The following is a 115,343-nucleotide window of genomic DNA, read 5'->3' on the forward strand; positions in this document are numbered from 1 at the left end:
AAAAGTAGACATCGTCAAAGCTGTCTGCGACCGGCGTGCCTGCGTCGTTAAAGTGTATCTGGGCGTTGCGTATCATAATGTGTCTAAAAGTTCGCTACTAAATTGATGCCTATTTTACGGATTTTATTTGCGTTCGTCCGTTGCATTTTAACAAATATCAGTTCAGAGTACGTGTGTACGCTGGAAAGCTGACCACTTGGTGCCTGGTTTCAGCGTAGAATACGCGTAAATTTAAAAAGTCCTAAGGGAATTACCCATGAGAAGAGCCGTTATTACGGGTATCGGTGTAGTGTCAAGCATCGGTAACAACAAGCAAGAAGTACTAGAATCTTTGAAAGCGGGTAAAAGTGGTATCGCTTTTAACCAAGAGTTCGCAGATATGAATCTGCGCAGCCAGGTATCGGGCAAGCTGGATATTGACGTGAAGTCTCTGGTTGACCGTAAAGCACATCGCTTTATGGGAGATGCAGCTGCATTTTCTTATATTTCAATGGCGCAAGCGGTTGAAGACTCAGGTCTGACACCTGAGCAGGTGTCTAATGAACGCACGGGTCTTATCGTTGGCTCTGGCGGTGGTTCGTCTAAGCATCAGGTTGAAGCTGCCGACATTCTGCGTGAGAAAGGCGTTAAGCGTGTAGGTCCTTATATGGTACCACGTACCATGGCAAGTACTGCCTCAGCCTGTCTTGCAACACCGTTTAAAATCAAAGGTGTAAACTATTCAATCAGCTCTGCCTGTGCAACGTCAGCGCACTGTATTGGTAATGCGGTAGAGCAAATTCAGTTGGGCAAACAAGACGTGATCTTTGCCGGTGGTGGTGAAGAGCTGCACTGGACCCTGGCTATGGAATTCGATGCGATGGGTGCATTGTCTACTAAATACAATGAAGCACCAGAAAAGGCATCACGTACTTACGATGCAAGCCGTGATGGCTTTGTTATCTCTGGTGGTGGCGGTATCGTGGTCGTTGAAGAGCTTGAACACGCACTGGCACGTGGCGCACACATCTATGCGGAAATCGTTGGCTACGGCGCAACGTCTGACGGCTATGACATGGTTGCACCGTCTGGTGAAGGCGCTGTGAGATGTATGAAGCAGGCTATGCAGGATATTGAAGGTCCAATCGACTATCTGAACACGCACGGTACGTCGACGCCAGTTGGTGATGTGAAGGAGCTGGGCGCTATCCAGGAGTTGTTTGGTGATAACTCTCCGGCGATCAGTGCTACTAAAGCGATGACAGGTCACGCACTGGGCGCTGCAGGCGTGCACGAAGCGATTTACTCAGTGCTGATGCTGGAAAATAACTTCATTGCACCGTCTATCAATATCGATGAGCTGGATGAGCAGGCACAAGGTCTGGATATTGTGACTGAAATGCGCGAGCGCGAGCTCAGCACTGTGATGTCGAACAGCTTTGGCTTTGGCGGCACCAACGCGACTTTGGTGATGCAAAAGTATAAAGGTTAATGGCGATTGCCATTAACCCATAAAAAAACCGCCTGAAGGCGGTTTTTTTATGGGTGTCTGACAGCCGTTAAGCTTTGTGCTTCATCAGACGCTCTTTGTCACGCGACCAGTCTCTGTCTTTGATGTCGGCGCGCTTATCGTGCATCTTCTTACCTTTAGCCAGATGGAACTCAAGTTTTACCCAGCACTTTTTCCAGTACATGGCGGTGGCGACCAGTGAAAAGCCATCACGTTCGGTGGCACCGATCAGGCGGTCAATTTCACGTTTTTTAAGCAGCAACTTACGATAACGCATAGGATCGCAAATAACGTGCGTTGAGGCGCTGTTTAACGGTTGAATTTGACTGGCAAGCAAAAAGGCTTCGCCGTCTTTGAGGTGAATATAAGTATCGGTGATATTGACCTTACCAGCTCGGATGCTTTTTACTTCCCAGCCCTGGAGTTCAATACCGGCTTCGAACTTGTCGTGTAAAAAATACTCATGACGCGCCTTTTTATTCAGCGCTATGGTATTGCTATTTGATTTGTTTGGTTTTTTCTTTGCCATAATGGCGTAGTCTACCTTGTATATCGGCGCGGATCAAAAATTGTGGTTATTTTCTCCCAGTCGACTGTCACAAACAAGATAAATCTTGAAAACCTTGGTAAAATCGCTTTGTTAGAGTTTGGAGAGCGTATGCCACAAGTAGAAAAAAGTGCGTTAGTGATGTACAGCACACAAGAGATGTTTAACTTGGTCAATGATGTTGACGCTTATCCCGCTTTTTTGCCTCATTGTTCCGGGGCGCGGGTGATTGATACTTCGGATCAGGGCATGACTGCCAGCCTTGAAATCTCTAAGGCCGGCCTGACCAAATGGTTTACGACTAAGAATCAGTATGAAGGGAACCGAGTCAGAATGCAGCTGGTAGATGGTCCTTTTAAGTCTTTGCACGGCTATTGGGAGTTTATTGAGCTGGATGAGCAGGCCTGTAAGGTGTGCCTGAAGCTTGAGTTTGAATTTGCCAACAAGTTGATTGAGCTGGCGTTTGGTCGTATTTTCAATGAAGTGGCGAAGAACATGGTATCGGCCTTTACACAGCGAGCTAAAATTGTATACGGAGTGCGCTCATGATCCAGGTTGAAGTGGTATTTGCCTTGCCCGAAAAGGCCACAACGATGAGTGTTGATGTGGCTGAAGGCACCTCGGTAGAGCAGGTTGTGCTGCAAAGTGGTATTTTAGAGCGTTGCCCTGAAATAGACCCGACCAATCTGAGCCTGGGTGTTTGGAACAGAACCGTTAAATTGAATCACGTGGTACGTGCCGGGGACAGGGTGGAAGTGTACCGCCCGCTGATAGCCGATCCTAAAGAAGCGCGTCGTCGCCGGGCTGAAAAAGCCAAAGAGGAAGGGCGTGCCAATAAAATAACCGGTGGCCGCCCGCTGTCGAACTAATGCTTATAAAACATCGGGCCACAGATTAATGCGCTGTGGCCTGAGTGATTTATTTGTCTTCGTCCTTCTGTTCACCTTGCTCGTAAGCTGCCTTTTCATCCGCCAGGTCTTGTTTTAGCTTACGGATCTTCAGCCCAAGCTCCTGGCCTCTGTGTCTGGCGTAATACGTACAGCCAATAAACATACAGGTGGCAAAAAACAACTCGAGTAAAATTAACGGCATTTCTTCGGGAGACACCCACAGCAGGGTGAGACTGTGTGTAAAGTAGATCAACACAATGAAGTTGGCCCAGGCATAGGTATAAGGTTTGTCCTGAATAATGCCTTTGAGGGGTAACAGCAAAGGTAAAATGTAGACGGCAAATACAAAGCCGGTACTGTAGCCTTCACGCGGTGCCAACACAAACAACCACAAGGGCATGAGAATTAACAGGCCCACATAGCCAATAAGGGCTGAGGCCTGAAAGCGTTTTGTCACGGGTTTTTTGGGGATCTTGCTCATGATAACTTATTGCTAATGGTAAACAGTCGTTTTGCCAGTGCCCGGCAGATTTTCAGCTCTGTGTCTGTCAGTTCGCTGCTGTTGTCCATGCCGGCCACATGGGTTGCGCCATACGGCGTGCCACCACTGGTGGTAGACAGCAGCTCAGGCACATCATAGGGTACCCCCATCAACAGCATGCCGTGGTGCAGCAAAGGCAACGACAGGTTAAGTAAAGTGGCTTCATTACCGCCATGCATACTGCTGGAAGAAGAAAACACACACGCCGGTTTGTCGATAAGCTGGCCTTTGAGCCAGATATCACTGGTGGTTTCCCAGAAGGTTTTTGCCTGCGACGCCATCATGCCAAAGCGTGTGGGCGTACCAAATGCCAGCGCGTCGCAGTCAATGAGATCTTGCTTTGACACCACTATGTCATGGGCCTCTTTGGCAACAAAAGTGCGCAGCCTGACCTGTGCGCCATGAAACGCCAGGGTTTCTGCAATTTCATGTGCCATCGCTGCAACAGAGCCATGGCTCGAATGATATAAAACTAAGATCTCAGGCATGGCGTTACAGAATATCCAATACCGATTCAGGTGGGCGGCCAATGGCGGCTTGTTCGCCTTTCACCACTATGGGTCTTTCAATCAGCTTAGGGTTTTCCAGCATAGCCTGACGAATACGTGCTTCGTCGCTGTCTTTGCTCAGGCCCAGCTCTTTGTAAATCGTTTCTTTGCTGCGTACCAACTGGTGTGCAGAGGTAAAGCCAAGCTTTTGTAACAGGGTACTCAGAGTTGCTTCGTCGATAGGGGTTTTGAGGTACTCGACGATTTCAGGTTGAACGTCGCGTGATTCCAGCAAAGCCAGGGTTTCACGAGATTTTGAGCAGCGCGGGTTGTGGTAAATCGTAACTGACATACAAGATCCTTTACGGTAATAATACTTATGTGATTCAGCGTAAATTGTACCGTATCCTGCCTGTCGTGCCTATGTTTTTCGATTAGGTGAGTCAGTCAATGCGGTATCAAGCTAGGCCGTTAATCAGGCGTGTTTGAGACCGCAAAAAGCACTGCGCCGGGCTTACTAAGTTGATAGTACCCCGGGCAGTACTGCGTTCGATTTAAAGTTTCGCAAGCTCTTTTTGCATATCACGATACTGTGAGAGTAATGCTTTTAAGCGCAGGCGACGTACGGTTTCATCCTTTTCCACATGATTCAGGGCCTTTTGAATTTCGTCAGCAGCGCGCATAAAGGCACCGTAATGGCTGAGCAAGCTGGCCTGACTTTCATGATAACTGGCTTTGGCATCCATTTTTTTATAGGTGTCGGTAAGCAGTTGTCGGGCCAACACATGGTCGGGTTTCTCGAGTAAAAAGACTTTAAGTAGTTGTTCTGCCAATTCATATTGCTCGCTCTTTAAGGCGACGTTGGCATAGTTAAGGGTGATCACCTGGTTGTTTGGCCGCAACTGGTGTTTTTCGCCCAGCAACTTGGTGATCCCGTTATAGTCTTTTTTCGCCAGCAGTAAGTCTGTGTACACGTCCAGGTAGAACAGGTTGTTTGGCTCAGCACTGAGCAGCTTATCCATAACGGTCTGAGCCTGGTCCAGCTTTTTCTGATCCAGATAGGTAATGGCCAGGCCATATTCCAGTGCACTTTTGTCCAAATCTGACGAGTGTTTCAGCGCTTGCTCAAAGTAGGCCTGTGCAGACTCGCCTTCGAGCTGGTATCTGGCGATTACGCGGCTTTTTGCGAGCTGAAACTGGTGGCTTTTAGGCACATAGCGTTGTTCGTATTGCTGCGCGCGTAAGCGGACGTCCGAGACCCGAGAATCGGGCAACGGGTGCGACATTAAAAACACCGGGGCTTTATTCTTAAAGCGCACCTGAGCGGCCAGTTTACTCAGAAACTCGCTTGATGCATGCGGGTCGAACCCGGCATTGTACAGTGTTTGCATGCCAAAGCGGTCGGCTTCTTGCTCGGCCTTGCGGCTATGGGTTAGCTGGCTCAGCGCGGACTGCGTGGAGCTTGCCGACAGAATTGCCATGCCAGCATCGGGTGCGATAACGGTGGCCAGAATACCGGTGATCATACCGGCAATTGTGAGCGCGCTGTTGTCTTTGGCTTGTTGAATTCTGCGTGCCAGGTGACGTTGTGTCACGTGGGCTATCTCGTGGCCCAGTACAGAAGCGAACTGACTTTCGTTGTCGGCCTGGGCCATCAGGCCAGTATGTACACCGACATGCCCGCCGTAAAAGGCAAATGCATTGATGTCTTTATTGTCAATCCAGAAGAACGAGAAGGGAAAACGCACATCGTTGGCGTTGGCAACCAGTTTGTTGCCCAGGGTTGATAAATATTCGTCCAGTACCGGGTCCTGAACCAGTTTAGAGCCAGAGCGGATCTGCATCATCATGATCTCGCCGATGGCTTTTTCTTTATCTATCGGCAGTACTTGTACCGCAGATGTGCCCAAATCTGGCAGTTTGAATGTCGACTGGGCCTGGCTGGGCATGGCAATACTCAGAGCCAGGGCGCACACAGATGACTGAAACAGCTTTCTTAACTGCATTCTAATCCTTATTCAATTCGTCGCCGAGCATGATCTTAGCAATGTCTACTTCATCGCTGCATGCCCGGGCGTCTTTTTCGCACAACATATAAAAATCTTTAATTGAGACCCCATCGACCTTAATAACGTTCAATTCTCTTTGCAGTATACTCAAGGTTTTATGTACCACTTTATGTGCATGTAAGATCAACGCTTTGTCTGCGGTATCGCCGCGATCAAAATAGAAGGCGATAAACTTGTGCAGCTGATTAAAGCGCAGTAGTACCTTCATGCTATGCGGGTCCCAGACGTTAAACTCAAGATATTTATTGTCTTTAAGATAACGGTCTACTTTGACGCCTTTTGCGATAGGGTAGGCCCATAATTCAAAGCCACGGTCTGTGAACACTTGATGAAGCGACAAAGCAGGGGCTTTATCACAGTGGATTATGCCGTTGCTGTCTTCATATCCGCCGAGCAGGGATAGATTCCAGTTCCGTTTGTCTAACAGACGTTTAACGGCATGGTCAAAGCCGTGCTGAAAAATACCTTCGCCTTCACTAACTGAAGAGGCAACAAGGTGATAAAATGGTGGCAACTCACCCCAGTTAATTTGTTTTTTAAACCAGTTTATTTCTTTTAAGGTTGGGTTGTCAGGCAAACGCGCCTTGTTGTTTGCACCAGGCATGTGAATATCCGAAAAATCACTATCTCTATTATAAGGATAACGCATTGCCCGGGTTCAGGCTATACGGTTTTCGCACAGAGCAAAACCGAACAGTATTGAGGCACAGGCGCACAGTTGTAACAGGTTGAAAGTAAAATTTAAGAAGGCCCAAAACAGAGTGATTGAATGTGATTTGCGACCTTTTCAGTGTCCGCAGTTTTTTGTCCAGTTTAAGTGGCAGCTTAAACAGGCGAAAACCCAGGCAGAGGCCGTACGGTTTTTTTACACAGAAGAACAAGACTTACGAGATGTATTGCGCTATTTGAACGATCAAGACAGCGTGTTTGAGCATAATCAACAGTCAGAACCCTTTTTTATCCAAGTGGAGTGCTTAGATGATTGAACTCATTAAATCCTGGTATCGGGCCAAGTTTTCAGACCCTAACTCAGTGACCTTGTTGCTGATGCTGCTCGCGTTGGCTGCGCTGCTGTACTTTTTTGGGACTTTCATCATTCCTGTATTAGTGGCCATTGTGATCGCTTATTTACTGGACTGGCCGGTGACACGGTTACAGCGGGTGGTGCCAAGCCGACAGATGGCAACCAATTTGGTGATGCTGGTATTTGTTGGTGTGATGCTGGCACTGATGTTTGGCATTGTGCCCGTGCTGTGGGCGCAGACCAGTAACCTGGTGCAAGAAGCCCCCACTATGATTGAAGAGGGCAAATATTACTTACTGCACTTACCCGATAACTATCCGAACCTGATCACTGCAGAGCAGGTGCAAAACCTGGTGGGTGCGGTTGAAACAAAGTTGTTTGAATTTGGCCAGCAGGTCGTCTCTGCGTCACTAACATCGATTAAAGATGTGGTGGCCTGGCTGATTTATCTGGTGCTGGTGCCGCTGCTGGTGTTTTTTATGCTCAAGGACAAAAGCCAGCTCACGGCTGGTTTATTGCAGCTGGTACCAAAAGAAAGACGCCTCATTAATCAGGTCTGGGAAGAAATGGACCACCAGATCATGAATTACATTCGCGGTAAAGTGTTTGAAATTACCATTGTGGGCATATCCAGCTTTGTTGCTTTCACTGTGCTGGATTTGCGCTATGCGGCGCTGCTTGGCACGCTGGTTGGCTTCTCGGTTTTAATTCCCTTTATTGGTGCGGCTGTGGTGACCTTGCCGGTTGCCGCTGTGGCGCTATTTCAGTTTGGTTTAGCGCCGGAGTTTTGGACCGTCCTGGCCGTATATGGCGTGATCCAGGCACTGGATGGCAATGTGCTGGTGCCGTTATTGTTTTCTGAAGCGGTTGATCTGAATCCGGTATATATCATAGTCGCCGTGCTATTTTTTGGCGGTTTGTGGGGGTTTTGGGGGGTCTTTTTCGCCATTCCTCTGGCCTCGCTGGTAAAAGCACTGCTGAATGCCTGGTCTACACAACATCAGGAATATCTAGCCTCTGAGGCGGAATAAACACTTCTTTTAACAGGCGGTGCAGCCGCACCGCCTGTGCTCTTCCCGTCGCTTCGCGAATGTTATCTTGTACCATTTTGGAATAACGAGCTTCATTTATACAGCAAATGATTATTATGCTTGCTCGGTCTTTTGTGTAGAATGGAATATGATATTCTATATTGTTATAAAGGAGCGCCGTGTGATCCAGTCTGAGCAAGACCAACTTATCTACCTCGATGCCAATGCCACTACGCCGGTATTACCCGAGATTGCCAAAGTCGTGGTACATACCATGCAGGTGTGTTTCGGCAACCCCTCGAGTGCCCATGTTACTGGTGTGCAAGCCAAGCACCTGATGGAAGAGGCGCGTAATAAAGGCAGAGAGGTGATAGGGGCGACCAGCGGCGAGCTGCTCTTCACCTCTGGTGCAACAGAAGGGATCCAAACGGCCATTGTTTCGGCTTTGAGTGATTATGTTCAGCATCATAGCGATCGATATGCAAATCCGGTTCTGATGTATGGCGCAACAGAGCATAAAGCGGTGCCGAATACCCTGAAGCACTGGAACCGTTTACTTGGACTGAATGCCGAGATCCTGGAGATACCGGTTGACCCGACAGGCTTACTGGATCTGGACTTTATTGCTGAGCACATTGAGCAGGCGGTGATGATATGCACTATGGCGGCCAACAATGAAACCGGCATTAAGCAAGACCTTGGCAGACTTGAGCAAGTGATCCGCGAAGGAAACAGCCAAGCTGCCTGGATGGTCGACTGTGTTCAGGCTTTGGGAAAATTGCCTCTGAAGCTGTCACAAACCACGATAGATTACGCGCCGTTTTCTGGTCACAAGCTCTATGCGCCAAAAGGGATCGGGTTTTTGTACATTCGCAGTGGCAGCCCTTACACACCCTTTATCGCCGGTGGTGGTCAGGAGTCGGGAATGCGCTCAGGCACAGAAAATATTCCCGGTATTGCTGCGCTGAGTACACTGTTTGATATGTTACTGGATAAGGAAAACTCTCCGTTCAATCTGGTTGCACAGCTTGAGAAACATCGCAGTATGCTGGCTGACGCCGTGGAAACGACGTTTAAGCAAGTCACTTTTCACCATGATTTTGCGCTGTCTGTGCCCACTACCCTGAATTTTTCGGTTGATCACCTCACCAGTAAAGAAGTGATTGATCTGCTGGATGCCGCCGGTATCCGGGTCAGCGGGGGATCTGCCTGTAGCTCTGGGTCAAGTCGCAGTTTTGTACTGGATGCGATGAATGCATCCGACTGGCAAAGCGAAAATGCCATCAGGCTGTCATTTGGTCCTGCTGACAGCGAGGCGCAGATCCGCCGTGCATGTGACGCACTTAAAAGCCTGAAACCTATCCTGGAGAACAACTGCCTGGTGGTGTCAGATAGCACTGCACCGGAGCAGGAGGCCTGTGCTGTGGGTCTGACTCAGTTGCGTCATCAGGGAGCCTGTTGCTGGCTGTATGTTACACCGGATAAGCAGGCAGTGATTGTAGACCCTGTTCCTGAATTGGTTCCTCGTTTACAGCGCTTGCTTGATAAGCAGGGACTGACTTGCAGGGCCCTGCTTAAAACCCACCTGAGTCAGTCGGCAGAGGATGCGGTGCATTTACTTGCCCACAACCTGGAACATGATGAAGCGTTAGACGCATTTGGCTGGCCTGTGGATTGCGCTGAGGGGTTATTGCAGGACACATTGGTAAAGTTGCCGGACATTGAGAGCGAGATTGAAAACCGCTGCTATTTATTAATGCAAGGTGAAGATGTGTCAGCCTGTTTTGCCGGCAAGCTATTGCTGCCGCAAGGCCTGGGAGACAGCCAGGGGGATATGACGCGCGCCGCGGCAATGGCCGAGACTCTGTTACGTCTGAATGAACTGCTGGATGACAACAGCTTGATCTGTAGTGCGCTGGATTATCAGCAGTGCTTTGCAATTAACTGGCATGCTCAGGTGCAGATAAGTCCGTTGCTGGGTCGGCTATTAAATGGGGCATGTTCGACCGCTGAATTTGTTGACCAAAAAGTCGGTATCGACAGCGACGTCAGTGCATTTAGGGAGCGTTTCCTCGATGCGCTGATTGATGCTGCGGTGCCTGCCGTGAAAGCGCTAAACCGCTCGGCTGCACAAGACTGGCTGGCATGTCATAAAGGGGTGATCATTGATTGTCGTGAACCTTATGAGTCGGATGTGTCTCGGCGCGGGATCACGGATCTGTTCGGCAATCTGGCAACAGGGCGGGTGCTTAATATTCCACTGAGCAGAATGACGGACGTACTGCGCAACGGGGCGCTGGATCCATCGCAACATTACCTGCTGGTGTGTCGTACCGGTAATCGTTCTATGCAGGCAGGGCATACGCTGGCGTTGCTGGGTTTTGATCGGGTTGCCAATTTGCAGGGCGGGCTGGCATTAAATTAATGTATGGTTGCCCCGGCCAAACCGGGACAAAGCCACTTACTGTGGTGCAGGTCCCGTACTTTCCCTTACCACCATGCTGGGCGTGAACGTGGTGATGATGTCTTTATCCTGATTGCGGCTGCCACGTGTTTTTGAAAACAACAGGCGTGCGGCGTGTTCTGAAATCACATCGTTTGCCTGATGGGCGGTGGTGAGCTTTGGCCAGGTCTGACGAGAGAACGGAGAGTCTTCAAACCCGGAAATAGACAACTGTGCCGGGATCTCTATATTCATCAATCTTGCTGCAAACAACGCACCGGCGGCCACCTCATCGTTACCGCCCAAAATTGCGGTGATCTGATTGCGATTGCCATCTTCAAGCAGGGCTTTTGCGCCTTGCACACCCGATTCAAAAGAGTAGGTGCCATTGTGGACGAACGCTTCATTAAAGGCTATCTGATGGTCGGCCAGAGCTTGTTTGTAGCCCGCCAGACGCTCGGTGGTTGATTTGTGTTCCTCATCACCACAAACGAAGGCAATGTGCTTGTGTCCAAGCGTGATCAGATGTTCGGTGATTTCATATGCGGCGGCAAAGTCATCGACATAAATGCAGTTTTTAGCTTTTTCTGCGTCATCTTCGTTATGTCCGGAAAGCAGCCTTACATAACTGACCCCCAGTTCGTCCAGCATGTCTATAATAGGTTGCTGTTCAGAGAGCGGCGGAGTCAGCACCAGGCCAGCCAGGCGAGAGCGTTTGATCATAGTGGCAATTTCTGCCTGCATGTCTTCTTGCTGCGCATTACAGGGGTGGATCACTAGCTCATAGCCTTCTTCTTTGCAACGGGACAACACACCGTTTTGCATGTCTATGATGTAGTAGGCATTGGGGTTGTCATAGACCAGACCGATGGCAAAAGATGACGTCCCCGCCAGGTTCCTTGCGGCAGTATTGGGTTGATAATTGAGCTCTTTGACGGCCAGCATCACCTGATCATAGGTTTTTTTGCGTACCGATGGTTCCTTGTTAATAACGCGCGATACGGTTTTCATCGATACGCCAGCGTGTTTTGCTACATCATTGATGGTTACTTTCATCTTGTTTTTCTTCTGTGAGAGAAGGTGGTACTATAATGTGTACAAGTGCCTAACTGCGCACTTTTTAGCGTGATCATTGCGCATTCCTGATGACTTGTGCTCAGGTATTCACTCGGTATAGTCCATGCCTTGATTTCATAAAATGATCATTTGCAGGTTCTAGTCTATCCAATTTGCTTTCAAATTAGCAGTAAAAATTCTACCAAATAAATTAATGATACCGGTGTCAAAAAGTCAAAATTGGGGTATTATGCGCAATGTAAAATTGAATATTAGCTATTTGACAGCGTTGTCATTTTAACTTATGTTTAACGCATTACACCGTTTAACACTTGTGATAATTACAATTTTTATTGTTTTGAAAACGCATCGTCACTAGGGGAATTTATATGAGTTGCCGTACACAACTACCGAGTTGGCAGGCTTTAACAACAGCATCAGAACAACTGAAGACACAACATCTGAAATCATTGTTTGAGCAAGATGTGACGAGATTTGAACAGTTCTCTCGTCAGATCCCGGGCTTGTTGTTTGACTTTTCTAAGCAACTTATTGATACAGATACCTTTACACAGTTGGTTAAGCTAGCTGAAGAATGTGATCTGGCCCAGTGGCGTGACAAGTTGTTTGCCGGTGAAAAGATCAATATCACTGAAGACCGTGCCGTATTGCACGTTGCACTGCGCAATCGTGGTAACACATCAATCTATGTCGATGGCGAAAACGTCATGGATCAGGTGAATAGCGAACTTGAAAAAATGAAGGTGTTCAGCCACAAAGTGCGCAGTGGCGACTGGTTGGGCTACACGGGCAAAGCAGTTAAAGACGTGGTTGCAATCGGCGTTGGCGGATCAAACCTGGGTCCTCAGATGGTAACTGAAGCGCTGAGCGCTTATGCTGATGATACCCTTAACGTACATTATGTTTCTAATGTTGACGGTGTTCAGCTGGCTCAGGTGTTAGATAAAGTTTGCCCTGAAACCACCTTGTTTGTGATTTCGTCAAAAACCTTTACGACGTCTGAAACCATGACCAATGCGCGCTCGGCGGTTACCTGGTTCCTGAACGCTGCACAAAATGAAGCTGAAATTGCTAAGCATTTTGTTGCTGTGAGCACCAACCTTGAGAAAACTCGTGCTTTCGGTATTAGCGACGAAAATGTATTCTCTATGTGGGATTGGGTAGGCGGACGCTTCTCACTATGGAGCGCGATTGGTTTACCCATTGCCCTATATTTGGGTTATGACAAGTTCGAGGCCATCTTAGAAGGGGCTTTCGAAGTTGATGAACATTTTAAAAATGCGCCTTTTGATCAGAATATTCCGCTGATCATGGCGCTACTGAGCGTCTGGAACACCAGTTTCCTTGGCTATCAGTCGCAGGCTATTTTGCCTTATGATCAGGCATTGCATATGCTGCCTGCTTATTTGCAGCAGGGTGAAATGGAAAGTAATGGCAAACACGTGACCTTTGCCGGGCAAACAGTGCCTTACACGACTGTGCCGCTGATCTGGGGCATGACGGGGATTAATGGTCAGCATGCTTTTTATCAGTGTCTGCATCAGGGGAATGTAATCGTCCCAGCTGATTTTATTGCGTCACTGAAACCGCAGCGCGACGTGGCCAAACACCATGATATTTTGCTGTCTAACTTTTTTGCTCAAACAGAAGCCCTGATGGCCGGTGTAAATGAGCAACAAGTACGCGCTGACTTGAGTGCAAAAGGTAAATCAGAGGCAGAAATTGAACGTCTGTTGCCGCATAAGATCCATGAAGGAAACCGACCTACTACATCCATGATTTTGGATGAAGTAGATGCTAAAGCGGTTGGGCGTCTTATCGCATTGTATGAGCATAAAATATTTTGTCAGGGCATTATACTTGAGGTTTGCTCATTTGATCAGTGGGGTGTTGAACTGGGTAAAGGCTTGGCAAGCGCCATTGAAGCAGAATTGACTCAGGATGGGGTAACACACCCACATGACAGCTCCACAGCAGGGCTGATTGCGTACTACAAACAAAACAGATAACAACCGCAAGTAATATGCTTGTGGTGTGCCTGAATTAACTTGGGCACAAGAGAAAAGAATACCTTTGAACGGGTAGCGCTGGAGTGCTTAGGGCCTGTATTTTTGTGAGAGGAATTACAGTGCCCCTAAGGCTCATTTTTTCAAATTTATTGGCCTTGTCACAACTGATAAGTGGCAGGCGGGTAAACTGGCTTTAACAGCCAACGAGCAGTGACGGAGCAGACTCTTATTGGGGATGTATGACGTAGTCGTCACGACGAACTGCATACATGGTTCAAACGGGTTACCCGTTACCATCCCGACCTCACTGCGGCACTAAACTATGGGTTCCAGACTGGCTCCATGTGCTGTGCATACGAATTCAAATCCAGCAAGAAAGCAGAGTTTGCTAGTCTGAACAGACTGGAAAACGGTTTTAACTAACGAGCGTGTGATGCACTTTGGTGCTACGCGCCTAACCTTGTGAGACATAATTATGCTTAATCCTTTTGATATCGTAATTTTTGGTGGGGGCGGCGACTTAGCGTTACGAAAGTTGTTACCTGCAATGTATCGTGCGTATCAAGAAGGTAATTTACCTGAAGGCTCACGCGTACTGCCAACTGTCCGTGCAGAAGAACAAAAAGAACAATACCTTGCCACGGCTGAGCAGGCACTCCAGTCTCACCTTAGTGAGGGTGAGTATAACGCTAAAGATTGGCAGGCTTTTGCCCAGTTTTTAGTGCCAGTGGTCGTTAACGTGACCGAGGCCGATGATAACTGGGACGCTCTGAAAGACATTCTCGATGCTGACGGCGAAGAAAAATCGCGTGTATTCTATTTATCTTTGCCGCCTGCGGTATACGGTACCTGTTGTGAGCTGTTGTCACAAAAAGGACTGATCACAGACAACTCCCGCGTGGTGGTAGAAAAGCCGATTGGCTATTGTGGCAAATCGGCAGAAGAAATTAACGGTAAGATTGCCCAGTTCTTCGATGAGAACCAGATCTTCCGTATCGACCACTACTTAGGTAAAGAAACCGTACAGAATTTGATGGCACTGCGTTTTGCTAACGCCTTGTTTGAAAACCTCTGGGATGCCAAATCAATCGACAATATCCAGATCAGTATCTCTGAGACGGTCGGTCTTGAGAGCCGAGCCGGGTTTTATGATAAAGCCGGCGCCCTGCGCGACATGGTACAGAACCACTTATTGCAGCTTTTATGTCTGGTGGCGATGGAGTCTCCGTCAAAGCTGAATGCGAACAGCATTCGTGCTGAAAAGCTCAAAGTACTTGAAGCTTTGCGTCCTTTGGTTGGTGAAGATGTTGACGATAACGTGGTGCGTGGTCAGTACGTACCGGGCGACCTGAATGGCAAGCTGGTCCCGGGTTATCTCGAAGAGCTGGGCGAAGGATCCAGCACCACAGAAACCTTTGTGGCTATCCGTGCACATATCGATAACTGGCGTTGGGCAGGCGTGCCTTTTTATCTGAGAACGGGTAAGCGCATGAAAAAGCGCTGTGCGGAAATTGTGGTCGAATACAAACCAGTTTCTCACAATGTGTATGGTCCAGATGTGGGCCCAATTCAGCCTAACCGCCTTGAGATCCGTTTGCAGCCGGAAGAAAGTATCCAGCTAACACTGATGTCTAAGCGTCTGGATAATCTGGAAATGCAACTGGAGCCTGTGACGCTGAACATCGAGCTGAGTCAGCAATACAGTAAAGGTTTCCATTCAGATGCCTACAAGCGTTTGATGCTGGATGCCGCGGCAAATAATCCGGCGTTGTTCATTCATCGTGATGAGGTGAGAGAAGCCTGGCAGTGGATTGATCCCATTATCGCGCGCTGGCAAGAAAAAGGCACCCCTTCGCTTTATCGTGCCGGCTCATGGGGCCCTGAGGCCGCTGATGAGCTGCTGGAAGAGAATAATCATGCCTGGTTTAACGTGGGAGAGAAAGCATAATGGCACAGCTGAACGAACAGTTTTTTGACAGTAAAGACGCAATGACCGCACAGTTGGCAGAGCTTTTGAGCAGCACGTTGAGCGATGCGATTGCGAACGATGGCCGTGCGACTATGCTGGTCTCGGGTGGTTCGTCACCGGCACCTGCATACCGACACTTGTCAAACCTGTCTTTGGCCTGGGATAAGGTCACAGTGGCTATGGTTGATGAGCGCTGGGTTGACGCCGATCATGAAAAGTCTAATGAAGCCTTCATCAACTCGACACTGTTACAAAACGAAGCAAGTGGTGCTGAGTTCGTGACCATGAAAAACGCCGCAGCCACGGCGCAAGCAGGTCAGGATGAATGTGAAAGCGCCTATGCGGCATTAAAAGCGCCGTTTGATATCACTATCCTTGGCATGGGCCCGGACGGGCACACTGCGTCATTGTTCCCACATGCACAAGGGCTGGAGCAGGCACTGCAAACATCTGAGCTGGTGTGTGCCATCAATGCAAAGCAAAGTGAAGTCACGGGCAGTATTACAGAGCGCATGAGCTTGACGCTGGCTGGTATTGCTAATACTAAGCATGCCGTACTCTTGATCAGCGGCGAGGCAAAACGCGCGGTATACGAAGAAGCCAAGCAACCAGGCTCTGAGCTCGACATTCCGTTGCGCGCGGTGTTAAATCACCCTGAGCTAACGCTTAGCGTGTTTTGGTGCCCTTAATCAGACAGACAGAATTACAACAGACAAAAAGCACGCTTCGGCGTGCTTTTTTAATGGATTGAGTTTGGAAACTTGAGCGTGTGTTTTAATACCAATTACACTTAATACCTGTTCAATTTGACGGAGCAAATATGACGCTAACGGCGTTAAAAATTTCTCATTTAGAACCTTTACCTAAGGTATTAGTTCGCAAATTTTTGCCTCGCCTATATGGATGTAGGTGCCTCAGCGATAGCAGGACGCGGGAGCGGTGTTATCGACCATATTTTCTCGCCTCAAGATTGCACACTTAACTAAGCAAATTGGTATAAAAATAAAAAGAGAGGCTCTGTTGCCTCTCTTTTTCTATCAATTACAAGGAATTGATAAACACCAGCGCAATGGCCAGCGGGCAGACAAAGCGGATATACCAGGGCCAGATCCGCCAGAATACAGATGAAGCGACTTCCGGGTGGCCTTCCTGAATTTCGCTCAGTAACTTCTGACGGTGCCAGATCCAGCCAACGAAAATACAACACAGCATACCAAGCAGGGGTTGACCGAATTGCGTGGTCAGCTGCACAACCAGACCAAACAGAGCTGAGAAGTTCAGAATGATTGTCACGCTTACGGTTGCGATGATACCGCCAATGATCCAGGTCGCCTGCGTTCTGGCCAGAGCAAACTTTTCAACCGCATAAGATACCGGGGCTTCAAGCATCGAAATAGAGCTGGTGAGCGCTGCAATGCTCATCAGGGCAAAGAAAGCAAAGCCAACAAAGACACCCACACCGCCCATGCCTTCAAACAAGGCTGGTAATACCTGGAATACTAACGTGTCTTCAGACAGCAGCTGGCCGCTTGATGAGAAAATTTCGACGCCCTGAGCCTGTGCCACATACATAGCAGGAATGATCAGCAGGCCCGCAACAAAGGCAATAAACACATCAATCAGCGTGACGTATGCCCCCAGAGAAACAAGGTTTTCCTGCTTACTGATGTAAGAACCATAAATGATCATGACACTGGTACCCAGCGACAACGAGAAAAATGCCTGACCGAGCGCACTGACCAGCAAACCCGGATCTAGCAGCGAAGAAAAATCAGGCACCAGATAGGCTTTTAAACCCGTCGTTGCCCCTTCCTGAGTCAGCACATAAGCAATCAACGAAAATAAAATGACCAGCAGCGCAGGCATCAGGCGTTTGGACCATTTTTCTATGCCATTTTCGACACCTTTACTGATGATAGAGATAGTCAGAGCCACGAAGATGAGCGTAAAGCTGAGATCTCTTACCAGAGACTGCTCTGACAGCCACTGTGCAGCACCTGCTGCGCCTACTGTTGTTGCGACTGGCTCCAGAGTGGCGCTGAGCATCCAGCCTGCCACGATGGCATAAAAGCTTAAGATCAGTCCGGCACAGATAATGCCACCAAACCCGACGAAAAATGCAAATTTCTTTTGCACTGGGTTGTTGCCCAGTTTTTGTAGTGAAGACACCGCGTTTGCCTGACCATGGCGACCAATCACCAGCTCAGCCATCAATGCGGGATAAGCCAGACAAAACGCCAGGATCAAATACATCAATACAAAAGCGGCACCGCCGTTACTGGCGGTTTGAGTTGGGAAACCCCAAATGTTTCCCAGGCCAACAGCTGAGCCCGCTGCTGCCATTATGAATCCGAAGCGAGAGCTGAACTCTCCGCGCACACTGCTCATATTCTTATACTTCTCATTTTTAAAGACGGCGGCAACAATCTACTGTAATTAAAAGGAAATAAAAAGGCCTAAATTGCTTTGATCTAACACAAGTTTTTGCGCAAATTCTAAGCGTAATCCGAAAAATCCAGTGCTGTGCTCGCCATTAGTTAGTATCTAGCTGATTTATAGCACAAATCTAACGCTTGTCAGTCAGTCTTGACAGTATTTCTCGGTGCTTTACAGGGAAACGTCAAGGTGAATTTAGCGCCGCCAAGCAGGTCGGATCTGCTGACTCTGGCCCGGCCATGGTGCCAGTCGACCACTTTTGAAACAATGGCCAGGCCGAGGCCATAACTCTTACCGGCCCGGTTTCGATGTCCCTGCTCCTGGAAAAAAGGATCAAATACTTTAGCCCAGTTTTCTTCCTCAATGCCAGGCCCATCATCTTCAACGCGTATTTCAATCTGATGATCCAATTGCTGGGCGCTGACGATGATTTGTTTGTCGGCAAAATCGCAGGCATTGCTCAGTAAATTAGAGATGGCTCTGGCCAGCCAGTGCGGATCGGCATCCATTTGCAAGTGTGCAGGGACCGAGACGCTGGCATTGATTTGTTTGTTCGTCAATTTAGGGGCCATCTGCTCAACGACATTGCGAATGTAGCCGTCCAGCTCTGTCGGGGCGAACTTGAGCAGGTGTGATTTTTGTTCAAGGGTGGCAAAGGCTAAATAACTGGCCAGCATGTTTTCCATCTGATCAAGATCTTTCTCCATACGATGCATCAGAGCGTGGACCTGCTCGATGTCATCTTCCTCAAACGCGGCATCAAAACCAAACCGTAAACAGGCAACCGGGGTGCGAATGTCGTGAGACAGGCTCGACGCCATGAGTTTGTTCTCAGCGAGAAGCTTTTCTATCTGGTTGGCCATGCGGTTAAAGGTCAGTTCCAGATCTTTAATATAGGTGAAGTGATTTACTTCGATACGGGCACTTAAATTACCACTGGCAAACTGTTTAGCGACACTCACCAGCACGGTAAGCCGTTTAGCAAGCGGTGCCAGGATAACCCACATAAAGGTGCAAATGCCGGCATAAAATGCCAGTGTCAAAAACACATCGGAATCATATTGCTCGGGGGGCTTTTCAAGTCTCAGTTCAAGGTAGTCTGGTGCCAGTGACGGGGCTGATTTAAGCAGGTAATAGCCTATATCATCCTCAAGCAGTAAGCCCTCTGGCTGCATCATTTGGTTTTTGAGCTCCATAGGTAATGCCAGAGAGTCCCCGGAGCTGTAGGTAATGGGCAAGTCAAAATCTTTACTCACTTGCTCCATATAGGCCGCCCGCAGCGTTTCAGGTATGGAGGCACTTTGGTTGGTAACGCCATAAAGCAGCTTGGCCTGCCAGGCAAAGGCGTCTTCTGCGGGCTCAGCTTGCTGGCTTAGGGTGTCAAGTAACCAGCCTAGCACCACAATTGAGATCAGCGCACTTGCGAGCAGGTAAAGATAGAGCTTTCTCATCCATTACTCCAAAGATAAGTACCGTTGCATCAGGCAGGGGAGAAGAGAGGCTTAGGCCCGCACCATTGTGAGCGGGCCATCAGGTAGCAATGTGGCTTACCAAGCCGAAGGCACAAGCAGATAGCCTTTTCCCCAGATTGTTTTGATCTTTTCCGGGTTCTGAGGATCATCGCCAAACTTTTTACGCAATGCCGAGATAAGCACATCGACGCTGCGGTCCAGGCCATCGTATTCACGGCCTTTAGTCGCTTTAAACACCGCGTCGCGTGACACAACTTCACCAGCATTACTGGCCAGAAAGTGCAGCAACAGGTACTCGGCGCTGGAGACATTGACTTCCTGCTCTGCCACGATGACTTTGCGTGCCTGCGTATCAATGCGTAGATTCCCGACATTGAGCATCAGCGCATTGGCATCTGAATTTGATTCATTATCTTGAGCAACACGCATATTAGCCTTGATCCGCGCCAGCAAAGCGCGTGGCCGGACAGGTTTAATGACATAATCACTGGCACCGACTTCGAGTCCAATGACTTCGTCCATCTCTTCGTCTTTTGCTGTCAGCATTATGATGGGCTTGCTATAAAACTGGCGCAACTCGCGACACACACTGATGCCATCTTGCCCGGGCAACATGATATCCAGCAACACCAGATCTGGCTCATGTTGCTTGACCATACCGACAACCTGGTCACCGCGATAACAACACTCTGTGGTGTAACCCTGATTGTTCAGGTAATCGGCAACCCACTGAGCGAGTGACTCGTCATCTTCAACCAACAAAATTGTGCCGTATTGCTCCATTTGACTTCTCCTTTATTGCGCTTGCCTTGCATGCTGCCGGCCAAGACGTTCATTACTTTGCTTGAATTATGTTCTTGACTGCAATTATAAGTACGAATCACGTAAAAAGTGTAATTAAGTGTGTGTTCTTGTTTAATAACCTCAGTTAAAGCAAGACATTAAGTTTTTCTATCAGGCCCTTGCTGAGATAATGCATCATATCGCTGGTTAGTGCGCTCACCTCTGTTTTGTTACAAGCTCCCGCTGTTTTGACCAGAGGAGATATTTGCGACTCTACCTGATAAGGCGGGATTTTCACGCTTTGGTTATATCGGGCACGACGCGCTTCTTCCTGATTTTGCTCAACGATATAGGAAATGACGGCGTGCTCATTGGCCACTTTTTCAGTTTCTGTAAATGTGTATTGTAGTGGAATACCCTGATACCCGGCACTGTTGATGGACGATTTGGCAAACCATATCACATCGGATGATGATTTATGCGTCAGTCGCATACTTAACGACGCAATGATATTACTGCATTGTTTGCTTGGAATGGTCTGAGCGAGCTGCGCTATATAGGGATGCGGATCTTCGGGCTTATTTAACACATAGACCTTGTCTTTACCAAATGACAGGTCCAGTTGTTGAACCACCAGGTGGTAGTCGCTGCTTTTTTGTGCGACTACGGTCAAACCTTTGTCTTTTAACAACTGGATAATCTGCTTACGCAAAGTATCCGTCATGCTCACTTTACTGGTATCTATGTACACCGTATTGCCACTTTTGACCGGGTGAGCGGGCAGCTGCACGGATTTGATCCGGGCAGACTCGAGTTCGGTACTGTATGATATTTGATAAACCGACTTGGTTAATAGCGGCTTTTTCGGCACGTCCAGTTTGGGCGCCATTGGCGGTGTTGCAATACACCCTGTCAGTCCGGCCAAGGCAATAATTGAAAGCAAACAGCGCATGACTTATACCTCTAAATTTAGTTTTATAGATCAGCACTTAGCTGCATTAAAACACGACAAATTCTTTGGTACGCTCCAAAGGGTGAGACAGAAAAGTTTCTGTGTTCAGCCTGGATTGTCTGCGTGAGCAGTACCAAACTTCATGATATTATGTGCAGCGTGTTAATGAATCGGATCATTATGAAGTCACTGCATCACCTTATTATTCTTGCTTTCGCACTGACGACCTGTGTCGTTCAGGCTGACCCAAGCAGCGAGCAGCAGCGCTGGGAGCAATTTGTGAACGCATATTCTAAGCAACTCAAACAAAAACTAAAAGAAAAATCGATACCGGGCGCTGCTTTGAGCATTGTGCACCGTCAGCATGGCGATCATATTGCCGGGTTGGGGAAAACCAAAGTAAGAAAAGGGCGCCAAGTCACAGCCAATACCCGTTTTCGCCTGGCCTCGGTGTCTAAAACCTTTGCCGGTTCACTGACCGCTAAGTTGGCAGCGCAAGGGGTACTTAACCTGGAAGATACCGTTGCTCAGCATTTACCTATTTTCAGTGAAAGTGCCTACGGCAAGGCAAAATTATATCACTTACTCAGCCACTCCAGTGGTCTGGTGCCTAATGCCTATGACAATCTGATTGAGTCTCGGATGACGTATGACAAAATTTATCCACGACTGGTCGACGTAGAGCATATTTGTCGGCCCGGGATTTGTTATGGTTATCAAAACGTCATGTTTAGCCTGATTGGCGATGTGATAGCGCAAACCACGCAGCTGAGTTATGAAACCTGGCTGGAACACTTTTTCTTTGCTCCGTTAGGGATGAAAGATGCAGGCTTAGGGCATGCACATATGACCCGCGATGATAATTTTGCCGCGCCCCATGTGCGTGGTACTAAACGCTGGCACACCGCAAAGCTCAAACCGCATTATTATAAAGTTGCCCCTGCTGCGGGTGTGAACGCCAGCGCCGCAGATATGAGCCAATGGCTTAAGGCGCAACTGGGGATTTATCCATCGGTATTATCGCTGGACGCATTAACCATTCAGTCTCGTCCTTATACTCGCACTAAGCGAGAACTCCGCAGAAGGGTATGGCGTAATTATGTAGAGCAGGCGCATTACGGCTTGGGCTGGCGTATTTATAGCTTTTCTGGTGAACTCATGTATTACCACAGTGGCTGGGTTCAGGGGTACAGAACGGATATTGCGGTATTGCCGGAGTTAGGAATTGGCTTTAGTTTGCTGCTGAACGCTGAAAGTGGCGTTATCAACGGCCTGAGTACCGAATTTATTCGTCAGGCCATTGAATTTAGCAGGGCTGCCAAAGCACAATCTGATACTTAGACAGCCAGCCTTTGCTACTGGCGAGGCAGCTGGATTTTTTTATCTTCGCTTTGGCGATACAAAACGACGATGTGGCCAATCGCCTGAACTTTGTGAGCACCTGTTTCACGCGCGATGGCGTCGAAGATCAGTTGCTTGGTTTCGCGATCATTGGTGGGGACTTTTACTTTGATGAGCTCGTGGATGTCTAAACATTGCTCAATCTCTAACAGAACTCCTTCTGTTAGCCCGTTACCACCGAGCAAAACAACGGGTTTTAGGTCATGTGCTAACCCTTTTAGGTACTGCTTCTGTTTATTTGATAATGTCATATTGATACAATTTACTAATTAAGGCTTGAATTACCGCTATTCTAACGCCATCTAAAGAATATTACTAATGAGTTGCAGTTAATATGGCAAATAAAAAGCACTCAGCGAGCTCTAAGCGCTGGTTAAAAGAACATGTTGAAGATCCGTATGTTCATGAGGCACAAAAACGGGGCTATCGCTCTCGTGCCGTTTTCAAACTGGAAGAGATCCAACAGAAAGATAAGTTGTTCAAACCGGGCATGCATGTTGTTGATTTAGGTGCAGCACCGGGGAGCTGGTCTCAGTATTTGGCTGAGCAAGTTGGTGATAAGGGTGAGGTGATTGCCTGTGACATCTTACCTATGGACTCACTGCCAGGCGTGGCATTTTTGCAAGGTGACTTCCGTGAAGAAGCGGTGCTTAATGCCTTGTTAGACAGAATTGGCGGCAAAAATATCGATGTGGTATGTTCGGACATGGCACCCAATATGAGTGGCAACACTGTGATTGACCAGGCGGGAAGCATGTATCTGGTTGAGCTGGCATTTGATATGTGTCACCAGGTACTCAAACCTAACGGTGCTTTTGCTGTGAAGGTATTTCAGGGTGAAGGCTTTGATCAGTTTGTGCAGGACGTGCGTAATGCTTTTAAAGTGGTTAAGATCCGCAAGCCAAAAGCGTCTCGTCCTCGATCCCGTGAAGTATATATAGTGGCGACGGGCTACAAACTGTAGTACAGTTGAAACGCTTTTAAGACGAATTTGAATTATTTTAGATACAAGAGGTTAACCCCTTGAGCGATATGGCGAAGAACTTAATACTCTGGTTGGTGATAGCAGTCGTGCTAATGACCGTGTTTCAGAGCTTCAATGGTGGCGAACAAGCAGATCGCCAGACTAGTTACACTCAGTTTGTGAACGAAGTGCGTAGCGGTGTTGTCCGCGATGTCAACATCGACCGGACAGCTGGCACAATTACAGGGATCAAAAACAATGGTGAGCGCTTCCAAACCATTATGCCATTGTACGATGATGACCTGATCAACGATTTACTTAAAAACGATGTAAACGTAAAAGGGGTTGCACCAGAAGAGCAATCTTTCCTGGCTAACATTTTTATTTCCTGGTTCCCAATGCTATTGCTAATCGGTGTATGGATTTTCTTCATGCGTCAGATGCAAGGCGGTGGCGGCAAAGGCGCCATGTCATTTGGTAAGAGCAAGGCGCGTCTGATGGGCGAAGATCAGGTTAAAACGACGTTCGCCGACGTCGCAGGCTGTGATGAAGCAAAAGAAGACGTTACCGAATTGGTAGACTTCCTGCGCGACCCATCTAAGTTCCAGAAACTGGGCGGTAACATTCCTAAAGGCGTGTTAATGGTAGGTCCTCCGGGTACGGGTAAAACCTTGCTTGCTAAAGCAGTGGCTGGCGAAGCGAAAGTGCCATTCTTTACCATTTCCGGTTCTGATTTCGTAGAAATGTTTGTTGGTGTGGGTGCTTCGCGTGTGCGAGACATGTTTGACCAGGCTAAGAAAGCCGCACCATGTATCATCTTTATTGACGAAATCGATGCGGTAGGTCGTAAACGTGGTGCTGGCATGGGTGGCGGTCACGATGAGCGTGAGCAAACGCTGAACCAAATGCTGGTTGAAATGGATGGCTTCGAAGGTAACGAAGGTATCATCGTTATCGCCGCGACAAACCGTCCTGACGTACTTGACCCAGCATTACTTCGTCCCGGTCGTTTTGACCGTCAGGTTGTGGTTGGCTTACCTGATGTCCGTGGTCGTGAGCAAATCCTGAACGTTCACATGCGTAAAGTGCCGCTTGACGAAAATGTTGAGGCATCTGTGATTGCACGTGGTACGCCTGGCTTCTCGGGTGCCGATTTGGCAAACCTGGTTAATGAAGCTGCGCTATTTGCGGCTCGCGGTAACAAGCGTAAAGTCAGTATGGCTGAGTTTGATGCTGCGAAAGACAAAATCATGATGGGCGCCGAGCGTAAGTCTATGGTGATGTCTGAGAAAGAAAAAGAAATGACTGCCTACCATGAGGCGGGTCACGCCATCGTAGGTCGTTTAGTGCCAGAACATGATCCGGTTTATAAAGTGTCTATCATTCCACGCGGTCGAGCCTTGGGTGTCACTATGTATCTGCCGGAGCAAGACAGGGTAAGTCACTCTAAAGAGCATCTGGAGTCAATGCTTTCCAGCTTGTATGGTGGCCGTATCGCGGAAGCTATTATCTATGGTGATGACAAAGTAACCACGGGAGCCAGTAATGACATTGAACGGGCTACCGACATTGCGCGCAAGATGGTCACGCAATGGGGCTTAAGCCCTAAATTGGGTCCTCAGATGTACATGGAAGAGCAAGGTGAAATGTTCATGGGGGGCGGCTCATCACGCATGGCAGGTGTGTCTGATGAAACAGCTAAACTAATTGACGCTGAAATTAAAGACTTTGTATCTCGCAACTACAACAGAGCAGAGCAAATTCTGAAAGATAACATGGACATTCTGCATGCAATGAAGGACGCATTGATGAAGTACGAAACAATCGATGCGGGCCAGATTGATGATCTGATGGAAAGAAAAGAAGTACGTCCACCCAGAGATGCCCATGACCGTAAGCCAACAGACAGTGGTAATACGGGCGTTTCTGCTGATACTAAGAGCGACGCAGAAAAAAGCGACAATACATCGGTGTCAGGATCTGAGCTTGATGACAAGCTGTGATTTAAGCTAAAATTGAAGCAATGAAAACCCCGGCTTTGGCCGGGGTTTTTTATAGGCGAAGCCCCATACCAGCTCACATATTGAGCAAGAGTATCTCTCGCTTCTTCGTGCCCAGTTGTGCGATAGCGAATTTGCTTAATTAAGTGTTTATTTTGAGGCGAGAAAGTAGGGTCGATAACATCGCTCACGCGTCCCGCTATTGCTGAGGCAACGACGTTCGTGCAGGGGTGGCAAAAATTTTGCTATTTACTTGCTATAAATGAAAATTTTTAACACCGTTAGCGTCATATTTGCTCCTGCATATTGAACAGGTATTAAGTGAAATAGGAATAAGTAAGCAGCCATTCATAAAGTGCCCGTTAGGCTCTTACCAGCGAGCGCTTACTATCTTAATGTGGCAGTTTTTTATAAAATATGCTTATATACAAGCAATTCAACAGGCGAAATATGCTTAAGCTTAGACTTCCTCGTGGTCGCACACTTGACCTTTCTACATCCCAGATAATGGGTATTGTGAATGTAACTCCTGACTCTTTTTCAGATGGCGGCAAGTATTCCCAAGCTGACAGCGCTGTCAAACACGGCTTGTCTCTAATTGAGCAGGGCGCTAGCATGCTTGATATCGGTGGTGAATCAACGCGACCAGGTGCACCTGATGTGGCGCTGGAGCAGGAGCTTGAGCGTGTTATCCCTGTTATAGAAGGCCTGCGAGCCCAGTCTGATTGCATTATTTCCGTTGATACCAGTAAAGCTGAGGTGATGGCGGCTGCGATTGAAGCGGGTGCCGATATGATTAACGATGTTCGGGCACTGCAGGAGCCAGGCGCATTGGATGTAGCCGCGCGTTATAGCGACGTGCCGGTTTGTCTGATGCATATGCAAGGTCAACCCAGGACTATGCAGCTTGACCCGAGTTATCAAGACTTATTTAAAGACATTCTTTCTTTCTTCGAATCACGCATTGCTTGCTGTGTAGAAGCAGGTATAGCGCGTGAGCGACTCATAATTGATCCGGGTTTTGGTTTTGGCAAAACGTTGGAGCATAACTTTTCGCTGTTAGGGCAATTATCATATTTTGCTGAACTAGAACTCCCTATTCTTGCCGGGTTATCCCGCAAATCTATGTTTGGCAAATTACTGAATCGGGATACAGATGAGCGCCTGGCTGCGAGCCTCAGTGGAGCACTGCTATGTGCTCAACAGGGGGCGCAGATCATACGTGTTCATGATGTTAAAGAAACCAATGATGTGCTGCGGGTTTGGCGCGCAGCAACCCATGGAGTATATAAATGACAACTAGAAAATATTTTGGTACAGACGGTGTGCGTGGCATGGTGGGAGAATTTCCCATCACGCCTGAGTTTGCGCTTAAATTAGGCTGGGCGGCAGGTAAGGTGCTGTCTAAGTCTGGTACCAAAAAAGTAATAATTGGTAAAGACACACGCATTTCTGGCTATCTTCTGGAGACGTCTTTAGAAGCTGGCCTGATTGCTGCGGGTATTAATGTGGTGCTACTTGGCCCTATGCCCACACCTGCGGTCGCTTACTTATCACAAACTTTCCGTGCTGAAGCGGGCATAGTGATCAGTGCATCACACAACCCTTATCACGACAACGGCATTAAGTTCTTTGGTGGAGATGGTAAAAAGTTACCTGATGAAGTCGAGCTGGAAATTGAAGCTATGCTCGATGAACCAATGACGTGTGTGGCTTCGGATAAACTGGGTAAAGCAAGACGACTCGAAAACGCCGACGGTCGCTACATTGAGTTTTGTAAAGGCCAGTTCCCGAAAGAACTATCACTAGAGGGACTGAAGATTGTTTTAGACTGTGCCAATGGCGCCACTTATCACATTGCGCCAGCCGTCATGCGAGAACTAGGTGCTGAAGTGATTTGCACCGCGTGTGAACCAAATGGGGTTAATATCAACGAAAAATGCGGTGCAACGCATGTTGATGCGTTAAAGCGTCATGTTTTGGAGCATCAGGCAGATGTTGGGATTGCCTACGATGGTGATGGCGATCGCGTGATGATGGTGGATCACAATGGGCGTGTGTTTGATGGTGACGACATTGTGTACATCATTGCTGCACAGGCTCAATGCAGTGGACAATTAAAAGGCGGTGTGGTCGGTACTGTGATGTCGAACATGGGTCTGGAAAATGCACTGAAAGAAAAAGACATTCCGTTTGAGCGAAGCAAAGTAGGTGACCGCTACGTGTTGAGCAAACTCCAGGAACATGGCTGGACAATTGGCGGTGAAAGCTCTGGTCACGTGCTGAATCTCGACCTTATCCCGACAGGGGATGGCATTGTGTCAAGCTTACAGGTACTGGCAGCCATGGTTGCACAAAACCAGACACTGAAAGACCTGGGTGCCGGGTTTGTGAAATACCCGATGAAGATGATCAACGTGCGTTATGCCAAAGGCACCGATCCTGTCTCAGCCGATATAGTTCAGCAAACCGTGAAAGAGGTTGAAGCTGAACTGGCTGATAAAGGCCGCGTGTTACTGAGAAAGTCGGGAACCGAGCCGGTTGTTCGTGTCATGGTTGAAGCCGAACAAGAGAAGCAAGTTATTGACTTTGCCACCAAAATCGCTCAAGTCGTTGAATCTGTGAGCAACTAAACCAAAATCCACAATTTTTTCTTGTAACTTAGGGTGAGTGGCGTTAGTATCTCACCCGCTTTCTGATGCGGAGTACTACATGGGACAAAGAAAGCCAATCGTCGCAGGCAACTGGAAAATGAACGGCTCTTGTGAGCTGATAAAAGAAATTGCCGCGGTGAGTACGCAAGTCTCAAGCAAGCAGCGTGAGGTGTTGATCTTTCCTCCGGCAGTGTTGCTATCTGAGGCAATATCTGCAGGTCTAACTTGTGGCACACAAACTGTGTCTGAGTTTGAATCTGGCGCCTATACAGGCGAAATACAAGCTTCGCTGGTTAAATCTTTGGGCGCAAATTACACCTTGGTAGGGCACTCTGAAAGACGCAGTATTTACGGCGAATCTGATGACGATGTAGCTAACAAGTTTGCTCAAGCACAGCAAAGTGGCCTGACACCTATTTTGTGTATTGGTGAAACCCAAGCGCAAAGAGAGCAAGGCAAAACAGAAGAAGTTGTTAAACAACAGCTTGAAGCTGTAATTAAAAAATTAGGCATAGCATCACTGGCAAATTCTGTGATAGCATACGAGCCAGTTTGGGCGATTGGTACCGGTTTAACAGCCACACCAGAGCAAGCCCAGGCGACACACAAGTATATACGCGACTTGTTATCTGGTTATGATCAACACGTTGCAAACGCACTGCGCATTTTATATGGCGGCAGTGTTAATGAAAGTAACAGTGAATTATTATTCGCACAGGCAGATATCGATGGCGGCCTAATCGGCGGAGCAAGTCTCAAGCCTCAAAGCTTTAAAGCTATCTGTGAAAGTGCAAAGGGATAAGTAAATGTACGAGATTCTTTTGGTTATTTATTTGGTTGTCTCGCTGTCTTTGATCGGAATGATCTTGATTCAGCAGGGCAAAGGCGCTGACATGGGTTCATCTTTCGGTGCTGGCGCGTCGGCAACTGTATTTGGTTCATCAGGTGCTGGTAACTTCATGACCAAAACAACAACAATACTTGCAACTGTATTCTTCGTGCTAAGTATTGTATTGGGAAGCATGACTGCAAGCCAAATCAAGCAGGCTGATCAATGGGAAAATCTGGAAGCGCCAGCAGCAACCGTTGCACCTGCTTCTGAAGATGTACCTGCGTCAGAAGAGTCTCAAAACAACTCAGACGTCCCGAACTAAAAAACACTTAGCGAACGTGGTGGAATTGGTAGACACGCCATCTTGAGGGGGTGGTGAGCATAGCTCGTGGGGGTTCAAGTCCCCCCGTTCGCACCAGTCTTAGAGCCAGCAATGCACTGGCTCTCTCATAGCTAAAGAGAATTTAAGCGTTTAACACGCATGCATTACACCGAATTGCGAATGTGGTGGAATTGGTAGACACGCCATCTTGAGGGGGTGGTGAGCATAGCTCGTGGGGGTTCAAGTCCCCCCATTCGCACCAACCGGTATTTCAATATATTTCAATAGCTTAGCTTCAAATCAGCTTCCCAGTATTAAATTCTGCATCATCGTCGAATATCTCTTTTTATTGCCTAATGTCACCATTTGGTAGATTCAAATGGTAGTACGCACATCTCTATATTTTTCATGGGTGAGGTCTAATCTACCGACTTTTTCTATTGTTTCGCCCCTGTATTAGGTATAAAAGGTAGATTTTTTTGGTAGATCGCACATACTTGCATTTCGTATGGTTTGGTGAGGACTACCATTGTGCCCAGAATACATTTAAATGCTAAGGCGATAGCCAGTTTAAGGATACCCCAAAACAAGAGAGACCTGACCGCGACGTTTGCCGGTTATCCGGGGTTGCAGTTGCACCTTAAGCGAGCACCAGGTAAAACAGGTGACGGAGCTCAAGACGACCTATCTAATCAATTCAGCACTGTTTATAACTGGCGGTTTAGATATCAAAAGCCGCACAGTACAGCACGGACATCAATATCAATCGGGTACTATCCTGATATTGATACAACAGACATTCAAGCTGAACACAATCATCTAAGACAATCCCTTGAGAAGGGAATTGACCCACAAGTAGACAAACTGAAAGAAAAAATTCGTCAGGTAAACACACAGTCAATGATTGACGGTTTTACTAAACCAACATCAGTCAACTCTATATTTACCAGGTTCAAGGAAGATTGGCCCAAAACTGGCGGTACATCGCGCTCATTGCGTAATTATGAACTCAGTTATGAAAAGTATATTCTTTCTGATTTTAATGGTCGAGACATGCGGACGATCACTCCGTCTGAGTGGGATGAGTTTGTTTTAGGTATAGCGAATGTTGATGGCAAAAAAGGTGCGGCTGAGAACGTGCACAAAACTATGCGCCGTCTGTTTTCGTATGCGGTGGAGAAAGATATTTTAACCGCTAACCCTTTATATAGCAGGAAACAAGTTTTGCCCCAGATAAAGGGTGAGCCAGATGAAGTATTTCTGGCGAGCGAAGAAGTGCACAAGCTGTTAAATGAACTACACGATCAAGACTGTCCATTCTGGTTAAAAGTGCTCATAGAGTTAATGCTACGGGTCGGTGTTAGGTCTCAAGAGTGGACTAGGGTTAAAATCGGATGGATTAACTTTCCAAAGATGCGGATTGAGCATCCGCCAGAATCTATGAAGAACGGAAAAAAAGCTTGGACACACCTTCCAGAAAACGTAGTTTCGTTGCTTGCTGAGTACCTGAGAGCTCTTAAGGCAGAACATGGTACGCTTGACAAAGAAATGTACCTCTTCCACAAGAAAGACCCGTATATTCAACATGAGCGCGATTATTTTTCACGAAACTTTCAGTCTCTCAATGGTTGGCTTCAATTTACACCTAAAGTCTTTCGAAAAACTATCTCTACGCACTTGCAAGAGCACGGTTGCCCCAGCGAAGTATTAAGGGCTATTCGTAATCAAGCATTAACCAGAGGGGTAGGGAAAAATTACGAGTTTGGTGATCTATTCCGACTAAAGAAAGAGTGGATCGAGCGTTGGCAAAAAATACTTACAGAGGCCAAGCGTAGTCCAAACGCGCTATTTGGTAGCAACGAGTCTATTTTGAATGATGACCTGGCTTCCGAAATTAACGATTTATTTGGTTAAATTACTAGCAAAGCTGACTAACAAATTTTAAGATGAAATTGATATTTTTATAAGCTTTTAGGGTCTATATGTTCGGCGATTATAAACAGGATTGGATTGAACAAGAAAATAGAAGGCAAGCGGAGTCCAAAGTAGGCTGGATTTACATTGGCATAGATCCGACCAAATCGAATTGTGTAAAGGTTGGGCTTACGACCGGGACACTGAATACTAGGGCAAGCAGCAGTCAAAATCCAGATTACGATATCTTGATTGGGTATAAAGTAAAAGATGGTATCTCACGATTTAAGATACGTGAGATAGAGTCGAGCATAATACGCATGCTTGATCAGCATTTTACTCGGATCAGGCATAGGTCAACAGGAAGGTTATCAGAGTGGTTTATTGCAGACCCGGAACATGTGATGTTTCTTGTGAAAGAGCTTTTAGTTTTTCAATACTGGAATGAGATGTACAATTTTTATTGTGCAACACGAGGAGAAGATATTATTTACTCTTGGGGAAACCCAGCATATCTTAACGACTACGACTCTCCTCGATATGTTGCTAGCGACGTAAAAAACCCTCCTATAGACGAGGCATGTTACCAACAAGGTGGGTGTGGGGACTCGTGCGACTGTGACCTTTGGGGTTGAAATGTCAGGTCTGATTGGAACTAGTTTAAGCTGAGGAAACCCCGGTTTTTACCGGGGTGTATTAGCGAATCTTTGTAATCCTTTGTCTACACCAATTTCTATTAAGTGCAGTATTGCTTTTGCTTGCGCAGGAGTTAGCGCGCTTAAATCAACGGTATTTTCGTCTGTCTTGCCAACATAGCTATCAAAATCTGTTTTTCTCCACCTGTAAGGTGTTCTTGAATCAGTTTTGATGGGTTTAGGGAAGTACTTGTCGTTAGCGATGCTATTCCTGATACTACTTTCACTGCACTTCATTAGTTGAGCGACTTCTTTGATTGTGTACGTTGCTTCCGCCATTAGCTCACCTCCTAAAATCTCATGCTGCAACTTTGATGGCGTTGATTAAGTCGGTTACTACCGGAGGACATACAGCGTTACCCAGTAGTTTTATTGCTTCTCTGCGTGTATTTGGCAGTATGTAATCGTCGGGAAATCCCATAACACGCTTTAGCTCCGAGGGTTGCAGCATTCGCATTTCGTCACCGCGAACGACAGCCCAGCGATCAACAGTGGTTACAGTACCCAGTGGTCGATTTATACATCGGCCAGTTTTTCCGCTACCGTTACTGTAGTATGGGGCGGCGAAGGTATGCCCAAAACGACGGCGACCATTTTCAATTCGTGCTATTGTCGCTGGGCTTCTGCCTGGTTTATAAACTTTGGACCATTTAAACCCGTCCCAATCAATAACAGAATGGACCGGTACATGTTGTCTTTCGGGTAGCTTCAGCTCAATAGGGTTTTTGGAACGGGTAAAGACAAGAAACGCACGTTTTCGGTGTTGTGGCACGCTGTGGTCCGCTGCGTCAATGGTATATTCAGCCATGCTATAACCAAGACGCTTCATTGCATCCAGCCATGAGGGGTAAAGTGTCCAATTCAAAAACTCCGTTACATTCTCAACTAACCAGGCATCTTCACGATGATACTCAGCGCACCCGACAACCGCCCATGCGGTATTTCTCTGTATGTCGTGGTGTGGCCTGTCTGTACCTCTTGCGATAGAATGGCCTTGGCAACATGGCGATGCAAGACCAATATCATGACTTGGAAATAAGCTCCAATCAGCTTGCTGTAAATCCTGACAAAATGGCTCGTTTCCTGGATGATTCAAAGCGTAAAACTCGCAAGCCAGGTCCCAGTGGTTAGCAGACTGGACGACTTGGATACCTGCAGCTTCCGCTCCTGTTGAAAATCCGCCGGCACCAGAGAATAGATCGATTGCCTTCATCATCACGATTCACTCCCACCAGTATTTATTACCGAATAACCATCAAGTTTAAGTAATACCTCAGTGTTCTTGACCAACCCATCCACCTGGACTTTATCGAGCGTCACTCCGCCGCCCGCATTACGCGGTTGGTTCACAAATAGGTTATGAAACTTGGCCAAGACTGATGCCCTTTGTTGTTTCTTGCTCATTACCCCTCACTCCCACGATTCATTCGAATTGTCAGGCGGTTGATACCGAGTGTACGAGCTGCCTTTGACTGGTTACCGCGAGTAAGTACAAGCGTTTCATCTATCGTGAATCCCTTAATAGTCTTGATCAGGTCACCGTTACCACCATGCTCTCGTACATAGGCTCGTAATGCGGTTTTCAATTGTTGTTCACTGTTGGTTAGTTCGTTCATGGCTTTTGTCCTTAATAAGTTTTCGTAATTTTGCAAAGATGCTTGGGTTATCCGTGCATTCAGGCGGATTCGGGTCATTGGTATCCCATGACTTACCGCACTTGTGACACGATGTTGTATCACCGTAGATTCTTGGTTCATGCGGCATGGTGTTGAGCTCCCTCTAGCAGGGCGTCAACGAGCTTACGGGCCTCATTGATGTAGTATTCATAATCGACGTCGGTACGGTTGAAGTTGTCGATATGGTTACATTCACGCATCCGGTAACCGACCATGAGACCAATTCGTCTATCCGGTGCATTGCGGTCAGGATTGGTTACGGGTAGGTACATACCACTTGGTGGCTTTTGACCTGGCTTAACTACCTTGTAATCACCGGTGTTCTTGTGCTGGTAGTGGTCCCCAGTTTTCCAGTGCTGAACTTGTGCAGGGGTAGGGGGCATGATCTTCGTTAATGCTCCACCTGTTTTGCTGACGTAACAGCGGCTGGTTGATTGAATAACTCGAGTGCGGTTACACACGAGATCGTCACCCCAGTAAACAGGGTCGATGATTTCTAGTTTCGATGACCGGGGAACTTTGGTCGTGATAATGAAATCAAAGTCGTCATCATGGTTGGTGATAAACTCTCGGATATTGGTGTTATCAATAAGAGCCGCTTGAGCCGCTTTTTGAATAACCAGGGAAGAATGGTCTTTATGCCAAGGCACCTCACGCGTACCGTGGTTTTCTGCTGCACGTTCCCATGCATAAGCACCAATACGCTTTATTTTTCCACCAAAGGTCTCGGCCATGTATGAGTTAACATCACGAATGTACATGGTTTTGTAGTCAACGTGCTCAAGCTCTAGCTTGGTTACCTGCTCCCAGTGTTTGCACATATCTGCGTAGTTTGCGCGGTACTCTTTGGGGCACAGGAAGGTCATACCATCCGTGTTGATCTGCACCATGGACAGGCCGGGTATCTTCATCAACCATTCGGCCAACATACACAGCAATAGCTGACCGTTGATAGTGATACTCATAGTGTATTGTGGGTCGTAGAACACGCTGTGCTCGTTGTTACTGTTTCCGTACACACCATTAAGTGCAAGCTTGAGCATGGCGTTTTCAACAGTGCCTTTCTTGTATGTCTTACGCTGGTTATATACTCCCAGATAAACATCGCAGAACGTCTCGGAAAGGTGCGCCGGGTACAACTCATTAGCTATAGCTAGATTCGGGTAGTAACTGGCAACATCTACGTCTATTAAGTCGTGTGTATCAGTGCTGCGTACGATAGTTTTGTGCAAAGAGCCATGGATCCCGCCTGCACCAAAATCAAAGTTAAAGCCGTTAATAGTGGCTGTCAGGTTTGAGAAAAAGCCCTTAATTTGTCGTGGGTCTATTACAGCTTGCTCGAAATACTGCTTAATACGGTTGAACTCGGGTTGGTCAAATTGCACGTATGGGAAAATGATGTCCTTGAGCTTTATTTCATTTCGGGGCGTCTGTAGCTTCACGCCTTGGAACTTGGTCGGCACTCCCTGAGATTCCAGCTCCCTGATAAATACTTCTGAGCCGATTTTAGTATCAGAGAAGTTCAGCCAGTCTTTAGTCGGATGCTTATCCGCCAGGTCCTGTCTGAAAGCGATTGCATCCAGTGATTCAAAGTAAAACTGCTCGGTTTCATCTACATCGTGATCGTTGTATGAAAGTAGCTCGAAGCTTTGTTCTCTGTTTATCGGTTTATTAGGATCGAATGGCAGATCACGAACGTCTTTAGCCCTCATGTTGATTTCAAGGACTTTGAGGCTTGTGCGCTTGGCTGCGTTATCGAAATGATGGATTTTCAGCAGATCGATTTGTTTTATAAACCTGTCTTTCATCCAAATAGTGTGACCAAAACCACTGTAGTCGCTGATGATTGCTTTTGATTTGGCGTATAGCTCGGTATTGGAAACCTGTCCGCCAGTCAGCATGATCAGATGTAATAAAATATAGTCGTAGTGAGTGTTGTTATACCCGACCATATAGGCGCCAGAGTTGGCCAGTGATTGAAGGAACAGCGCTAAATGTTGACCATCATTGCGCCATTCACTGATCACGAATATGTACCGTTGCCCGGTTGCAGAGTGCTTAACACTGCAGCTGAAAAAATTCGGGTAACACTCATTATCATAGATGTAATCAAGTGGTCTCGGGTGCGGGACAGGTGCAAATAGCTTACGCATGACCGGCAACCTTACGCTGTTGTTTCTCGGTATCTAGCGCAGTGGACAATAGATCCAAGTGATCGTCATCCAGATTTGGCAGTAACTCAGTCGTGAGCCAGGTAGTGTATTCACTTAGCTGAGATAGTGTTGCAAGGTTGATGGTTGTAGAGTGTGCGCAACCAAATAAATGAGTTTCATCGAACATCACCCGGGCTGGAACTGATACCCTGGGCTGACCCAATCGAGATTTGTTGAGCCATTGCTTCAAAGTCATTCTCTGTGGGACGGCACCAGCAAAGATAACTCCAGTGATTTCAAAACCTGGTACTTGTGCCAGCGTTTCAGCGGTCATCGTTACCAGTACCGTATTCTCACCATGCTCATTGACGTTAATTGATTGATATCTGACGGTGAGGTCTGGCACAGATAAACTCAGCAAGTCGGTCTCATGGACTGCACGCCCTTTAAAGTCATAACCTGCTAGTCGGTTACCGACTTTGGCTTGCTCTCGCTCTAGCAAATAGGTGATACCCAGCTTATGCAGGTTCTCAAGCTGTATAGGTAGTGATATGACATTGACGTGATCACCCTTCAAATTCAGAGTTAGGTCAACTACGGCGCTTTCACCGTCCCTAAACCAATCCGATTCAATGAATACCGTATGACCTTTAACTAGTGTGTCGATGTTTAGCTTATCTTTGTTCATGGCTCTTAATCCTTTCTGTCAGTGTTATGCTTTCGCGCTCGCTAAGTGTCTGCGCGGTAAAGATGTTTACGCCGAACACACGGTCAAACTCCGATTGTGTGATAGTGACGTCCCATTGGTTCCTAGTGGCAGCGGTTGCGCACCACCGTTGAATTTCTCGTCTTAACTGCGCCTGCGCATGTTGGCGCTTTGCGTGGTTATTGATTGATGAATGGCGCACGATTGATGGTGCGTTTTGCATACGTTGTGCAAACACATGCATAGGTGTATCAACCTTGGCGCGCTCAGCCAGTACCTGGTCAACGAAGCCGGTATCAAGCTCGATGAGGGTTCCCGCCTTAGCTTGAAAGTCTTTTTCCCGATTCAACCGTTCATCATCAGTCTCGACGTGCTGGCACTCAGGACAGGTAACCGTGGATTTATTAGCTGGTATGAAATAGGCTGAGCATTCAACGCATACAACACCTTCCGGGCGTGATCCGTCATCACTGGAAGCTCGGCGACTTCTGCGGTCTAGTGTCCACATAGGGTCTTCATGTGGGTGCGCTAACTTGTATTCATTCATCATGTCAGGCACGTTGTTAACGTGGTCAATGAGAATGCCATGTGCTTTACCATCAATGACACGCAGTGCGCGGCCAAATTGTTGTTTAAACAAGCTGTATGACTTGGTTTTACGCAGCATAATGCACGCAACTACTGCCGGGACGTCGAATCCCTCGCCGAACAGGTCACAGTTAACCAGGTTGGTAATGCGACCAGCTTTGAAATCTCTGATACATCGGGCCCGTTCAGCGGCCGGTGTTTTACTGGACAGGGCAACGCTGTTTACACCGTGGCGATTGAATTCATCTGCGACGTGCTGGCTGTGCTCGATGTTGACGCAAAATGTAATGGCTTGTTGGCCGGGGCAAATTCGTAAATAATGTTCTACAGCATCCCCTGTAATGTCAGAGTTGTCGGATTCTTTCGCTAATTGCTTCTGGTTATAGTCCCCGGAGCTGGTGACTTTCACGTTAGAGACATCCAATCGAGTAGGGGGAACGTAAATTTTGTACGTACTCAGGTAGCCCCGCTTGATCAGCTCTCCCATATTCGAGCCGACAATCAGGTGATCAAATACTCCATCAGAGTCACGACCTAGACCTTTGCCATCAGAGCGAATAGGGGTCGCTGTTACACCAACACCTTTAGCATTGATGAATTGAGATACACACCGGCCCCATTTGTTGTCTGCCAATACGTGGTGTGTTTCGTCCATGAACCAGTGTGTGACACTTTGTGCAAGGTGGTCTGTCTGACCTTTCTTCATTCGTGCGATAAACGTGTCAACGCTCGCAACGATGATGTTTGCTGTTTCACTGAAATAGCTATCACCGTGGTTCTGCTGATTTTCAGTCGTAATCTCACTAACCGTTTTCTTTGCTGCATATATCGAGTGGTGTAACTGCATCACACACAGTGCATTGCTGATCTGACCTAACAAGACATCACGATGAGCAAACACAATAGAAAGCCCACCGCTTTGACGAGCAATGCGTGTTAGCTCAGCAATCACGAAAGTCTTTCCAGCCCCCGTAGGCAGTACAACACAGACGTTTCGCACATTACTCATGTGTGCTTGCTGTGCCTGTTTGACTGTTGATGTCTGATGTTCTCGTAACTCAATCAATGCTAAATTTCTCAATTTAATGTTGCAGTATGCATAACATAATTGATGCAAAAAATTATTTCAAATTATTTTTTACTGTGTTAGCTTTGTTTCCGTCAACAGACATTCGACAAATTACAAAGGAAAGAAAATGGGTATTCTAGAAGTCATTGAAGAAAAATTAGATCGTGTTTTGGGGTTGCTTGAAGGTGACGATTCGGTACAAGAAACAACGCTTGGTGCTGTAATGAAAGATGCTAAGAGTGCCGACCCTGAAGGGTTTGAGCAAGCACTCGCACAGGTAGATACGTCATCAGATGTTGAACTGGATAGCAACGGACTTCCTTGGGATGAGCGCATTCACACCTCTACCAAAAACAAAACTGAAAAAGGTGTATGGAAGAAAAAGCGTGGCGTCAGTGAGCCGGTTTTCAACGAGGTTGTTGCAGAACTTAAACAGAAAATTTCTTCTAGTAAGGGTGAGCAGGTTGCATCTGAATCCATTGCAAATTTCCCGCCGGTTGCTGATGGCGCTCCTGGTGCTCCAAATGTACCACCAGTACCAGGTGTTCCCAGTGCACCAGGTGCACCATCAGTACAAAAAGATTTCAAAAAACTATCTATTCAGGCAATCAACGAGATCACCGACAAGCATAAGGTAGATTATGCCATGCTTGATGAAGTGTTCGGTTTGTTTGGAACCAAGGACTTCACACTAATGCAGCCTGAGCACCATGAAGGCTTCCATCTATTGGTCGATGAGTATGCATGTGACCTTAATGACACGTTAGAGCTGGTTCAATCAATTGTCGGTATCGCTGGCCAAGAGGCATTCGACAAGTACATGGCGGATAACTTCAACGTACGCGAATACAACCAAATCCCCCGAACACAATTACGTTCACTGATCCAAGCCCTTGAACCTTGGAACCAGCAATGCATTAGCTGGCAAGCGCAACAGGCAGGTTAAGGGGTAGGTCATGGAACATGCAAAACTCGGAGCTAGTAACTCCAAAATCTGGATGAACTGCCATGCGTACGCTCGTATGACTGACGGGGTGAGTAGTGGGACGAACCCGGCTGCTGAACTCGGTACAGCGGCACATGAATTGGGCGAGTTTTGCTTACGTTTTGGTTTAAATACTTACGACTGCTTAGGTATGAGTTTTAACGATCACACCGTTGATCAGGTAATGGCTGACGCTGTACAAATTTACGTGGGTCATATTCGCGAATTGTGCGCGAAATACAGCGTATCACCACTACTTGAGCAACGCGTGTGCATCGTTTCTATTGGTTCGGGTGTGTTTGGTACATCTGATTGTATTGTGATTGTTGGTGACTGGGTTTTTGTCATTGATTACAAAAATGGTTACGAGGTTGTTGAGGTTGAAGGGAATACTCAGGCTGCATTTTATGCGGTGGCCGTGCTGGATACCTTGAACCTCTGGCAAACCGTTAAGTATGTCAGTAGCACTATTATTCAACCTCGTGCTAATCACAAAGACGGTCCCATCCGTACGAGCGTTCAAACCATTGAGCAAATGCGTGATTGGCATGCTCGTATCGCATATGCAATCAATGCAAACCACAACCCCAATAGTCAGGCAACAGCCGGTGAGCATTGTAAGTATTGTCCTTCCCGTGGCTTCTGCCGTGCACGTATGCAACGCACGGTTGACCTAGCCAACTTTGACAAGCCTGTCGACAAGCTCACAGCTGAAGAAGTTTCGGCTGTTTATCAGGAAATCTCAGCAATGAAAAAGAACCTCGAAGCGCTTGAGTCCCATGCGCTCGACGTTGCCCGTGCTGGCGGAAAGATTGAAGGTTGCAAGCTGGTTAAGGCGATTACTCGTGCTAAGTGTGAGGACCAAGAGTCATTCATTGCCGAGGCTGTTCAGGCTGGGGTTGCTAAAGCTGAGTTGCTTGAACCAAAGCTCAAATCCATGACCGCACTTAAAAAAGTCGTCTCTAAAGACATCGTCAATAAACACTTCAAAAAACCACCTGCCAGCACAACGCTTGCACCGTTCAATGATAACCGTGCGGCGGTTAGTACCAGTGCTGCTGGTGTGTTCGATAGTATCAAATAAGGAATTTTAAAATGGCTTCAAGAGTTATTCATTCAACAGTATTTCGTGTTAGCTACCCACATTTGGACAAGCCACACGCTCAGAACCCAACAGATACACCCAAATACGCAGTATCAATGATGATACCGAAGACAGGTGTATGTCCTATCAATAATCAGCCAACGTCATTCGATAATGTCGGTCAAGCACTGAATGAAGTGACGATGGAAGAGTGGGGGCTACCTTACGACCAAGCAATTGCACCAGGTATGGGTATTCAATTTCCACCGTCGTTTAAAGATGGTGATACGGTTTTTGAGAAAGATCAGAACGGAAACCCGATCCCCGGCCAAATCCGTAAAGGCTCAGCAGGCATGCATATCTTGTCAGTTAAAAACGCTGACCCTGTCGGTTGTGTTGCACCAGATGGGGAAACAGAGATACACGGTTCAGCTATATATGCTGGCTCATGGGCACGTGCTCAACTGGAAGTATCCGCGTATACCGGTGCAAATGGTCGGGTTGTATCAGTGAAACTAATGAATATCCAGCTTTGCTACAACGATGAAAAATTAGGGGGCGCGCCTATTCATCAGTCGGCGGCACAAGCGTTTGCAGGTCAAGCTATTACAGATACCAACGTGCAAGCGGGTCAAGGTCAGCAGCAGTTTGCCCCGGCTGCAGGAGCAGTACCCGGCGCCCCAGCTGCCGGAGCAGTACCAGGCGCCCCAGCTGCCGGAGCAGTACCAGGCGCCCCGGCTGCCGGAGCAGTACCAGGCGCCCCAGCTGCCGGAGCAGTACCAGGCGCCCCAGCTGCCGGAGCAGTACCAGGCGCCCCGGCTGCAGGAGCAGTACCCGGCGCCCCAGCTGCAGGAGCAGTACCCGGCGCCCCAGCTGCCGGAGCAGTACCAGGCGCCCCGGCTGCAGGAGCAGTACCCGGCGCCCCGGCTGCAGGAGCAGTACCCGGCGCCCCGGCTGCAGGAGCAGTACCCGGCGCCCCAGCTGCCGGAGCAGTACCAGGCGCCCCAGCTGCCGGAGCAGTACCAGGCGCCCCAGCTGCCGGAGCAGTACCAGGCGCCCCAGCTGCCGGAGCAGTACCAGGCGCCCCAGCTGCCACGGCACCAATTGGCAATACTGACCCGGTCATCATGAACCACGGTGAAGCCAGCTATGCCGAATATGTAGCGCAAGGTTGGACCCCTGAGCTACTGATCCAGCATGGTAAAGCACAAGCAAACTATCTGAACCCGGCGCACTAACATGACACCGGAAGGAAAGGCTAGCGAGGTGGTGCGATTGCGCGCCACTGAGTTAGGTGGGCGGCTATTCAGAAACAACGTTGGTGTATTAGTCGATGCACGCGGTATACCGGTGCGGTACGGTCTTGCGAATGAGTCTAAGAAGATGAACCAGAGTTTAAAATCAAGTGACTTTATCGGCATTACACCAATCACCATCACCCCCGATATGGTAGGTAAACAAATTGGTGTTTTCACCGCAATTGAAGCGAAGGCCCATGGTTTCAAGGTGCGTGAGTTTGGCCCGAAATCACGAGAATTCGCACAGCAAAAATTCATCAATTTAGTCACCAATCTGGGCGGGGCTGCTGGCTTTGCCTGTAATGCTGAAGACGTAGACGGGATTTTAAAGGAATTAATCGAGAGGTTATCACGATGATTGAGAGAATACGTGAACTGGTTGAACAGTTAAATGATCCTGTCGTTGTACATGACCAGCAACTGGATAGGCAGAATAGACTTAAATCTCTGGTTGAAGCTCATGGGATTGAAAACGTTGCTATCGCTTCGGGTTTGGCTGAGTCCTCACTAAGAACATACATGAGGGCCAAGCGACCTACTATTAACCCTCTACCAGTCGAGCAGGCTGAGCTAGTTTTCAAACTGCTTGACGGGGTTGCGTAATGGATTTATCGCAAGTTAAACAGTTTATTAAGTTGCTAACTGGATCGGTTGATTCAATCGTCACGTGGCAAGTATTCCATGACGTTAAGGCGAACAGAAACGAGAAGTTAAGCGCTTGGTTTAACTGTGATATTGCAAATGCAGCGGATTACCTTCAACAAATGCAGGATTTACAATGCGGCGTCTATGTCTGTGTTAATGAGACGGACGGGCAGGGGAGAAGTGCTGACAATGTTACCCGTGTCAGAGCGTGCTTCGCTGATTTCGACGGTGATCAGGAACCTCAATGGCCGATAGCACCAACATTTGTAACGAAGCGGGATGAAACGCACGGGCATGCATACTGGCTGCTGAGTGATTTGTGTGACACAGAGACGTTTACAGCACTACAGAAACAGATCGCGATACACAGTAATACGGATCATCAGGTGGTTGACCCCTGCCGTGTCTTACGCGTGCCAGGCACCTTGCATCTGAAAGACCCCAGTAATCCTAAGCAATATGTGATCACAGCAGTTAATGGTGGCCGATATGAGGCTGAACAGATACGTGTGGCGTTTGCTCTCAACGCAACGCAGGACGCCCAGCTAAATACCTGGTTAGAAGCTCGTGAGGGTCTACAGGACGGGACCGGGTACGACGATGCACAGCGCTATTTAGACAAAGTAACCAAATGGGCCGCAGTGATTGCACCGCCGGCCGTACTGGGTAGCGGGTCCAAAACTCTGTTTAGCGTAGCAGGGTACGCGCATGATCATGGTGTGAGCTACAACAGTGCAGCAAATATTTTGTGGGAACACTATAACCCACGCTGTCAGCCCCCATGGGAAGACCACGAGAAGAAAGAATTTTATGCCATTGTTGAGCGTGCCTACAAATACGCAACCAGCGCACCTGGTTGCAAGACAGCCGTATCAATGTTTAAAGCCGTTGGCCCCGTACCTGAGCCTGTTGACGGGTGGGCAGTAAACAACGAGCTGGCGCCATCACTCGACGAAGAATTAATAACAATCAATGTCGATGAGGTGCGCAAGAACCTGAGAAGTATTCAGCGCTTGGGCCGATCTCAAGGTGAAATTCTTTTACCACAACTAACGATGAAGTCTGCACATTATGATTTAGCGCTGGCGTTTGACGGTATTCGTTATGACGGGTGTGAGCTCATTCGCTGTGACAAAATTTTCTACCAGTTTAACGGTAAGTCGTGGGACGTCATCAGCGACGATGTAGTTAAGTCTGAGATTCAGAAGTTTTACGCGCAATTTAAACCAGCGGACAGGTTCACACGTGGCATCTATAACGTGCTGGTTGACCTCGCCAATGTCCCCGCATTACCAGAACCAAACAATGACATTGTGGTGTTTGAAAATGGTATCGTCGATGTTTCAAACGGCACCCCGACACTACAAAAACACACCCCGGACGTGTTCACGTTCAACCACTGCGAATACAACTACAACAGAAAAGCGCAGTGTCCCAAATGGCACGAGTTTCTATATTCAATCTGGCCTGATGATCTTGAGCTGCACAGCATGCTTCAGGAGTGGTTCGGCTACATCCTGACTGGTGATATCACACTACAAAAGATGATTATTTTGCTCGGTAAATCTCGCGGTGGTAAAGGTGTGATAGGGGACGTCATGCGTGCCTTAGTCGGGAAGGGGAACGTATCAGCTCCCATGTTACCTAACCTAGCTGAAAACAGCGCCTTATTTTCTATGAGCAAATCTAAACTCACACTCATACCGGATGCACACAGTGTGCACGTGGCTAAGCGTGACGCGGTGCTGAGCACCATCAAGGCCTTAACGGGTGGTGACCCGATCACATATGACGTGAAATTCAAAGATGCGCAGACAACCGTATTCAATACCCGTCTTGTCCTTAGCACGAATAACATGCCTGAGTTTATCGACGCATCAGGTGCACTGGTTAACCGGATCATGGTGTTTCCATTCTGGAAATCATTTGCTGGCAAAGAAGACCCAAAGCTTCGTGAAAAGTTACTGGCTGAAATAGAAGGGATTGCACAGTGGGCAATGGCTGGTTTAGCCAGGTTACGCGGTAACGGAATGTTCACCGAAGCTGAGTCGAGCAAACGTGAAAAGCTCGAAATGAAAGAGGATATGTTTGTCTTGGGCGAGTTTGTTGAGCAGATGACAGACGTTTCAGAAGAGGTGTTCACACCCGTTGAAGACTTGCATACCGCTTACAGGGTTTGGAGTGTGACCAAAGGTCAAAAACCGCTGAGCAAACTTAAGTTCTCTGGGCTACTTCGAGACTCTGAGTTACCAATCAAGCGAGAGCGCCGGTGCATTGCCGGCAAACAAGTACGCGGCTTTATCGGTATTCGAGTTGTGCCAGGTGCTGTAGCGGCTTTCAGTAATGTAACGCACATCACCCAGAGAGGGCGTGATAATGCATAACCACGCCAGCCAGACAAATAAGGCATACCGTGATCTCACGCGTACCCCCAAATGGTTGTTTAACGCAGTCAACCGTGAGTTTCATTTTTCCATGGATGCTGCGGCCCTGTGGGAGTCACGCCTAGTTGATTTTTACCTATCCCCCTTTATGGACTCGTTGAAAATGAACTGGTCGGAATTGACGTCCGGGAGTGTCTGGTTAAATCCGCCGTATTCGAACATACGACCCTGGATGAAGAAGTGCATTGAGCAGCGAGCATTAGGTATTACCACTGTTTGTTTAGTGCCTCGTGAATCACGTGCTGAATGGTGGTACTACGCGCTTCAAGCAAACGAGATCCGGGACATTGTTGGATATTACTGCCCAGAGACTGGTAAATGGCGCTCAGGCGGGATCAGGTTTATCGACGCTCAAACCGGTGAGGAAATGCCGAACGAGCTGGGTAAACCAATGTGTCTAATCATCTTCCGGGCTTGCAACTATGCCCCGGTCATACAAATACCTGTTAGCAAATTGGAGTTGTTAAATGCAGCGTAAATTGACGGAACACGAGCTAACCAACAAACCCGGTTGGGCAACGCATTACTACATAACTGAATACAGTGAGGTGGTGTTTGAGTCGACTGAGTACTTTCAGCATGGGTTGCAAGGTAGACGTTTCAAATCACACGGGTATGTGGCTGAAGGTGCTCAGCAGATAGCCCCAGTACCTCAAGCGCGGCGGTCAACGGGTTCAGCAGCTACATGTGTTGCCATTGGGGTTGTAGCACTGGCGGCGGTTGCGTTACCTGACAAATATCTCGCGGTGGTGAGCTGTTGCACCGCACTTGCTTTAACACTGAATATCATCAAAGGAATTAATCATGAAAATTAGACTGACAATGACACTCCCCGGTTGTTAAAGAGGTGCGCTATGACAACAATAATCTATGATGCCTTCAGTGACCAGATTGCATGTGATAGCCGCACGACAACCAAAGACATGATCGTGACTGACGATGCGCAAAAATGGTTTGATGCTGGTGGTTGGCGTGTATTTTGTACCGGGCAGACCTGCGATATCTACACGCTTAAGCAGGCTTATTTAACCAGGTCATTTGATAACGTTGGTCATCTGGAGTTTATCAAATACCACCCGGAACAAGGTGTATGGTACGGGCTCGTTGAGAATGGTGTATTGAAAACTGAACCCCTAACCAGCTCTTACGCCATAGGTTCCGGTCAAAAAGTTGCTATGTATGGCTTACACCAATGCCACCCACCGGAAGACATAATCGAGGTCGTAAAGACAATTGATTTTCGGACCGGTGGTAAGGTCCATTGTTTTGATGTAACTAATGCCATTACACGGGATTAAAAATAGCAGTGGTAATTTTTTGATAAAACAGTGCGTTGCCCGGGAATTTACCATTCCGGGGGGTTACGTCCGTGTTCTGAGGGCAGTAGTGTCTATTTGGTTGTTGGCAAGCGTTGGCTTCCTGTAGTAGATGGTGATTACAAGAAGCCAACAAGTGTGAACCTAGTCAGATTGTCGATACTGCTCAATTTAGACGAGTAGGGCAGTTGGGCTCAGTTTTTTACAGACTTGTCATTTTTGAGTGCTTCATTAATCTTGGTTCTTGCTGCTCTGGCGGAGGTCGTCGATATACCATAACGCAAACTCATCTTTGATCCACTTCTTATACCTGCATGGACAAAAGAGTCGAGCTTAAGGAAAAGGCCTGAAATACACCCAAAAAGCTCCTCAACGCAATCAAGCTTTTCAATTGATAGATATTTTTCATGAATAGGTATTCCGATACAGGAACGGATAATTCTTAGCCTAAGAATTATATTCTTAGAATCTAATTCACCGGAAATAATTTCATCTATTAATTGTCGATAAAAATGGTAAATGGCATTATGATGATCAATGATTGGGCTATTTAATGTGAAGTTTTTAGAGTTGTTATCTGGATATAAGAATTTATATAGTGCTTCTGAACTTTCTATGTGTTTGAAGTCATCAATGTTATCATCAATGAATTTATCAAATAACTCTCTGTGCTTATAGTAATTAGTGAAGATGTTATTTTCTTGAGTGACTTTTATTTGTTCTTCTACCTGTCTTGTTCCATGAATACGAGCTGCAAGGATTAAAAATGGGATTACGCTACTCAGGAAGTATAGCGGGACCTTTGAAATTTCAAAAAAGGTATCAATGCCCTCTTTGGTCCAGCTAAATTCATATCCTTTCCAGTAAAGCGAACCTACTAATAGAAATAACATTAACGGGACAGTCAAGGCTATCCAAAATATATACTGTCTATGTAGAGCTCGCTTAGGTTCGTTAGTAAGAATAGGTGGGGGGTTATAACGACTTACTGAAAATTGAAAGAATATTTTATTTAACCAAGGCATAATCATATCCCCTCACGTTCAGGTGTATTAACATCAAACAAAATGATCAGCAATACTCCAAACATCCCCGCGCGACCTAAATAAGTGAACAGTTCGAAGTTATCATAAATAAATGTCCAACCATTGAACTCTGGAATTAAGTTTCTTACCGTACTTTCCACTAATGCGATGAAGCAAATAAAAGTTTCATAACCGACCAAGTACATAAGAAAATTGTCTGAATAATGCATTTGAAATCGCCCGGTGAGCTTGAGTGATACCAATGGGCGATAAATAAACAGGTTAAAAGCAATACCTGAATATAGGACCTGTAGCCCAAATACAAGCAGCCCTAAATAAAGTGGTGACATATCACCGTTCAACTCAATTAGATAATTGAACGATACATATTCAACGACCAGGAGAGTCCCCAGGATTATTGCATTGTCTCTACAAGCAAATTGCTCTCTGTGTTGACAGAACCATGCAGTAGATGCGACGACTGCCAGCAGAGTTAAGTTAAATGCTGCAGAGTCTAGCAAAGCAAAACTAAAAGCTGCCACGAGTATCGTGCAAATTGCAATAAAACGAAAAGGGGATATCTCCATTATCAGAACTCCGAATATTTTAAGGAGCTGTCACAACCTCTATGATCTCAGGTAGTTGAGCTACTTTCTGTTGGACACTTGGCTTACCTGGTTTGTAGGTTCCACCACCAAATACATTTGCCGGATTGAACTTTATTTTTGACTGTAATTTCATAATGATTTCCTTCTATTTTGGGTCATTTTGATCTTACACGTACCTTCCCTGACGCTTCAACCCGGCTTTTACAGTCCTCCAACATTTCGACTAGGTCTATGTTTGAGTCAAGCTTACAAAAGCGCATCCACGTTAAAAAATGATTGAGTTTGATATTCGGACTTACGCTGTTTTCATAGTTCTCGTAGGTCTTGATGTTGATGTCCACTTTCTTAGCCATTTCTGCTTGTGTCTTGTTGGCAGCAAGCCGCATAGCACGCAAATGTTCACCTGTTATTTCCTTCATAGCTCAAACAGCCCTGTTAATTCTTGGTTAATGGTGTGATTTTTAACGTTAACTGTAGATATGATAACTCTATCAAATCGAATACATCCAAGGACAGAGGTTATGAATGTTTTTATACCTGATGACGAATTGCTATCTAATCTACGATTCAGTATTGAAAATGGTGTGGGGGTCTGGCACGTAGTCGGAGTATTGACAGACTATGAGCGAAAGTTCCTCGAAACCATCCCTGCAACTGAGGATGTCCGGGGTCGTTAGCTACTGCGTACGATCCGGACTAAATATTTAACCGTTGGACAGTTGTCCGATGGTACTGCTGTAAACGATGATGTTTCAAAGGTACGTGTCTTCAAAACACCCTTTAGCCGGCTTGTTGTTGTCGCTTGGCGCATTTTCACCGTTGCTTCTTTCTTGTCAGCAACTTCAATGTAAATAGCCTCTCCGACTTCCATCGGCAACAACAGATCGCTTAACGATTTTTTATGTATTAATTCTGGTTCAGACATTTAGTTCATCCCATGATCATTACAATGATAATACGATGTTATTGATAAAAAATTACACAGTCAAGACCAAAATTGAGCAGTTTGCATAATCGTAATGGTGCAGAGTGCTATCAGAACTTATCGACAACGCCAGCAGTAACAAGCATACCGCGCCACTGAGCATAACTTATCGTTCTGTGCTCGCTCTTGCCTTCAGCAGTTTCCCACTTACGCACAGCAGTTGAACCTTTTTTTGCGTTCCAGGTAACACCAACCAGTTTAGCCAGGTCGTTTTGACTGTATCCCAGAAGCTGTCTGAGCGCTTTAATCTGTTCAGGTGTCGGCGGCTCATACTCACCTGAATCGAAGCGCCTGGCGCTAGGTAGGTTTGCAAATCCTTCAATTGTCTCTGGTACACCTTCAGGGTTGACTAAGTAAACCGTTTTAACTTCACTCATATTGGTAATACGGGGCAATGCCCCGCCTCCTTATAGTATGCCAGCCTCTGCGAAGCTGTATGCGCCTTCAGCACCGACGATGATGTGATCCAGTACCTGAACGTCTATCGTTGCCAAAGCGCTCTGTAGCTTCATTGTGATGGCTCTGTCTGCATTGCTAGGCTCAATTGCCCCACTAGGATGGTTATGTGCGAACATGACCGACACAGCGTTGTATTGCAAAACCTGCTTTACGACTTCACGAGGATAAACACTCGCAGCGTTTACAGTGCCTTTAAACAGCTCAACAGATTCAATCATTCTGTTCTGAGAGTCCAGCAGCACAACGGTAAATACCTCCCGCTCGGACATCTCAATAAGTGTCTTAAAAAACTGTTTGGCTACTGCAACGCTTGTCAGCGCTTCGGTTGTTCTAACCTTACTCGCGAGGATAGCGTGGGCACTTTCGATAACTGACAATTCTTCTTTAGAAAATAGGTGATTCATGGATAACTCCAGATTGTTAGGTCATGGACTGTTCCCGACCTTTCGAATGTATATTAACGCCCCTTTGGGGCGGTTGCAAGTGCTTTATGTTATTTATTAACCAGTAAGTACGACTAGACAGATTGAGTTAGGTATAAACCCTATATAAATCAAGTTACTACAAAATTCTAGACAGATTAAGACAGGTTGATTTTTACAAAATATTCGTCTTGTCTAGTAAAAACCTTATATAAATCAAGTTACTACATTAGTTCCTAGACGATATGTACAGGCAAGACACTCAACCTCACTATTTGTGCGTGCTCGGGGGTGGGGGTCTGCTGTTCTCTATACCTATATACCTATATATCTATATATAAATATATATTTTTATTTTTATATAAAAGTAATTGTCTATTGTCTAAAAGGTAAGTTAGTAAATTGAAATGTAAGGGGTTTTAACTAGACAGATTGAAAATGCGTGTATTGTCTAGTGTGTCTAGGTTGTCTAGTAGCATCGTCAGCATAGTGAAATCATCACTAGCAGAATCAGTTAAGTGATTCTCATCTGGTTAATTAAGCTCATCATCATCATCAGAATCACTTAACTGATTTCAATCATCTAAGTGTTCTCAATTTGACGAGAGAGAACCTGTTTACTTATCAGAATCGATGGATAATTACTTGCTTATCAATGTGTTACATGGTTTGGGGTGGCAGGGTGCCCCGTAGTAGGTTCTTTTTAAAGGAATTTTTGATGCAGGGGCGCTGACTCGCGGAGAATTGCCACTCAGCATTTTCAAAACTACATGTTTGATATCTTCAAAATTAAGGAGTTAAATGCTACTGTCTGGAATCACTTAACTGATTCTGGTCAACTGTATGAGCATTCAACCTGGTTCACTAACTAAAGATAAATTTGACCTCTATGTAGAGCTCACGAGGATCAGTAGTAAGACTGTTATCCAAGGTTTAAAGATGTCCTTTGTTCTTGGTCTTACTGATGAAGAAGTGATCGAGAACATTGATGGTTTGACGTCCTCAAATTATCATCGTGGCAAACGTGCATTCATAAAAACGTACGACATCGTAAGGAAAATCAATGAGTGAAGTTAATCAAGCTGAGCTGGCTGAGCTCTTCGACGTAACACCGAAAACCATTCGTGAATGGCGTGAGCAGGGAATGCCTGATAGAGGTAAAAAAGGTCGTTCAGTGATTTATGATACTGGCGAGTGTTTTCATTGGCGTATTGAATTCGAAGCTGCCAGAACCAAAGAGCGTTTTGGTGTAAACGAAGAAGCGTCAGAGAAAATGAATTTACTTGAAGCAAAGACACGCAAAGAGTCGGCCAACGCACTCTTAGCTGAATTAGAACTGGCTAAAGCGCTTAGTCAGGTTGCCAACATTGATGACCTGATGCGTAACGTTGCAACAGCACTTCAAAGTGTCCGGGCCAAACTCATAGGTCAATCAAACAGGCTTTCGGGGAATCTGGCACATCAGGATCAAGACGAGGTGTGTCGTATCCTGGATGAAGACGCAGACGAAACTTTAAAAGCGTTGTCTGATTTCAATCATAAGTATGTGTAGGGAATATTGAGTGATTAAAATTGCTAGGGAAATATTTGGTGACTATAGTCAAGTTGCTCTAGGGGCGACCACTGTGGTTTTTAGTGCATCAGTATTGATATTTATTATGTTACTACTTCATTTGGCAGGAGGCTCAGGAGGTGCATTAAGTGCGTACGCCGATATGCTTACGGCTGTTGTGACAGTATTTATTGCAATTGCAAATTTTGGTGTGTTGATAGTTGCTAACGATGCAAAAAAGAAGTTTTATAAAGAAAAAGTTATGGAGGAAACTAAAGCAGTATTAAAACAGTTATCACAACTAGAACACCTATCTGTAGTAATGTATCAAAACTACGCTATTAAGCTTTACATCCTGCACTATACAGAAGAAAGCACAACTCCTCGTAGAGTGCATGAGGAGAGAAAGTATAGTAAAACATGCAAAAACGTAAAGTTCACATATTCACCCAAATACTCTGAATCCGAGTCTCTCGATAATTTTATGAGTAACTTTAGGGAAAGCTACAGTGATTTAATTCTTAATTTGAGTATCGTTGAATCATTCGGGAATATACTTGGTAAGGAGGTTGATTCAATCAGAAGTCTGTTGAATGAGGTTACAGATTTGATATCTGATGACTACAATGCTTATAAAGGTATATTTAACAGAGTTGGCACTGAGTCGGGTGTCATAGTACTTGTAGATGAAAGGCTTCCAGTTGTGCTACCTGTCAAGCAAGGAGAGTTTCAACAAATTCCTCATAGAGTATTGAAGAGCGTTGACTTTAACTTTTCCGAAGAGGATTACAAGTATAAGAGATACGATGAGAGTGACTTAAGAATGGTGCTCAAGTGCCAAGCTTATTACGATGAACCAGACAGGGAGTTTGAAATACTGACCCGATTGACTGATTTTATTAAAGATAACAAAGTATCACATGATAGAGATACTTTAGTTGATTATAAGGCATTCAAATTAAAAGATTCTTCGACTTTGAATTCGCGTTTCGAAGAGTTAAAAACTAGAGTTTCAGATGTGATAGTTGAGTTTTAACTTACACCGTCAATTTCTTTAATCCTCTCGACAATTGCTGCTTTTTCTTCCAGTGCTTTTAACGCGGGTGTAAAGTTCGGTTCCTTCACCTGGTTAAGAGCACATGCGACCTTCTTATCCGCACCTTTCACCAGGTGATCGTACAACGCATCAATCACACTCTCGCTGGATATTCTTGTAAGGCTCAATAGCAACTTGAAACGCTCGGGGCTTTGCATCCCTTTGAACAGGTATTTCATGGAATAATTATCGGTTAAGTCATAATTATTTTTGAATGTAGCAAACCAGTTTGCATAACTCAAATGATGCACATATGATTGCGGTAATTTGCAACTATTGAGTTATGCAGTGGGTGTAGTCAAAGACGTCTTAGTTACCAGCCCTGAAGCTATCGAAAAGATTGAAGCTGATCTGACAGACATCTTTCGCACATGCTTACGACCACCTCCAAAATTAGACTTGGTTCAATGGGCGGACGAGTACCGATATTTACCTGATAACAGCGCTGAATCAGGCAGGTGGAAAACAAGTCGCGTTGAAGCCGCTCGACAACCCATGTTGAGTATTTCAGATCCGCAGGTTCAAGAAGTCACAGTGATGGCATGCATTCAGTTCATGAAAACTGAGCTGATGATCAACACCGCGATGTACTACATGCATCAGGAACCCGCGCCGATCATGTACATAGCGCCAAATGAGAAGCTTGCTGAAGCTTGGTCAAAAGAGCGTTTAGTCAAGTCAGTCAATGCCACACCAGTAACAGCAAATATCTTTTCGGACAACCGCCGGGGTGAAGGTAACACCATCCTTCAGAAGCAGTACCCGGGCGGCCAAATATCCATAGTATCAGCGCGTAACCCCGGCGATCTGGCAATGCGTGCGTGCATGGTCATGCTGTTTGACGAGGTGGATAAGTACCCTTACAACGTTGGTGCTGGTTCCGGTGGCTCAGGTGGTGAGGGTGACCCGATAGCGGTAGGATGGGGACGTGCCACAACATTCGGAAAACGAGCAAAAAAAGTAAGTGCCTGCTCACCGACTGTTGAAGGTAAATCCCGTATTGCCTTTGATTACAAGAACTCCAACCAGTCTGTATTTATCCAACCGTGCCCCCACTGTGACCATGCAAAAACTCTCACCTGGCCAGACGTTCATATCCCCAAAAATGACAAAGGGGAATTCCTTCACCTGGAAGCCGCGATCAGGTGTTCAGAGTGTGGCGCCATCTGGAACGAATCAGACCGGCTTCGCTCTATCCGTAACGGTTATTGGGTTGCGACCAAGCCAGAAGTTACGTGGCACCACGGTTATAAAGTGTCATCACTCGCGAGCCCGTTCACCCCGGTAACAACCCTTGCCAAAGAGTTTTCTGACGCTCAGGGGAAAGCTGAATCACTCAAGGCATTTTACAATACCCGTATGTCTGAAACGTGGAAGGAAGTCAGTGACCAACCTGACCACGAGCGACTTTATGAGCGTCGTGAATCCTTTGAAATTGGCATCGTGCCGCGTGGTGGCTTATTCCTGACATGCGGTATCGACGTACAAAAAGGCTATCTGGTTTATGAGGTTGTGGCGTGGGGTAGGCGTAAGGAAAACTGGTCCATTGAGAAGGGGGTGATACCCGGTCATATCTCAGAAGATGAGACACACGAGCGGTTACGGGAATTTCTGGATCGGACATTTACCAACTGCATTGGTATCGAAATGCCTATGCTCAAGGTCTGCATTGACTCTGGTTATGAGACTCAGCAGGTATATAACTTCGTCCGCAATTACGGGAGTGCACGAGTCGTTGCGGTGAAAGGGGAGAAGGATGAAAACCTCTCTACAGTGCTTGGTACACCTAAGCCTGTAGACATCAATTTAGACGGGAAGCGGATCAGCAACGGGACCATGCTTTGGCACGTTGGCGGCTCAGTCATCAAAGAAGAATTCTACCGCTGGTTAAACCTGAAGAAGCCGACGGATGAAACTTTAGCTGCTGGTGGCGGATACCCATCCGGTTACTGCCACTACCCAATGTACGATGAAGAATATTTCCTACAAATCACGGCAGAACAGCACGTCATGCATACTGATAACCGTGGTTTCCAGAATTATCAGTGGCAGAAAGTACGTGAAGATAACCACTTTTTGGATTGTCGTATTTATGCACGTGCTGGTGCTGCAATGCTGCAAATTGACCGGATGAAAGACGCTGATTGGAACAGCCTGGAAACCAAGTATTACCCCGATATAGCGCCAGTTGATTCTGTTGCTTCGGAAGCGCCGGCACCTCAACCAGTTAGTAAAAAATCAACCCGGAAAAAGAAACGTGAAGGATGGATCAAACGATGAACGAGAAACAAGAATACTTAGCCAGACTGGAAAAAGCTTATTACTCAGGTGCTCTGAAAGTACGTGAAGATAACCAGTGGATAGAATTTCAAAGCGCCAAGGATATGCGGATCGCGATTAGTGATTTGAAGCGTGAGCTTGCCGGGAACAATCCCCGACGGCGGAAAATCATATCGAGCAATGGCTACTAACAATTGACCAAACAATAAAACCCGTTTATCCTGTGTAAAATGCAACAAAACAGTTATGCAGTTTGGGGCGGTTTTGAATAATTTGATTGACAGAGTGATAGGGTATTTTGACCCGCATGCAGGCTTAAAGCGCGCTCAGGCACGCACAGCCATGTCGTTTGCTCGTCAATATGATATTTCATCAAAAAGCCCCCGTAATAACGGCTGGAAACGGCCTAAAACCACCGCATCACAGGAAGTAAGTGCGGCACTGAATGAAGCAATGGCAAGTGGTCAGGAGTTGTGCCGAAATAACCCGCTTGCTAAGCGAGCTAAGCGCGTTATAGCTGCAAGCACTGTAGGTGCAGGTATTCGGGTTAAATTCGTTCATGAGGACGGCAAGCCCAATAAAAAACAAGAGCGTCAGTTAATCAAGCTCAATAAAAAGTGGAAGCGCTGGGCGAAAGGTCGGTCATGCGATTTCGATGGTCACCACACGTTTTATGGCCTCCAGTTTCTGTGGATGTCTACGATTGTAGAATCAGGCGGTGTCTTCATCAGAAAACACGTTACGAAAACCGGGGAATTGGAGTTACAGAGTTTTGAGCAGTCGCATTTAGATCGCGCTAAGTCAGGTTCAGGCACAGACACGGACGTCGACATTGTTGATGGTATGGAATACCGAAACGGCAAGTTAGCAGGTTATTGGCTGTATGACACACCGACTCAAACGCTGACGCACAGGCACCTAAAGCAAAGTAAATTCTATCCGGTAGATGACATAGTCCACATCTTTCTTAAGGACCGCACCGGGCAGCATTTAGGTATTACCTGGTTCGATGCATCCGCAAATATTTTACGGAATTACGAGATATACAAAGACGCGAAGCTGATGCAGCAGCAGATTGCGGCCTGTTTTGCACTATTTGTGGAAGAGGGCTCCAGCGCTGGTGGTCTAGCCGGTGAGTTAGATACAGAACTACCTGACGAAGTGACGCCGGGAATGGTAGAAAAGATTGCTAACGGGCAAACACCGCATGTTGTCACCCCTCCAAAAGCCGACGCTTCAACAAATTTTGATATCGGCTTGAAGCGGGATATTGCGGTAGGTGTTGGCACCACATACGAATCCATGACAGGGGATAACTCGCAAACGAATTTTGCATCTGGTCGCATGGGACGCATTGAGTTTCACCAGCAATTGGACATCTATCAGCACATCATGCTTGAACCAGCTTTGGACATTATCGCTACCTGGTTTATGGACCTGTTTGAATTTCAGGATCGCTCAATCAACTCAACAAAAGAGTTTGAACCTAACTGGACTTTCCCTCCACGGCTATCAGTCGATCCGAAAATTGATTTCGACCACATCATTTCTCAGGTGAGAAACGGAATGATGTCGCCAAGTGAAGCAGCCCAGAAGTTGGGTAAAGACTTTATAGCAGTAATAAAACGGTGGAAAGAAGACAAAGAGTTGTTGGACGGTCTGCCATTCGATTTTGACCCGTCGATGTTCTCAAGCGCTGGCAATCAGATTGATGAGGATGATACTGCCAGCGGCACTACGAACAACCAAACAAAAGGTGAAAATGATGAATAGAGCAGACGCAGCTGCAACGGTATCAGCCAGCACATCAGGGGTTGGTGGTGTGACGGTCGCTTCAGGTGTATTGGAACAACTTAGTGTTTACGCACCGCTTATTGGTCTGGCTATCTCTTTCATTTCTTTGTTGTTAGCCATTGTATTTTTCATCGCAGGCCGGGCAGACAAAAAGCGGGAAAACAGTTTACTGCGTGAAATTTTGACGGAGAAGAAGGAGCACTCAAATGCCTGTGGAGAATGAAACGACAGTACGTCAAGGTACGTTTAGTGTCAGGGCTGAAATTAAACAGGACTCGATTGATGCAGAGAACCGTACCGCTTGGGTGTGTTTTTCAACCGGTGAAGCTGGCAGGCGCTACGACTGGTGGAATGACACCGAGTATATGGAAGAGCTTGACATCACGCCTGAATCTATACGGACAGCTCGTTTGGACAAAGGGCTGTCCGTTTGTGACAACCACAATACTTGGTCTTGCCGGGGGGTTTTTGGGATCACCGAAGAATATAAAATTGAGAACGGCGAGATTCTGGGGCGTGTCAGGTTTGCCACTGATCCAGCTTCAGAAGAAATGTGGATCAAGGTAAAGGATCGTATATTGAGGCATGTATCTCTTGGTTACAAAGTTCATAAGTACCAAAAGTCCCAAGCTGAAGACGACAAAATCCCTACGTATCGGGCCATTGACTGGACTCCCACTGAATTAAGTTTTACCCCGGTTTCGTTCGAAACCACCAACGGCGTACGCTCAGAGCAGCGTGCAAAAGAAGATCTACACACAGTAATCATAGAGGATGTCACTATGGATCCAGAGAACTCGAACGAAGCCACTGAACAGCAGGCTCGTTCTGATGACGGCGGTACTCAACCAACACCAGACACAATTGAGACACCATCAACTGAACAACAAACACGAAAACAGCAAGCTGCACCAGTACAACAACCAACCGTTAACCGTGCCGACCTGGGCACGATGTTAGACGTGACACGTAAAGCCGGGTTAGACGATCAAGTGGCTATTGATGCGTTTACTCGTGGTGATTCTGTTGAGTCGATATACAAAACGGCAATAGAAGCAAAGTCGGATGGTTCACAACAGAGCACGATCCGAAACTATGCGACCTTTGTTAGTGATGCACGCTCAGATCAGCGCGAAAACGTACGGTTAGCGGGTGAATCGTTCTTACTTCAGCGGTCCGGGCGTAAGATGCATGAAAATGTATCGGCTTCTTTGGTTCGTGATTTTACAGGTATGTCATTGCTTGATATGGGGCGGTATTTCGTGGAGGCTCGTGGTGGTAGCACTCTTGGCATGAGTCGAAACGCATTAGCTGCACGTTCTTTTCACTCAACAAGTGACTTTCCATTGTTACTTGAAAACGTCATGAACAAGAACTTACAAGACGCTTATCAAGAGACCCCGCAAACGTTCCGAGAACTTGGCCGTCGAACCACAGTTAATGATTTTCGTGAGAAGAAAACATACTCACTTGGTGACGCGCCGAACTTACTTCCAATTGGTGAAGATGGTGAGTACAAGGCGGGTACATTCAGCGAAAATGGTGAAGCCTACTCGATTGCGACGTTTGCAAGAAAAATCGGTTTTACTCGCCAGATGCTCATAAACGACGATATGGGTGCGTTTGATCGTATAGCGCCAATGTTTGGTCGCTCCGGGCGAGATCTGGAATCAAATATCGTGTGGGGGCTAATCCTTGGCTATAACTTTTTCACTAACAAGCCACAACCTGTATTACTGAGAGATAAAAAGCCAGTCTATCACGCGGAACGAAACAATTACCTGACCACTGGTTCAAAACTCTCAAAAGACAACCTCAAGAAGATCCGCAAATTGGGTCGACAACAAAAGACCCTTGATGGCAACTTCATGAATGTAACCTGGGATTACCTGGCTGTTTCAGATGAAAATGAAACAGTAGCAGAGGAGCTTCTATATCCCACGCACATCGCAAACACCATGGCTGAGCAGCATCTACGACACAAAATGTCTTTGCTGGTTGAACCTCGAATTTCAGCTGTAAATGAGCACCAGTATCACACTTTTTCTATGGCATTAGACACGTTTGAATACGCGTACCTTGCTGGTGAAGAGGAAATGTACGTCGAGACCAGAACAAGTCATGACATTGATGGTATGAGCATGCTTGTTCGAAAGGATTTTGGCGCGGGCTGGGTCGATTATCGCGGTACGGCTATGGCTACCGGTGCAAATTAAGGAACAGACAATGAAAAATTACATTCAAGAAGGTCTATCACTCGAGTTTACAGCCCCTGCTGGCGGTGTTGTTTCTGGAGGGGTGTACATCATTGGCTCAACCGTTGTTGTTGCATCTGTCTCGGCTGCAGAAGGCGAGCGTTTTAACGGGCGTACAGAAGGTGTGTATGAGTTGCCAAAGACGGCAGCACTAACAGCAGGTGAAGGTGAACCCGCGAAGTGGTTAGCTTCATCTAGCTCAATCAGCAGTGCAGCCGGGGCTAAAGTGGTTGGCGTGTTCACTGAACCAGCCGTTGCTACCGAAACTAGCTGCATTGTCCGCCTGGTTCAAACGGTGGTGGTGTAATGAGCTATCGAGACGTTTTCGGCCTGATGGGTAAATTAGTGAGTGACGCACTTGGTTATACCTGTGTGTATTCAACCATCGACGGTGAAACCATTGAAAACGTCTCGATAACTATCAACACGAGTAAACCTGTAGTTGATGAATACAACATTGTTTCTGGCTGTATTGTTGAAGCCGGGATCCTGATTGACGACATACCTGAACCAACAATTGGAGACTCTTTTATTGATGACTTAGGTCGAGCCTGGAAAGTAGACGGTTTAATCAAAGTTGTGACCGGCAAAACTTATGTTCATGTTGTGGAGCAGTACTAATGCCTGTTTATGATGTAACGGACCTACGCAAGCTGGTTGGTAAGATAAAGACCCAGCCAAAGACAGCAGATCGTGCCGCTGCCTTAGCCATCAATAAAACGGTCACTTATTCAGTTCGAGAGGCTATTGGAGACATAACGACTGAAACGACCTTGGAAACCGGATATGTAAAGAGGCATATCAAGCAGGTGTCACGAGCTGCACCGGGTAATCTCAGAGCTGTAGTCGTGGCAAATACGCGTGAAACGTTGCTGTCGCGCTTTCAATATCACAAGACCGACGATGGTATTGCTGTACGCGTAAACAAGCGTGGTGGATTCCAAAATATCCCACATGCCCGGGTAATGAAAAAGCCTCTCAGAGGTTCATTTAAGACCGGAATCGTGTTGGCAAACAAACATGCTGTTGGTCACTTTCGCCGAGGACTTCACAAAGGACAAGGACGGACACCTGGTAAATCACGCAAGCTTCAGAGGATTTTGCGTAAGGCTCGGACCAAACCGTATGGTGTTGAAGTGCTGCATTCACGTTCAATCAATCAACTTTTCGTGAGTGCACGGGAGCGAATTCAGCCAAATGTGAAGCACAAACTAAGAAAAGAGTTTAAGAAGGATTTTAGGAGGCTTTCGCGATGATTCAAACCCCTGCAATACACGGTGTCATGAAGAAAGACATTGAAGAAAAGCTGGGTAAATTGCCGAATGTCACGGTGTTCTCAGGCTTTATTCAGCAGCACATTAAAGACCTGATCCAAGGTGGCAAGTTACCAGCAATTGTTGTTCAACCAGGTGACGATATACCTTCGGATGCCAAAAACGATACGTCAAAGATATCGCGAGAAATCAAGGTCGCGGCTTTGGTTGATGCGGGAGAGAAAGACACAACGGTAGAGCGTTTGGATGACTTGCTTTTTCAGATCCGACAATCACTTTATGTTGCACACGAAGAGTTGTCTGTGTCGACTATACGGCTCGGGCCTGCAAAGTTTGATTATCCAGAGCCGGGTGAGCAAATAGCGGTTGTCGAGACGAGTATCACCGTGACCTATCAAGAGAAATGGAGAGAAGAATGACAGCAGAAAACATCAAACCAATTGGCGACATTGCCATTTTAAAAGTTATCCCGAATGAACAAAAAATCGGAACAATTGTGCTGGCAGGCAGTGCTATTGAACCGTCAACCTTGTGTGAAGTCATGGTCCCTAATGAGGTGAGTTATCACCGTAATGGTGAGCCTAAATCACCGCATTTGAAAGCCGGTGACGTTGTTCGTATCCCAAAAGGTAGTGTTGGAACGGAAATGCCAGAAGCGCCTGATGGTGAGACCTGGTTAGCCGTTCCCGACGACTGCATTTTGTACATTGTTGGAGATAGTAAAAATGGCAGTTAAAACAAAACTCATATCGGTAACCTTTTCATGCGTTACCGAGTTTAACGGCGTTGAGTATCAGCCCGGTGATGCAGTAAGCGTGTCACCTGAGATTAAAGCGCTTTTTGAAAAACATGGATTCATTGAAGGTGAACAAAATGCAGACGACAAGCAATAAGAGTTTTCAAGGGCGGGGTTCCATTTATGCGGAAGAAATTGGAGCTAGTAGCGGGTTACTACCATTCGGCAATTGCTCGGGTCTTGATCTGTCAACCAATGAAGAATCTCAGGATCTTAATGACTACGAGAATCCAGGTGGTGGAGTCTTGGACACACTATCCCGAGTGAACCAAATTTCAGCTAGTATCACGTCTACCAGTTTTTCCGCGCGTAACATTGCTATCGCTTTGCGCGGATTAGTCAATACGTCAGCGGCGGTCGCTGTTGCTGCAGAAGAACACACTGTAAAGCTGGATGCATTCACACCATTCAACAAAATTCCCGACAAGTCAAAAACAATCACCGTCACCGACAATGCTGGTACTACAACCTACGTTGAAGGTACTGACTATAAAGTTCGTAACAGTGGTCTGATTGCTCTATCGGGTGGAACAATCGCTGATAACTCTGTCATCAAGGTAACTTACGAGTCAATGACTTCACATAACATTGAAGGTATAACCCAGCAGGGAAAAGAGTATCGGATTGTCTTTGATGGGTTGAACGAAGCAGACAGTAACAAACCCGTACGCATTACGCTGCACCGGGTTCGCTTCAGTCCTGCTGATGCCCTGAGCTTTATCAGTGATGACTTTTCCAATGTTCCACTTAACCTGACAGTTTTAAAAGATGGTTCAATTGCAGGCGCCGGTCAATCCCAGTACCTGAAAATTGAGCAAGCGGCATAGTTCCAATCAGTGGCCGTTAGCGCGGCCTTTTTGAGGTTTCTCAATGAGTAATGAGCACAACAAAGAAATTGTTCAGCTAATTATTGACGCAAAAAATTTGTCAAACGACGAGTTGACTGAAGCGGCTGAGCAATTGCAAGGGTTGAGTAGAACTGCGTTGAGAGCGGAAAAAGCACTTGCAGATATTGAAGTTAAGCAAGGTGCGCTTGATTCATTTCGTGAACTAAAAGAGCAATTGAATAAAGCTCGTAATGCTGTAGCGGTTGCGGAAGTTGATTTTAAAAAGTTATCTAGCTCAATTAAGAATAATAAAAACGCAACTGACCAACAAAAACAGTCGCTTGAGCTTGCTAAAATTCAACTAAAACAACAGCGTAAAGAGCTTGCGAGTCTACAAAGCACTTATGATAAATCACTAAGAGACATTAAACAGTTTGGCGCCCATAGTCGCAACCTGGTTCAGGTTTCTCAGGAACTTGAGGAAGCTCATAAGAAGCAAGCACAAGAGGTTGACCGGCTCAATGCTGAACTTGCAAAGCAGACTAACACCGTCAACCAGCAGATTGAATCTGAAAAGCGACGCATTGGCGTCACCGGTGAGCTGAACGACGAGATCCGCAAACAGATAGAACAAGAGCGTAAAGCAGCTGAGGCTAAGGAGCGAGAGCAAGAGGAAGCTTATCAACTTGCGATTACGCTTAAAAAGTATGAGCAGCGGCTGGCATCCCTAAATCAGGAAAAGAAAAAAGGGACTATCTCAAGCGGCGACTATATCCGCCAGGAAGATGAGCTCAGGCAACAGCTGGGCCTGACCAGTGCGCAGGTGAGTAAATCCCGCCAGGCGGTTGAAGCGGATGCCAAGGGGAAAGGCCAGGCGACAAAATCCACTGAATCACTCTCAAAGGCAACCCGCAGGCTAGCTAAGGTTTATGCGCTATTGATCTCAGCGCAGTCTGCTGTGAGTGCTGTGCGCGAGTCAACTAAAGCCTATGGCGAGTCAGAAGCTGCGATCACAAAGGTGGAAAAAACCACCGGGCAGGCCCGTGAGGCTGTCTCTGCCATGTACCAGGAACTATCGGTGTTGTCTCAGGAGATCATGCCAACCAGTACCAATGAACTGGCCCGTTATGCAGAGGTTGCCGGTCAGCTGGGGGTTAAATCCACCACCGATATGATGAACCTGGTTACCGCAGCAGATGCCCTGAATGTTTCGACCAATTTGGCGGGTGACGAAGCAGCCATGCTGCTTGCCCGGATTTTGTCTATGACTGGGGAAGGGATCCCCAAAATACATAACCTGGCGTCATCGGTGGTCGAATTAGGGAATAACTTTGCTGTCTCTGAAGACGAAATCGTACACATGACCAAAGAAATTGTGACAGGTACAAGTGCGATTAAATTGGGCAGTGCTGCTGCGGCGGCATTTGGTACTGTACTGAAGGAATCAGGCCAGCAGGCAGAGCGATCACGTTCGGGTTTCACCCGGTTATCTCAGACAATCTTGCAGGCCGTGCAAAACGGCGGAAAAGACCTAGACAGGCTGTCAAAACTGACTGGGGTTGCTGCTGACGAAATTGAACAGCACCTTGGTGAACTGCCTGAAGAGGTGCTTTATAAGCTTATTAAAGGGTTTAGTGAGGCAAAGGACTCTGGGGAGTTACTATCGGGCATACTGCGGGATATGGGGATTGACTCGCAGGAAACGCTTGAAGTGATGGAAGTGCTATCCAATAAGGTTGGTCGTTTACGTTATGGCATTGACTTGTCGAGCAAGGCGAACATCAAGCATACAGCCCACCTGGAAGAAGCCGCTAAGGCCTACGCCAACCAGGAATCCCAGATTGCGAGGTTGATCAATCAATTTTCAGGGCTGAAGCGTGCAGTGGGTACAGCCTTGAGTGATGAACTCGATTCTGGCGTGCGGGCGACGTCGGCACTGATGGAAACACTGGAACAGTCAATTGTCACGGTGATGAACGAAGTAGGTAACATTACTTCGGGGTTTGGTGAACTAATTGATACATTTGACGATGCTACTGAGGTGATTGGAGGATTTGCCGGAGGGGCGTTAGACGCGCTTTTAAAATCAGGTCTAAACAACGTCACCATGTTATTTAACAATCTGACACTGGCCATCAGCGGTGCTGCACTGGCAATCAATGAGCTCAAAATATACGCCAAAGAGGCGACGGGTGCCTCAGAAGAAGAGCTGGAAAAGCTCAGGGAAGTGAGCCGAAAACTTGCGAAGGGGATGGAGCGGGACGTAAAGGACATAGGGAATTCATGGGATAAGTTTACAGGAAAGTCCAGCTCAGCTTACGAAGATTTTCAGCAGACCTATAAAAAATATGGCAATGCGGTCAGTTCACTGGGTGAAGAGCAGCAAAAGCAACTCGCAGAGTTAATCAAGGCAAATGGCTATGTAGAAAAGCATGAACAGGCGTATATCGACCTGTCTGCGGCTTTGGTACGTGCCAATCGGGAGGAGGAAATCCGCACCCGGATGCTTGAGCAAAATGTCAAGCAAGCAGAAAAAAGGGCGCAGCAGGAGCGCGAAGAAGTTGCACGCAATAAAGCACTGCTCAAACAGGCTGAAGAACTGAACCTGACTCGACAGCAAATTACCGAGCAGCAAGAGGCTCTGAGCAAAGCAAATGCAGAAGGTGCGATATCAGCCATTGAGTACAAAAATAAAGTTGACTTGCTGACAGTTGCAGAAGAAAGGCTCATTGAAAAACAATCTGCCCATTCAACTCAGCGAAAAATTGCCATATCTCAAAACTCACAGCTGAGTGATTCAGTCCGGGATCTCAAATTAGCAGAAATTGAGCTGGATGAAGCTATCTGGCACCTGGACAACCAGCTTAAAGGTAATATTAAAAATGACACTGAAAAGCTGCGACTGACTCTGGAACGAATCGACGCCGAGCGCGATTTAAAACTCGTTCAGGAGAAGCTTGCAATTCAGCAGGAGCTGGAGTCGAAGCGCCATCATGAGCTGGCAGACATTCGGGAAAAAAACGCACTTGCTCTTGAACGTCTAAAGAGCAAGTACGAAGCAAACATCATTACGTATGGCGAATATGCTCGCGAAAAAGAAAAGCTGGAGCTGGTGACGCGCGTACTGACCAATGCCCTGGGCGATGAAAGCGACGCCGAAGATCGATATCGGAACACCAAAAATGCATCCAATCAGGTTATCCGAGCTGGGATCGGCCTGACCCGCGAGAGCACCGCCGCAATACGCGAGCAGGCTGAGCAAGTCAGAAAAGCGACCCAACACATTAACCTGTTTGCCAGTGCTCACAACAACCTTAATAAACAGTTTGATTTCAGCAATACCAGCACGCAACAACTCAAAGAGCGTTACGACGAGCTACAGGGTGCCATCATGGACAATCAGCGTGTAACGAGCGGTTGGTGGCGTGACCTGGCGCAGGAGAGTAATGCCGCGTTTGCCCGCGAGCAACAGATCATCTCCCAGACGCTGCATATGCGAGAGCTAACTGAGCAAATCAACTCGGGCAGCGTATCACTCGATAAGTTAGATACCTACGCACGCCAGGCCTCACAGTCATTCAGCCTGCTCGGTCAATCTGATCTGAGCAATTACCTGCGTCAGATTGAAGCGGCACGGGCCGAGCTGCAACAGTTGCAGCGTGAGACCGCCAGTACAACGGCATCTGCGCCGAGCCCGGCATACACACCAGCATTAAATCCGACCGTGCAAACCGCTAATGACACTGTGGTGATACGCCTGGAATCTGGCAGCCAGTCGGCTCAGGTGCAGGGTAACCGCCAGGCTATTAATGACATTATCCGGGTCTTGAGAGAGGCGGGGTTAAACGTCGCATGAATACATTAGAGGGGATCCAGTTACCCAGCCTGCAATGGCATCACACCGACTACTGCGCCATATCGCAAAAGGTGACGGCATCAATAACCGGCCACCGGGTGATCCAGCGTGGGCGCATGGCCGAAGGGCGTCCTATCACATTGGACGGTGCCGCTGATAGAAGCTGGTTATCACTCGAACGAGTAAACCAGCTGTCTGAGCTGAGGTATCAGGATAACGCACTCAGGCTGGTGTTTAACGGCGCAGAATACAAGGTTAAGTTCGCGCTGGACCAGGCGGACCACCTAGTGATCCGCAAAGTGATGGGTGAAACCTATTTTGTCGAAAGGATTAAGTTAATTGAGGTACTGAGCTGATGGCCCTGTTTGAAGGTGATATCAAATTTAAAAGATCGCAGAGCATGGAAGACACGCCGGAAGGCGGCGGACGCATAACTGGTGATGTGATATTGGATGGCGAGCAAAACAGCATATTTCAGGACATTTCTGATCTGGACAGAGCATACGGCTCAGTGTCGATGATGAAAGTGTACTGTCATGTAGACAGTGCGAACAGCGACAAGTTTTTCGGTGCAAATTTTGCTGTTATTCAGCCGCCGGCCGACCCCAGTGTGTCGCTGACCATGATGACCACACACAGTCATTATGACCGCCGTAAGGATGCCAAGAACATCGTTGAAAGTTACTTGACCCGGGCCAGCGAATGGGCGGGGTCACTGCTGGGCATACAGTTGGCCGGTCAGCGTACAATCCGGATTGTTCAGCGAGAGGAAAGCCGGGATCCCGATGTAGGTGAAGTGTTGGCCTTGATACAAAACGAGGGGCAGCAAAACGAATTTGAACAGTACGTAAAGATTGTGGATACCAACCGGGAGGTGCGTCCATTTTCGACGATGCTCAATGGCAACCTGAGTGAATTTACCAGAGCCGTGGTTACATGTGAGATCAGTGAACCACTGCGGCATACATTTACGGGCGGTGAGCCGTCACCGGTAGATTTCAACGCTACGCCGTGTACGATCCGTGAGACCATCGTCGCCAATGCAGCTAAGTACTACGCCACCAATAACCTGGCACAGGACGCCGCGCTGGGCAGCATGACCATTCAGGCTGACTCTATATTCACCCAGCTGGTGCCATCGTCCCGAACCGAAACACCAATCACCGATGTAAACGCAGTCGGGCAGGTGAATACGGTTGTAGGGTCGTCAGGGCAGACCACATTTTCGACCACTCTAAATCTTGGTCCCAGTAGGTCATTATTTTTCGGCGGGGCTGTTAAACCTTCAACCGTAAAAATTCACGTATCAGGTACGGTAATAACAGACTTTAACAGCGACCTGCGGATCAATGACCAAATAGTCGGCTATCTGGATTATGAAAATGGTATTGCCCAGTTTAATGCTGACATGCCTGTATTTGGCACATCTTCGCTGAGAGTTGAATACTCTCCCGCCTCGGTTAAACCAGTAACAGTATTCTCAGATGTTGATGAGATCACAGCGGAGAATAGAGGCTACGCCTTTGTAAAAAACCTATCACCGACGCCGGATCCGGGCACCATGCGGATCAGTTACCTGGCACAGGGTAAATGGTACGTGCTAACCGATAGCGGGGCGGGTGTATTGCGTGGCAGTGATGCCAGCTTGGGGTCTGGTCTATTGGACTTTGCAACCGGTACTTTGCAACTGACATTGGGTGTTTTACCTGATGCAGATAGCGCCATCATTTACCAATGGGGTACAGAGGTTGCGACAATTGACCGGGCGGGTGATACCAGTATCAAGCCTTGGTTTACGCATCAAATTGAGGCAGGCAAAACACTTACTCCGGGCAGTGTGACAATCACCTGGGGTGATAAAACAGCAAGTGAGGCCGGAGGCGATGGATTTGTTGAGGTGGACTATCAGACCGCGGAAGTAAAATTTTTACCTGCAGTATTGCCTGAGCGTGCGGAATTTATCATTCAATATGAAGTTGCCGGGGATGTTTTATCTGAGGAGCTTCAAGCCACAGGCAGCAGAGGTGAATATGTGGTTACTACGAGCGGCGCAATTCAGCCTGGTACAGTTATGTTTGAGCTAAATTGTGAAACCAAATCCCCACGGCAGGGGCGCGGCTATAAGCGATTCAATGTTTTTGACCCACAGGTGCAAGTCACCGTGCATGACGATGGTGCAGGCAATTTGGTCAATAATTCGTCCGTAACAATTGGCACTGTTGAATACGCATCAGGGACTATAACCTTCAGTATTGAGTTCATGGCGTCCGTACGATACTCATACGAATCCTGGGGGCGAGTTATCAGAGTTGCCTATAGCCATGTGCCGGTGCTATGCAGCAGTTTGACGGTAGTGTCTGTGAAATATGGCAAATCTACGGCAGGTGGTGTGTCTTCAGCACCATTCAATCCTGAACATCTAATACTTGAAATCCCTCGGTCGCACCATGAGCGCCTGATCCCCAACGCCTTGGTTTTTGAGTTAGCCGGCCGCCGGTACTTCGAGCGCAACGGGCAACTGTATACGTCCATAGACAATTCAACGGGGGCGCCCGGGAGTGCGATGGGTAGCGTGTCTCACGTTAACGCTGTGGTGAAAGTGAGTAACTGGCAGCCAAACGAACCAGTTGTACTTGATGTCATATCACTGAATACGACACTTGATCACACTCACTTAGACAGCAATGTGGTGTTTCGCACACCTGGTGCTCCTTTGGCACCCCAATCACTGACGTTACAGGTATTGGACCCTCAGGGCGTGATGCAGTCGGTTACGGCTGACTCAACCGGAGCAATTAATAACGGCTACATTACCGGGCGTGTTGATTCACAAACAGGTGTAGTATTGCTTGAGTTCAGTGAGCCCACGGATGTAACCACACTCAGATACTCATGCGTGACATACAACTATCTACCACTGGATGCCGAGCTGATAGGTCTGGACCCCGTCAGGTTACCCAGCGATGGCCGGGTGCCTGTGATCACTAAGGGTGACATGTTGCTGATCCACCAAACAGAGCAAAAAATACTGGCTGGTTCCGCAGGGCAGGTATTAGATGTCGGTCATCCTCGTCTTGCCAAATTGGAAGTGCTGGAGCTGGCACAGGGTAACTATAGCGTTGACCTGGATGCTGGCACGGTGACGTTAGGTGACACGGTAGCCAGCGGCGATTACACGCTTGAATATCGCTTTGAGGATATGGCGTTGGCGATTGATGTGTCTATTAACGGGGTTATCCGCATTGCCAAGCAGCTTAGCCATAACTACACAGCAGGTTTTGCTCGAGTAAGCAGTCTGCTGGTCGCGGGCAATATGTGGTCACGCTACGCAAATTTGTATGATCAGCGCACCTGGACCGGGGAATGGTCGGATACGCTGATAGGTGAGCCAACTACGGCTCAGTTTAATGATGCTGACTACTCGATCACGTTGACTAATTTAGGCGCAATCTCTGAGCGCTGGGCGATTGTTTTTACCAGCAACACCAGTTTCAAGTTGATTGGCGAAAATGTCGGCCAGATCGCTATCGGCGACATAAACACCGATTTCTCACCTACTAACCCCAACACCGGCACCCCTTATTTTACGGTTCCTTCATTTGGCTGGGGTCAGGGGTGGTCGACGGGTAACGTACTGCGTTTTAACACGCATGGCGCCATCTTTCCCAAGTGGCTGATCCGCACAGTGCTACAGAACAACGCAATCGTAAATAGCGACGCTTTCTCAATTGAGGGCCGTGGCAACATGAACAAGGAGTAGAAAATGACCTATCCAGTTAAGTGGTACTCAAGTGAGATGCAAGGCGCACCAGAGGTGACATCAGGTTATACCGCAGCTGATTGCGGCACCCTAACCGCCGCCATAAAAGCTTGCCTGGTAACCGGGTTTGGCAGCACGCCGGTAGATTCATTGGTCTATGATACCGATCGAGGTGAGGCTAAGCTGACAATCCAGTCTGGCCATAAGTTCCTGGCTCACCAGGTGATCAAAGTAATCGGCGCCACCGACAATACTTATAATGGTGAATTCAGGGTGACAAAGGCGACACTGACTGAACTCTGGTTCAAACTCGCTTCAATCCCGGCTGGGGATGCGCAGGGCACTATCACCGTGTCCGTGCCGCCTGCTGGCTGGTCAGTGCGTGACGAATCAGCGGACGGGCATATTGCTATTTTTGAGGCCGGAGCGGATGTTGGCAACATCATGTTGCGCATTGACAATAGCCCGTTTGACAACCCCAACGGCTCCAACTCGTCATCCAGCAATAATCATGGTGCACTGGGATCATCATTCCGCGCTATCAAAGCCCGGGTTCAGCAGGTTGAAAACGTTACCAGCGCAGAGCAGTTTGATCAGGTTACTGAACACCGTTGGCCTGCCAGTCATATCTATGGCACCCCATACTGGGAGGTGATTGCAGATGAACAGTTTTTCTATTTGATATTTAGATTCGCTGAGCCAAATCGTAAAGCGATATTTTTTGCGGGTTACATTAATTCGATTCGCCCGGGTGACCGGTATCATTTTATCTCTAATGGCCTGGCCAGGTGGGATGTGAATAGCTCGTCATACCGCTGGAATCATGAATCAAGTGGTATTTACAATGATGGGTTGACATTTAATAAACAACACAATGAACACTTTTTGGCCCGGCAGTACCATCAACTTTTGGGCACTGGCGAGTTTACACTTGCCAGTAATATGCGGTATTCGGGCTCACTAACACGGCACCCTAACCCGGTAGACAACGGGTTTTACATCAATGATCAGCCTGTTATTGTTTTGGAAAATGGCGATACATACCGCGGTAGTCTGCCCGGGGTATTGACGCCACAATCGGGGTCTGTTGCGTTTGATGGTAAAACGTTGGACACGATCCCCGAGCTGCCAGCCACAATGCTCAGATGTCATGCACTCGCCGTAGATGCATATTCCTATGATGGACCCGATGGCGAACAGTACAAAGCATACACGCATTGTTTTGATATCTCAGATGCCGGTTGGAGGTAGGCATGGGGTTGTATCACTCGATTGCCAATGATACACCGGCGCAGTGGGTTGATGCTGTGTCAGCAGTTGACCTTGTAACAGGGGCCAGTGTGCAGTATGTCGGTGAGCCGGTGTTTAATGGTAGCGCTTTGGTTACAACGCACGAAACCGGATACATCGAGCTGTCTGTCAACTCAGGTATTGTTGCCATTGAAGTGTGGTGCAGGCCGCATGCTCAAGGTGTTGCAACGGCAATCATAACGGGCGCTGATTTGGTACTCGGTGTATCACCGACAGGGGGACTGGTGCTCAATGGTACTGAATCGTCAGCTCAGGTGAGTTACGATATTGATAATCAGCTGGTTATCCAATTCGGCAGCGAGACTCGAGTTTACCTAAACGGCACCGCTGTAACTGAGTTTACCAGTCCTGCCAACCTGATCCCGGCCGGGCAGACTGTGCAACTCGGGGTGCAAGTATTGGCGTCCGGTCGGATCCACAATTGTCAGTTACACCGGGTGGTAACATACGGTCATTTGTTGGCGGGAACTTCATTTGGTCGCACGGTTTCAGATCAGCGATTGCCGTTTACCAGTTACGCGACCTTGAATGACCTGAGAGCGGACTATCATGTGATTGGTGATCTGACGTTGAGTGCTCAGGATGGCCTAACCACAACCAGTGCTGGATATATAGAGTCACAGTGGCTGGAGCCTGGGCAAGCTTTGATAATGCTGGATCACATTCAAGCTGACACGCTCGTAGCAGATAAAATCGAGTTTCGTGATGATCTGACGGTATACGCCTTTGGTGAGCTGGTTGATTTGACTGTGGATGCGAGCTCAATACTACAAGTGCGGTTTGATGATCAAATGCGTCTGTATCTTTTTAGATCCGATACTGATTACCAGGTTTTTGACAGAACAGCCGGTCGATACTCGCTGAAAACATACTTGGCGCTTTCACCGGACAACCCAGTCGCAACATTACCATTAACCACTATGTATGGTGACGCCCAATTAGTCGCGCCCGTAGTCCCCAAATTCAGGGGGGTTAAACTCGGTTTACCAATCTGGGCCAATGCCGAAACGCGGGAGCAGGCCAACCCCTACGGATATGATATCCGATACCTCTCGGATAGTTATGAACCCACCTTGGTCCATCGCTCAACGAATACGCAATTATTGAATGTCCAGCAGGGTTATATCAGTGATCGCGTCACGATAAATGGGCTAGCTGCACCAGACAGGCGCGTGCTGTGTTATTTGCAGTATGGCGACTTGGTTGCTGAAACCCGGACGGATGAACAGGGTAATTACCGGTTTGACAATCTGTTTGCGGATCACCGTTACATGATTGTGGCTCAGGATAAGCCGGAGTTTGGCGAGGCTGAATACAACGCGGTGGCCGCAGACTACCAGCAGCCAACGGAGTACGCATGATAACGCTTGCGCCCCCCATCAAAGAACAACAACTGAAAGCCCTGGGTGATCAGGTTGCCATGGTGGTGTTGTTTTCCGGTAGCGCACCATCGGGCGCCGGAGAGTTGACGGACCAGGAAATGCTGGTCGAGATACCGACCCCTGCGCCTGCGTATACCGAATACGCCAATGCCAGACTGGTAATGGCCGCAACGGAAGCCGCAATGGTGACGCGTTCCGGTGTAGTGGGATTTGCTCGGCTGTTTGATGCACAGGGCTTAGCACTGGGTGACATTTCCGTGGGTGGACCTGCCAGCAATGCTGATTTGAAGTTTACACATGAATCCGCTCAGGTTTATGCCGGTGCATTAGTCCGCTTGGGTAGCTGGTCAATCGGATGATCAACTTTCGCAAACCTCGCAAGGACGATGGTGCACTTGAATTAGTGTTCATACCTGAGCAGGTAGAGCGGGGATCAGCTAAAGCACAGGGCTTAGATTTAAATACTCCTCGTGGTGGCGCAGGGCTCGAATTCATTCGGCGGGATACAGGAGGTCCACAGCAATTAGAGCTGGGTGGCCACGCTGGCTCACCTGTTTATTTTGCTGACGGTGCATTACAGGCAATTTTTGATTTGTCAGGTGCATGTGATGCCCACTCGTACCAAGGCGAGGGAGCACTGGCTTACAGCCTCAATGTTGATCGTGGGGTTGTATCAGATATGCGAGCACGTCACAGCGAGGCTCGATACGGCAGCAACCTTGTTGAGTCAGTAATGCCCGGTACAGATAAGTTGTCTGGTAGTACCCGGCAGGGCTATGAGTCTGGAACACGTGGCTCACAGATATTGTTTGTTGCCAGTCGAGCTATGCGTGATGGACAGGGAGCATTAACCAGCTTGTATTGTGACGGCGTGGGCAGAACATCGGACGTTATAGGTACTCAGTCATACCCGGGGGCAGTCTCAAGCGCAGTAGTAGCACAATATACCCACGCGTTAGCCGGAGCTGGCACTGCATGGGGTCGCTGGACTTATCCGGGGAAAGTAAGTAAAGCCCTGATAGATATTGTGGCCAGCAGTTCAGCGATACAAGTGGGACGAGCAACAAATTACCAGGAAGCAGGGCGGGTTAATTTGGCAACTTCCTCGCAATACCAACAAGCAGTACTACCTGTTTTTGGTCAGAGACCTGCACCACCAATCAAACCGCCTGAGCCACCAAGACCACAAGCACCATTAGACTTCGCAGTACTCAGGCTAAAAGACGCACATTTAGAATTTGTGCGGATCGAATTAGACGCGGTGATAATTATGAACCAGATAACGGTATTCTCTCTTAACAACAATGCGAAAACTCCCATTCACCCAGCTTCAGCAAACCTTCAGTTGGATATTGAAAGCTACACGTGGACCCTGTCAGGTGTGCTGCATGGCCGAGACGCAAAGCAACACGTATTACCGGGCAGTGAAATCGAGATAACAGCAAACGGTCATACTTGGGTATTCCTCGTTACATCATATAACCGAAGCATTTCCGGACTTGCTGATGTAACTTACAGCTTTCAAGCTGAGTCTCGGACTCGATACCTGGCCGAACCATATGCACGCACAAGCACTGGTATAGTTGAAAGCACTATATCACCATGGCAGATAGTAGAGCAGCAGTTGCAGCCGCTAGGATTTAGCCTTGACAGGTCGGCTGTTCCTGACTGGACGCTGGGTGCTAACTCATATAGTTATGACTCGAAGACACCACTATCTTTGCTGGTTGAGATTGCTAAAGCGTGCGGGGCAATAGTGCAACCTGATAAGTCACAGGACAGGCTTACCGCGAAACCTCGTTATCGTGTGCCACCTTGGGAATGGACAACGCTGACAGATGAACAGTGCGACCATGTGATCGATGAAGCGATTGTCATCAATGAATCCAGTGAAGACCAAAGTACGCCAGAAATAAATTGTGTGACTGTCCTCAGTGATTCAACAGGGGTGACAACTGAACTGGTGAAGTCGGGGACAGTAGGTGATTTACGGGCTAACGATGTTATTTCCCCATTACAGCAGGATCATGCTGTCAACGCTGAGCTTGGTCGAGCGGTCATTGCAAATAGTGGTCGTCAGTCAGTTATCGACATAACTATCCCATTAGGCGCCGGGGAGTTGATTGAACCAGGTGATATTGTGCGATATGCCGGGCAAACAGGTTTATGTATCAGCACAGGTATATCTATCAGCTCACTGACGGACGTTTGGCAACATATCAGCTTGGAGGTGCACCATGGCAACTAAAAACCCGTGGAAGAAATTCAGCTCGTTATTACCACAACAGACTCAGTTCAGCGGGAAAGTCGTCGCAGTCGATACGATAGAGAAGCGCGTTAAGGTCCAGCGCACAGATGGTACGTTATGGGTCTCTGGTTCAGCATCATTGAACGATACGGTTATAGCAACCAGTGATGGTATTAAACGTGTGGTTACGAACAATAATTATCAAAGAATAGAGGTGTGAAGTGGATACAGGATTTATGTCAGATCTTAAAACCCAGCTAACTCTGCACGAAGGGTTGCGTTATGAACTTTATGAATGTCCTTCAGGTAAATTGACAATCGGTGTTGGTCGGAACATCGAGGACAGAGGCATCAGCCCTGACGAGGCTGACTTAATGCTTGAGAATGACATCAATATCGCTCAGAACGAGCTACGTCAGCGAGTGGGTGTGTTCGACCAGCTAACGGATACTCGTAAACGTGTGCTTATAGATATGGTGTTCAACATGGGGATCACGCGGTTTATGACGTTTCAGAAAATGTTGGGTGCGCTGGCAAAGAGTGATTACCAAAAAGCAGCAGCTGAAATGCTGGACAGTAAGTGGGCAAGACAGGTGCACAGTCGGGCTGACTCACTTGCTGAAATGATGAAACGTGGTTAGGTTCCTACACATCACGTTCTAATAGGCTAATTAGAGGTGTTGTCTGGTACTTGAACTTTCTGTCACTGAGTAGAGATTTGTATACAATGTGGAGTTTAAACTTGTGCTTTGCTTCGTCTAGAAATGAGGTAAGAACTAATAGATCATCATCTGAAAACTTACCTTTGTTAACATTGTGCGAGATACGTAACACAATAATCTCTTCATGCGGACTAAGAGCTGAACCAAGGCCAAGTTCTACTAAGTATATTCCAAACCTGTTACCAATTAAGGACTGAATCAATTCTATCGTTTCAGTCCACGTTTTTTTCTGACCATTCCACTGAAACTCATAGCGTTCTATCAGGGCCGTACCAATCCCTTTGTTTGCTATTTTAAACGTAAATTCACCTTTATCGGCAAGATTGTTTAAACCTAAAAAGTCGCTAATATGAGGTCGAACCGAAGCTTCTTGGTGTAGTTTGTTTGAGTAACATTGATAAATCGAAGCTGCGGCGCTAAAGAGTGCAGCCAAGGCTGCGAATACTGCAGTGATTAAGGTGTATATTTCAACACTCGTCATACTAGAACCAACCAATAGTTACATAAATTTCTTCGGTGCATGACGGTCTGCTGTGTTGACCGTCCATACTGTTATATCAAGCTTCTTATCTTCTATGGTCTTTTCAATGCGGCGTAAATAACGCTCTTTGGTCCTGGTATTGACGATCAGCACGATGCCGGCTTTCTTGCCGGTCATTGCCGAGTAGTACAACGCCTGACCGACAGCCTCCGCCCACTTCTTACCCCAGTCGTATTCTATAGCAAATTGGTCCGTCAGGCAGTCCACTCTGGTTTTATCTGGTAAGCGATATTCAACCTGGCCCTTACAATGAAATTCAACAAAGTCTGCTTCTTTTTTTAGTGGCCAGATTCCAGCACCACTACCTGATGCATTGATAGAGGTGGATAATAAAGTAAGTAAAGAGGCGAATATCATGCGCTTCATGTGATTGTCCTTTTGTTCAGCTGGCAAAATATTAACATTCAATGGGGGTGTTGTCAGTTGGTTGGTTCTATGGCAAGGCTCCAAAAAAGGAGTATTAAAGGTAGATTACCTAAAATGGGTTGAAAATTGTACACGGGTTGCGTACTACCATCAAACCTTTAGAGGTAACTTTCTACCATTGGGTTTGTGATAAAATCAATATATAACAGTGTGTTGCTTGTTTTCTCGCAACATTGAGGGGGTGGTGAGCATAGCTCGTGGGGGTTCAAGTCCCCCCATTCGCACCAACCGGTATTTCAAACTCCTTCCAGAATCATAAATCTCCTAAATTTAAACTACTTAGCTGCACCATTGTGCTTTTATTGAGTTACAATGAAAGAAATAAGTTTGTTCTCCTTTTTATGCATTTTTCTGCTCATTTCATTTCCCGAGTATTCCATAGCGTTAAGTCCATTGAGATAGGCGCGAGCGGAATAAAGATAATGCGCTCTGGCGGTGAAGAGCTACTGACCTGGGCGCAGCAATGTCGGCCACCTGTCGTGGTTGTTGACTGGCTGGGGACGCGTCTGGCGTACCACGACGGCACGAGAGTGCTGACCGTCCGACTGAAAAAGTCGCTGAGTCCAAACATGCAATGCCAACTTGAAACACTTTGGATCAACACGCACAAAGCGCGCCTGCTCGGTGCAATCACCTCTATTGAGCAACTTTTACAACACCGCTATTTGTCGATACGTTACTGGGCTACAACGCGCTCAGTCATTAGTGAACTGGCAAAGTACTGGAGTGGCTGGCAAAGCCAGGCTGCACTGCCAGAGACCGTCCAGCAAGCCCAGTATACAGTCGCAGAGCTCAATGCGTGGCAAGAAGCCGATCTGGCGCAATTCAGAGAAGCTTATGTTCAGGCTCAGCTCTCTCGTTATGCATCCTTTTTCGACACCATATGCGGTCAACCGCTTACTCAGGCGCAGCGCCGGGCCTGTGTCGTACAGGATGAACGTCAGCTATTGCTAGCGGGCGCCGGAACTGGCAAAACCAGTGTGATGGTTGCCAAAGCTGCTTACCTGTTACACTCGCAGCAAGCCACGGCTGAGCAAATGCTGATGCTGGCGTATGGCAAAGAGGCTGCTGCTGAAATGCAACAAAGGCTCAGTCACAGTAAGGTGAATGTGGAGTGTGCCACTTTCCATAGTCTGGGTCTGGAGATCATTGCGCGCTCAGAGGGCAGCAAACCTAAACTGTCTGCACTTAGCCAAAGTGACACTGCCAGAGCGCAGTTTATTGCTGAGACTCTGGCATCGCTGTGTCAGGATCCGCTTTATCAGCGTGATTTACTTGCACTTCTTAAGCGTCAATTCGGCGCGACTGAGGACTGTGACAAACTGGACCTGGATTCTCATCCGGTACAAAAGCTGGTCCGTCAGTTTTCAGAGGCACTGAGTTTTTACAAGCAGGCACTGTTTTTGGGCAAAGTGCAGTCACTTAGCCAAGAGTTTGAGCTCTGGAGCAGCTGTTTTCGGCCAGTGCTCACCGACTACCAGCTCTATTTACAAAAAGAACAATGCATAGACTTCGATGATATGATCACCCGCGCGATTGAGCTGGTGCGCAGTGGCCAGTTCAAAAGCCCCTGGCACGTCATTTTGGTCGATGAGTTCCAGGACATTTCTCCATTGAGAGCAGCTTTACTGAAAGCTTTACTGGCGCAAAACGATAAGTATGCCCTGTTTGCCGTGGGCGATGACTGGCAGGCGATATATCGCTTCAGCGGTGGCGATATCTCCATGACAACGCATTTTGCCGAGCACTTTGGCGAGGCGACCATCCAGCAACTCGATATGACTTTTCGTTACCCTCAGCAGCTACTGGATATCGCCAGCGAGTTTGTTTGTCAGAATCCAAATCAATTGATGAAGCGGGTTAACTCCAGCATGGTGGCAACCTGCCCGGCACTGATAGCGCGCCCGGACGATGACAATGCGTTAAGCACAGCAATAGATGGGTTTATGGATCTCACGGCTGAGCCTTGCACGGTATTATTACTCGCACGCAACCACAAGTATCTGCCCTCGGCAGAAGTACTCGCCGCACTCTCACAGCGCTTTGTGCGTGCCCGGATAACGGCACTGACCTTTCATGGTGCCAAAGGCAAAGAAGCGGACTTTTGTATTATGCTGGGATTACACAGCAATAGTGTGCCTGCCAGGCAGCAAAGTGCCGCTATTATCGAAGCGCTATTGCCTGAGGCAGAGTCATTTTTAGATGCCGAAGAGCGTCGACTGTTTTATGTCGCACTGACCCGTGCGCGCAAGCAGGTGTGTTTGCTGGTACCTGACGATCCCAGCCCGTTCATTGAACAAACACTGGCATTGCTGGACTAATACGCCAGGCAGGAATTTTCTTATCCTGACGAGAAAATAATTTTGTTGTACTTTGCATCCGCAGCTTTTCATAATTCGCGCTTTGAAACACGAGTAACAACAGAGAGCCCCAATGCGCGGATGGATTATATACAAAGACTCAGCAACCCTGCTAAAGCCTGAAACTTATGAGATCAAACGACTGCTGCAAGTCGCTCAGGAAGAGAATATTGATCTGCAAGTGTATTCTCCCGATCAGTTCGATCTGCTGGTATCCCGGGAAGACGATCAGAGTGTCCTGATCGATGGCGAGCCGGTGTCATTGCCCGACTTTGTGCTGCCGCGTATGGGCGCAGGCACAACCTACTTTGCGCTGGCGATCATTCGCCACCTGGAACGCCTAGGTGTGCATTGCTTTAACAGCTCAGAAGCCATCGAAACGGTTAAGGATAAGTTGTTTGCGCAACAGATCCTGGCACAGCAAAATCTGCCTACGCCGAAAACCATGCTGGTAAAATTCCCGGTGGATATCGACCTGGTAGAAAAGCAAATCGGTTTTCCAGTGGTCGTGAAAACGCTTTCAGGTTCGCAGGGCAGTGGGGTCTTCTTATCTAAGTCTCGTAGTGAGTTTGACGATTTGATGCAGCTTATTGAAGCGACCAGTCCGAAAGCCAATATTATTTTGCAGAAGTTTATTAAATCCAGTCATGGCAGAGACTTACGGGTACTGACCATAGGGGGCCGGGTGGTCGCTTGTATGGAGCGAAATTCTGGTGGTGCGAACTTTAAGGCCAACGTGAGTGCGGGTGCAAAAGGTCTGTCTCATCCCATAACGCCTGAGATCGAATGGCTGGCAACCCAAACGGCCAACATTCTTAACCTGGATATGGCGGGGATCGATCTATTGTTTGATGAAGAACACTTTAAGATCTGTGAAGCCAACTCAAGCCCGGGTTTTGAAGGGCTCGAAGCGGCTGTCGATGTGGATGTGGCACGAGAAATTCTGCACTTTATCCGCATTCGATTGGGGATCTTCGATAAGAAAAAGCCTGTGGTTGTTGAGGCCAAAAAGTCGGCAGCTAAATCACAACCTGCGGCAACGAGCGCTTAGCTTTAAGCCGCTTCAATGACTCAGATGACACCAGTCAGCACAGGTTGTCTGGTATCATAGCTTATTGATTTCTTTGGCAACCTGGTAACCATCGTCGGTGATGATCTGTTCCAGTGTCGCAACCCGTGACTTAAGTTGTTTGATTTCTTCTTGCATAGCCTGCTTCTCAGACTGATTCATTCCATCGAGCTTTTTCATTTCCAGGCGTTTAGCATAGATTTCCCTGACTGTGCCAAACCCTACTGCAATTAAGACAATCAAAAACACCATTGTGGTACCGGGCATACGTATTACTCCATTTCTAAATTTGGTACTCCAATCGTAGCAAATTTAACAGCAGAGATCTGTGGCGTATCTGTTTCAAGATGTGATTGAGCGAATGGGCGCACAGAGCGCCCATTTAGCGAAGGTGGGGGTTATTCGTACGGTAAAGGGTCGCTTGCCTGGTTAAGTGAAAAGGCTTCCAGGCGTTCCTGACAGGCGCCACACTTGCCGCACGCTTTTTCACGACCGTTATAACAGGTCCAGGTTTTACTGTAGTCGAGTCCCATTCTCAGGCCGTCTGTGAGGATCTCAATCTTAGTGTTGTTCAGGTAAGGACAGACAATTTCAATTTCTTCGTAATTGGCGATACGGCAGACGTCGTCCATTTTCTTTACAAACTCGGGGCGGCAATCCGGATAAATTGCGTGGTCGCCAGAATGGGCACCGTAAAAGACTTTACTTGCTTTTAGCGACACCGCATAGCCCACGGCCAGAGACAGTAAGATCATATTGCGATTCGGCACCACCGTGCTTTTCATGCTTTCTTCTTCGTAGTGGCCTTCAGGAACATCAATATCATCGGTCAGTGAAGAGCCGCCGATCAGCTGATTGATAGCGGAAATATCGACAATTTTATGTGCAACACCGAGTTCATCACAGGCCTGGCGGGCAACTTCGAGCTCTTTCACATGGCGCTGGCCATAATTAAAAGACAGTGCATAGACCTCATAGCCTGACTTGAGTGCTTTGTTCAGGACCGTATAAGAATCCATACCACCGGAATAAATAACAACGACTTTTTCGCTCATTGGTTTGCCTCGTTTATGTGCTCGAATACTCACTGACATTGCTCGCAATTTTAATAGAGGTTTATGTCAGGGCGCGATATACTACACGGCCGCTGAAAAAATGACAATCGGACGGGTCAGATAATGCCTGTTTTTCAGCGTTATGGCTGTCGCCAATATAAAATGTAAACCTTATTAAATCGTCATGTATCCGGTTTGATCCCGGGATGTAAAGTGAGTTCGGAGCTGTTTTGTACAAGATCAATGAAGTGTTTGAAACCATCCAGGGTGAAGCCAGCCACACTGGCGTGCCTTCCATTTTTGTGCGCTTGCAGGGGTGTCCTGTTGGTTGCGCCTGGTGTGATACCAAGCAGACCTGGGAGGTAGACCCCGTTTATCTTGTGAGCCTTGAACAAACAGTCGAAAAGAAAGCGGATTCAGACTACTGGGCCAATGCCACGCCTGAGCAACTGTTAGCTTTGTTTGAAGAGCGCGGTTACACCGCAAAGCATGTTGTGATCACCGGCGGTGAGCCTTGTATGTACGACCTCAACCCCTTGTGTGACGCATTGCATGCCAGGGGCTACCATACTCAGGTTGAAACCAGTGGCACCTTCGAGATCCTGGTTCCGAAAGAAACCTGGGTCACGGTCTCTCCAAAAATTAATATGCGCGGAGGCTATAAAGTGCTGACCAGTGCCATGCAAAGGGCGGATGAAATCAAGCATCCGGTTGCGATGGAAAAGCATGTGGAAGAGTTGGAGGCTTTGTTTGAACAAACCGGCGTGCAACCTAAATTAGTCTACTTGCAACCTATCAGCCAGAAGGCCAAAGCCACGAAGCTGGCAATCGATACCTGTAAACAGAAAAACTGGCGCTTATCGGTGCAAGTACATAAATACATAGGGATCAGCTAACCGGTGCTGCTTTAGCCAGCGGTTTCACCTTTAGCCAAATCTCCAGCGCAATCACGTGGTTTGCAGGGTCTGCCTCGTTGTTGCGCTCAGCGGGTTGGTTGTAGTGCTCGATTAGCGGCGCATCGTCCGGCTCAAAGCCACTGGTTGGTAACCAGGCGGCATACAGTGCCAGCTGAAACGGCAGCAAACTTCCCAGCAGACCGTGATAGCGAAAAACGGCGTACTGACCCGCCGCTAAAGTGCTGAGCCTGAAAGGGCTCAAAACGGCTGATTTTAATCCGTCCGGTATCACCAGCGCACCGTCATACCTAGCTTTGTCCAGCGGGGTAAATAGCGGATTATCGTGGCCGAATCCAAGTTTAGTCGTCGTTTGCGGGTCCAGATCATGTGTCTGAGCCCATTGCTGGAGTTGCTCCCAGCACTGCCAGATCCCGTCGAGGTGATAACCCCGAGGTGCTCTGAGTGTACACAGCGTCATCGAGTCTATGTTTATGATCCGCTCCGGAGTTGGGTTAAGCGCAGGTGGGTGTGCTGACACCCGTTCAGCTTGCAGCTGCATGAGTAATTCTACGTTTATCTTTTGTGGTGTCAGGCTATTTGCCAGTTGTTTTCTTAGTCGCTCTGTTTTTCTTACACTGACTGGTGTAATGCCATAGTGCTCTTTAAAAGAGCGCGCAAAGTTGGCGCTGCCTGAGTAGCCGCAATCCAGCGCAATGTCCGTGACACTTTTATCTGGATGAAAAAACAGCAAAGAGGCGGCGCGCTCAAGCCGTACCCGGTTACTGTACTGCGTCAGTGATTCTCCCATCAGAGCAGAAAAGATGCGCTGAAAGTGATATTTGGAAAAATGACTGAGCACAGCCGCCTGTTCCAGCGTAACGGATTGGTCTGGATGGTTGTGAATGTAAGCGACCACCGGCTTTAATCGTTCGAAATACAAGTCGCGATGCTTGTTGTGCTGATCAATATGCTGCATTAGAAACTTCCAATCGATTTAAGCGTGTCTTTTTGTAGTGAAACCAACACAGAATGCAGGTGGCCAGTGCGGCGATGACGTCGGCACCAACAATCGCCATAAAAACTCCATTAAGATCAAACCACAATGGCAAAATCAGCAGCAAAGGCGTAAACACAAATAAGACTCTGAGTGCACTATAAAAGCTGGCCCGGCGTGTATCGCCAACGGACTGATAAAAACCACTGGCGAGCAGCATAAAAGCAATGAGTGGTAAGCCCCACAGTGCCGAGTGTATCATGAACTTGCCATTCGCAATAAGCTCAGGCTGCTCGGTAAACCAGGTCATAATGCTAAAGGCAAACACAACTAAAACAAGGATCAGAAGTGTCGCGTAGAGCACCATCGACAGCAGTGCTATTTTAATCGATTTGCGTACACGGGCCATATTCTGTGCGGCAAAGTTGTATGCGCACAAAGTCTGAAAGGTGACCAGCATAGCCACCAGAGGCAGGGTGGCGAAGGCCAGTACCCGACTTAACATGCCGTAGGCTATCAGCCAGTTTTCATCGGCTATCTTGAGCAGTTGAATATTCATAAGCGCGGCTTGCCAGCCAAGGCATAGTTGGGTGATCAGTATGGGCGCGCCGGTAGCCAAAATGGCTAGCCACTTGCCTGGCTGAAATGAAAAGTGAATTTGGCTATGTTTGTTTGAGCTCCTAAGCATGAAAATGGCCATGACCAATGCGGCGGCCTGTGAAGCGACTGTGGCAATAGCTGCGCCCGACACGCCCCATTCGAATACGGCAATAAACACGTAATCCAGTAAGATGTTGAGCCCTGAAGCCGTTAACATTAACAGCATTAGCTTTTGTGGCTGTCCTTCGGCACGGAAAATATCTCCAAGTACAGGCAGCAGTATGGCGACAAAGCTAAAAAGTATGATGGGACGCAGGTAAGCATAGGCATCGGCTTTGAATACCGCCTGTACGCTCAGCCAGTCTAATATTTCCAGAGGATAGAGCCAGCCTAAAAGCAGCAGTATTGTGCTGAGGACGGCGGCGATCTGTAATGTATGGCCTATTATCATTCCCGCTTTTGCACGCTGTTGAGCGCCCAGCTTGCGTGTTACGAGCGTGGCCATACCGGCACTGAGCATGGCAGCCAGAGCGGCAATGGCCATTTGTACTGGGAACACCATGGCAACGGCCCCCAGAGCTTGCTCACCAACAAAGTGGCTGATAAACAGGCCATCGATAAGGTTATAAAGACCAATGACAAGCATGCCAATACAAATTGGAATAAAATGTTTAACAAACAAGCTTATTACAGGCTCGGTTGCGAGGTGCTCTGCGCCGTGAGCGAACTCGTCGTGGTTGACAGGCATGGCTATTTTCCTGAACTAAATAAAAGTCAGGCTAGTCTATTGGCCTTCTTCCAGGAAAAATATTCAAATCTTGCGCAGTGAGCACCTTTGCTCAATAACATTCAGAGCTGCCCATTTCGATAATGCGATTGGTTTCGCCGCTGTTCTTGAATAAGTAAAGGCTTTTATTGATGTCGTTGAGCACGCCCCGCCAGTTAGGCTTGGCCTTACTGAGCGCAAAATAGAGGTTATTGTACTTCAAAGCAGGCTCAACGTTTTCCAGCCCTCTTAACAAAGTCACCTTTTCTGATTTACTCAGATCTGAATAACTGACGGTAAAGCGCAGCACTTTAGGGTCGCCAATGATCAGGTCAACGCGCTTGCCTACCAGCAATTTAACCAGTTGCAGGTCGTCGACGGCTTCGACTATCACAAATTCGTTGTTGTCCATCATGGCGTCAAATTCCGGGGTATTCTGATAGCCACGCACTACGCCTATGGTTGCCCCTTTGATTGCATTAAGGTTGCCTTCAAAGTTATCCGCTTCTCCGCGACGTTTCAGCAGGGTGATTTCCCCTCCAGGGTAGGCGTTAGACAGTGCCAGCAACTCGCGACGTGTTTTGCCCTGATAGTTATCCGAGGGTGAGGCATCTTCGATAAAGTACTCGGGGAAAAGAATGTCTGCCCGGCCTGATTCAACAGCCTTAACGGCCCTTGCCCAGGGCAGGAATTCAACATAAACAGGATAATCCTGATCGGCCAGGATTGAGATGGTAAACTGAAACACCCAGCCTTTATTACATAACTGGTCGCCGATATAAGGTGGCCAGTCCAGCGTCACCAGATGCAACAGTGGTTTGTCGCCGCTCTTATTGTAGAGATAACCGTTACGATATTGCTCACCCTGAACCATGATGTACTTGCCTTGCTTGAAATAACCGACATTCAGGCTGGCAAAAGTGCTCAGAGAAGCGCTGCACAGTAACAGCAACAATACGACCCTGGTGAGTGTTTTCATAACGTGTTTCCCGGTGCCCACAATTAAGATAAAAGCGTTTAAAAATAAAGCGATGAGTTTGCTTTGTGGCTACATCGTTTATTCACTAAGTCTAGACATTATCACGCTAAAAGGAAGGGAAGAAGACAATAAGGCCAGCATTTTGCTGGCCTTATTCTAGACAATTAGTCTAACAGGTACGGTGTGCTTAAATTACTGCACTAATTCCTGTTCCGAAAATTCATCGGCAAACAGTGGGCTCGACAGGTAGCGCTCTGTCGCACTTGGCAGGATAACCACGATGTTTTTATCCGCATTTTCCGGCTTCTCAGCAAGGCGTTTTGCTGCAACGACTGCTGCACCAGATGAAATACCCACTAAGATACCTTCATCTTTCATTAGCTGATGTGCCATGGCAATCGCATCTTCGTTAGATACTTGCTCTGTACCATCCAGTAGTTCCAGGTCCAGGTTACCAGGAATGAAGCCTGCGCCAATGCCCTGAATTTTGTGTGGACCAGGTTTAAGCTCTTCACCGGCCAGCGCCTGAGAGATTACGGCTGAATCAACAGGCTCTACCGCGATAGACTTAACGTCCAGGCCTTTTTCTTTTTTCAGGTAACGCGTTACACCAGAAATCGTACCACCAGTGCCCACGCCTGCAACGAAGTAGTCAATCGCACCTTCCATTGCCTCGAAAATCTCAGGACCTGTGGTCTCTTCATGGATTTTCGGGTTAGCCGGGTTTTCGAACTGTTGTAACAGCACATATTTTTCTGGGTCACCAGAGAGGATTTCATTGGCTTTTTCAATGGCGCCTTTCATGCCTTTGGCACCTTCGGTCAGTACCAGGTTAGCACCCAGGGCTTTAAGCAGCTTACGGCGCTCAAGGCTCATTGTGTTTGGCATGGTCAGTGTCAGTTTGTAACCGCGAGATGCAGCAACAAATGCCAGTGCAATACCTGTGTTACCTGAGGTAGGCTCAATAAGTTCTTTGCCTTCGCTTAGCAAGCCGGCTTTTTCAGCTTCCCAAATCATAGAAGCGCCGATGCGGCATTTTACGCTGAAGCTCGGGTTACGAGATTCAATCTTGGCAAAAACATTGCCACCGGTTACGCGGTTAAGTTTAACAATCGGGGTGTTGCCAATAGACAGGCTGTTATCTGCAAAAACGTTCGACATAATTTTCCCTTGAATGAGCTAAGGATATTTAATACTAGTCACACTTTACTGGGGTTGTAGCAAAACGAAAGGAAAGAATGGCTATAAGATATATTAAAAAGGCTTATGCCTTGATGGAATAAAAAAATAGATATGTATAATAAAAGAGCAGTTTACAGCCAAGCAGGTTACGTATCTCTGATTGGCTGTGTGCAGCGTGCTTTAGAGCAACCAGGCGTAGCTAAACTTGGCAAAGAACGTCTTGTTATCTTTGCTGATTTTGCTCAGGTCGTCATCCTGGTAGCCATTGTCTGAGTAACCCGCAAAAAATACGGTTTGCGGATTCAGTTTATAAGCGTAGAGCAGCTGCGTGCTCAGGCGTTTGTACTGACTGTCTACATCGTCAATATAGTTGGCCTGATTACGGCGGATATCTGTTTTGATGAAGGCCAGTCTCAGATAGCTGTTGATATTAAACTGATAAGTAAAACGTATGTCGCTGAGGTTGGCGGTAAACACCTCCATGCCATCAGCGGTGAGTTTCTGATAGGTGTGACGCAGGCGCACCTCAAAATGCTGGCCAAGGTAAAAGTCCAGTAAAGGGCGGATATAACGTTCATCTGCCATACGGTTATTGGCTAAATCGACGCGGTTGCCTGTACGTAACGTCAACCCGCTGAACACGCCCGGTGCAGGCTTACTTTCCAGATAGATCCACTGAGTGTTTTCGCTAAACAGATCGGTATTGCCGTCAATGGCCAGGCTGGTTTCGTCATGACGTAAACCGGTACGCTTACGATGATCGACGCCAAAGTCAATGGTACTTTGCAGCGGACCACTGATGGCTATGTTACTCTGTATTTCTTTTTCCAGCAGTTCGCCATTTTCATTGTGGCTGATATCCCAGTCGGTATACCAGCGGGTGCGGTTCCACCAGGTCTGTTCATCACCATACCAGCGGTATTCAAAGCCGGTGATGAACTTATTAAAATCGACCTGAGACAAAAAGCCCATGTCGGCGCGCAGTGCTGCGTCATAGTTGCGATAGCTGGCAAAGGCTTTCCAGTGCTTCTGGTTATGACGATAGTCGAGCATATAACCCAGACCCAGGTTGTCATCCTCAAGTTGAGTACGCAACACACTTTCGTCTATTTCACAGTTTTCCAGCGTTTCGTCGTCGCACAGCTCTTTCACCATGGCCGGGTCATAGTCGGTTTTTGAAGTCAGGATCTGTGCTTTAAAGGTATCGTTGGCGGTGGGCTCGTACTTACCATCTAAGCTGAGTAACTGATTCTTGTAGTCTTCACTTTGCCGGGTTGTGGTGAGTGCGCCCACAGACAGCGTCTCGTTGGCATCATATCGATAGCGCAGTGCGGCATTTTCACTTTTTTGCTCTAATGAAACTACGCTGGACCCCAAATTGCCCGGCACCATAACATTGGTAAACTCATCGTTAGTCACAAAAGCGGCATAGGTGTGGCCCTGTTTGCTGCCCGTTAATTTGGCACCATAGTCGGGGGCGGCAATGTTTCGGGTATGCAACAGATTAATGTGGGAGGAAAAATAGTCCGCATTGTCGAGAAAAAATGCGCGTTTTTCCGGGAAGAATAAGCTAAAGCTGTTGTTTACACTAAGCTGACCATTGTCGGCTTCCACTTGAGAAAAATCCGGGTTTAGCGTGGCGTTTAAGGTGGTATCCGGTGTAATGGCCCATTTAACGTCCAGCCCTGGCTCATAGTTAGTATCGTCTTCCCAGTCCGGGATAGTGCTGCCGTCTATGTCTCTGGTTTGCTGGTGACTAACCACCATCGCCGGGATCACAGCGAGGTTGCTGTTTTGTTTGGCGCCAGAAAACCCGGTGAATGCTGGCATCTGACATACCCAGCACTGATTTTCATGGGCAATTTGCATGCTGGAGATCCGCAGTCGCTCACTGCGCGGATAAAAACGCAAAAATTCCATGGCCATGGTTTTGCTGTCCTGGCTATCGTCAAAGTTGAGTACACGCAGTGGGATCTCTACTTCAACCACATAGCCTGTGTCATTAATCTGGCCTGCGGAGTCCCAGATACCGTTCCAGGAGCTGTCTTCGCTGCCACTGAGTACGTTTTCTATGGAATCCTGCTGGACGCCAAGGGGGTTGATAAAAAACTGATAAGCACTGCGGCCGTTGTTGAAAGAATCAATTTTGATGCCGACAAGGTCGTCGTTCCAGCTGCGGTCCCGGTCGCGGAAAAACGCCCTGATCTGAGTGGGGTCGGGGTCCTTGGCATCGAAAGCCAGAAACAACGACTGACCATTTTCAAATACTCGTACACTGGTTGTCACCGGGCTTTGCGTATTTTCGTATGGCCAGGTGACGTTGTCTATGGCAATGAGCTTTGCCTGTTGCCATACGGTTTCATCCATTTTCCCGTCGATGTTCACGCTGGCATTGATATAAGGAATGGCAGGCTTGGCTGCAAGGCTGGGAGCACTAAACCACAGGCAGGGGGCAATGATTGAGAGTGAGCTTAAAACTTTATTTAACATTATTATCGGAATTGATAGCATAACTTTGATGGCGCATTAAATACCAGAGACACAGTGTGAACAATTGTTTAGCGTTTAACAGCAAAGTGGCCGGGTTGAGTGGTATTTTATTTATATTTTGTGAACAGTTGGTCAAGTCATATCGCAGAACTATGTACCTGCATTGTCATTCCATGGTAAAAAGGCGCATCTGTTTTCAATCAGGCGTGTTGTATGTCTCTTATTTTAAAACTTGTCGCCGGTATTTTCGCCGGTGTACTGGCGGGCTTTTATTTGCCTATGCTGATGGTCGAACTGCTTTATACCGTTAAGGTCATCATCGGGCAGTTGATCTCTTTTACTATTCCATTGATTATCTTGTTTTATATCGCATCCGGTATTGCGGGGCTGCCCAAGGCGTCTGGCCATTTGTTAGGTAAGACTGTTGGCTTCGCTTACGGCTCTACGGTCATTGCCGGTACTTTGGCCGTCCTGTTAGTGAGTCTGGCTGTGCCCATGTTTGAAGGCAGTGTTGCTTACCAGGCTGCAGAGGCCACTAAAGTAGAAAGCCTTATTAAGCTGCAAGTGCCGCCGCTGATGGGGGTTATGACGGCGCTGGCAACGGCATTTGTCTTCGGTATAGGGATCAGTCAGCTTCACCTGACTCAGCTTAAGCAAGTGGTTGATCAGGGGCGTGATGTGATTGATGCGCTACTGGCTAAAGTGATTATTCCTGCGCTGCCATTCTACATTGCCGGTGTATTTGCAGAAATGGCTGTTGCGGGTACCGTGGCAGATACGCTGAGCACGTTTGGCGTGGTGCTACTGGCGGCAGTGGCGATGCACTGGCTGTGGTTGGCATTTTTGTATATCAGCTCAGGCATCTTACTAAAGCGCAATCCACTTGAACTGATTAAAAATATGCTGCCGGCTTATTTTACCGCCATTGGTACTATGTCCAGCGCAGCGACCATTCCGGTTTCCCTGCGTGCCAGTAAATCGAATAATGTGAAAGAAGAAGTGGCCAACTTCACAGTGCCTTTGTGCGCCACTATTCATTTGTCAGGTTCAACAATCACCATAGTGACCTGTACTATGGCCGTGATGCTGCTATCACCTGAGATGACATTACCGTCTCTGAGCCAGATGTTACCTTTCATTTTTATGCTGGGCATCGTTATGATTGCGGCACCGGGTGCGCCGGGTGGGGCAGTGATGTCGGCACTGGGTCTGCTGAGCACTATGCTTGGGTTTGACGAAAGTGCCGTTGCTTTGATGATTGCCCTGTATCTGGCACAAGACAGCTTTGGTACAGCTTGTAATGTAACCGGCGATGGTGTTATTGCCCTGTGGGTAGACCGTTTCTCAGATCAGGACCTGAAGTTGCATGGCAATTCATAGCCAGGCTCTAATACTAAAGGCTGTTTTTACCTAAAGTAGAAACTCGAATTGATTATGCTTTGCAATTTTCTGTGTTACTCTTGCAAAGCATAATACATTCACAATGCGCAGATAATGCACGCATTATCAGACGATTATATAAACGACATATGGCAGTTATTGCCGTTACCAAGGCTAGTGTGAGGGTTACCCGTTGATTAACGTACTTTTAGTTGATGATCATGAACTTGTCAGAACCGGTATTAAGCGTATTCTGGATGATGTACGCGGGTTTAAAGTGGTCGGAGAGGCTAAAACGGGTGAAGAGGCGGTCAGTTATTGTCGTCAGAGTGAACCCGATATCGTATTAATGGATATGAATATGCCAGGTATTGGCGGTCTGGAAGCAACCAAGAAAATTTGTCGCTACTGTCCGGATGTAAAAGTGATTGTGCTGACAGTGCATTGCGAAGATCCGTTTCCCAGCAAGGTCATGCAGATTGGTGCACATGGTTATTTAACCAAAAGTGCCGGTCCGGATGAGATGATCAATGCGATCCGTGCTGTGAATGCTGGTCAACGTTACATTGCCCCTGAAATTGCGCAGCAAATTGCGCTGGCGCAGTTTAGTGGCAAAGTGGATGAAAACCCGTTCCAGTCGTTGTCAGATCGCGAACTTCAGATCATGCTGATGATCACCAAAGGTGAAAAAGCGCAGGACATAGCAGACAGGCTCAACCTGAGCTCAAAAACGGTCAACAGCTACCGTTATCGCATGTTTGAGAAGCTTAACGTCAGCGGTGATGTCGAGTTAACACACCTGGCTATCCGCCATAAAATGATTGATATCGACAGCTCTCACTAGGTGAGCGTGTTGTTCTGAATAGAGATAATTCTCAGCCATGGCAGTGTTTGATAGTCAGGCGTTTCTCAAAACGCTGACCACGGAGCCTGGTGTCTATCGTATGTATGACGAAGACCACCAGGTGATTTATGTCGGTAAAGCCAAAAACCTCAAAAAGCGCGTCAGTAGCTACTTTCGCAGCAATATACCAGATGCTAAAACCCGGGTTCTGGTGAGTAATATTCGTCATATCGAAGTCACTTTGACGAATACCGAAACCGAGGCCTTGCTGCTCGAAAACAACCTGATCAAAAAGTACCAACCCAGGTACAATATTCTGCTGCGCGATGACAAGTCGTATCCTTATATTTTACTGACCGATCATCGCCATCCCCGACTTGCGTTTCATCGCGGTTCCAGAAAGAAAAAGGGCGAGTACTTTGGCCCTTTCCCCAGCAGTGCTGCGGTGTCGGAAAGCTTGCGACTGATGCAGAAAATTTTCCCCGTCAGACAGTGCGAAGACGCCTATTATCGGGCGCGCAGTCGACCTTGCTTGCAATATCAACTGAAGCGCTGCTCAGCGCCTTGTGTGGCGAAAGTCAGTGACGAAGACTACGCCGAGCAGGTTGATATGGTCCGCCAGTTTTTGAGCGGTAAATCTCATCAGGTGATTGCGACTTTGGTCGGGAAAATGGAGCAGGCGAGCATGGCGCTGAATTTTGAAGCAGCCGCCAAGTTTCGGGATCAAATCGCGTTGCTGCGTCAGATGCAGGAGCAACAGTCTGTTGCTGGTAATTTCGCTGAAATGGATGTAATTGGCTTTGCGCAGCTTAACGGCCTGTGTGCCATTCATATGTTGATGATCCGCGAGCATAAGGTACTGGGATCAAAAACCTTCTTTCCAAAAATTCCCAAAGATTCAGGTCGCGATGAGATCCTCACCAGCTTTGTCGGCCAGTACTATGTGTCGACCGGCAGTCATGGCCGGATAGCCAAAGATATTGTATTGCCGTTCGACATTGCTGAGCTGGACGACCTGGCCGCAGCGCTGACACAGGTTGCTGAGCGTAAAGTCCAGCTCAGGGTGAATGTGCGCTCCGAGCGGGCGCAGTATCTGGAGCTTGCCAACAAGAATGCCATGAACAGCATTATGGTGAAGCAAAATGCGCAGGACTCTATCGACAAACGGTATGCCAAATTAAAAGCGGCGCTGGGCGTGTCGGATATCAACCGCATGGAGTGTTTTGATATCAGTCATACCATGGGAGAAAACACCGTGGCATCCTGTGTGGTGTTTGACGGTCAGGGGCCTAACAATCGTGAATATCGCCGTTATAATGTTACGGGTATTACGCCGGGAGACGACTACGCGGCCATGGCATTTGCGCTGAACAAGCGCTACGGCAAAGTCACGGATCCCGATAAAGTACCCGATATTATTTTTATCGATGGTGGTAAAGGCCAGCTGTCCAGAGCAGAGTCGTTTTTCGAATCCTGGACACTGGAGAAGTTGCCAATGCTGATCGGTGTGGCAAAAGGCACCAGCCGTAAGCCAGGTTTAGAAACCCTGCTGATCGATGGCGGACGCAAAACCATTAATCTGGAAAGCGACTCGCCGGCACTGCATTTGATCCAGCATATTCGTGATGAGTCTCACCGTTTTGCGATAGCGGGACACAGAAGTAAGCGTCAAAAACAACGCACGCAATCCGTTCTGGAAGAAATTGAAGGCGTAGGCCTGAAGCGACGCCAGGCACTGCTTAAATACCTTGGAGGAATGCAGGGCGTAAAAGCCGCCAATATACAACAACTAAAACAAGTGCCCGGGATCAGCCCTCAGCTGGCTGAAAAGATATTTAACCATTTGCATGACAAAGCTTAAGCGTTCATGCGAACATAGTAAAAAAAGAGTCTCTCTTAGTAGTTATGTGGAACATTCCAAACACGCTCACAACATTTAGGTTGTTACTTATTCCTGTATTTGCAGTGATCTTCTATTTGCCTTATTCATGGGCATTTTTTGCTGCCGCTTTTATTTTCTGGCTGGCATCGGTAACCGATATTCTTGATGGCTATCTGGCTCGCAAGCTGGAACAGTCAACGCCCTTTGGCGCTTTTTTAGATCCCGTAGCCGACAAAGTGATGGTGAGTGTGGCGCTGGTGGTGCTGGCAACGCATTATCAAAACATGTTTATGACCATTGCTACCATTGTCATTATTAGTCGTGAAATCGTTATCTCAGCCCTCAGAGAGTGGATGGCAGAGCAGGGCAAGCGTGGTCATGTGGCGGTGTCCTGGATGGGCAAGTTTAAGACCGCTGCACAAATGCTGGCCATTATTGGTTTGATTTGGCAGTTTGCGCCCTGGATGGTGATGCTAAGTTATGCATTGTTAGCCATTGCCACTTTGCTGACTGTGGTGTCTATGGTGCAGTATTTCTATGCTGCTCGTACCGAATTGGTTAAATCTTAGTATTCTTTGGCTGAATACAAAGCGTTTTAGATAAAAAATAAGCAAACGATTAAAAAGCTTCATTTTTTATGTTGACGCCTCCCGGAACTTCTGTAGAATGCGTCCGTGTTGAGAGGCAATAGCCTAACAAAAAGAGAAGTTCAAAACGCTTCAATATGTTGAAAGTTTTGAATTTAACTAGGGTTTAAAGCTGAAATTTTAAATTTCTAGTAACGCGAGTATAACTCAGCTGGATGAGCGAATAGACGCAACCTTGCTTCTTACATACCCAACTAAGTTAAAAAGCTTCTGGAGTGCGAGTATAGCTCAGCTGGTAGAGCGCAACCTTGCCAAGGTTGAGGTCACGAGTTCGAACCTCGTTACTCGCTCCAATTTCTCTTTTCTGACTTAGTCAGAGTAGTGTGGCGGAATGGCAGAGTGGCCATGCAGCGGATTGCAAATCCGTCTACCTCGGTTCGACTCCGGGTTCCGCCTCCATTTTCTCAACAAACTCCACATGCGAAAGCAGCCCGATGCCCGGGTGGTGGAATTGGTAGACACAAGGGATTTAAAATCCCTCGCTGGTAACAGCGTGCCGGTTCAAGTCCGGCCCCGGGCACCATTGTTTAAAGTTGATTGGCTCAATTGTATGAGTTGAATTATGCAAAATTGCAGACTTCATACATGCAATAAGCTAAAAAGCTTATGGAACGCGAGTATAGCTCAGCTGGTAGAGCGCAACCTTGCCAAGGTTGAGGTCACGAGTTCGAACCTCGTTACTCGCTCCAATTTAAACAAACTGTGCTTTAGCAAACCCGATGCCCGGGTGGTGGAATTGGTAGACACAAGGGATTTAAAATCCCTCGCTGGTAACAGCGTGCCGGTTCAAGTCCGGCCCCGGGCACCATTTTTACTTATAGCTTAATCGCTTGATATGACAGTAAGATTAAGTTAAAGTAGCGAAAATAAAATGTGTTTTTATTTTCTATAAAACACAATATGGAACGCGAGTATAGCTCAGCTGGTAGAGCGCAACCTTGCCAAGGTTGAGGTCACGAGTTCGAACCTCGTTACTCGCTCCAATCTCTGATACACTAAGTATCAACACAATGCGGCGGAATGGCAGAGTGGCCATGCAGCGGATTGCAAATCCGTCTACCTCGGTTCGACTCCGGGTTCCGCCTCCATTTCCTTCCTGATTTACCTCATTGTTTAAATTCTTTTTCCAGTTGTTTCCAATAACCACACGTAAATCACCGGTATATCGTTTTTATATTGAATTCTCAGGTCCACTAACTCACCGCTGACACTTTCATTAATGGTAAACTCGCTGCTGGTGAGCAGGTACTGCCCTTGATGGTGTTTTATTTCTACCTGAGCATCTATGGTGATCCCTTTGTTTTTGGCAATCTCTGTCAGGGCATCCTGAATAGCAAGCTTGATTGCGGTACTGAGCAGGTTATCTGAGGTCATAGTGCCATCTTCACCAAACGCGCCTAACACCAGGTGTTCACTGCGTTTTATATTGGCCATGGCGCTTGTTGTCGGGGTACTCACAGCCTTAAGCACATCAGGCTTATACAGACCGATGAGTGTTGAACCATACTGACAGCTTTGATGTAGTGCCAGGCGCATGGGCATACCCTGTGCCGTTACTTCACCATTGCGGTTAAAGCTTACCTCGTGCTGCACGGTGCCGTCACGATTGATTGCGCGCTCTTGCAGATATTCCGTCGCGTTCACCCGGGCCTGCAGCAAAAAGCTCGCCACTGCTTTGGCATTGCGCTCACTGATTGAGAGCTGTTGATGGGGCGAAGCGGTGTAGTAACTCACCCCCAGCACCTGGTTGCGCTGTTCGTTTTCACATAGCCAGGCAGGCTGACAGAGCGAAAAGTCACACAGGCTTACACGACAGCTGGCACTTTCATCAGGTGGCGAGAAGCTGACATAGCTGTATTGGGTATCCTGGGTATTAAAGGGCGTTGAGTAGTAGATAGTATGACCGGAAGATAACACTTGAGTGGGCTCATCTGGTGTCACACCTTGCAGATCGCTGCGCTGTAACTCAATAGCATGATAGGCCGCCAGTTTTTTCAGTGCCCGGGTTCGGCTTGCCAGCTCAGAACCATTGGGAATCGCACTGAATGGCGCTGCCGTGCCAATAAAGCCCAGCTGCCCGGCTTGTTTGGGCGACTGAACCCAGCATGGTAAATGCGTGGGCTGACGCTCTCGTGGTTGCTGTGAAAGGGTTTTACAGCCAGTGAGCATGACGGTGCCCACCAGCAGAGCGAAAAATACAGATGAGCGCACAGTCGATCCTTGTGAATAGGGTTATTTTGTATTCTCTTTTAAGGGTAAGTCGAATTCTACCATCAGGCCACCCTTTTCTCGGTTGCGAAGCCTTAACTGGCCCTGATGTGCTGTGATGATGTCATGGCACAGGCTGAGACCCAAACCGGTGCCGTGCGATTTGGTGGAGTAAAAGGGTTGCAGTGCCTGATGTAAATTCCCAGACTGGATCCCTGAGCCCCGGTCGACCACGGCAAATCGTAACCGAGTTTGCTCCTGAACCACCTGCACGGCGATATCCGCCTTGCCACTGCCCGATTCATGGGCGTTCTTGAGCAAATTGAGCAGCACCTGTTCAATCTGAGCAACATCGAAGCAGCCATTGCCCGTCGGCGCAGAGCCGAGCAAGGTGAAAGGGTAGAGTACCTGCAGGCGTTCAAGCAGGGGCGCAACCGGGTGTACTGAGCAACATGGCGCGGGCAGGCGTGCATATTCGGCATAGCGCTGAATAAACTCGCTCAGGTTTTGGGCGCGTTGTGAAATGGTATCCAGCATATCGGGCAGCAGGTCAAGATGCTTTTGCTGGTTCAGCATAGTCTGGGCTGAGCCCGTAAGGGACTGAATAGGGGCCAGCGAATTATTCAGCTCGTGGCTGATCAGACGAATGGCATTTTTCCACAGCATTATCTCTTCACGGTTTTGCTCCGCCGAGACGTTTTTGCAGATCACCAGGCTGTGTGGCTGATAGTTCAATGTTACCGACTCAGCCCCAAGGTAAAACGTATGTTTTTGCTCCTGCTGTTCGAAACTTAACATCCCGCTGTAGCCGTTATTCAGCGCCTGCGCCAGCGCCTCAGGCAAGGTATCGCAGGCCGTATCCAGCGAGCTGCCGGTCAGGGCGCCAGGCTGTTTGTTCAGCAGCTGACGTGCGGCGGCATTGTGATAAACAATATGGCGGTGTTTATCGAGCAGCAGGGTCGCCATAGGCGAGGCCTGAACTATGCTGTCCAGTACCAGCTCTTTTTGATTCAGCTTTTGCTTTTGTTGCTTCAGGTTTGCGCTGAGCTGGTTGTAAAGCGCTATCAGGCGGGCTAAATCTGGATCCGAAGACGGTGAGATACGCAGTGACAGATCGCCATCCTTAATGCTTTTGATCCCATCTTCCAGCGTCGCCAGGATCTGTTGACGGCGCCTGATCTGGCGGCCAAGCAGCATAAACAGGCTCAGCAATGACGTCAGTAAAGTCACAGCACAGGCCAGGACGACAGGAATGCCCTGTTGCAATGCAATGGCCAATGCAATCAGCGCAGATGTCAGCACAAACGCTGAGCTGAACAGGACCCGACCCGAAAAAGACCAGCGCGCAGAGGGCGTCATCGTTTGAGTCCAAACTTGTCCATACGGCGATACATGGCCTGGCGACTTAACCCCAGGCTTTTTGCTGCATGTGTCACATTGCCCTGGTGTTTATCGAGCGCCTGAGTAATGTCCTCAATGCTAAATTCATGATTCACTATAGCGGAGGCTGAGGTGCTAAGGCCAAGATCTGTCGCTTCTATTTGTTCCCCGCAAGCAAGCAGCTCGGCGCGGCCAATCACATTTTGCAGCTCGCGGACGTTACCTGGCCAGGCGTAGCGTTTGAGTAATCGCTGGGCACCGTCACTCAACACCTTACCCGAGGTCAGAAAATGTTGCGCGAGCGGAATAATGTCGTCGGGTCGCTCAGCCAGAGGGGGCAGGCGCAGCTCAATCATGTTGAGGCGATAGTACAAGTCCTGGCGGAAGGTGCCGCGGGCGATGGCCTCATTGAGGTTCGCGTTGGTGGCGCTTATCACCCTGACTTTGACTTTTTGCGTCTTGCTGCTGCCAACAGCTTCAAACTCACCGGTTTGCAGTACCCTCAATAGCTTTTGCTGGCCCGTCAGCGGCAGGTTGCCTATTTCATCGAGAAACAGCGTCCCCCCATCTGCGGCGGCAAAACGTCCCTCGCGGCTTTTCGTTGCGCCCGTATAGGCTCCGCTGACCACACCAAACAGTTCCGCTTCAATCAGCTCGGCAGGCAGTGCACCGGCATTGACGCGAATAAAGGGTTTATCCCGATAGGCACTGTTGGCAACCAGCAGCTCGGCGATTTTTTCTTTACCCGCGCCGTTGGGCCCGGTGATCAGCACCTGAGCGTCGGAGCAGGCCACCTGGGTTGCGGTTTCCAGCAAAGGCAGAATGGCTTGATCGGCAAAGATAAGTCCGCTGAGATCATATTCAGAGCACAACTTGTCTCGTCTGAGCTTAAACTGCTTCTTGCTGCGCGTCTGGGATTGTTGTAGCTGGTACATTTCCAACAAATTATTCACCGAGCTCAGTAACTTGTCATCCTGCCAGGGCTTAGCGATATAGTCTGCGGCACCATGTTTGATAAGTTCCACCGCCATCTCCAACTGCGCCCAGGCGGTCAGCAGAATAATCGGCAAGTCCGGATTGAGGGAACGGATCTGGTGATAGAGGGCCTTGCCTTCTTCGCCTGAGGTGGTGTCACTGGTGAAGTTCATATCCTGGATCACTAAATCGTAATCCTGTGCTTGCAGCATTGCCAAACCCTGCTCGGGAGAGTCGGCGCCTTCGCAGTCGATATCATTAATTAAAAAAAGAATTTTGAGCGCTTTAATGACATCTGTGTTGTCATCAATGACGAGAATTTTATGTTGCATCGCGTTTTTATCGTTATTGTTGTCAAGATGAAAGGGCTTGTCAGCCCTTATGTTAATTGATTTTGGTCACCCTTGCCGGGGCTATCTTAGCGGCTTTACGCACGGGAATATATACCGCAGCGGCACTTAGCAGCCATACTCCCAGGGCAACCAGTACGGCCAGCCAGGGCTCAACCAGGCCTTGTGCCCGTAAATGGGTCACAAAATAGTTATTAAGCCACAGCGCGGTGAAGCTGCCAAGCACAATACCCACAAAAGCGAGCAAAGCATTTTCCAGCAACAGGGTTTTAAGCACGGTATGCTGGCTGGCACCAAGCGCACGCAGAATGCCGATGTCCCTTTGACGAATCGAGACTGAGAAAGAAACCAGACCTATAATACCAAACCCGGTGACGGTAATGGCGATAACACTGATCCCTATCATAATGAACGCGAACGTGCTGCGGCCATCCCATAAGCGCTTTTTCGCGCGGGCGGCAAACTCCACCCGCTCCACGATGCGTCCGTGTTGTTGATACAGCACATCTTCAACGTCCTTAAGAATGCCATCATGGGTGCCTGGTTTAACCCTGATTAAATAGTTGACGTTGTTACCGCCAAAATGGGCCTGAGGGACAATGGTTGAGTGATACCATTGTTGCTCATAAACGGCCCCTTCACCCAGCATTTTATCGGCATACACCCCAACCACCTGATAGGGACGGCGAGCGCGTTGCAGGTAGACGGTTTGTCCCAGCGCACTTTGCTCACCAAACAGGCTCTTCGCGAGAGTTTCACTGATCAAGACGACACTGGCATAGCGATTTTGCGATGTCTCGGCAAAAACAAACTCATTGGGGTAGAAGTTGCGCCCCTGCGTAATGGTTAAGCCCAGGGTTGCAACGCCCTGTGAGGTTACGTCAAACTGGGCATTTTCAAAGCCCGCTTCTTCCTGGTCGATGGTTTTGTACACCAGGTTACTGCCGGCGACGGTGGCAAGCACCAGCTCGTTACTGGCATACGTCACCTGAGTCACCTCACCCAGCGCGCTGAGATTGGTTAAATCGCGCTGGATCAGGGCCGATTTATCGACCTGATTGTCGAACACCTTAGTGTAGACGTTGAGTATCTCGACTTCGTCCAGGTGCGAGGGGATCAGCCAGTTCTTGAGCGTCCCGTAGCTGATAAAACTGGCATTGCCGACTATGGTCACAGCAATGGCTATCTGGATCAGGAGCATCACAGAGATATTGCGGTGCTTTACAATGATTTTGAGTATGTGTTTGAGTGACATGCGACTATCCTCTTAACTGTGCTGCGGGGGCGATACGACTGGCTTTGATAATGGGGTAGAGTCCGGCGGCAAATATCGCCACAAAGATCCCCACGGCAGCTTGCAGCGCAAACAGCGTGTCCATGCTATACATACGGCGCACCTGCTCGGCGTCGGCCAGATAATCGGCCTGATACAGGGCAAGGTGAAACATAGCAACCAAGCCAAATTGTGCCAGCAATAAACCCAGCGCAATTGCAGCGCCACTGAGCATACTCAGCTCCAGCAGTTGCACCTTGAGAATATACAGCTTGTTTGCGCCCAGCGCCCGATACAGGGAGACCAGTTTGGCCCGGCTCTGGTTTTTAGCCAGTAAAATGCCGATGGTGTTGATCAGGCAAATGGCAAACAGCAGGTAGGCAAACTTAAGATAAATCTGCTCCCAATAAAGGTTGTCGCTCATTCTGTTGTTGAGACTGGCCAGCTGCGTCAGATAGTAAGGCTCTGAGTGGCCAAAGCGGCCCTGAGATGCCTGCTGCTGCGCATAGTTGCGCATCCAAAGGGTCAGCTCAGCATGGCTGTTGTCGTGCTGCATTGGGTCTAGCACCGCCCAGGCATGCAGATAACCACATTCGGCACTTTTGAGTCCCTGCACATCTTCCCGACGATAACGGGTTCTTGCGGCTTCTTCCTTGGTGCGGCAAGGCATATAGCCGGTTCGTGGTAGATTGTTGGCGTGGGCATATCCAAGCGGGACGACGGCCATATCGTTGGCGCGGGCCCCAAAGCGCATATTCTGAAAACGGCGCAGGTAAGCAGACATGTCCATCACGCCGACGACCTCCAGCTGACGGTTGTTGATCACCACCTGTTTGCCAATGGAGTTTGCTCCGCCAAATAACAAGTCATTGGCTTTTTTATCTAATACAATCACCGCGGCATCCTGCATGTCCTCGCGCCAGGGCGCACCATAAATAAATGGCACCTGGAGCAGGTCAAAATACTGTGGATCAGCGGCAGAGGCCTCGGCGGTAACCGGCCTGACACTGTTATCAGGTAAGTCGAGCACAAACGAGGTGGTGTAATTGAACGAAATGCGGGTAGTGTCGTTTGCTCGGAACGCCTCAGCCAAGGCGCCCGCATCGCGAAAGGTCAGCGCAGGCGAGCGAAATTCAGAACGCCGGTCAAACTCCGGGTCCATAAAATTCAGGCTGACGTGATACACCCGATCGGCTCTTTGGTCGATGGGGGAATGGCCGCTGCGTGTGACTATGGTGCCCATAGTTAACAACAGGGTGATGCCAATGGCCAGGTTAAGTACCATCAGTAAGGTCAATTTGCGCTTTTGTTTCAGGCCGCGCCAGGCCAGTTGCATTAAATCCTTCATTGCGGCCACCTAAGAGATCAATTCGACCAGTTCATTCTTATTGATATCTCGCAGTTGTCCGTCGAGAATCTGAATGTTGCGATGCGCTCGCTGCGCCAGTTCATGATCGTGTGTGACCATCAGCAAGGTGGTGCCCTGGCGGTTTATCTCTTCCAGCAGTTCCATCACCTGTCTGGCCATCAACGTATCCAGGTTTCCGGTGGGCTCATCGGCAAGCAAAAAGCGCGGTTTACCGGCAAGCGCGCGGGCAATGGCAACACGCTGTTGCTGACCACCACTCAGTTGTGCCGGAAAGTGACTGGCGCGACCGCCAAGCCCTACCAATTCCAGACTTTCCTCGATGCGCTGCTTACGTGCCTTGGCCGACAGACCGCGGAAAATCAGCGGCACTTCAATGTTGTCGTAAAGATTGAGGTCGCCGATCAGGTTAAACCCCTGGAAGATAAAGCCGATTTTTTCATTGCGCAGACGCGAGAGCTGCTTGTCACCCAGGGTGCTGACGTCTTCTCCGTCCAGCTCATAGGTGCCCTGTTCGAAGTTTTCCAGTAACCCGGTGATGTTCAAAAAGGTGGTTTTACCTGAGCCTGAAGGACCTGTGACGGCAATAAACTCGCCTTCTTCAACTGTGAAGTTAACGTCTGACAGCGCGTGGGTTTCGACTAATTCGGTGCGGTAAATTTTACTGATGTTTTTCATGCGTAACATGGGATGATTCCTTTTATTATTATTCGCTGAGGATCACGTGCTGTGATTGTCCAAAAGCTGTCAGGCTTGAGATGATGATTGTATCACCAGCTTGCAGCCCCTGGGTAATTTCTACTTCCCGGACACTTTTGACACCCAGTGAAACCGGGGTTCTGTATGCGGAGTTTTGTTCAATTTTATAGGCGGTGCTTGATGCGCCGGTTTCGACAAAGGCACCACGCTCGACTTTAAGTACGTTTTGCTTGTGCGCCAGGATGATCTGGGCGTTGACCCGCTGGTTCTGGCGCAAATTTCCCGGCTGCTCGGTAAAGCGAATACGACCGCGTACCTGGCCTTGCTCAACTTCGGGAGAAATCGCCACTAAAGTTGCTCCGTATTGCTCATTGTTAATTTGCACATTGGCTTGCAGGCCTATTCCCAGCTCATCAGCGAGGTTTTCAGGAATATAGGCTTCGACTTCCAGCTCATTAAGATTAACCAGCGACATCAGCGGGGTATTGCGTTGCACATGTTGTTTTTGCTGAACGTTCAGGGTGCCGACAATGCCGGATAAAGGGGAGTGCAGGGTCAGTGCCTCAACCTGACGGCGCAACTCCTCGGTGAGATGACGCTGGCGGGTCAGGTTCAGTTCGCTGCTTTTCAGCTCAAAGCTCAGGCGCTCCTGTGCCAGTTGCAGGCTGGCAATGGCATGACGTTCATTCAGTTCGGCGCGCTTCAGGGCGACCTGGGTCTGTTCCAGTTCTTCCTTAGAAATGATCTGTTTTTCTATGCTGCTACGGGCGCGGGCCATCTCACTTTGTGCGGCTTCCAGTTCGACTTTGGCCAGCTCCATTTGTTGGGTGTTATCCAGCTGCTGTTGTTTTATGGCGATTTTCTGGCGACTGACTTCCATCTCCAGGCGTGCCAGGGTCGCTTCTTCCTGGAGTAACTGATTGCGCAGCTCAGGGCTGTCGATGCTCAATAGCGCCTGGCCCGCTGCAATCTCATCACCTGCTTTGACAAACAAAGTGACTGTGCCTGCTGCGATGGCATACAAAGAAGGGCTGTCTGCGGCCATGGTGCGGCCTTCCACGCGCAGGTCCTGGATCATATCACCGCGTACGACCGTCGCGATGCGCAATGTTTGCAGTGACACTACCTGATCGGCGCTGAGTAACTGATCAAAGCTGCTGTATGAGGCCGTGGCAGCACCAATGAGCCCGACTGCGGCTAAGGCGCCGAGCCACAAGCGCGGCGATCTGCGTGTTTGTGGGATGGCTTTATCTTGTTGTTTGGTATCTCGGATCATGCCGGGTACGGCTCCTTGTTTTTTTCGATTACTTGTTCTTATTACAAAAACAGTGCCAAAGCGTAATGCACTGAAATTATTGAGTTATTTCTCTTTTTGATAGTGGGGTATCAGCGCAGCGGACGGACAGCGGACAGTACGCGGACAGTAGACGGGTGTCCGGACACCGTGTTGCAGCTCAGTGCATAGCCGAGCCACAATACACTGGCTTTGCCGACCTGATCCTGTACCATAGTGATCATACTAAGTTGCTGTTAAGTAAGTGGTAAAGGAGATACGATGATCCAGTTAGACAAGATAACCTTAAGGCGTCGGGACGGGGCTGGGTACAGACATGTGCTGGACAACCTGAGCTGGTCAGTGTCAGGGGCGCAGCAGGTTGCGTTAACCGGTGAAAGTGGCTCGGGCAAAACGACTTTGCTGAATATACTGGCGGGCTTGCTGAGCCCGGACGCTGGCACCATTTGCATCAACGAGCAATTTATCCATACCTACAACGCCACACAGCTGGCTTTGTACCGCCGCACCATTGGCATGATCTTTCAACATTATCAGCTCCTCAGCCCGCTAAGTGTTGCCGACAATATGGCATTTCAGGCAAGGCTGAATGGCCGCGCTGTGAGTCGTGAAGACATTGCATTGATGGCACAACGGCTGGGGCTGGGCGATAAGCTCGATGTCTTTCCGGCGCAGCTCAGTGGTGGGGAGCAACAGCGTGTTGGGATTGCCCGGGCGCTGCTTAATCAGCCCCGCATACTGCTGGCCGATGAGCCTACCGGTAACCTCGACAGCGAGCGCAGCCAGGAAGTGTTAGAGCTGCTGATGGCGTTATGTAAAGAGCAGCAGGTCAATCTGATCATGGTGACACACAGCCGCGCCCTTGCCGCGCAGTTGCCACGACAGGTGGAGTTACGTGACGGGCGCATACATGAGTGAATTGCGTCTTATCTTGCTGACCTATAGCCAGTTTTATCGTCGTCATGCCGGCCTTTTGGTACTTTTTCTGATTGGTTTGAGCCTGGGCAGTGCCTTGCTCAGTGCAACGCTGGGGTTAAATCAGGAGGCCTCGCAGCGCTATCAAACCAGCACCGCGCTGTTAGCCCAGCCTGTGAGTCATTTTATTCGACCGCCTCTGGGCGAGTCGGGCCTATCGTTTTCTCTGTGGCAACGGCTTTCAGCTGCCGGGTTTGTGCAGGCTCAGCCGGTGCTTGAAGGGCGAGTGGGAAGTGATGACAACAAGCTCATTGCAGTGCGAGGTGTGAACTTACTGCAATGGCAAACAGCCGGTGTCACCCAGCCTGCTCAGCGTCAATCTCAGCAGTCAAATACTGAGCATGCCCTGTTCGACACGCTGTTTGTGTCACCCGAGCGCATGGCCAGGTTACAGCTCGATGAGGCCGTGTTGTACTTTAACGGTGAGCGTGTCCCTGTAAGTAAGCTCGATGGAGCCGGCCATTTTGCGCTTACCGACATCAGCCTGGCAGACCGCTTGCTCAAGGCACAGGGGCAAGTCAGCTATTTCGAAGTGGCGGGGCTGAATGCCGCGCAGTTACAGCAACTCAAGATACTGCTAGGTAATGAAGGCAGGCTCGAGTCTGCCGAGGCGCAAACATTCGATGCGCTGTCGGGCGCCTTTTTCTTCAACTTACAGGCACTGGCATTGCTTGGCTATGTGGTGGGTGCTTTTTTAAGTCTGAATGCCATCAAGCTTGCTTATCAGAGCCGGTTATCCTTGCAACAGCAAATGGCTACGCTTGGCTGCCGTCAGGGCCAGCTACTCAAGGCGCTGTGCCTGGAAGTCACGATACTGAGTGTGGTAGCCGCGACATTGGGCAACCTGCTTGGGGTGCTGATGGCCAATCTGATGATGGCGGATATCAGCGCGGTGCTGAGCAGTTTTTATCAGCTGGACCGGTCGCTGACGGTCAGTTTTGACGTTGCGCTGGTGCTCATCGGCACTGTGCTTAATCTGGCGGTTCTGAGCGCATTTATGGTGTTACAAACAACCATTGCACAGCGGCTGACTAAGTGGTTAACCCTGGTACTTTTAGTGCTGGCGGGTGTGGGCGCTCTGACGTTATTGGCACTGGCGCAGACCAAGTGGCAGGCTTTGCTGCTGTGCGCGTGTGTGCTGCTGGTGTTTTTCGCGCTGACGCCGCCTTTGGTGCGTATGGTGTTTCGGGTTCGTTGGCCAACTCAGGCGCCTTTGCTTGTCTGGCTCAAAGGCGACAGCCTGACGCAATTGCCGGCGCTGTTGAGCTCGGTGCTGGCGATACTGATGGCAATGGGCGCAGCCATTGGCATGCAGGTGATGGTGGGCAGTTTTAGCAGTGCACTAGATGCGCATCTGCAAACCCGTCTGAATGCCGACTTGTATGTCAGGCCGGATAACCCAACCGCGCAGATGCGTCAGGCATTATTGGATATGCCAGATGTGACGCAGGTGGGGGTTTACTGGTCTGCACAGAGCGAAGTCCGAATGGGTGATGAGACTGTGCCCGTGAGGCTGATGAGTTTTGGCGAAGATGCCCGCTATCATCAGCATCTGACCTTACTGAATAAGCAGCCGTTGCATGCCAGTCATCTTAGCAGTGCCGCTGAGGCCATTTCGTGTTTGGTCAATGAACCGGGCATGCGTCGCTATGATCTGGCTGTTGGCACTTTGATCCAGGTGCAACAAGGGGAGCGCGCTTTTTCCTGTCAGATAAGCGGTGTTTTTTACGATTACGGAGAGCCGGGGATTAATCTGGTGGTCAGCAGCTCTGTGATTGTGCGTCAGGCTTTTTTGTATGACGCAGTGGGGTTTATGTTGACGCTAGAGCAAGGGGCTGATGCAGAGCGGGTGGCCGATGTGATTAGCCAGCGCTGGTCACTGGCGGGGCACCAGTTGGTCCACAACCAGGTGTTTAAGCGTTATGCAAAACAGCTATTTAGTCAGACTTTTCTGGTTACTCATGCGCTGAATATCTGCATTATGGCAATCGCATTATTTGGTGTCTGGGTGAGCTTTTTAACACTCGGGCGACAGCAGCTTCAGCCAATGGCGGTACTACAAACTTTGGGAGTGACCCAAAAGCAATTACTGCTCCTCAAGCTGTGTCAGGCCGGGCTTATTCTGGGCTTGACGTTACTGCTGGCGGTGCCACTTGGGATCCTGTTGGGCTGGGTGTTGCTGGAATATGTGATGCCCATTGCCTTTGGCTGGAGCATGGCCATGGTTCTCAGTTGGGGCGATATCTGGGGATTTTGTGCTGTGGTGCTGGTACTGGCGCTGGTGGTAAGCGCTATTCCGTTACTCAAACTGGTCAAACGTAATGTGGCTGATAATGTGGCGCAGCTCTGAGGAACCAATTATGCAAAAAGTCAGCTCCCTTTTGTTAGTTTTACTGGTATTGACGGGCTGCCAGCCGGTTGCGCCACCAAACGAGCGCAACAATGCGGCCATGGCCGTGCTGGGACAAACCTTGGGAGCGCCGGTCGATGCCAGTCAGCCTTTGGTGTTTCCCCGTGACCATGGCGCCCATCCCGAACAAGGGGTTGAGTGGTGGTATGTGACGGGCAATCTGACGGCGGACGATGGCAGCCAGTTTGGTATGCAGTGGACCTTGTTTCGTATCATTGACCCGGGCTTTTCAACTTTTCAGTCTTCTCCCTGGTGGGACGGACAGCTTTATTTTGCGCATTTTGCTTTGCAGGATGGCCAGACACATCAGGCGTTTGAGCGCTACGGCAGAGCCGGGCAGGTCGACATTCAGGCCAGCCCCTTCATTGCCCGGCTGGGTGACTGGCAGCTGGCCAGTCGGGGGAATGCCTTCTTGCCGCTGCAATTACACACTCAGGCGTCCGGGTATGGCCTGGATATTACACTGGCAAACAGTCCGCTGGTGTTGCATGGCGAGCAAGGATACAGCCAGAAAACCCAGCAAGGCCATGCTTCTTTTTATTACAGTTATCCCTTTTTACAAGTCGAAGGTACGCTTACATACGCCGGTAAGTCTTATGAAGTTACGGGGCAGGCCTGGCTTGACAGAGAATGGTCTTCTGCCCTGATCGATAGCCAGAATGGCGGCTGGGACTGGTTCAGTTTACAAAGCCAAGATCCTGAGCAGGGCGCACTGATGGCGTTTTGTACACGTGATGGGCAAGAGGCCTATGCCTATTGCAGCGCCTCAGAGATATCTCCGTCGGGTCAGGTTACAGCCTACCCACATGAGCAGGTTACATTGACGGTACTGGACAGGGCGCAAACCCGGGGAGTAACGCACCCGATAAGTTGGCAGTTGCAGGTACCGGGCAAAGAAGCCGTGATCATTGATGTATTGCAGCGCGACTCTTTTAATAGCCTGAGCGTACCTTACTGGGAGGGGCGGATCCGCAGCCGCGGTGGATTTGTCGCAACGGGCTATGGTGAACTGTTCGGCTATTGATTGATCCTTGTGCAGCGCAGATGTTATTGCATAGAACGAGTTATAAGTTTTTGTTTTAATTGCAGGTTTCTTGGTAAAATGCGCCTTTATTAGATAGAAAAGGACGTTACGCCTGTTATGAATAAAGTTGTGTGTTATCTGGTTGAGGTGACTCTGTTTTTGCTGTACCTGGGCGTTGGCTCATTACTATCCGAAGCGTCAGGCCCCGCTCTGGTAGGATTTGTTTTGACACAGGTGATTGTGCCAGCGCTGCTGTGGATTGTACTGCGCTACCTGTTTTTTAAAAGCGTATCAGTTTCATGCGATAAGCCGACATGCAGTGGTCGTGGGAGATTGGAATCACAAACAGAATTGGCAGACAACCCTGTTATCAGGGCTGTGATGATAAAGGGGCACAGGTGTACCAAGTGCCAGCATCTCATTCACACAGCCCTTTTTACGCCAGTTGCTAAAGATAACGCGTAAGTAATGACTCACACTGGCGGCTCAGAGGCTACTCCCGGTCGTACAGGGGGAGGGCAACACCTGAGACGTCAGGAAATTCCAGCACCGCGACAGGAGTAAAGTCGCTTTCCGCGAGGAAAAACGTGGTCAGACTGGCACGGGAATGGATGGTAAACTCCCCCACAAACGGCATCATCCAACCACTGTCGCTTGATAATACCCCGCTTAACTGAGGCACTTTGTTAAAATCCGGTAGCAGGTAGTCGGGCAGCACGTTGTCGCCCACAGAATGGAGCGGCAGATTGACCCCAATCTGACGTGTGTAAGACACATCCAGCATAGGCTGTCCGGTATATTGGTTGGCCAGGGTTAAGGCATGCTGATGCGCTGTGATAGTGATCGACACATCGCCCGCTTGCTTGGGATAGCCCCAGATCTCACGACCAGCTTTAATTGCAATGGGGTTGTCTAGCATCAGGTGCTGGTTGTAAAGCGCATAGTTATGGGGTTTTCCGGCCGCTTGCTGCTGGGCATTGGCAGCCCCCAGTGCCGCCACTACTTTAGCGGTAAAATCCAGCTGGGCGCCGGGCTCGGTCATATCCCCCGGGCAGGGCAAAATGGGGTCTTCGCTGCCACGGCGTTTTACATAAAAGCTTGATATTGTTTCGTTATAAGCACCGGCCGGGCTGGCCGTGATTTTTTGTGTATACAGAGCCCCAATCCCTTTTGACGCACTGCCCTCACAATGCAGTCGTACCGGCTCCCACTGCCAGTTCCATAAAAAGAACTGAGCAACATTGGCATCAATTAATCCGACGACCGCGCTGGTGGCTTCACCCTGAACATGAAAGGGCATGTTAACTGGGGTGCCATCAGAGAGATAAGTGGTACTGGTGACCGGATAGGTTTCACTGAGATCGGCGCTATGACCGGTGTTGCTCAATACCAGCATGACACTGAGCATAAGTGTATTCAATTTCATTTTAGATCCTTTTCTGATTAGGGTTTTCCTTTGGATGGAGGTTGCCTTATACGCACTGTTAGGTCGCAAAAGCGGGACTAGGCTAACACGCTCGGGTGAAAAGTAAATGAAATGGCACAGCGCAGCAGAGGTGGGTGAAATGTATACGAATGTAAATCAGCTATTTTTTCTATCTTTGCAATGCTGTACACTGCGCGGCCAATTCATGGGTCAGGTCGGTTATACAAAACTCGCTTTGACCGTACAGGATATCCTGGCTCAGCTCTGAGCCAATAAATTAAGCAGGTAATTATGGTCCCGTTTGTAGTATTGATCACCGTTTTGGTGTGTTTTGTCGGTTACGGGCTCTGGCCACTGGCGCTCTCTGTACTGGGCTATCTGGTATCTGAGCAGTCGCTGGATGCCATGGTGCTGATGTTGTTCTGGTTAAGCATGGTATTTATTCAGTTTGTGGCGATGTGGCACATTGCAAAGAAAAAGCCCAGCGGACGTAAGTTCTTTTTTTACACCGTATGGATTTGTGTCTTTGTGCAGGGGGCTGACTTGTTATTAGCAAGCGAGGATGAGGTGCCCCTGTGGCCGCTGGCGGACTTGTTTATCTACCCGGCGTTAGCGATGTGGGTATTGTATGCCAGTGACGCAAAACAGTATTTTGAACAGTAACACTGAGGGTAAAAGCATGAGTAAATGTGGTAAATGTGACAGCGATATTTCTTTTATGTCGGTACTAAATACACCGAATCCGTTCAAGCTAAAATGCGGTAGCTGTAAAGCGCCGATCGCCCTGAGTTTGGTGAGTGCGGGCATTGTCGCGGGTATCTTAATGGCGCTGATCAGTGCTATCTTATGGTACTTCTATGGCTCAGAAGGCTTCTGGATAAAGGTGGTGCTGCCAACAGTATTGATTGTAGAAGGCCTTTACTTTGCGGCCATCCGCACGGGCCTGGTAAAAGTAAAACCAGCACAAGCTGAATAACAAACGGGAGCCACTGGCTCCCGTTTTGTTGTGCACTTAGCTCAACTCAATTTTGTAAGTTGGTACGGGATTGACCTTTTTGCTCAGATGTCCAAGCAGCAGCCACCAGGCAAACAAAGCCGCCAGCATCAGTGCAATCCACATTACAGCCGAGGCCGGTGCCGTGCTCAGCTGTCCTATCTGGTAGACCAGGGTCGCCAGAATATAGGCAATCGAGGTTGTCCAGCCAATCACCACCCACATCCACTGACTGCCCGACTCGCGCTTAATAGCGCCCAGTACCGCCACACACGGCGTATAAAGTAAGATCAGCACCAGGTAGGCAAAGGCGCCGAGCTGACCATCAAACTGCGCCGCCATCGCACTCAGTAACTCGTTGCCTGCATCTGCGCCTTCTTCAACGGCACCCAGACCCAGTGGGTCACCGAGGTTGTTAAGCAAATCAACGGAATTATCCCACAGGGTCATCACCGCTTCGCTTGCGGCGTCTTTGAGAGACCAGTCACCGGGCTGTTCCTGCGCCCCTACGTACAGGGCATCCATGGTGCCAACAATGGCCTCTTTGGCAAATAAGCCGGTGACAATCCCCACGGTGGCCGGCCAGTTATCTTCTGCAATACCCAGTGGTGCAAACACCGGTGTAACCACCTGTGCGGCTTTTGAGAGCAAAGAGGCGTCGCTGTTCTCATGACCAAAACTGCCATCTGTACCAATGGAATTGATCATGCTCAGCAGCGCGACCACGAATACGATGGTTTTACCGGCACGGGTAATAAAGCTGCGCAAACGCTGCCAGGTGGTCATCAGCAGGTTGCGCCAGACAGGTAAATGATAGGCGGGCATTTCAATAAAAGAGGGGACTTTCTCCTGCTTAAAGACGCGCTTTCTGAACAAATAGCCAGAGCCCACCGCCACCAGAATACCAAACACATACAGGGCAAAGACGATATTAGCGCCATTGACCGGGAAAAAGGCGGCAGCAAACAAAGCGTACACGGTTAAGCGGGCACCACAGGACATGAAAGGTGCCATGATCACCGTGAGCAGGCGATCCGACTCGCGACTCATGGTGCGGGCACTCATCACCGCCGGGACGTTACAGCCAAAGCCCACAATCAGCGGCACAAACGCGTTGCCCGGCAATCCGATGGAGGACATCAGACGGTCAATCACAAAGGCGGCGCGTGACAGGTAACCACTGTCCTCAAGAATAGACAAACAAAAATACAGCACTGCTATTACCGGAATAAAGGTCGCAACCAGCTGCAAGCCGGCCCCGAAGCCGTCACCCAGCAATACGCCCAACCATTGGGGCGCCCCCAGGTTGGCCAGTAGCAGCTTAGTGCCGTCAATAAAAATAGCGCCGACCAGAATGTCGAAAAAGTCGATAAAAACGGCCCCGAAGTTCACGGCAATGGTAAACATCAGGTACATCATAAACAGGAAGATAGGAACGCCCAGCCAGCGGTTAAGCACCAGTTTGTCGAGCGACGTGGTGAAATCAGAGCGAGTCTGCGACATGATGCTGACGCCATTGCTCAGCGTTTTGACGTTTTGATAGCGTTTAATGGTGTCTTCGTTGCTGAGATCCGGCCCCGTATCTTGCTGCTTGCGTGTAGTTGCTTGCGCAGTTTTCAGGTGATTATTCAGCGCGTCGGTCAGTAGCGTCAACCCTTCACCGGTTGAGCCCACCATAGCGATCACGGGCGTATCAAGGCGTTGCGCCAACAGCTCAAGGTTAAGCTCCTTACCTTGCTGACGCGCTACATCGGTCATGTTGGCAACCACAATGACGGGCGTACCCGTTTCCTGCATCTGTGTGGTCAGGACGAGGTTGCGTTCAAGGTTGGCACAGTCGACCACATTGATGATTAGATCGGCATCCTGAGCGCGAATATAGTCAATGGCGATTTGTTCATCCTGGCCCGGATCTATTTGTGCCATGCTGTACAGGCCCGGTAAGTCAATTAACTCAACCTGCTGGCCCTGTAATGTTAGTTCGCCGCTTTTGCGCTCAACAGTCACGCCGGGCCAGTTGCCGACTTTTTGTCTGGCACCCGTAAGACGGTTAAATAGGGTGGTTTTACCACAGTTGGGGTTACCAACGAGGGCGATTCTCACGTTATCTTACTCCTTGAATTTAGCGGCTTAGCTGGATAAAACGCGCATCTGTTTTGCGGATACTGATAAAGGTATTGCCAACCTTGGTCTGGATTGGGCAGCCCAGAGGGGCGACATTTAAGACAGAGATCGTCTCGCCGGGGATCAGGCCCAGTGCCATTACGCGGCTGATCAGGGCTGCATCTGGGTGTTCAATGCCCGCAATAATTGCTGTGTCGTTGGGTTTTAAATCTGCAAGTGTCATAGAGGTAATGCAAACCTTGATAAGAATTATTTATCATTAGAGACCTATAGTACCGCAACTTAAATGTCATAAACAAGCTGGCGCAGCAAAAGAGGCTGGGTTATTTTGATGATTGATAAAGTGATATATTTTAGTTAGTTACGTATTTTAAAAGAATGTCATCAGGGTGTTGTCAGGAGGGCTGTACTGTTTGCACTTTATTTGCCAAGTGATTGCAAAGTGCCTTTTTAGAATGTTGCTCAGCCATCATCAGTAATAGCTGAGCACTTAGGGTTTAGCACAATGCTATTTAAAAGGTTTCTTTGAGCAAGTTAAGCATATCCTCCACCGACAGCTTGCTGGCCTGCTCGTTACCTGCCAGCAATTGATCAGCCAGATCGCGTTTATGCTGGTGTAGCGCCACAATCTTTTCTTCTATGGTGTTTTTGGCGATGAGGCGATAAATGGTCACCGGGCGCTGCTGGCCCATGCGATGCGCCCTGTCGGAGGCCTGCGCTTCAACTGCCGGATTCCACCAGGGGTCCATATGGATCACATAGTCTGCGGCGGTCAGGTTCAATCCTGAACCACCGGCTTTAAGGCTGATCAAAAACACTTCGCCATTGCCACGCTGAAAAGCGTTGACCCGCTCCTGGCGTTGTGCGGCAGGTGTACTGCCGTCGAGATACTGGTAGGTCACTCCGCGTTGCTCAAGAAGCGTTTTGATGATCTGCAGATGGCCTACGAATTGGCTGAAGATCAGCGCCTTATGGTTATTCTGCCGTAATTCGTCAAGCAGCTCACTGAGGGCATCCAGCTTACTGCTGGGCAGCGTGCTTTCGGCCATCACCAGTTTCGGATGACAACAGGCCTGGCGCAGTTTAGTGAGCTGGGCGAGCATTTTTATGCGCTGCTCTGCCGCCGAGCTGGTGCTGGCAGACTCAGTGATCTGCTCAATGGCATGCTGTCGCAGTGCCTCGTAAAAGGCCATTTCGTCATCACTCAGCGAGACGGTGAGGTTAATTTCGGTTTTCTCTGGCAGCTCGGTGAGTACCTGGCTTTTCAGACGACGAAGAATAAAGGGTTTCACCAGTTGCTTCAGACTTTGACGTGCTTTGTGCGCCGCCAGTTTGTCCTGCTCGGCATTTTCCATAGGCTGAGCAAAGCGGGCATTAAAGCGCTTCAGGTTGCCTAGCAGGCCGGGGTTAACAAAGCGAAACAGGGACCACAATTCGGTGAGGTTATTTTCAATCGGTGTCCCTGTGGTGATCATCTTAAACTCACCTTTGAGCGCACAGGCCGCCACAGTGCGTTTTGCCAGCGGATTTTTCAGGGCCTGCGCTTCATCGGCGACAATGGTGTGCCAGTGCTTGCTTTTCAGTAGTTCTGCCTGGCGTTGCAGCAGGCCATAACTGATGACTACGCAATCGAATGGACCAGCCTGTGCCAGCAGCTGTTCGCGTTCCTGGCTGCTGCTGTGATCACTGAACAGCGTCATGTTCAGTACCGGCGCAAACTTGCTCGCCTCCTGTTGCCAGTTAAAGCACACTGAGGTTGGCGCGATGATAAGCGTTGGCCCTTCACTGGCACGCGCCAGGATCACGGCCAGTGCTTGCAGGGTTTTGCCTAGTCCCATGTCATCGGCCAGACACGCCCCGGCGCCCCAGTGCGCCAGGCGCATGGCCCAGTCAAACCCGGCAAGTTGATAATCGCGCAGTTGCGCCTGCAAGGTGGAGGGGACACTGAGCGCCAGCGTATTGGCCTGATGCATCTTTTTGCTTTGCTCTTCCCAGGCGGGCAGGGTTTTCATGCGCATACCGGTTGTTGCTTCGGCCACCAGGCCGCTGGCAAGGGGGTGAAACTGCCCCTGATCCGTGACCTCATTGAGCTTTGCAAGCTGACTACGCAGGTCCTGTGACAGGGCGAGAATTTGCTCGCCATCCAGGCTGACAAAGCGACCATTGCTGGTGGCCATCAGGCTGAGCAGTTTTTTCAGCTCGATCACCTGAGCATCGTCAACCTGTAACTCACCAGTCACGTCAAACCATTGATTCTGCTTGGTCATTGCCAGCGCCAGATGCTGGGATTCAAGGGCCTTACTGAGGCGAAATTTTTTCCCTTTCGGCCAGCGCAGTCGCAGCGTAAATCCTGCTGGCGGCGTGGCAACACAGTGCTCGAGCTGCTCCAGAGCTTCCAACGCCATTTCTGTGTCGTCCAGTTGCAGGCGATTATCTGCCATCGCCAAAAATGCTGGACAGTGTTCATCCAGTAATTCGAGCAAGCCTTGTTCTTGCGCTAAATCTCGCTGGGTAGCGACGCGCTGGCCATCAATTTCGGTGGTCAGGCTGGGGCTGCCAATACCGGGGTGCAGCATTGGGCCCTGATCGCCGAAGGGCATACTGACGCAATGAAATTCGAGGCCGCCCTGATAAGGAGTGATATTGATCACCAGCTCTTCAGCAGCTTCCACTGTGGTGAGCCCGGTCTCGACGCCTTCGAGGTCGGACTGAATATTCAGCAGCGGGGCGATGGCGGTAATACTTGCGAGCAGCTTGGACTTGGCGGCCTTAGGTACAACTAGGCCGCTCTCGCCGATGATCCCGGCAACTTGCAGGTGCTGGCGGGTGAACAGGGTAAAGCCGTAGCGGTGCCCCTGCAGCGGGTAAAAGGCGTACTCGCCGGCTCGGGTGTGTTCATCCAGCTGCAAGCGATAGTCTATGCCCTGTGGCAGGTTAGGTATTGAGATCAGCAGTTCGTCACCGTTGTCGCGGATCTGCAGTTCAGCCGGATATTCTGTCAGTTCAATTTCTCGACTGAAATCATCGCCCAGGTAGAGGTTGTGGGCGCCAGCGGCCGCGCTTAGCGCACTTGCGCCTTCCAGTTCAAAGGTGCGGCCACCGTAATAGCTGTGATTCTCGTACACCCGAATAGCTGCAATAATCTCTTTGTCTTTGTCGTTCAGATAGTCAAACTGCTCGGGCTCGTCGATTAAGCGTTTCAGCGCCACATTACGGCCTTTACTCCAGCCATTTTTGCCGAGCTTTTGTTCGCGGGGTTTCAGGGTCAGTTCGAATCGAGATTGTTCAAGTTGCCAGATGAGTCTGTGGCTCTGCGACGATTTCTCAGCAGTGGCTGTGGCAGCGGGTGACAGGTTTTGCAGCTTTTCCAGTGCCAGCTCCCAGTCGCTTTTTTGTTCTACCATAGCAGCAAAGTTAAGCACCAAACGCTGCGCTAAGGGCGGGACCGGCGCCTGATTGAGCACCAGCAGATCTGCGCCCATACAGGCAAATAAAGGTTGCTGCATTGAGGTGAAGGTGGTGCAGGCCTCGCTGAGGCGACTAAGCCTGGCGGCATGCACACGGGCACCGGTCCAGTGTGTTGCAAGGGCAGTCAGCAACTGCAACAGCGCAAAGTGAAAGGGTTGCGTATTTCTGAGCACTTCATAATCTTGATACTGCTCGCTAAATGACTGGCCGTCATTCAGGCACTCGGCGAGATATTCCAGTAAGTTCAAAATGGCATAGTTAAAGGTGGGGGCTTTTCTGTCGGCGGATTCGGTGCGAACCAGCTCGCGAACTGTGCTAAACAGCTGAGGCTGCCCCTGGCTTGCCTGGATCAGCACTGCCAGTTTGTGGAACAGGCCCGGCAGGCCGCCCAGATATTGCTGTTTGCGGCGGGCAATTTTGTTTTTCGCCACAATGGCTTGCTCAAACAAGGTCAGTGCAGTTTGCTGCTCCCCTGAGCACATGGCAACGATGGCGCGCAGCTGTAGTGCATAGCAACTGGTGTCGTCGCCAAGCGCAGAGATACACGCATCCAGTTGTGCACGGTACAGATATTGCTCGGCCAGTAAGCAATGCAGCTGTTGATTGTCAGGCTGACGCTCGCACAGTTGCTCGATAAGCTTGAGTGCG

General features: G+C 48.4%; 109 protein-coding genes and 9 tRNA genes (2 of these 118 cut by a window edge). 69 read left to right on the forward strand and 49 right to left on the reverse strand.

Annotated features, from left to right (window positions below; all coding sequences use genetic code 11):
• Positions 1 to 76: the 5' end (the start) of a bifunctional tRNA (5-methylaminomethyl-2-thiouridine)(34)-methyltransferase MnmD/FAD-dependent 5-carboxymethylaminomethyl-2-thiouridine(34) oxidoreductase MnmC gene (gene mnmC / locus L1285_RS16515; protein ID WP_235413266.1), read on the reverse strand. The gene continues 1,910 nt to the left of window position 1, outside the view; only the first 76 of its 1,986 coding nucleotides appear in the window; it begins with the start codon at positions 74 to 76; its stop codon lies beyond the left edge, outside the window.
• A 180-nt stretch (positions 77 to 256) separates the two neighbouring features.
• Here mnmC and fabB point away from each other — a divergent pair, with 180 nt between their 5' ends.
• On the forward strand, positions 257 to 1,471 hold the full coding sequence (gene fabB / locus L1285_RS16520; RefSeq protein WP_235413267.1) for a beta-ketoacyl-ACP synthase I: 1,215 nt from the start codon (positions 257 to 259) through the stop codon (positions 1,469 to 1,471).
• 67 nt (positions 1,472 to 1,538) lie between these two features.
• Here the strand turns inward: fabB and smpB are convergent, their stop codons facing one another.
• On the reverse strand, positions 1,539 to 2,018 hold the full coding sequence (gene smpB, locus L1285_RS16525; protein WP_046004234.1) for an SsrA-binding protein SmpB: 480 nt from the start codon (positions 2,016 to 2,018) through the stop codon (positions 1,539 to 1,541).
• A 129-nt stretch (positions 2,019 to 2,147) separates the two neighbouring features.
• On the opposite strand from smpB, the gene L1285_RS16530 reads away from it, so the two are divergent.
• Positions 2,148 to 2,585 (forward strand): SRPBCC family protein, encoded by a 438-nt coding sequence (locus L1285_RS16530; RefSeq protein ID WP_046004233.1) that lies wholly within the window; start codon positions 2,148 to 2,150, stop codon positions 2,583 to 2,585.
• The gene (locus L1285_RS16535) at positions 2,582 to 2,905 is read left to right on the forward strand and encodes an RnfH family protein (RefSeq protein WP_235413268.1); all 324 of its coding nucleotides are present in this window, start codon (positions 2,582 to 2,584) and stop codon (positions 2,903 to 2,905) included. The genes L1285_RS16530 and L1285_RS16535 overlap by 4 nt, the downstream gene beginning before the upstream one ends.
• 49 nt (positions 2,906 to 2,954) lie before the next feature.
• On the opposite strand, the gene L1285_RS16540 is transcribed toward L1285_RS16535, so the two are convergent.
• The 5 genes from L1285_RS16540 to L1285_RS16560 form a co-directional block, all read right to left on the reverse strand.
• On the reverse strand, positions 2,955 to 3,407 hold the full coding sequence (locus L1285_RS16540) for a DUF2069 domain-containing protein (RefSeq protein ID WP_046004231.1): 453 nt from the start codon (positions 3,405 to 3,407) through the stop codon (positions 2,955 to 2,957).
• The gene (wrbA, locus tag L1285_RS16545) at positions 3,404 to 3,955 is read right to left on the reverse strand and encodes an NAD(P)H:quinone oxidoreductase (RefSeq protein ID WP_125782775.1); all 552 of its coding nucleotides are present in this window, start codon (positions 3,953 to 3,955) and stop codon (positions 3,404 to 3,406) included. Before wrbA ends, L1285_RS16540 begins: the two co-directional genes overlap by 4 nt.
• A 4-nt stretch (positions 3,956 to 3,959) precedes the next feature.
• Positions 3,960 to 4,307 carry an arsenate reductase (glutaredoxin) gene (gene arsC, locus L1285_RS16550; RefSeq protein WP_046004229.1) on the reverse strand — a complete coding sequence of 116 codons (348 nt, stop codon included), beginning with the start codon at positions 4,305 to 4,307 and terminating at the stop codon, positions 3,960 to 3,962.
• A gap of 202 nt (positions 4,308 to 4,509) precedes the next feature.
• Complete coding sequence (locus tag L1285_RS16555) at positions 4,510 to 5,961, reverse strand: M48 family metalloprotease (protein ID WP_046004228.1); 1,452 nt, start codon at positions 5,959 to 5,961, stop codon at positions 4,510 to 4,512.
• Position 5,962: 1 nt separating this feature from the next.
• On the reverse strand, positions 5,963 to 6,628 hold the full coding sequence (locus L1285_RS16560; protein WP_235413269.1) for a hypothetical protein: 666 nt from the start codon (positions 6,626 to 6,628) through the stop codon (positions 5,963 to 5,965).
• 374 nt (positions 6,629 to 7,002) lie between these two features.
• On the opposite strand from L1285_RS16560, the gene L1285_RS16565 reads away from it, so the two are divergent.
• Together L1285_RS16565 and L1285_RS16570 are read left to right on the forward strand one after the other, a co-directional pair.
• Positions 7,003 to 8,079 (forward strand): AI-2E family transporter, encoded by a 1,077-nt coding sequence (locus L1285_RS16565; protein ID WP_235413270.1) that lies wholly within the window; start codon positions 7,003 to 7,005, stop codon positions 8,077 to 8,079.
• 148 nt (positions 8,080 to 8,227) lie between these two features.
• Positions 8,228 to 10,504, forward strand: coding sequence for an aminotransferase class V-fold PLP-dependent enzyme (locus L1285_RS16570; RefSeq protein ID WP_235413271.1), 2,277 nt, complete (start codon positions 8,228 to 8,230; stop codon positions 10,502 to 10,504).
• Positions 10,505 to 10,540: 36 nt separating this feature from the next.
• Here L1285_RS16570 and L1285_RS16575 read toward each other — a convergent pair whose 3' ends face one another.
• The gene (locus L1285_RS16575) at positions 10,541 to 11,578 is read right to left on the reverse strand and encodes a LacI family DNA-binding transcriptional regulator (protein ID WP_235413272.1); all 1,038 of its coding nucleotides are present in this window, start codon (positions 11,576 to 11,578) and stop codon (positions 10,541 to 10,543) included.
• 389 nt (positions 11,579 to 11,967) lie between these two features.
• On the opposite strand from L1285_RS16575, the gene pgi reads away from it, so the two are divergent.
• From pgi to pgl, 3 genes are all read left to right on the forward strand, one after another.
• Positions 11,968 to 13,608: a glucose-6-phosphate isomerase gene (pgi, locus tag L1285_RS16580; protein WP_235413273.1), complete on the forward strand. Its 1,641-nt coding sequence runs from the start codon at positions 11,968 to 11,970 to the stop codon at positions 13,606 to 13,608.
• Between the two features lie 475 nt (positions 13,609 to 14,083).
• On the forward strand, positions 14,084 to 15,556 hold the full coding sequence (gene zwf, locus L1285_RS16585; RefSeq protein WP_235413274.1) for a glucose-6-phosphate dehydrogenase: 1,473 nt from the start codon (positions 14,084 to 14,086) through the stop codon (positions 15,554 to 15,556).
• Positions 15,556 to 16,266: a 6-phosphogluconolactonase gene (gene pgl / locus L1285_RS16590; protein ID WP_235413275.1), complete on the forward strand. Its 711-nt coding sequence runs from the start codon at positions 15,556 to 15,558 to the stop codon at positions 16,264 to 16,266. The genes zwf and pgl overlap by 1 nt, the downstream gene beginning before the upstream one ends.
• A 352-nt stretch (positions 16,267 to 16,618) precedes the next feature.
• Here pgl and L1285_RS16595 read toward each other — a convergent pair whose 3' ends face one another.
• The 4 genes from L1285_RS16595 to L1285_RS16610 form a co-directional block, all read right to left on the reverse strand.
• The gene (locus L1285_RS16595; RefSeq protein ID WP_235413276.1) at positions 16,619 to 17,965 is read right to left on the reverse strand and encodes a sodium-dependent transporter; all 1,347 of its coding nucleotides are present in this window, start codon (positions 17,963 to 17,965) and stop codon (positions 16,619 to 16,621) included.
• Positions 17,966 to 18,153: 188 nt separating this feature from the next.
• Positions 18,154 to 19,464 (reverse strand): sensor histidine kinase, encoded by a 1,311-nt coding sequence (locus tag L1285_RS16600; protein WP_235413277.1) that lies wholly within the window; start codon positions 19,462 to 19,464, stop codon positions 18,154 to 18,156.
• A gap of 96 nt (positions 19,465 to 19,560) precedes the next feature.
• A complete protein-coding gene (locus L1285_RS16605; RefSeq protein WP_125784198.1) occupies positions 19,561 to 20,268 on the reverse strand; it encodes a response regulator transcription factor in 708 nt (235 codons plus the stop codon).
• 145 nt (positions 20,269 to 20,413) lie between these two features.
• Entirely contained in the window at positions 20,414 to 21,220 is an 807-nt protein-coding gene (locus L1285_RS16610) for a hypothetical protein (protein WP_046004216.1), read from the reverse strand.
• A gap of 180 nt (positions 21,221 to 21,400) precedes the next feature.
• Here L1285_RS16610 and L1285_RS16615 point away from each other — a divergent pair, with 180 nt between their 5' ends.
• Positions 21,401 to 22,561, forward strand: coding sequence for a serine hydrolase domain-containing protein (locus L1285_RS16615; protein ID WP_235413278.1), 1,161 nt, complete (start codon positions 21,401 to 21,403; stop codon positions 22,559 to 22,561).
• A 14-nt stretch (positions 22,562 to 22,575) separates the two neighbouring features.
• Here the strand turns inward: L1285_RS16615 and yhbY are convergent, their stop codons facing one another.
• On the reverse strand, positions 22,576 to 22,872 hold the full coding sequence (gene yhbY / locus L1285_RS16620; protein ID WP_046004214.1) for a ribosome assembly RNA-binding protein YhbY: 297 nt from the start codon (positions 22,870 to 22,872) through the stop codon (positions 22,576 to 22,578).
• Positions 22,873 to 22,955: 83 nt separating this feature from the next.
• Between yhbY and rlmE the strand changes: the two genes are divergently transcribed.
• The 9 genes from rlmE to L1285_RS23895 all read left to right on the forward strand — a co-directional run bounded on the left by rlmE (position 22,956) and on the right by L1285_RS23895 (position 31,307).
• Positions 22,956 to 23,585, forward strand: coding sequence for a 23S rRNA (uridine(2552)-2'-O)-methyltransferase RlmE (gene rlmE, locus L1285_RS16625; protein ID WP_046004213.1), 630 nt, complete (start codon positions 22,956 to 22,958; stop codon positions 23,583 to 23,585).
• Positions 23,586 to 23,653: 68 nt separating this feature from the next.
• Positions 23,654 to 25,588, forward strand: coding sequence for an ATP-dependent zinc metalloprotease FtsH (gene ftsH / locus L1285_RS16630; RefSeq protein WP_235413279.1), 1,935 nt, complete (start codon positions 23,654 to 23,656; stop codon positions 25,586 to 25,588).
• Between the two features lie 447 nt (positions 25,589 to 26,035).
• Complete coding sequence (folP, locus tag L1285_RS16635) at positions 26,036 to 26,881, forward strand: dihydropteroate synthase (RefSeq protein WP_235413280.1); 846 nt, start codon at positions 26,036 to 26,038, stop codon at positions 26,879 to 26,881.
• Positions 26,878 to 28,218 (forward strand): phosphoglucosamine mutase, encoded by a 1,341-nt coding sequence (gene glmM, locus L1285_RS16640; protein ID WP_235413281.1) that lies wholly within the window; start codon positions 26,878 to 26,880, stop codon positions 28,216 to 28,218. Before folP ends, glmM begins: the two co-directional genes overlap by 4 nt.
• A gap of 79 nt (positions 28,219 to 28,297) precedes the next feature.
• On the forward strand, positions 28,298 to 29,041 hold the full coding sequence (tpiA, locus tag L1285_RS16645; RefSeq protein WP_235413282.1) for a triose-phosphate isomerase: 744 nt from the start codon (positions 28,298 to 28,300) through the stop codon (positions 29,039 to 29,041).
• Between the two features lie 4 nt (positions 29,042 to 29,045).
• Complete coding sequence (gene secG / locus L1285_RS16650; protein WP_046005771.1) at positions 29,046 to 29,393, forward strand: preprotein translocase subunit SecG; 348 nt, start codon at positions 29,046 to 29,048, stop codon at positions 29,391 to 29,393.
• A gap of 10 nt (positions 29,394 to 29,403) precedes the next feature.
• Positions 29,404 to 29,489: transfer RNA gene (locus tag L1285_RS16655), tRNA-Leu, on the forward strand.
• 80 nt (positions 29,490 to 29,569) lie between these two features.
• Positions 29,570 to 29,655: transfer RNA gene (locus L1285_RS16660), tRNA-Leu, on the forward strand.
• A gap of 269 nt (positions 29,656 to 29,924) precedes the next feature.
• Positions 29,925 to 31,307 (forward strand): tyrosine-type recombinase/integrase, encoded by a 1,383-nt coding sequence (locus L1285_RS23895; protein WP_235413283.1) that lies wholly within the window; start codon positions 29,925 to 29,927, stop codon positions 31,305 to 31,307.
• 683 nt (positions 31,308 to 31,990) lie between these two features.
• Here L1285_RS23895 and L1285_RS16670 read toward each other — a convergent pair.
• The 7 genes from L1285_RS16670 to L1285_RS16700 form a co-directional block, all read right to left on the reverse strand.
• Positions 31,991 to 32,281 (reverse strand): helix-turn-helix transcriptional regulator, encoded by a 291-nt coding sequence (locus L1285_RS16670; RefSeq protein ID WP_235413284.1) that lies wholly within the window; start codon positions 32,279 to 32,281, stop codon positions 31,991 to 31,993.
• A gap of 19 nt (positions 32,282 to 32,300) precedes the next feature.
• A complete protein-coding gene (locus tag L1285_RS16675; protein ID WP_235413285.1) occupies positions 32,301 to 33,218 on the reverse strand; it encodes a DNA cytosine methyltransferase in 918 nt (305 codons plus the stop codon).
• On the reverse strand, positions 33,218 to 33,406 hold the full coding sequence (locus L1285_RS16680) for a hypothetical protein (RefSeq protein ID WP_235413286.1): 189 nt from the start codon (positions 33,404 to 33,406) through the stop codon (positions 33,218 to 33,220). The genes L1285_RS16675 and L1285_RS16680 overlap by 1 nt, the downstream gene beginning before the upstream one ends.
• A complete protein-coding gene (locus tag L1285_RS16685) occupies positions 33,406 to 33,618 on the reverse strand; it encodes a helix-turn-helix domain-containing protein (protein ID WP_235413287.1) in 213 nt (70 codons plus the stop codon). The genes L1285_RS16680 and L1285_RS16685 overlap by 1 nt, the downstream gene beginning before the upstream one ends.
• 137 nt (positions 33,619 to 33,755) lie before the next feature.
• Positions 33,756 to 35,831 carry a hypothetical protein gene (locus tag L1285_RS16690; RefSeq protein ID WP_235413288.1) on the reverse strand — a complete coding sequence of 692 codons (2,076 nt, stop codon included), beginning with the start codon at positions 35,829 to 35,831 and terminating at the stop codon, positions 33,756 to 33,758.
• Positions 35,824 to 36,519 (reverse strand): hypothetical protein, encoded by a 696-nt coding sequence (locus tag L1285_RS16695; RefSeq protein WP_235413289.1) that lies wholly within the window; start codon positions 36,517 to 36,519, stop codon positions 35,824 to 35,826. The genes L1285_RS16690 and L1285_RS16695 overlap by 8 nt, the downstream gene beginning before the upstream one ends.
• Positions 36,506 to 38,242: a DEAD/DEAH box helicase gene (locus tag L1285_RS16700; protein WP_328285050.1), complete on the reverse strand. Its 1,737-nt coding sequence runs from the start codon at positions 38,240 to 38,242 to the stop codon at positions 36,506 to 36,508. Before L1285_RS16700 ends, L1285_RS16695 begins: the two co-directional genes overlap by 14 nt.
• A gap of 79 nt (positions 38,243 to 38,321) precedes the next feature.
• On the opposite strand from L1285_RS16700, the gene L1285_RS16705 reads away from it, so the two are divergent.
• The 8 genes from L1285_RS16705 (at position 38,322) to L1285_RS16745 (ending at position 45,948) form a co-directional block, all read left to right on the forward strand.
• Positions 38,322 to 39,140: a hypothetical protein gene (locus tag L1285_RS16705; RefSeq protein ID WP_235413291.1), complete on the forward strand. Its 819-nt coding sequence runs from the start codon at positions 38,322 to 38,324 to the stop codon at positions 39,138 to 39,140.
• Positions 39,141 to 39,150: 10 nt separating this feature from the next.
• On the forward strand, positions 39,151 to 40,263 hold the full coding sequence (locus tag L1285_RS16710; RefSeq protein ID WP_235413292.1) for a DUF2800 domain-containing protein: 1,113 nt from the start codon (positions 39,151 to 39,153) through the stop codon (positions 40,261 to 40,263).
• Positions 40,264 to 40,274: 11 nt separating this feature from the next.
• A complete protein-coding gene (locus L1285_RS23650) occupies positions 40,275 to 41,501 on the forward strand; it encodes an ssDNA-binding protein (RefSeq protein WP_268836123.1) in 1,227 nt (408 codons plus the stop codon).
• Between the two features lies 1 nt (position 41,502).
• The gene (locus L1285_RS16725) at positions 41,503 to 41,919 is read left to right on the forward strand and encodes a hypothetical protein (protein ID WP_235413293.1); all 417 of its coding nucleotides are present in this window, start codon (positions 41,503 to 41,505) and stop codon (positions 41,917 to 41,919) included.
• 244 nt (positions 41,920 to 42,163) lie between these two features.
• Positions 42,164 to 44,590, forward strand: a complete 2,427-nt coding sequence (locus tag L1285_RS16730; RefSeq protein WP_235413294.1) for a DNA primase family protein — start codon at positions 42,164 to 42,166, stop codon at positions 44,588 to 44,590.
• Complete coding sequence (locus tag L1285_RS16735) at positions 44,583 to 45,128, forward strand: phage N-6-adenine-methyltransferase (RefSeq protein ID WP_235413295.1); 546 nt, start codon at positions 44,583 to 44,585, stop codon at positions 45,126 to 45,128. Before L1285_RS16730 ends, L1285_RS16735 begins: the two co-directional genes overlap by 8 nt.
• A complete protein-coding gene (locus L1285_RS16740) occupies positions 45,118 to 45,465 on the forward strand; it encodes a hypothetical protein (RefSeq protein ID WP_235413296.1) in 348 nt (115 codons plus the stop codon). Before L1285_RS16735 ends, L1285_RS16740 begins: the two co-directional genes overlap by 11 nt.
• 39 nt (positions 45,466 to 45,504) lie before the next feature.
• A complete protein-coding gene (locus tag L1285_RS16745; protein ID WP_235413297.1) occupies positions 45,505 to 45,948 on the forward strand; it encodes a hypothetical protein in 444 nt (147 codons plus the stop codon).
• A 212-nt stretch (positions 45,949 to 46,160) separates the two neighbouring features.
• On the opposite strand, the gene L1285_RS16750 is transcribed toward L1285_RS16745, so the two are convergent.
• From L1285_RS16750 to L1285_RS23975, 4 genes are read right to left on the reverse strand one after another with little or no spacing between them, the layout of a single operon-like run.
• Entirely contained in the window at positions 46,161 to 46,991 is an 831-nt protein-coding gene (locus L1285_RS16750; protein ID WP_235413298.1) for a hypothetical protein, read from the reverse strand.
• 2 nt (positions 46,992 to 46,993) lie between these two features.
• A complete protein-coding gene (locus L1285_RS16755; RefSeq protein WP_235413299.1) occupies positions 46,994 to 47,578 on the reverse strand; it encodes a hypothetical protein in 585 nt (194 codons plus the stop codon).
• 19 nt (positions 47,579 to 47,597) lie between these two features.
• The gene (locus L1285_RS23655) at positions 47,598 to 47,732 is read right to left on the reverse strand and encodes a hypothetical protein (RefSeq protein WP_268836124.1); all 135 of its coding nucleotides are present in this window, start codon (positions 47,730 to 47,732) and stop codon (positions 47,598 to 47,600) included.
• A gap of 22 nt (positions 47,733 to 47,754) precedes the next feature.
• On the reverse strand, positions 47,755 to 48,018 hold the full coding sequence (locus L1285_RS23975; RefSeq protein ID WP_442960513.1) for a helix-turn-helix transcriptional regulator: 264 nt from the start codon (positions 48,016 to 48,018) through the stop codon (positions 47,755 to 47,757).
• Between the two features lie 102 nt (positions 48,019 to 48,120).
• On the opposite strand from L1285_RS23975, the gene L1285_RS16760 reads away from it, so the two are divergent.
• Positions 48,121 to 48,276, forward strand: coding sequence for a hypothetical protein (locus L1285_RS16760; protein WP_235413300.1), 156 nt, complete (start codon positions 48,121 to 48,123; stop codon positions 48,274 to 48,276).
• Here L1285_RS16760 and L1285_RS16765 read toward each other — a convergent pair.
• The 3 genes from L1285_RS16765 to radC all read right to left on the reverse strand — a co-directional run bounded on the left by L1285_RS16765 (position 48,273) and on the right by radC (position 49,447).
• Complete coding sequence (locus tag L1285_RS16765; protein WP_235413301.1) at positions 48,273 to 48,524, reverse strand: hypothetical protein; 252 nt, start codon at positions 48,522 to 48,524, stop codon at positions 48,273 to 48,275. The two genes, L1285_RS16760 and L1285_RS16765, sit on opposite strands and share 4 nt — an antisense overlap.
• Before the next feature lie 110 nt (positions 48,525 to 48,634).
• Entirely contained in the window at positions 48,635 to 48,979 is a 345-nt protein-coding gene (locus tag L1285_RS16770) for a helix-turn-helix domain-containing protein (protein ID WP_235413302.1), read from the reverse strand.
• Between the two features lie 12 nt (positions 48,980 to 48,991).
• Positions 48,992 to 49,447, reverse strand: coding sequence for a RadC family protein (gene radC / locus L1285_RS16775; protein WP_235413303.1), 456 nt, complete (start codon positions 49,445 to 49,447; stop codon positions 48,992 to 48,994).
• Positions 49,448 to 50,528: 1,081 nt separating this feature from the next.
• Between radC and L1285_RS16780 the strand changes: the two genes are divergently transcribed.
• Positions 50,529 to 51,017, forward strand: coding sequence for a terminase small subunit (locus L1285_RS16780; RefSeq protein ID WP_235413304.1), 489 nt, complete (start codon positions 50,529 to 50,531; stop codon positions 51,015 to 51,017).
• A gap of 10 nt (positions 51,018 to 51,027) precedes the next feature.
• Positions 51,028 to 52,053, forward strand: a complete 1,026-nt coding sequence (locus L1285_RS16785; RefSeq protein ID WP_235413305.1) for a hypothetical protein — start codon at positions 51,028 to 51,030, stop codon at positions 52,051 to 52,053.
• Here L1285_RS16785 and L1285_RS16790 read toward each other — a convergent pair.
• Positions 52,050 to 52,355: an adhesin biosynthesis transcription regulatory family protein gene (locus tag L1285_RS16790; protein WP_235413306.1), complete on the reverse strand. Its 306-nt coding sequence runs from the start codon at positions 52,353 to 52,355 to the stop codon at positions 52,050 to 52,052. The genes L1285_RS16785 and L1285_RS16790 overlap by 4 nt on opposite strands.
• Before the next feature lie 46 nt (positions 52,356 to 52,401).
• Between L1285_RS16790 and L1285_RS16795 the strand changes: the two genes are divergently transcribed.
• From L1285_RS16795 to L1285_RS16895, 21 genes are all read left to right on the forward strand, one after another.
• On the forward strand, positions 52,402 to 54,393 hold the full coding sequence (locus tag L1285_RS16795; RefSeq protein WP_235413307.1) for a phage terminase large subunit family protein: 1,992 nt from the start codon (positions 52,402 to 52,404) through the stop codon (positions 54,391 to 54,393).
• Complete coding sequence (locus tag L1285_RS16800) at positions 54,390 to 54,584, forward strand: phage head-tail joining protein (RefSeq protein WP_235413308.1); 195 nt, start codon at positions 54,390 to 54,392, stop codon at positions 54,582 to 54,584. Before L1285_RS16795 ends, L1285_RS16800 begins: the two co-directional genes overlap by 4 nt.
• Before the next feature lie 73 nt (positions 54,585 to 54,657).
• Complete coding sequence (locus L1285_RS16805; RefSeq protein WP_235413309.1) at positions 54,658 to 56,166, forward strand: phage portal protein; 1,509 nt, start codon at positions 54,658 to 54,660, stop codon at positions 56,164 to 56,166.
• Positions 56,159 to 56,410, forward strand: a complete 252-nt coding sequence (locus L1285_RS16810; RefSeq protein ID WP_235413310.1) for a hypothetical protein — start codon at positions 56,159 to 56,161, stop codon at positions 56,408 to 56,410. The genes L1285_RS16805 and L1285_RS16810 overlap by 8 nt, the downstream gene beginning before the upstream one ends.
• Positions 56,394 to 58,403 (forward strand): prohead protease/major capsid protein fusion protein, encoded by a 2,010-nt coding sequence (locus L1285_RS16815; protein WP_235413311.1) that lies wholly within the window; start codon positions 56,394 to 56,396, stop codon positions 58,401 to 58,403. The genes L1285_RS16810 and L1285_RS16815 overlap by 17 nt, the downstream gene beginning before the upstream one ends.
• Before the next feature lie 10 nt (positions 58,404 to 58,413).
• Positions 58,414 to 58,749 carry a capsid cement protein gene (locus tag L1285_RS16820; RefSeq protein ID WP_235413312.1) on the forward strand — a complete coding sequence of 112 codons (336 nt, stop codon included), beginning with the start codon at positions 58,414 to 58,416 and terminating at the stop codon, positions 58,747 to 58,749.
• Positions 58,749 to 59,063 (forward strand): hypothetical protein, encoded by a 315-nt coding sequence (locus L1285_RS16825; protein WP_235413313.1) that lies wholly within the window; start codon positions 58,749 to 58,751, stop codon positions 59,061 to 59,063. Before L1285_RS16820 ends, L1285_RS16825 begins: the two co-directional genes overlap by 1 nt.
• Positions 59,063 to 59,698, forward strand: a complete 636-nt coding sequence (locus L1285_RS16830; RefSeq protein WP_235413314.1) for a hypothetical protein — start codon at positions 59,063 to 59,065, stop codon at positions 59,696 to 59,698. The genes L1285_RS16825 and L1285_RS16830 overlap by 1 nt, the downstream gene beginning before the upstream one ends.
• On the forward strand, positions 59,695 to 60,135 hold the full coding sequence (locus tag L1285_RS16835; RefSeq protein ID WP_235413315.1) for a hypothetical protein: 441 nt from the start codon (positions 59,695 to 59,697) through the stop codon (positions 60,133 to 60,135). Before L1285_RS16830 ends, L1285_RS16835 begins: the two co-directional genes overlap by 4 nt.
• Positions 60,132 to 60,452 (forward strand): co-chaperone GroES family protein, encoded by a 321-nt coding sequence (locus L1285_RS16840; RefSeq protein ID WP_235413316.1) that lies wholly within the window; start codon positions 60,132 to 60,134, stop codon positions 60,450 to 60,452. The genes L1285_RS16835 and L1285_RS16840 overlap by 4 nt, the downstream gene beginning before the upstream one ends.
• Entirely contained in the window at positions 60,442 to 60,609 is a 168-nt protein-coding gene (locus tag L1285_RS16845; RefSeq protein ID WP_235413317.1) for a hypothetical protein, read from the forward strand. The genes L1285_RS16840 and L1285_RS16845 overlap by 11 nt, the downstream gene beginning before the upstream one ends.
• Positions 60,590 to 61,339 carry a hypothetical protein gene (locus tag L1285_RS16850; protein WP_235413318.1) on the forward strand — a complete coding sequence of 250 codons (750 nt, stop codon included), beginning with the start codon at positions 60,590 to 60,592 and terminating at the stop codon, positions 61,337 to 61,339. Before L1285_RS16845 ends, L1285_RS16850 begins: the two co-directional genes overlap by 20 nt.
• 43 nt (positions 61,340 to 61,382) lie before the next feature.
• The gene (locus tag L1285_RS16855; RefSeq protein WP_235413319.1) at positions 61,383 to 65,195 is read left to right on the forward strand and encodes a phage tail tape measure protein; all 3,813 of its coding nucleotides are present in this window, start codon (positions 61,383 to 61,385) and stop codon (positions 65,193 to 65,195) included.
• Entirely contained in the window at positions 65,192 to 65,551 is a 360-nt protein-coding gene (locus tag L1285_RS16860; protein WP_235413320.1) for a hypothetical protein, read from the forward strand. The genes L1285_RS16855 and L1285_RS16860 overlap by 4 nt, the downstream gene beginning before the upstream one ends.
• Entirely contained in the window at positions 65,551 to 68,955 is a 3,405-nt protein-coding gene (locus L1285_RS16865; protein WP_235413321.1) for a hypothetical protein, read from the forward strand. Before L1285_RS16860 ends, L1285_RS16865 begins: the two co-directional genes overlap by 1 nt.
• 3 nt (positions 68,956 to 68,958) lie before the next feature.
• Positions 68,959 to 70,206, forward strand: coding sequence for a hypothetical protein (locus L1285_RS16870; RefSeq protein WP_235413322.1), 1,248 nt, complete (start codon positions 68,959 to 68,961; stop codon positions 70,204 to 70,206).
• Positions 70,207 to 70,208: 2 nt separating this feature from the next.
• Positions 70,209 to 71,627 carry a hypothetical protein gene (locus L1285_RS16875; protein ID WP_235413323.1) on the forward strand — a complete coding sequence of 473 codons (1,419 nt, stop codon included), beginning with the start codon at positions 70,209 to 70,211 and terminating at the stop codon, positions 71,625 to 71,627.
• Complete coding sequence (locus L1285_RS16880) at positions 71,624 to 72,007, forward strand: hypothetical protein (RefSeq protein WP_235413324.1); 384 nt, start codon at positions 71,624 to 71,626, stop codon at positions 72,005 to 72,007. Before L1285_RS16875 ends, L1285_RS16880 begins: the two co-directional genes overlap by 4 nt.
• Positions 72,004 to 73,896: a hypothetical protein gene (locus L1285_RS16885; protein ID WP_235413325.1), complete on the forward strand. Its 1,893-nt coding sequence runs from the start codon at positions 72,004 to 72,006 to the stop codon at positions 73,894 to 73,896. Before L1285_RS16880 ends, L1285_RS16885 begins: the two co-directional genes overlap by 4 nt.
• Positions 73,886 to 74,116 carry a hypothetical protein gene (locus L1285_RS16890; RefSeq protein WP_235413326.1) on the forward strand — a complete coding sequence of 77 codons (231 nt, stop codon included), beginning with the start codon at positions 73,886 to 73,888 and terminating at the stop codon, positions 74,114 to 74,116. Before L1285_RS16885 ends, L1285_RS16890 begins: the two co-directional genes overlap by 11 nt.
• 16 nt (positions 74,117 to 74,132) lie before the next feature.
• Positions 74,133 to 74,537: a glycoside hydrolase family protein gene (locus L1285_RS16895; protein ID WP_235413327.1), complete on the forward strand. Its 405-nt coding sequence runs from the start codon at positions 74,133 to 74,135 to the stop codon at positions 74,535 to 74,537.
• A 4-nt stretch (positions 74,538 to 74,541) separates the two neighbouring features.
• Here L1285_RS16895 and L1285_RS16900 read toward each other — a convergent pair whose 3' ends face one another.
• A complete protein-coding gene (locus tag L1285_RS16900; protein ID WP_235413328.1) occupies positions 74,542 to 75,099 on the reverse strand; it encodes a hypothetical protein in 558 nt (185 codons plus the stop codon).
• A gap of 18 nt (positions 75,100 to 75,117) precedes the next feature.
• On the reverse strand, positions 75,118 to 75,525 hold the full coding sequence (locus tag L1285_RS16905) for a hypothetical protein (RefSeq protein ID WP_235413329.1): 408 nt from the start codon (positions 75,523 to 75,525) through the stop codon (positions 75,118 to 75,120).
• Positions 75,526 to 76,007: 482 nt separating this feature from the next.
• On the opposite strand from L1285_RS16905, the gene L1285_RS16910 reads away from it, so the two are divergent.
• Both L1285_RS16910 and L1285_RS16915 read left to right on the forward strand, forming a co-directional pair.
• Positions 76,008 to 77,906: a UvrD-helicase domain-containing protein gene (locus L1285_RS16910; RefSeq protein WP_235413330.1), complete on the forward strand. Its 1,899-nt coding sequence runs from the start codon at positions 76,008 to 76,010 to the stop codon at positions 77,904 to 77,906.
• A 112-nt stretch (positions 77,907 to 78,018) separates the two neighbouring features.
• Entirely contained in the window at positions 78,019 to 78,996 is a 978-nt protein-coding gene (locus tag L1285_RS16915) for an ATP-grasp domain-containing protein (RefSeq protein WP_235413331.1), read from the forward strand.
• Positions 78,997 to 79,050: 54 nt separating this feature from the next.
• Here the strand turns inward: L1285_RS16915 and L1285_RS16920 are convergent, their stop codons facing one another.
• Positions 79,051 to 79,281, reverse strand: a complete 231-nt coding sequence (locus L1285_RS16920; protein WP_046005768.1) for a hypothetical protein — start codon at positions 79,279 to 79,281, stop codon at positions 79,051 to 79,053.
• Between the two features lie 131 nt (positions 79,282 to 79,412).
• Positions 79,413 to 80,069, reverse strand: a complete 657-nt coding sequence (gene queC / locus L1285_RS16925) for a 7-cyano-7-deazaguanine synthase QueC (protein WP_235413332.1) — start codon at positions 80,067 to 80,069, stop codon at positions 79,413 to 79,415.
• A gap of 230 nt (positions 80,070 to 80,299) precedes the next feature.
• Here queC and queE point away from each other — a divergent pair, with 230 nt between their 5' ends.
• Complete coding sequence (queE, locus tag L1285_RS16930; protein ID WP_209051528.1) at positions 80,300 to 80,965, forward strand: 7-carboxy-7-deazaguanine synthase QueE; 666 nt, start codon at positions 80,300 to 80,302, stop codon at positions 80,963 to 80,965.
• Here the strand turns inward: queE and L1285_RS16935 are convergent.
• The 5 genes from L1285_RS16935 to L1285_RS16955 all read right to left on the reverse strand — a co-directional run bounded on the left by L1285_RS16935 (position 80,958) and on the right by L1285_RS16955 (position 87,976).
• Positions 80,958 to 81,941, reverse strand: coding sequence for an AraC family transcriptional regulator (locus tag L1285_RS16935; protein ID WP_235413333.1), 984 nt, complete (start codon positions 81,939 to 81,941; stop codon positions 80,958 to 80,960). The genes queE and L1285_RS16935 overlap by 8 nt on opposite strands.
• Positions 81,928 to 83,307, reverse strand: coding sequence for an MATE family efflux transporter (locus L1285_RS16940; protein ID WP_235413334.1), 1,380 nt, complete (start codon positions 83,305 to 83,307; stop codon positions 81,928 to 81,930). Before L1285_RS16940 ends, L1285_RS16935 begins: the two co-directional genes overlap by 14 nt.
• Positions 83,308 to 83,398: 91 nt before the next feature.
• Positions 83,399 to 84,304 carry a substrate-binding periplasmic protein gene (locus L1285_RS16945; RefSeq protein WP_205623876.1) on the reverse strand — a complete coding sequence of 302 codons (906 nt, stop codon included), beginning with the start codon at positions 84,302 to 84,304 and terminating at the stop codon, positions 83,399 to 83,401.
• 192 nt (positions 84,305 to 84,496) lie between these two features.
• On the reverse strand, positions 84,497 to 85,465 hold the full coding sequence (gene cysK / locus L1285_RS16950; protein ID WP_235413335.1) for a cysteine synthase A: 969 nt from the start codon (positions 85,463 to 85,465) through the stop codon (positions 84,497 to 84,499).
• 201 nt (positions 85,466 to 85,666) lie between these two features.
• Positions 85,667 to 87,976, reverse strand: coding sequence for a carbohydrate binding family 9 domain-containing protein (locus L1285_RS16955; RefSeq protein ID WP_235413336.1), 2,310 nt, complete (start codon positions 87,974 to 87,976; stop codon positions 85,667 to 85,669).
• Positions 87,977 to 88,189: 213 nt separating this feature from the next.
• Here L1285_RS16955 and L1285_RS16960 point away from each other — a divergent pair, with 213 nt between their 5' ends.
• The 11 genes from L1285_RS16960 to L1285_RS17010 all read left to right on the forward strand — a co-directional run bounded on the left by L1285_RS16960 (position 88,190) and on the right by L1285_RS17010 (position 93,817).
• Positions 88,190 to 89,356: a dicarboxylate/amino acid:cation symporter gene (locus L1285_RS16960; protein WP_235413337.1), complete on the forward strand. Its 1,167-nt coding sequence runs from the start codon at positions 88,190 to 88,192 to the stop codon at positions 89,354 to 89,356.
• A gap of 193 nt (positions 89,357 to 89,549) precedes the next feature.
• The gene (gene uvrY, locus L1285_RS16965; RefSeq protein WP_010385932.1) at positions 89,550 to 90,200 is read left to right on the forward strand and encodes a UvrY/SirA/GacA family response regulator transcription factor; all 651 of its coding nucleotides are present in this window, start codon (positions 89,550 to 89,552) and stop codon (positions 90,198 to 90,200) included.
• A 37-nt stretch (positions 90,201 to 90,237) separates the two neighbouring features.
• A complete protein-coding gene (gene uvrC, locus L1285_RS16970; protein ID WP_125719216.1) occupies positions 90,238 to 92,061 on the forward strand; it encodes an excinuclease ABC subunit UvrC in 1,824 nt (607 codons plus the stop codon).
• A 44-nt stretch (positions 92,062 to 92,105) separates the two neighbouring features.
• Positions 92,106 to 92,651 (forward strand): CDP-diacylglycerol--glycerol-3-phosphate 3-phosphatidyltransferase, encoded by a 546-nt coding sequence (gene pgsA / locus L1285_RS16975; protein ID WP_046005759.1) that lies wholly within the window; start codon positions 92,106 to 92,108, stop codon positions 92,649 to 92,651.
• Between the two features lie 295 nt (positions 92,652 to 92,946).
• Positions 92,947 to 93,022, forward strand: a tRNA-Gly gene (locus tag L1285_RS16980).
• A 32-nt stretch (positions 93,023 to 93,054) separates the two neighbouring features.
• A tRNA-Cys gene (locus L1285_RS16985) sits at positions 93,055 to 93,128 on the forward strand.
• 37 nt (positions 93,129 to 93,165) lie between these two features.
• Positions 93,166 to 93,252: transfer RNA gene (locus L1285_RS16990), tRNA-Leu, on the forward strand.
• 90 nt (positions 93,253 to 93,342) lie between these two features.
• Positions 93,343 to 93,418 (forward strand) — tRNA-Gly (locus L1285_RS16995).
• Positions 93,419 to 93,450: 32 nt separating this feature from the next.
• A tRNA-Leu gene (locus L1285_RS17000) sits at positions 93,451 to 93,537 on the forward strand.
• Between the two features lie 99 nt (positions 93,538 to 93,636).
• A tRNA-Gly gene (locus L1285_RS17005) sits at positions 93,637 to 93,712 on the forward strand.
• Positions 93,713 to 93,743: 31 nt separating this feature from the next.
• Positions 93,744 to 93,817, forward strand: a tRNA-Cys gene (locus tag L1285_RS17010).
• A 25-nt stretch (positions 93,818 to 93,842) separates the two neighbouring features.
• Here the strand turns inward: L1285_RS17010 and L1285_RS17015 are convergent.
• The 8 genes from L1285_RS17015 to L1285_RS23660 form a co-directional block, all read right to left on the reverse strand.
• Positions 93,843 to 94,940, reverse strand: a complete 1,098-nt coding sequence (locus tag L1285_RS17015) for a hypothetical protein (protein ID WP_235413338.1) — start codon at positions 94,938 to 94,940, stop codon at positions 93,843 to 93,845.
• 21 nt (positions 94,941 to 94,961) lie between these two features.
• The gene (locus L1285_RS17020) at positions 94,962 to 96,296 is read right to left on the reverse strand and encodes a sensor histidine kinase (protein ID WP_235413339.1); all 1,335 of its coding nucleotides are present in this window, start codon (positions 96,294 to 96,296) and stop codon (positions 94,962 to 94,964) included.
• Entirely contained in the window at positions 96,293 to 97,624 is a 1,332-nt protein-coding gene (locus L1285_RS17025; protein ID WP_235413340.1) for a sigma-54-dependent transcriptional regulator, read from the reverse strand. Before L1285_RS17025 ends, L1285_RS17020 begins: the two co-directional genes overlap by 4 nt.
• 52 nt (positions 97,625 to 97,676) lie before the next feature.
• Complete coding sequence (locus tag L1285_RS17030; protein WP_235413341.1) at positions 97,677 to 98,897, reverse strand: ABC transporter permease; 1,221 nt, start codon at positions 98,895 to 98,897, stop codon at positions 97,677 to 97,679.
• A gap of 4 nt (positions 98,898 to 98,901) precedes the next feature.
• Positions 98,902 to 100,263, reverse strand: a complete 1,362-nt coding sequence (locus L1285_RS17035) for an ABC transporter permease (protein WP_235413342.1) — start codon at positions 100,261 to 100,263, stop codon at positions 98,902 to 98,904.
• Between the two features lie 9 nt (positions 100,264 to 100,272).
• Positions 100,273 to 100,968 carry an ABC transporter ATP-binding protein gene (locus L1285_RS17040; RefSeq protein WP_046006334.1) on the reverse strand — a complete coding sequence of 232 codons (696 nt, stop codon included), beginning with the start codon at positions 100,966 to 100,968 and terminating at the stop codon, positions 100,273 to 100,275.
• Positions 100,969 to 100,987: 19 nt separating this feature from the next.
• On the reverse strand, positions 100,988 to 102,256 hold the full coding sequence (locus L1285_RS17045; protein ID WP_235413343.1) for an efflux RND transporter periplasmic adaptor subunit: 1,269 nt from the start codon (positions 102,254 to 102,256) through the stop codon (positions 100,988 to 100,990).
• Between the two features lie 110 nt (positions 102,257 to 102,366).
• Entirely contained in the window at positions 102,367 to 102,498 is a 132-nt protein-coding gene (locus L1285_RS23660; RefSeq protein WP_268836125.1) for a hypothetical protein, read from the reverse strand.
• A gap of 37 nt (positions 102,499 to 102,535) precedes the next feature.
• Between L1285_RS23660 and L1285_RS17050 the strand changes: the two genes are divergently transcribed.
• Genes L1285_RS17050 through L1285_RS17060 form a run of 3 tightly spaced genes read left to right on the forward strand, consistent with a single transcriptional unit; the run spans position 102,536 to position 106,683 of the window.
• Entirely contained in the window at positions 102,536 to 103,192 is a 657-nt protein-coding gene (locus L1285_RS17050) for an ABC transporter ATP-binding protein (RefSeq protein WP_235413344.1), read from the forward strand.
• Positions 103,185 to 105,599 carry an FtsX-like permease family protein gene (locus L1285_RS17055; protein ID WP_235413345.1) on the forward strand — a complete coding sequence of 805 codons (2,415 nt, stop codon included), beginning with the start codon at positions 103,185 to 103,187 and terminating at the stop codon, positions 105,597 to 105,599. Before L1285_RS17050 ends, L1285_RS17055 begins: the two co-directional genes overlap by 8 nt.
• A 10-nt stretch (positions 105,600 to 105,609) precedes the next feature.
• Complete coding sequence (locus L1285_RS17060) at positions 105,610 to 106,683, forward strand: lipocalin-like domain-containing protein (RefSeq protein ID WP_235413346.1); 1,074 nt, start codon at positions 105,610 to 105,612, stop codon at positions 106,681 to 106,683.
• 493 nt (positions 106,684 to 107,176) lie between these two features.
• Here L1285_RS17060 and L1285_RS17065 read toward each other — a convergent pair whose 3' ends face one another.
• The gene (locus L1285_RS17065) at positions 107,177 to 108,109 is read right to left on the reverse strand and encodes an acetoacetate decarboxylase family protein (protein WP_235413347.1); all 933 of its coding nucleotides are present in this window, start codon (positions 108,107 to 108,109) and stop codon (positions 107,177 to 107,179) included.
• A gap of 291 nt (positions 108,110 to 108,400) precedes the next feature.
• Here L1285_RS17065 and L1285_RS17070 point away from each other — a divergent pair, with 291 nt between their 5' ends.
• Both L1285_RS17070 and L1285_RS17075 read left to right on the forward strand, forming a co-directional pair.
• Positions 108,401 to 108,772 (forward strand): hypothetical protein, encoded by a 372-nt coding sequence (locus tag L1285_RS17070; protein ID WP_046006340.1) that lies wholly within the window; start codon positions 108,401 to 108,403, stop codon positions 108,770 to 108,772.
• A 16-nt stretch (positions 108,773 to 108,788) separates the two neighbouring features.
• The gene (locus L1285_RS17075) at positions 108,789 to 109,085 is read left to right on the forward strand and encodes a hypothetical protein (RefSeq protein WP_235413348.1); all 297 of its coding nucleotides are present in this window, start codon (positions 108,789 to 108,791) and stop codon (positions 109,083 to 109,085) included.
• A gap of 36 nt (positions 109,086 to 109,121) precedes the next feature.
• Here L1285_RS17075 and feoB read toward each other — a convergent pair whose 3' ends face one another.
• The 3 genes from feoB to L1285_RS17090 all read right to left on the reverse strand — a co-directional run.
• The gene (gene feoB / locus L1285_RS17080) at positions 109,122 to 111,206 is read right to left on the reverse strand and encodes a ferrous iron transport protein B (RefSeq protein ID WP_046006342.1); all 2,085 of its coding nucleotides are present in this window, start codon (positions 111,204 to 111,206) and stop codon (positions 109,122 to 109,124) included.
• 19 nt (positions 111,207 to 111,225) lie between these two features.
• Positions 111,226 to 111,450: a FeoA family protein gene (locus tag L1285_RS17085; protein ID WP_235413349.1), complete on the reverse strand. Its 225-nt coding sequence runs from the start codon at positions 111,448 to 111,450 to the stop codon at positions 111,226 to 111,228.
• Positions 111,451 to 111,739: 289 nt separating this feature from the next.
• On the reverse strand, positions 111,740 to 115,343 hold the 3' portion of the coding sequence (locus tag L1285_RS17090; RefSeq protein ID WP_235413350.1) for a DEAD/DEAH box helicase. It continues 632 nt past the right edge of the window; 3,604 of the gene's 4,236 nt are visible here — the last part of the coding sequence; its start codon lies off the right edge, out of view — the gene reads right to left on this strand; the stop codon is at positions 111,740 to 111,742.

The sequence above is a fragment of the Pseudoalteromonas sp. DL2-H2.2 genome (assembly GCF_021532535.1).
GTDB classification, from domain to species: domain Bacteria; phylum Pseudomonadota; class Gammaproteobacteria; order Enterobacterales; family Alteromonadaceae; genus Pseudoalteromonas; species Pseudoalteromonas rubra_A.

Excerpts from the sequence above, each read along its gene's own strand:
- L1285_RS17035 (WP_235413342.1), bottom strand. The coding sequence starts at position 100,263 with ATGAAGGATTTAATGCAACTGGCCTGGCGCGGCCTGAAACAAAAGCGC.
- L1285_RS16680 (WP_235413286.1), bottom strand. The coding sequence starts at position 33,406 with ATGAGCAAGAAACAACAAAGGGCATCAGTCTTGGCCAAGTTTCATAAC.
- L1285_RS16810 (WP_235413310.1), top strand. The coding sequence starts at position 56,159 with ATGAATAGAGCAGACGCAGCTGCAACGGTATCAGCCAGCACATCAGGG.
- L1285_RS16845 (WP_235413317.1), top strand. The coding sequence starts at position 60,442 with ATGGCAGTTAAAACAAAACTCATATCGGTAACCTTTTCATGCGTTACC.
- L1285_RS16905 (WP_235413329.1), bottom strand. The coding sequence starts at position 75,525 with ATGAAGCGCATGATATTCGCCTCTTTACTTACTTTATTATCCACCTCT.
- L1285_RS16830 (WP_235413314.1), top strand. The coding sequence starts at position 59,063 with ATGCCTGTTTATGATGTAACGGACCTACGCAAGCTGGTTGGTAAGATA.
- L1285_RS16740 (WP_235413296.1), top strand. The coding sequence starts at position 45,118 with ATGCAGCGTAAATTGACGGAACACGAGCTAACCAACAAACCCGGTTGG.
- L1285_RS17045 (WP_235413343.1), bottom strand. The coding sequence starts at position 102,256 with ATGATCCGAGATACCAAACAACAAGATAAAGCCATCCCACAAACACGC.
- L1285_RS16780 (WP_235413304.1), top strand. The coding sequence starts at position 50,529 with ATGAGTGAAGTTAATCAAGCTGAGCTGGCTGAGCTCTTCGACGTAACA.
- L1285_RS16745 (WP_235413297.1), top strand. The coding sequence starts at position 45,505 with ATGACAACAATAATCTATGATGCCTTCAGTGACCAGATTGCATGTGAT.
- L1285_RS17055 (WP_235413345.1), top strand. The coding sequence starts at position 103,185 with ATGAGTGAATTGCGTCTTATCTTGCTGACCTATAGCCAGTTTTATCGT.
- L1285_RS16565 (WP_235413270.1), top strand. The coding sequence starts at position 7,003 with ATGATTGAACTCATTAAATCCTGGTATCGGGCCAAGTTTTCAGACCCT.
- L1285_RS16675 (WP_235413285.1), bottom strand. The coding sequence starts at position 33,218 with ATGATGAAGGCAATCGATCTATTCTCTGGTGCCGGCGGATTTTCAACA.
- L1285_RS16865 (WP_235413321.1), top strand. The coding sequence starts at position 65,551 with ATGGCCCTGTTTGAAGGTGATATCAAATTTAAAAGATCGCAGAGCATG.
- L1285_RS17025 (WP_235413340.1), bottom strand. The coding sequence starts at position 97,624 with ATGCAACATAAAATTCTCGTCATTGATGACAACACAGATGTCATTAAA.
- L1285_RS16765 (WP_235413301.1), bottom strand. The coding sequence starts at position 48,524 with ATGTCTGAACCAGAATTAATACATAAAAAATCGTTAAGCGATCTGTTG.
- L1285_RS16615 (WP_235413278.1), top strand. The coding sequence starts at position 21,401 with ATGAAGTCACTGCATCACCTTATTATTCTTGCTTTCGCACTGACGACC.
- L1285_RS16860 (WP_235413320.1), top strand. The coding sequence starts at position 65,192 with ATGAATACATTAGAGGGGATCCAGTTACCCAGCCTGCAATGGCATCAC.
- folP (WP_235413280.1), top strand. The coding sequence starts at position 26,036 with ATGCTTAAGCTTAGACTTCCTCGTGGTCGCACACTTGACCTTTCTACA.
- L1285_RS16735 (WP_235413295.1), top strand. The coding sequence starts at position 44,583 with ATGCATAACCACGCCAGCCAGACAAATAAGGCATACCGTGATCTCACG.
- L1285_RS16890 (WP_235413326.1), top strand. The coding sequence starts at position 73,886 with ATGGCAACTAAAAACCCGTGGAAGAAATTCAGCTCGTTATTACCACAA.
- smpB (WP_046004234.1), bottom strand. The coding sequence starts at position 2,018 with ATGGCAAAGAAAAAACCAAACAAATCAAATAGCAATACCATAGCGCTG.
- L1285_RS17065 (WP_235413347.1), bottom strand. The coding sequence starts at position 108,109 with ATGAAATTGAATACACTTATGCTCAGTGTCATGCTGGTATTGAGCAAC.
- L1285_RS16885 (WP_235413325.1), top strand. The coding sequence starts at position 72,004 with ATGATCAACTTTCGCAAACCTCGCAAGGACGATGGTGCACTTGAATTA.
- L1285_RS16815 (WP_235413311.1), top strand. The coding sequence starts at position 56,394 with ATGCCTGTGGAGAATGAAACGACAGTACGTCAAGGTACGTTTAGTGTC.
- glmM (WP_235413281.1), top strand. The coding sequence starts at position 26,878 with ATGACAACTAGAAAATATTTTGGTACAGACGGTGTGCGTGGCATGGTG.
- L1285_RS16600 (WP_235413277.1), bottom strand. The coding sequence starts at position 19,464 with ATGAGAAAGCTCTATCTTTACCTGCTCGCAAGTGCGCTGATCTCAATT.
- L1285_RS17040 (WP_046006334.1), bottom strand. The coding sequence starts at position 100,968 with ATGTTACGCATGAAAAACATCAGTAAAATTTACCGCACCGAATTAGTC.
- L1285_RS16755 (WP_235413299.1), bottom strand. The coding sequence starts at position 47,578 with ATGGAGATATCCCCTTTTCGTTTTATTGCAATTTGCACGATACTCGTG.
- L1285_RS16605 (WP_125784198.1), bottom strand. The coding sequence starts at position 20,268 with ATGGAGCAATACGGCACAATTTTGTTGGTTGAAGATGACGAGTCACTC.
- L1285_RS23650 (WP_268836123.1), top strand. The coding sequence starts at position 40,275 with ATGGCTTCAAGAGTTATTCATTCAACAGTATTTCGTGTTAGCTACCCA.
- L1285_RS17030 (WP_235413341.1), bottom strand. The coding sequence starts at position 98,897 with ATGTCACTCAAACACATACTCAAAATCATTGTAAAGCACCGCAATATC.
- zwf (WP_235413274.1), top strand. The coding sequence starts at position 14,084 with ATGCTTAATCCTTTTGATATCGTAATTTTTGGTGGGGGCGGCGACTTA.
- pgi (WP_235413273.1), top strand. The coding sequence starts at position 11,968 with ATGAGTTGCCGTACACAACTACCGAGTTGGCAGGCTTTAACAACAGCA.
- pgl (WP_235413275.1), top strand. The coding sequence starts at position 15,556 with ATGGCACAGCTGAACGAACAGTTTTTTGACAGTAAAGACGCAATGACC.
- L1285_RS16535 (WP_235413268.1), top strand. The coding sequence starts at position 2,582 with ATGATCCAGGTTGAAGTGGTATTTGCCTTGCCCGAAAAGGCCACAACG.
- L1285_RS16825 (WP_235413313.1), top strand. The coding sequence starts at position 58,749 with ATGAGCTATCGAGACGTTTTCGGCCTGATGGGTAAATTAGTGAGTGAC.
- L1285_RS17070 (WP_046006340.1), top strand. The coding sequence starts at position 108,401 with ATGGTCCCGTTTGTAGTATTGATCACCGTTTTGGTGTGTTTTGTCGGT.
- L1285_RS16855 (WP_235413319.1), top strand. The coding sequence starts at position 61,383 with ATGAGTAATGAGCACAACAAAGAAATTGTTCAGCTAATTATTGACGCA.
- L1285_RS16910 (WP_235413330.1), top strand. The coding sequence starts at position 76,008 with ATGCGCTCTGGCGGTGAAGAGCTACTGACCTGGGCGCAGCAATGTCGG.
- L1285_RS23975 (WP_442960513.1), bottom strand. The coding sequence starts at position 48,018 with ATGAAGGAAATAACAGGTGAACATTTGCGTGCTATGCGGCTTGCTGCC.
- fabB (WP_235413267.1), top strand. The coding sequence starts at position 257 with ATGAGAAGAGCCGTTATTACGGGTATCGGTGTAGTGTCAAGCATCGGT.
- L1285_RS16750 (WP_235413298.1), bottom strand. The coding sequence starts at position 46,991 with ATGCCTTGGTTAAATAAAATATTCTTTCAATTTTCAGTAAGTCGTTAT.
- L1285_RS17085 (WP_235413349.1), bottom strand. The coding sequence starts at position 111,450 with ATGACACTTGCAGATTTAAAACCCAACGACACAGCAATTATTGCGGGC.
- cysK (WP_235413335.1), bottom strand. The coding sequence starts at position 85,465 with ATGTCGAACGTTTTTGCAGATAACAGCCTGTCTATTGGCAACACCCCG.
- L1285_RS17050 (WP_235413344.1), top strand. The coding sequence starts at position 102,536 with ATGATCCAGTTAGACAAGATAACCTTAAGGCGTCGGGACGGGGCTGGG.
- L1285_RS16570 (WP_235413271.1), top strand. The coding sequence starts at position 8,228 with ATGATATTCTATATTGTTATAAAGGAGCGCCGTGTGATCCAGTCTGAG.
- L1285_RS16555 (WP_046004228.1), bottom strand. The coding sequence starts at position 5,961 with ATGCAGTTAAGAAAGCTGTTTCAGTCATCTGTGTGCGCCCTGGCTCTG.
- L1285_RS23660 (WP_268836125.1), bottom strand. The coding sequence starts at position 102,498 with ATGATCACTATGGTACAGGATCAGGTCGGCAAAGCCAGTGTATTGTGG.
- L1285_RS16940 (WP_235413334.1), bottom strand. The coding sequence starts at position 83,307 with ATGCCTGTCAACCACGACGAGTTCGCTCACGGCGCAGAGCACCTCGCA.
- L1285_RS16540 (WP_046004231.1), bottom strand. The coding sequence starts at position 3,407 with ATGAGCAAGATCCCCAAAAAACCCGTGACAAAACGCTTTCAGGCCTCA.
- L1285_RS16820 (WP_235413312.1), top strand. The coding sequence starts at position 58,414 with ATGAAAAATTACATTCAAGAAGGTCTATCACTCGAGTTTACAGCCCCT.
- rlmE (WP_046004213.1), top strand. The coding sequence starts at position 22,956 with ATGGCAAATAAAAAGCACTCAGCGAGCTCTAAGCGCTGGTTAAAAGAA.
- L1285_RS16900 (WP_235413328.1), bottom strand. The coding sequence starts at position 75,099 with ATGACGAGTGTTGAAATATACACCTTAATCACTGCAGTATTCGCAGCC.
- L1285_RS16945 (WP_205623876.1), bottom strand. The coding sequence starts at position 84,304 with ATGAAAACACTCACCAGGGTCGTATTGTTGCTGTTACTGTGCAGCGCT.
- L1285_RS16710 (WP_235413292.1), top strand. The coding sequence starts at position 39,151 with ATGGAACATGCAAAACTCGGAGCTAGTAACTCCAAAATCTGGATGAAC.
- L1285_RS16850 (WP_235413318.1), top strand. The coding sequence starts at position 60,590 with ATGCAGACGACAAGCAATAAGAGTTTTCAAGGGCGGGGTTCCATTTAT.
- L1285_RS16840 (WP_235413316.1), top strand. The coding sequence starts at position 60,132 with ATGACAGCAGAAAACATCAAACCAATTGGCGACATTGCCATTTTAAAA.
- L1285_RS16725 (WP_235413293.1), top strand. The coding sequence starts at position 41,503 with ATGACACCGGAAGGAAAGGCTAGCGAGGTGGTGCGATTGCGCGCCACT.
- L1285_RS16690 (WP_235413288.1), bottom strand. The coding sequence starts at position 35,831 with ATGCGTAAGCTATTTGCACCTGTCCCGCACCCGAGACCACTTGATTAC.
- queC (WP_235413332.1), bottom strand. The coding sequence starts at position 80,069 with ATGAGCGAAAAAGTCGTTGTTATTTATTCCGGTGGTATGGATTCTTAT.
- L1285_RS16530 (WP_046004233.1), top strand. The coding sequence starts at position 2,148 with ATGCCACAAGTAGAAAAAAGTGCGTTAGTGATGTACAGCACACAAGAG.
- L1285_RS17075 (WP_235413348.1), top strand. The coding sequence starts at position 108,789 with ATGAGTAAATGTGGTAAATGTGACAGCGATATTTCTTTTATGTCGGTA.
- pgsA (WP_046005759.1), top strand. The coding sequence starts at position 92,106 with ATGTGGAACATTCCAAACACGCTCACAACATTTAGGTTGTTACTTATT.
- L1285_RS16955 (WP_235413336.1), bottom strand. The coding sequence starts at position 87,976 with ATGTTAAATAAAGTTTTAAGCTCACTCTCAATCATTGCCCCCTGCCTG.
- L1285_RS16800 (WP_235413308.1), top strand. The coding sequence starts at position 54,390 with ATGAACGAGAAACAAGAATACTTAGCCAGACTGGAAAAAGCTTATTAC.
- secG (WP_046005771.1), top strand. The coding sequence starts at position 29,046 with ATGTACGAGATTCTTTTGGTTATTTATTTGGTTGTCTCGCTGTCTTTG.
- L1285_RS23655 (WP_268836124.1), bottom strand. The coding sequence starts at position 47,732 with ATGAAATTACAGTCAAAAATAAAGTTCAATCCGGCAAATGTATTTGGT.
- arsC (WP_046004229.1), bottom strand. The coding sequence starts at position 4,307 with ATGTCAGTTACGATTTACCACAACCCGCGCTGCTCAAAATCTCGTGAA.
- L1285_RS16835 (WP_235413315.1), top strand. The coding sequence starts at position 59,695 with ATGATTCAAACCCCTGCAATACACGGTGTCATGAAGAAAGACATTGAA.
- L1285_RS16760 (WP_235413300.1), top strand. The coding sequence starts at position 48,121 with ATGAATGTTTTTATACCTGATGACGAATTGCTATCTAATCTACGATTC.
- uvrC (WP_125719216.1), top strand. The coding sequence starts at position 90,238 with ATGGCAGTGTTTGATAGTCAGGCGTTTCTCAAAACGCTGACCACGGAG.
- L1285_RS16575 (WP_235413272.1), bottom strand. The coding sequence starts at position 11,578 with ATGAAAGTAACCATCAATGATGTAGCAAAACACGCTGGCGTATCGATG.
- L1285_RS16875 (WP_235413323.1), top strand. The coding sequence starts at position 70,209 with ATGGGGTTGTATCACTCGATTGCCAATGATACACCGGCGCAGTGGGTT.
- L1285_RS16895 (WP_235413327.1), top strand. The coding sequence starts at position 74,133 with ATGTCAGATCTTAAAACCCAGCTAACTCTGCACGAAGGGTTGCGTTAT.
- L1285_RS16935 (WP_235413333.1), bottom strand. The coding sequence starts at position 81,941 with ATGCAGCATATTGATCAGCACAACAAGCATCGCGACTTGTATTTCGAA.
- tpiA (WP_235413282.1), top strand. The coding sequence starts at position 28,298 with ATGGGACAAAGAAAGCCAATCGTCGCAGGCAACTGGAAAATGAACGGC.
- L1285_RS16595 (WP_235413276.1), bottom strand. The coding sequence starts at position 17,965 with ATGAGCAGTGTGCGCGGAGAGTTCAGCTCTCGCTTCGGATTCATAATG.
- L1285_RS16695 (WP_235413289.1), bottom strand. The coding sequence starts at position 36,519 with ATGAACAAAGATAAGCTAAACATCGACACACTAGTTAAAGGTCATACG.
- radC (WP_235413303.1), bottom strand. The coding sequence starts at position 49,447 with ATGAATCACCTATTTTCTAAAGAAGAATTGTCAGTTATCGAAAGTGCC.
- yhbY (WP_046004214.1), bottom strand. The coding sequence starts at position 22,872 with ATGACATTATCAAATAAACAGAAGCAGTACCTAAAAGGGTTAGCACAT.
- L1285_RS16705 (WP_235413291.1), top strand. The coding sequence starts at position 38,322 with ATGGGTATTCTAGAAGTCATTGAAGAAAAATTAGATCGTGTTTTGGGG.
- L1285_RS17060 (WP_235413346.1), top strand. The coding sequence starts at position 105,610 with ATGCAAAAAGTCAGCTCCCTTTTGTTAGTTTTACTGGTATTGACGGGC.
- L1285_RS16670 (WP_235413284.1), bottom strand. The coding sequence starts at position 32,281 with ATGGCGGAAGCAACGTACACAATCAAAGAAGTCGCTCAACTAATGAAG.
- L1285_RS16880 (WP_235413324.1), top strand. The coding sequence starts at position 71,624 with ATGATAACGCTTGCGCCCCCCATCAAAGAACAACAACTGAAAGCCCTG.
- L1285_RS16960 (WP_235413337.1), top strand. The coding sequence starts at position 88,190 with ATGTCTCTTATTTTAAAACTTGTCGCCGGTATTTTCGCCGGTGTACTG.
- L1285_RS16915 (WP_235413331.1), top strand. The coding sequence starts at position 78,019 with ATGCGCGGATGGATTATATACAAAGACTCAGCAACCCTGCTAAAGCCT.
- L1285_RS16610 (WP_046004216.1), bottom strand. The coding sequence starts at position 21,220 with ATGCGCTGTTTGCTTTCAATTATTGCCTTGGCCGGACTGACAGGGTGT.
- L1285_RS17020 (WP_235413339.1), bottom strand. The coding sequence starts at position 96,296 with ATGACGCCCTCTGCGCGCTGGTCTTTTTCGGGTCGGGTCCTGTTCAGC.
- L1285_RS16920 (WP_046005768.1), bottom strand. The coding sequence starts at position 79,281 with ATGCCCGGTACCACAATGGTGTTTTTGATTGTCTTAATTGCAGTAGGG.
- L1285_RS16685 (WP_235413287.1), bottom strand. The coding sequence starts at position 33,618 with ATGAACGAACTAACCAACAGTGAACAACAATTGAAAACCGCATTACGA.
- L1285_RS16870 (WP_235413322.1), top strand. The coding sequence starts at position 68,959 with ATGACCTATCCAGTTAAGTGGTACTCAAGTGAGATGCAAGGCGCACCA.
- L1285_RS16560 (WP_235413269.1), bottom strand. The coding sequence starts at position 6,628 with ATGCCTGGTGCAAACAACAAGGCGCGTTTGCCTGACAACCCAACCTTA.
- ftsH (WP_235413279.1), top strand. The coding sequence starts at position 23,654 with ATGGCGAAGAACTTAATACTCTGGTTGGTGATAGCAGTCGTGCTAATG.
- L1285_RS16730 (WP_235413294.1), top strand. The coding sequence starts at position 42,164 with ATGGATTTATCGCAAGTTAAACAGTTTATTAAGTTGCTAACTGGATCG.
- wrbA (WP_125782775.1), bottom strand. The coding sequence starts at position 3,955 with ATGCCTGAGATCTTAGTTTTATATCATTCGAGCCATGGCTCTGTTGCA.